This window comes from Pseudomonas sp. GW821-FHT07F05 (assembly GCF_059418765.1).
In genome coordinates, this window is record NZ_JBWKQL010000002.1 from 33613 (window position 1) to 148955 (window position 115343).

94 protein-coding genes and 4 pseudogenes (1 of these 98 running past the window's edge) are annotated in these 115343 nt (G+C 62.2%); 43 read left to right on the forward strand and 55 right to left on the reverse strand.

The window, feature by feature from the left end; translation table 11 throughout:
- Window positions 1-436: 436 nt before the first annotated feature.
- Window positions 437-1816 carry a response regulator c-di-GMP phosphodiesterase, NosR family gene (gene nosR, locus AC07RO_RS04385; RefSeq protein ID WP_495085367.1) on the reverse strand — a complete coding sequence of 460 codons (1380 nt, stop codon included), beginning with the start codon at window positions 1814-1816 and terminating at the stop codon, window positions 437-439.
- Window positions 1817-2153: 337 nt separating this feature from the next.
- On the opposite strand from nosR, the pseudogene AC07RO_RS04390 reads away from it, so the two are divergent.
- Window positions 2154-3062 (forward strand): annotated as a pseudogene (locus AC07RO_RS04390) (ATP-binding protein); the annotation flags it as partial.
- Between the two features lie 3 nt (window positions 3063-3065).
- On the opposite strand, the gene AC07RO_RS04395 reads toward AC07RO_RS04390, so the two are convergent.
- The 15 genes and pseudogenes from AC07RO_RS04395 to AC07RO_RS04465 all read right to left on the reverse strand — a co-directional run bounded on the left by AC07RO_RS04395 (window position 3066) and on the right by AC07RO_RS04465 (window position 16449).
- Window positions 3066-3878 carry a DUF1206 domain-containing protein gene (locus AC07RO_RS04395; RefSeq protein ID WP_423573765.1) on the reverse strand — a complete coding sequence of 271 codons (813 nt, stop codon included), beginning with the start codon at window positions 3876-3878 and terminating at the stop codon, window positions 3066-3068.
- Window positions 3879-4105: 227 nt separating this feature from the next.
- On the reverse strand, window positions 4106-5080 hold the full coding sequence (locus AC07RO_RS04400; RefSeq protein WP_346625871.1) for an alpha/beta hydrolase: 975 nt from the start codon (window positions 5078-5080) through the stop codon (window positions 4106-4108).
- Between the two features lie 73 nt (window positions 5081-5153).
- Window positions 5154-5789: a LysE family translocator gene (locus AC07RO_RS04405; protein ID WP_346625872.1), complete on the reverse strand. Its 636-nt coding sequence runs from the start codon at window positions 5787-5789 to the stop codon at window positions 5154-5156.
- Between the two features lie 236 nt (window positions 5790-6025).
- Window positions 6026-8362, reverse strand: a complete 2337-nt coding sequence (gene gspD, locus AC07RO_RS04410) for a type II secretion system secretin GspD (protein WP_495085368.1) — start codon at window positions 8360-8362, stop codon at window positions 6026-6028.
- Complete coding sequence (locus AC07RO_RS04415; RefSeq protein WP_346625874.1) at window positions 8359-8874, reverse strand: hypothetical protein; 516 nt, start codon at window positions 8872-8874, stop codon at window positions 8359-8361. Before AC07RO_RS04415 ends, gspD begins: the two co-directional genes overlap by 4 nt.
- Before the next feature lie 134 nt (window positions 8875-9008).
- A pseudogene (gene gspM, locus AC07RO_RS04420) lies at window positions 9009-9599 on the reverse strand (type II secretion system protein GspM); the annotation flags it as partial.
- Window positions 9589-10620, reverse strand: coding sequence for a PilN domain-containing protein (locus AC07RO_RS04425; protein WP_495085369.1), 1032 nt, complete (start codon window positions 10618-10620; stop codon window positions 9589-9591). The pseudogene gspM and the gene AC07RO_RS04425, both read right to left, overlap by 11 nt.
- Window positions 10617-11345, reverse strand: coding sequence for a type II secretion system minor pseudopilin GspK (locus tag AC07RO_RS04430; protein ID WP_495085370.1), 729 nt, complete (start codon window positions 11343-11345; stop codon window positions 10617-10619). Before AC07RO_RS04430 ends, AC07RO_RS04425 begins: the two co-directional genes overlap by 4 nt.
- Complete coding sequence (locus AC07RO_RS04435) at window positions 11342-11953, reverse strand: type II secretion system protein GspJ (protein WP_495085732.1); 612 nt, start codon at window positions 11951-11953, stop codon at window positions 11342-11344. Before AC07RO_RS04435 ends, AC07RO_RS04430 begins: the two co-directional genes overlap by 4 nt.
- 11 nt (window positions 11954-11964) lie before the next feature.
- Window positions 11965-12333: a type II secretion system protein gene (locus AC07RO_RS04440; protein WP_495085371.1), complete on the reverse strand. Its 369-nt coding sequence runs from the start codon at window positions 12331-12333 to the stop codon at window positions 11965-11967.
- Entirely contained in the window at window positions 12330-12767 is a 438-nt protein-coding gene (locus tag AC07RO_RS04445; RefSeq protein WP_495085372.1) for a GspH/FimT family pseudopilin, read from the reverse strand. Before AC07RO_RS04445 ends, AC07RO_RS04440 begins: the two co-directional genes overlap by 4 nt.
- A 1-nt stretch (window position 12768) precedes the next feature.
- Complete coding sequence (gene gspG, locus AC07RO_RS04450) at window positions 12769-13194, reverse strand: type II secretion system major pseudopilin GspG (protein WP_192173599.1); 426 nt, start codon at window positions 13192-13194, stop codon at window positions 12769-12771.
- Window positions 13195-13204: 10 nt separating this feature from the next.
- On the reverse strand, window positions 13205-14407 hold the full coding sequence (gene gspF, locus AC07RO_RS04455; RefSeq protein ID WP_495008021.1) for a type II secretion system inner membrane protein GspF: 1203 nt from the start codon (window positions 14405-14407) through the stop codon (window positions 13205-13207).
- 2 nt (window positions 14408-14409) lie between these two features.
- Window positions 14410-16128, reverse strand: a complete 1719-nt coding sequence (gspE, locus tag AC07RO_RS04460) for a type II secretion system ATPase GspE (protein WP_495085733.1) — start codon at window positions 16126-16128, stop codon at window positions 14410-14412.
- A 93-nt stretch (window positions 16129-16221) separates the two neighbouring features.
- Window positions 16222-16449 (reverse strand): hypothetical protein, encoded by a 228-nt coding sequence (locus AC07RO_RS04465; protein ID WP_282368011.1) that lies wholly within the window; start codon window positions 16447-16449, stop codon window positions 16222-16224.
- A gap of 468 nt (window positions 16450-16917) precedes the next feature.
- On the opposite strand from AC07RO_RS04465, the gene AC07RO_RS04470 reads away from it, so the two are divergent.
- Entirely contained in the window at window positions 16918-19659 is a 2742-nt protein-coding gene (locus AC07RO_RS04470; RefSeq protein ID WP_282368009.1) for a beta-glucosidase, read from the forward strand.
- Window positions 19660-19800: 141 nt separating this feature from the next.
- On the opposite strand, the gene AC07RO_RS04475 is transcribed toward AC07RO_RS04470, so the two are convergent.
- On the reverse strand, window positions 19801-20427 hold the full coding sequence (locus tag AC07RO_RS04475; protein WP_192173603.1) for a TetR/AcrR family transcriptional regulator: 627 nt from the start codon (window positions 20425-20427) through the stop codon (window positions 19801-19803).
- Between the two features lie 290 nt (window positions 20428-20717).
- Here AC07RO_RS04475 and AC07RO_RS04480 point away from each other — a divergent pair, with 290 nt between their 5' ends.
- A complete protein-coding gene (locus tag AC07RO_RS04480) occupies window positions 20718-20939 on the forward strand; it encodes a hypothetical protein (protein ID WP_192173604.1) in 222 nt (73 codons plus the stop codon).
- 48 nt (window positions 20940-20987) lie between these two features.
- Here the strand turns inward: AC07RO_RS04480 and AC07RO_RS04485 are convergent, their stop codons facing one another.
- The 6 genes from AC07RO_RS04485 to AC07RO_RS04510 all read right to left on the reverse strand — a co-directional run bounded on the left by AC07RO_RS04485 (window position 20988) and on the right by AC07RO_RS04510 (window position 27162).
- Window positions 20988-21128: a DUF2256 domain-containing protein gene (locus AC07RO_RS04485; RefSeq protein WP_192173605.1), complete on the reverse strand. Its 141-nt coding sequence runs from the start codon at window positions 21126-21128 to the stop codon at window positions 20988-20990.
- Window positions 21125-22663 (reverse strand): cryptochrome/photolyase family protein, encoded by a 1539-nt coding sequence (locus AC07RO_RS04490; protein WP_495085373.1) that lies wholly within the window; start codon window positions 22661-22663, stop codon window positions 21125-21127. The genes AC07RO_RS04485 and AC07RO_RS04490 overlap by 4 nt, the downstream gene beginning before the upstream one ends.
- Window positions 22664-22810: 147 nt before the next feature.
- Window positions 22811-23116 (reverse strand): protealysin inhibitor emfourin, encoded by a 306-nt coding sequence (locus AC07RO_RS04495; RefSeq protein ID WP_346629155.1) that lies wholly within the window; start codon window positions 23114-23116, stop codon window positions 22811-22813.
- A 38-nt stretch (window positions 23117-23154) separates the two neighbouring features.
- Window positions 23155-24219 carry a M4 family metallopeptidase gene (locus AC07RO_RS04500; protein ID WP_495085374.1) on the reverse strand — a complete coding sequence of 355 codons (1065 nt, stop codon included), beginning with the start codon at window positions 24217-24219 and terminating at the stop codon, window positions 23155-23157.
- A 925-nt stretch (window positions 24220-25144) separates the two neighbouring features.
- On the reverse strand, window positions 25145-25891 hold the full coding sequence (locus AC07RO_RS04505; RefSeq protein WP_495085375.1) for a response regulator: 747 nt from the start codon (window positions 25889-25891) through the stop codon (window positions 25145-25147).
- Window positions 25876-27162, reverse strand: coding sequence for a GAF domain-containing sensor histidine kinase (locus tag AC07RO_RS04510; protein WP_423573777.1), 1287 nt, complete (start codon window positions 27160-27162; stop codon window positions 25876-25878). Before AC07RO_RS04510 ends, AC07RO_RS04505 begins: the two co-directional genes overlap by 16 nt.
- A gap of 277 nt (window positions 27163-27439) precedes the next feature.
- On the opposite strand from AC07RO_RS04510, the gene AC07RO_RS04515 reads away from it, so the two are divergent.
- From AC07RO_RS04515 to AC07RO_RS04535, 5 genes are read left to right on the forward strand one after another with little or no spacing between them, the layout of a single operon-like run.
- Window positions 27440-28480 carry an ABC transporter substrate-binding protein gene (locus AC07RO_RS04515; protein WP_495085376.1) on the forward strand — a complete coding sequence of 347 codons (1041 nt, stop codon included), beginning with the start codon at window positions 27440-27442 and terminating at the stop codon, window positions 28478-28480.
- A 59-nt stretch (window positions 28481-28539) separates the two neighbouring features.
- Window positions 28540-29997: a sugar ABC transporter ATP-binding protein gene (locus tag AC07RO_RS04520; RefSeq protein ID WP_495085377.1), complete on the forward strand. Its 1458-nt coding sequence runs from the start codon at window positions 28540-28542 to the stop codon at window positions 29995-29997.
- Window positions 29994-30983 carry an ABC transporter permease gene (locus AC07RO_RS04525; RefSeq protein ID WP_495085378.1) on the forward strand — a complete coding sequence of 330 codons (990 nt, stop codon included), beginning with the start codon at window positions 29994-29996 and terminating at the stop codon, window positions 30981-30983. The genes AC07RO_RS04520 and AC07RO_RS04525 overlap by 4 nt, the downstream gene beginning before the upstream one ends.
- Window positions 30980-31936 carry an ABC transporter permease gene (locus AC07RO_RS04530; RefSeq protein WP_346625887.1) on the forward strand — a complete coding sequence of 319 codons (957 nt, stop codon included), beginning with the start codon at window positions 30980-30982 and terminating at the stop codon, window positions 31934-31936. Before AC07RO_RS04525 ends, AC07RO_RS04530 begins: the two co-directional genes overlap by 4 nt.
- Window positions 31937-31952: 16 nt before the next feature.
- Window positions 31953-32864, forward strand: coding sequence for an SMP-30/gluconolactonase/LRE family protein (locus tag AC07RO_RS04535; RefSeq protein WP_282373467.1), 912 nt, complete (start codon window positions 31953-31955; stop codon window positions 32862-32864).
- Between the two features lie 48 nt (window positions 32865-32912).
- Here the strand turns inward: AC07RO_RS04535 and AC07RO_RS04540 are convergent, their stop codons facing one another.
- Together AC07RO_RS04540 and AC07RO_RS04545 are read right to left on the reverse strand one after the other, a co-directional pair.
- Window positions 32913-33776, reverse strand: coding sequence for a methyl-accepting chemotaxis protein (locus tag AC07RO_RS04540; RefSeq protein WP_495085734.1), 864 nt, complete (start codon window positions 33774-33776; stop codon window positions 32913-32915).
- Window positions 33777-34937 (reverse strand): annotated as a pseudogene (locus AC07RO_RS04545) (HAMP domain-containing protein); the annotation flags it as partial. It abuts the gene before it with no gap.
- Between the two features lie 367 nt (window positions 34938-35304).
- Between AC07RO_RS04545 and AC07RO_RS04550 the strand changes: the two are divergent.
- Window positions 35305-37113, forward strand: coding sequence for a sensor domain-containing diguanylate cyclase (locus AC07RO_RS04550; protein WP_495085379.1), 1809 nt, complete (start codon window positions 35305-35307; stop codon window positions 37111-37113).
- A 270-nt stretch (window positions 37114-37383) separates the two neighbouring features.
- Here the strand turns inward: AC07RO_RS04550 and gloA are convergent, their stop codons facing one another.
- On the reverse strand, window positions 37384-37914 hold the full coding sequence (gene gloA, locus AC07RO_RS04555; RefSeq protein WP_192173618.1) for a lactoylglutathione lyase: 531 nt from the start codon (window positions 37912-37914) through the stop codon (window positions 37384-37386).
- Between the two features lie 200 nt (window positions 37915-38114).
- Here gloA and AC07RO_RS04560 point away from each other — a divergent pair, with 200 nt between their 5' ends.
- Window positions 38115-38618, forward strand: coding sequence for a DUF4946 domain-containing protein (locus AC07RO_RS04560; RefSeq protein WP_282373182.1), 504 nt, complete (start codon window positions 38115-38117; stop codon window positions 38616-38618).
- 481 nt (window positions 38619-39099) lie between these two features.
- Here the strand turns inward: AC07RO_RS04560 and AC07RO_RS04565 are convergent, their stop codons facing one another.
- The 5 genes from AC07RO_RS04565 to mexE form a co-directional block, all read right to left on the reverse strand.
- Complete coding sequence (locus AC07RO_RS04565; RefSeq protein ID WP_192173688.1) at window positions 39100-39465, reverse strand: histone-like nucleoid-structuring protein, MvaT/MvaU family; 366 nt, start codon at window positions 39463-39465, stop codon at window positions 39100-39102.
- Between the two features lie 357 nt (window positions 39466-39822).
- Complete coding sequence (locus AC07RO_RS04570; protein WP_495085380.1) at window positions 39823-40920, reverse strand: tetratricopeptide repeat protein; 1098 nt, start codon at window positions 40918-40920, stop codon at window positions 39823-39825.
- 214 nt (window positions 40921-41134) lie between these two features.
- Window positions 41135-42532, reverse strand: coding sequence for an efflux transporter outer membrane subunit (locus AC07RO_RS04575; protein ID WP_495085381.1), 1398 nt, complete (start codon window positions 42530-42532; stop codon window positions 41135-41137).
- Entirely contained in the window at window positions 42532-45723 is a 3192-nt protein-coding gene (locus AC07RO_RS04580) for an efflux RND transporter permease subunit (protein WP_495085382.1), read from the reverse strand. The genes AC07RO_RS04575 and AC07RO_RS04580 overlap by 1 nt, the downstream gene beginning before the upstream one ends.
- A gap of 12 nt (window positions 45724-45735) precedes the next feature.
- A complete protein-coding gene (gene mexE, locus AC07RO_RS04585; RefSeq protein ID WP_346625893.1) occupies window positions 45736-46977 on the reverse strand; it encodes a multidrug efflux RND transporter periplasmic adaptor subunit MexE in 1242 nt (413 codons plus the stop codon).
- Window positions 46978-47268: 291 nt separating this feature from the next.
- Between mexE and AC07RO_RS04590 the strand changes: the two genes are divergently transcribed.
- Both AC07RO_RS04590 and AC07RO_RS04595 read left to right on the forward strand, forming a co-directional pair.
- Entirely contained in the window at window positions 47269-47583 is a 315-nt protein-coding gene (locus AC07RO_RS04590; protein WP_133770057.1) for a helix-turn-helix domain-containing protein, read from the forward strand.
- Entirely contained in the window at window positions 47576-48838 is a 1263-nt protein-coding gene (locus AC07RO_RS04595) for a type II toxin-antitoxin system HipA family toxin (protein ID WP_495085383.1), read from the forward strand. The genes AC07RO_RS04590 and AC07RO_RS04595 overlap by 8 nt, the downstream gene beginning before the upstream one ends.
- 199 nt (window positions 48839-49037) lie before the next feature.
- Here the strand turns inward: AC07RO_RS04595 and AC07RO_RS04600 are convergent, their stop codons facing one another.
- A complete protein-coding gene (locus AC07RO_RS04600; protein WP_423573785.1) occupies window positions 49038-49769 on the reverse strand; it encodes a class I SAM-dependent methyltransferase in 732 nt (243 codons plus the stop codon).
- A gap of 325 nt (window positions 49770-50094) precedes the next feature.
- Between AC07RO_RS04600 and AC07RO_RS04605 the strand changes: the two genes are divergently transcribed.
- The 6 genes from AC07RO_RS04605 (at window position 50095) to AC07RO_RS04630 (ending at window position 58705) form a co-directional block, all read left to right on the forward strand.
- Window positions 50095-51495, forward strand: a complete 1401-nt coding sequence (locus tag AC07RO_RS04605; RefSeq protein ID WP_495085735.1) for an LLM class flavin-dependent oxidoreductase — start codon at window positions 50095-50097, stop codon at window positions 51493-51495.
- Window positions 51496-52160: 665 nt separating this feature from the next.
- Window positions 52161-53846 (forward strand): ABC transporter substrate-binding protein, encoded by a 1686-nt coding sequence (locus AC07RO_RS04610; protein ID WP_495085384.1) that lies wholly within the window; start codon window positions 52161-52163, stop codon window positions 53844-53846.
- Entirely contained in the window at window positions 53843-54880 is a 1038-nt protein-coding gene (locus AC07RO_RS04615) for an ABC transporter permease (RefSeq protein WP_244655980.1), read from the forward strand. Before AC07RO_RS04610 ends, AC07RO_RS04615 begins: the two co-directional genes overlap by 4 nt.
- A complete protein-coding gene (locus AC07RO_RS04620; RefSeq protein ID WP_192173628.1) occupies window positions 54880-55743 on the forward strand; it encodes an ABC transporter permease in 864 nt (287 codons plus the stop codon). The genes AC07RO_RS04615 and AC07RO_RS04620 overlap by 1 nt, the downstream gene beginning before the upstream one ends.
- Window positions 55740-57470: a dipeptide ABC transporter ATP-binding protein gene (locus AC07RO_RS04625; RefSeq protein ID WP_495085385.1), complete on the forward strand. Its 1731-nt coding sequence runs from the start codon at window positions 55740-55742 to the stop codon at window positions 57468-57470. The genes AC07RO_RS04620 and AC07RO_RS04625 overlap by 4 nt, the downstream gene beginning before the upstream one ends.
- A 26-nt stretch (window positions 57471-57496) precedes the next feature.
- Window positions 57497-58705, forward strand: coding sequence for an acyl-CoA dehydrogenase family protein (locus tag AC07RO_RS04630; RefSeq protein ID WP_495085386.1), 1209 nt, complete (start codon window positions 57497-57499; stop codon window positions 58703-58705).
- Between the two features lie 877 nt (window positions 58706-59582).
- On the opposite strand, the gene AC07RO_RS04635 is transcribed toward AC07RO_RS04630, so the two are convergent.
- From AC07RO_RS04635 to AC07RO_RS04645, 3 genes are all read right to left on the reverse strand, one after another.
- Window positions 59583-59984, reverse strand: coding sequence for an ExbD/TolR family protein (locus AC07RO_RS04635; protein ID WP_192173631.1), 402 nt, complete (start codon window positions 59982-59984; stop codon window positions 59583-59585).
- A 1-nt stretch (window position 59985) separates the two neighbouring features.
- Window positions 59986-60723, reverse strand: a complete 738-nt coding sequence (locus tag AC07RO_RS04640; protein WP_495085387.1) for a MotA/TolQ/ExbB proton channel family protein — start codon at window positions 60721-60723, stop codon at window positions 59986-59988.
- A 94-nt stretch (window positions 60724-60817) separates the two neighbouring features.
- On the reverse strand, window positions 60818-61639 hold the full coding sequence (locus AC07RO_RS04645; RefSeq protein ID WP_495085388.1) for an energy transducer TonB: 822 nt from the start codon (window positions 61637-61639) through the stop codon (window positions 60818-60820).
- Between the two features lie 549 nt (window positions 61640-62188).
- On the opposite strand from AC07RO_RS04645, the gene AC07RO_RS04650 reads away from it, so the two are divergent.
- The 3 genes from AC07RO_RS04650 (at window position 62189) to AC07RO_RS04660 (ending at window position 65672) form a co-directional block, all read left to right on the forward strand.
- Window positions 62189-64234 carry a TonB-dependent receptor family protein gene (locus tag AC07RO_RS04650; protein WP_495085389.1) on the forward strand — a complete coding sequence of 682 codons (2046 nt, stop codon included), beginning with the start codon at window positions 62189-62191 and terminating at the stop codon, window positions 64232-64234.
- A gap of 69 nt (window positions 64235-64303) precedes the next feature.
- Window positions 64304-64903, forward strand: a complete 600-nt coding sequence (locus AC07RO_RS04655) for a histidine phosphatase family protein (RefSeq protein ID WP_192173635.1) — start codon at window positions 64304-64306, stop codon at window positions 64901-64903.
- 322 nt (window positions 64904-65225) lie between these two features.
- Window positions 65226-65672 carry an NUDIX hydrolase gene (locus AC07RO_RS04660; protein WP_495085390.1) on the forward strand — a complete coding sequence of 149 codons (447 nt, stop codon included), beginning with the start codon at window positions 65226-65228 and terminating at the stop codon, window positions 65670-65672.
- Window positions 65673-65762: 90 nt separating this feature from the next.
- Here AC07RO_RS04660 and AC07RO_RS04665 read toward each other — a convergent pair whose 3' ends face one another.
- On the reverse strand, window positions 65763-66932 hold the full coding sequence (locus AC07RO_RS04665; RefSeq protein ID WP_495085391.1) for a mandelate racemase/muconate lactonizing enzyme family protein: 1170 nt from the start codon (window positions 66930-66932) through the stop codon (window positions 65763-65765).
- Between the two features lie 112 nt (window positions 66933-67044).
- On the opposite strand from AC07RO_RS04665, the gene AC07RO_RS04670 reads away from it, so the two are divergent.
- Window positions 67045-67953, forward strand: a complete 909-nt coding sequence (locus tag AC07RO_RS04670; protein ID WP_192173639.1) for a LysR family transcriptional regulator — start codon at window positions 67045-67047, stop codon at window positions 67951-67953.
- 217 nt (window positions 67954-68170) lie between these two features.
- On the forward strand, window positions 68171-68791 hold the full coding sequence (locus AC07RO_RS04675; protein WP_495085392.1) for a DUF7716 domain-containing protein: 621 nt from the start codon (window positions 68171-68173) through the stop codon (window positions 68789-68791).
- Window positions 68792-68798: 7 nt separating this feature from the next.
- Here AC07RO_RS04675 and AC07RO_RS04680 read toward each other — a convergent pair whose 3' ends face one another.
- From AC07RO_RS04680 to AC07RO_RS04690, 3 genes are all read right to left on the reverse strand, one after another.
- A complete protein-coding gene (locus AC07RO_RS04680; RefSeq protein ID WP_495085393.1) occupies window positions 68799-69404 on the reverse strand; it encodes an SMI1/KNR4 family protein in 606 nt (201 codons plus the stop codon).
- A 58-nt stretch (window positions 69405-69462) separates the two neighbouring features.
- Window positions 69463-69969, reverse strand: a complete 507-nt coding sequence (locus AC07RO_RS04685) for a DUF4303 domain-containing protein (RefSeq protein WP_495085394.1) — start codon at window positions 69967-69969, stop codon at window positions 69463-69465.
- 248 nt (window positions 69970-70217) lie between these two features.
- On the reverse strand, window positions 70218-70667 hold the full coding sequence (locus AC07RO_RS04690; protein WP_495085395.1) for a DUF7832 domain-containing protein: 450 nt from the start codon (window positions 70665-70667) through the stop codon (window positions 70218-70220).
- Window positions 70668-70897: 230 nt separating this feature from the next.
- On the opposite strand from AC07RO_RS04690, the gene AC07RO_RS04695 reads away from it, so the two are divergent.
- Entirely contained in the window at window positions 70898-71251 is a 354-nt protein-coding gene (locus tag AC07RO_RS04695; RefSeq protein ID WP_495085396.1) for a hypothetical protein, read from the forward strand.
- A gap of 14 nt (window positions 71252-71265) precedes the next feature.
- Here AC07RO_RS04695 and AC07RO_RS04700 read toward each other — a convergent pair whose 3' ends face one another.
- On the reverse strand, window positions 71266-72063 hold the full coding sequence (locus AC07RO_RS04700; RefSeq protein WP_495085397.1) for a hypothetical protein: 798 nt from the start codon (window positions 72061-72063) through the stop codon (window positions 71266-71268).
- 420 nt (window positions 72064-72483) lie between these two features.
- The gene (locus tag AC07RO_RS04705) at window positions 72484-73398 is read right to left on the reverse strand and encodes a LysR family transcriptional regulator (protein ID WP_192173641.1); all 915 of its coding nucleotides are present in this window, start codon (window positions 73396-73398) and stop codon (window positions 72484-72486) included.
- A gap of 459 nt (window positions 73399-73857) precedes the next feature.
- Here AC07RO_RS04705 and AC07RO_RS04710 point away from each other — a divergent pair, with 459 nt between their 5' ends.
- Window positions 73858-74880 (forward strand): zinc-dependent alcohol dehydrogenase family protein, encoded by a 1023-nt coding sequence (locus AC07RO_RS04710; RefSeq protein WP_192173642.1) that lies wholly within the window; start codon window positions 73858-73860, stop codon window positions 74878-74880.
- A 245-nt stretch (window positions 74881-75125) separates the two neighbouring features.
- Here AC07RO_RS04710 and AC07RO_RS04715 read toward each other — a convergent pair whose 3' ends face one another.
- Complete coding sequence (locus AC07RO_RS04715; protein WP_495085398.1) at window positions 75126-75314, reverse strand: hypothetical protein; 189 nt, start codon at window positions 75312-75314, stop codon at window positions 75126-75128.
- Window positions 75315-75401: 87 nt separating this feature from the next.
- Between AC07RO_RS04715 and AC07RO_RS04720 the strand changes: the two are divergent.
- The 4 genes and pseudogenes from AC07RO_RS04720 (at window position 75402) to pgm (ending at window position 83186) form a co-directional block, all read left to right on the forward strand.
- Window positions 75402-76903 (forward strand): annotated as a pseudogene (locus tag AC07RO_RS04720) (hypothetical protein).
- A 102-nt stretch (window positions 76904-77005) separates the two neighbouring features.
- Entirely contained in the window at window positions 77006-78403 is a 1398-nt protein-coding gene (locus AC07RO_RS04725; protein WP_495085399.1) for an aminotransferase-like domain-containing protein, read from the forward strand.
- A 695-nt stretch (window positions 78404-79098) separates the two neighbouring features.
- On the forward strand, window positions 79099-81369 hold the full coding sequence (locus AC07RO_RS04730) for an ATP-dependent DNA helicase (RefSeq protein WP_495085736.1): 2271 nt from the start codon (window positions 79099-79101) through the stop codon (window positions 81367-81369).
- Window positions 81370-81542: 173 nt separating this feature from the next.
- Entirely contained in the window at window positions 81543-83186 is a 1644-nt protein-coding gene (gene pgm, locus AC07RO_RS04735) for a phosphoglucomutase (alpha-D-glucose-1,6-bisphosphate-dependent) (protein WP_495085400.1), read from the forward strand.
- A gap of 127 nt (window positions 83187-83313) precedes the next feature.
- Here the strand turns inward: pgm and AC07RO_RS04740 are convergent, their stop codons facing one another.
- Together AC07RO_RS04740 and AC07RO_RS04745 are read right to left on the reverse strand one after the other, a co-directional pair.
- Window positions 83314-83613, reverse strand: coding sequence for a hypothetical protein (locus AC07RO_RS04740; RefSeq protein ID WP_495085401.1), 300 nt, complete (start codon window positions 83611-83613; stop codon window positions 83314-83316).
- A 308-nt stretch (window positions 83614-83921) separates the two neighbouring features.
- Complete coding sequence (locus AC07RO_RS04745; RefSeq protein ID WP_346625909.1) at window positions 83922-84617, reverse strand: pirin family protein; 696 nt, start codon at window positions 84615-84617, stop codon at window positions 83922-83924.
- A 382-nt stretch (window positions 84618-84999) separates the two neighbouring features.
- Between AC07RO_RS04745 and AC07RO_RS04750 the strand changes: the two genes are divergently transcribed.
- Window positions 85000-87453, forward strand: a complete 2454-nt coding sequence (locus tag AC07RO_RS04750; protein ID WP_495085737.1) for a UvrD-helicase domain-containing protein — start codon at window positions 85000-85002, stop codon at window positions 87451-87453.
- Here AC07RO_RS04750 and AC07RO_RS04755 read toward each other — a convergent pair.
- Entirely contained in the window at window positions 87440-87703 is a 264-nt protein-coding gene (locus tag AC07RO_RS04755) for a DUF1652 domain-containing protein (RefSeq protein ID WP_197983975.1), read from the reverse strand. The genes AC07RO_RS04750 and AC07RO_RS04755 overlap by 14 nt on opposite strands.
- A 409-nt stretch (window positions 87704-88112) precedes the next feature.
- Here AC07RO_RS04755 and AC07RO_RS04760 point away from each other — a divergent pair, with 409 nt between their 5' ends.
- Window positions 88113-89738 carry a methyl-accepting chemotaxis protein gene (locus AC07RO_RS04760; RefSeq protein WP_495085402.1) on the forward strand — a complete coding sequence of 542 codons (1626 nt, stop codon included), beginning with the start codon at window positions 88113-88115 and terminating at the stop codon, window positions 89736-89738.
- A gap of 226 nt (window positions 89739-89964) precedes the next feature.
- Here the strand turns inward: AC07RO_RS04760 and AC07RO_RS04765 are convergent, their stop codons facing one another.
- The 7 genes from AC07RO_RS04765 to AC07RO_RS04795 all read right to left on the reverse strand — a co-directional run bounded on the left by AC07RO_RS04765 (window position 89965) and on the right by AC07RO_RS04795 (window position 98069).
- Window positions 89965-90945 carry a 2-hydroxyacid dehydrogenase gene (locus AC07RO_RS04765; RefSeq protein ID WP_495085403.1) on the reverse strand — a complete coding sequence of 327 codons (981 nt, stop codon included), beginning with the start codon at window positions 90943-90945 and terminating at the stop codon, window positions 89965-89967.
- A 15-nt stretch (window positions 90946-90960) separates the two neighbouring features.
- Entirely contained in the window at window positions 90961-92277 is a 1317-nt protein-coding gene (locus AC07RO_RS04770) for an MFS transporter (protein ID WP_423571202.1), read from the reverse strand.
- Window positions 92278-92348: 71 nt separating this feature from the next.
- Window positions 92349-93314, reverse strand: coding sequence for a sugar kinase (locus AC07RO_RS04775; RefSeq protein ID WP_495085404.1), 966 nt, complete (start codon window positions 93312-93314; stop codon window positions 92349-92351).
- Window positions 93307-94128, reverse strand: coding sequence for a sugar phosphate isomerase/epimerase family protein (locus tag AC07RO_RS04780; RefSeq protein WP_423571206.1), 822 nt, complete (start codon window positions 94126-94128; stop codon window positions 93307-93309). The genes AC07RO_RS04775 and AC07RO_RS04780 overlap by 8 nt, the downstream gene beginning before the upstream one ends.
- 104 nt (window positions 94129-94232) lie before the next feature.
- Window positions 94233-95216 (reverse strand): LacI family DNA-binding transcriptional regulator, encoded by a 984-nt coding sequence (locus AC07RO_RS04785; RefSeq protein WP_495085738.1) that lies wholly within the window; start codon window positions 95214-95216, stop codon window positions 94233-94235.
- A 991-nt stretch (window positions 95217-96207) separates the two neighbouring features.
- Window positions 96208-96981, reverse strand: a complete 774-nt coding sequence (locus AC07RO_RS04790) for an ABC transporter permease (protein WP_495085739.1) — start codon at window positions 96979-96981, stop codon at window positions 96208-96210.
- 101 nt (window positions 96982-97082) lie between these two features.
- Window positions 97083-98069, reverse strand: a complete 987-nt coding sequence (locus tag AC07RO_RS04795; protein WP_495085405.1) for an aliphatic sulfonate ABC transporter substrate-binding protein — start codon at window positions 98067-98069, stop codon at window positions 97083-97085.
- A gap of 320 nt (window positions 98070-98389) precedes the next feature.
- Between AC07RO_RS04795 and AC07RO_RS04800 the strand changes: the two genes are divergently transcribed.
- The 9 genes from AC07RO_RS04800 to AC07RO_RS04840 all read left to right on the forward strand — a co-directional run bounded on the left by AC07RO_RS04800 (window position 98390) and on the right by AC07RO_RS04840 (window position 109147).
- Window positions 98390-99535, forward strand: a complete 1146-nt coding sequence (locus AC07RO_RS04800; protein WP_495085406.1) for an MFS transporter — start codon at window positions 98390-98392, stop codon at window positions 99533-99535.
- Between the two features lie 180 nt (window positions 99536-99715).
- A complete protein-coding gene (locus tag AC07RO_RS04805) occupies window positions 99716-100396 on the forward strand; it encodes a hypothetical protein (RefSeq protein ID WP_192173657.1) in 681 nt (226 codons plus the stop codon).
- Between the two features lie 388 nt (window positions 100397-100784).
- The gene (locus tag AC07RO_RS04810; protein ID WP_495085407.1) at window positions 100785-101705 is read left to right on the forward strand and encodes a DNA-3-methyladenine glycosylase family protein; all 921 of its coding nucleotides are present in this window, start codon (window positions 100785-100787) and stop codon (window positions 101703-101705) included.
- A 129-nt stretch (window positions 101706-101834) separates the two neighbouring features.
- Window positions 101835-102374 carry a methylated-DNA--[protein]-cysteine S-methyltransferase gene (locus tag AC07RO_RS04815; protein WP_495085408.1) on the forward strand — a complete coding sequence of 180 codons (540 nt, stop codon included), beginning with the start codon at window positions 101835-101837 and terminating at the stop codon, window positions 102372-102374.
- Window positions 102375-102465: 91 nt separating this feature from the next.
- Complete coding sequence (locus tag AC07RO_RS04820) at window positions 102466-103269, forward strand: isocitrate lyase/PEP mutase family protein (protein ID WP_495085409.1); 804 nt, start codon at window positions 102466-102468, stop codon at window positions 103267-103269.
- A gap of 110 nt (window positions 103270-103379) precedes the next feature.
- Complete coding sequence (gene lexA, locus AC07RO_RS04825; RefSeq protein WP_495085410.1) at window positions 103380-103997, forward strand: transcriptional repressor LexA; 618 nt, start codon at window positions 103380-103382, stop codon at window positions 103995-103997.
- A complete protein-coding gene (gene imuA, locus AC07RO_RS04830; protein WP_495085740.1) occupies window positions 103997-104614 on the forward strand; it encodes a translesion DNA synthesis-associated protein ImuA in 618 nt (205 codons plus the stop codon). The genes lexA and imuA overlap by 1 nt, the downstream gene beginning before the upstream one ends.
- 7 nt (window positions 104615-104621) lie before the next feature.
- Window positions 104622-106049, forward strand: a complete 1428-nt coding sequence (locus AC07RO_RS04835; RefSeq protein WP_495085411.1) for a Y-family DNA polymerase — start codon at window positions 104622-104624, stop codon at window positions 106047-106049.
- A complete protein-coding gene (locus AC07RO_RS04840; protein WP_495085412.1) occupies window positions 106046-109147 on the forward strand; it encodes an error-prone DNA polymerase in 3102 nt (1033 codons plus the stop codon). Before AC07RO_RS04835 ends, AC07RO_RS04840 begins: the two co-directional genes overlap by 4 nt.
- Before the next feature lie 252 nt (window positions 109148-109399).
- On the opposite strand, the gene iolG is transcribed toward AC07RO_RS04840, so the two are convergent.
- Window positions 109400-110398 (reverse strand): inositol 2-dehydrogenase, encoded by a 999-nt coding sequence (iolG, locus tag AC07RO_RS04845; protein WP_495085413.1) that lies wholly within the window; start codon window positions 110396-110398, stop codon window positions 109400-109402.
- Window positions 110399-110456: 58 nt separating this feature from the next.
- The gene (locus AC07RO_RS04850) at window positions 110457-111482 is read right to left on the reverse strand and encodes a LacI family DNA-binding transcriptional regulator (protein ID WP_495085414.1); all 1026 of its coding nucleotides are present in this window, start codon (window positions 111480-111482) and stop codon (window positions 110457-110459) included.
- A 208-nt stretch (window positions 111483-111690) separates the two neighbouring features.
- On the opposite strand from AC07RO_RS04850, the gene AC07RO_RS04855 reads away from it, so the two are divergent.
- Window positions 111691-112542 carry an urea carboxylase-associated family protein gene (locus AC07RO_RS04855; protein WP_495085415.1) on the forward strand — a complete coding sequence of 284 codons (852 nt, stop codon included), beginning with the start codon at window positions 111691-111693 and terminating at the stop codon, window positions 112540-112542.
- A gap of 54 nt (window positions 112543-112596) precedes the next feature.
- On the opposite strand, the gene AC07RO_RS04860 is transcribed toward AC07RO_RS04855, so the two are convergent.
- On the reverse strand, window positions 112597-112998 hold the full coding sequence (locus AC07RO_RS04860; protein WP_495085416.1) for a hypothetical protein: 402 nt from the start codon (window positions 112996-112998) through the stop codon (window positions 112597-112599).
- 301 nt (window positions 112999-113299) lie between these two features.
- On the opposite strand from AC07RO_RS04860, the gene AC07RO_RS04865 reads away from it, so the two are divergent.
- Both AC07RO_RS04865 and AC07RO_RS04870 read left to right on the forward strand, forming a co-directional pair.
- Entirely contained in the window at window positions 113300-114310 is a 1011-nt protein-coding gene (locus AC07RO_RS04865; protein WP_192173668.1) for a zinc-binding alcohol dehydrogenase family protein, read from the forward strand.
- A gap of 11 nt (window positions 114311-114321) precedes the next feature.
- Window positions 114322-115343, forward strand: the 5' portion of a protein-coding gene (locus tag AC07RO_RS04870) for a mannitol dehydrogenase family protein (protein ID WP_495085417.1). The gene runs 109 nt beyond the window's last position; 1022 of the gene's 1131 nt are visible here — the first part of the coding sequence; its start codon is at window positions 114322-114324; its stop codon lies beyond the right edge, outside the window.

Sequence of the window (115343 nt, forward strand, 5' to 3'; positions counted from 1 at the left end):
ATGCTTGGTAGGACCGGCTTCAGCCGGGAAGAGGCCCGTGCATTCACTCTCAATCTTGCCGCGCGCCACCTGACGCTTTCCCGGCTAAAGCCGGTCCCACAATTCGCGGCGCACGCGATACTTCTGGATGCACGCATGCTTGGTAGGACCGGCTTCAGCCGGGAAGAGGCCCGTGCATTCACTCTCAATCTTGCCGCGCGCCACCTGACGCTTCCCCGGCTAAAGCCGGTCCCACAATTTTGCGGCGCACGCGATACTTCTGGATGCACGCAATGCTTTTTAGTGGGACCGGCTTCAGCCGGGAAGAGGCCCGTGCATTCACCCACAATTTCGCAGCGCGCCATCCGACGCCTTCCCGGCTGAAGCCGGTCCTACAACCGGGAAGAGGGCTGAAGTGGTCGTCGATTTCTGTGCGCTCAATCGATTGTCCAGCGCATCAACCGACCTGAGTCCAGTGGGTTTTCGGCGGTTCTGACCCCGGAACGTGTTCGGGCAGGCGCACGAAAATGCTGTAGCGGGTCTTGTTTTCGATGGCCTCGAAGGCCGCCAGTTTGTCGATCAGCGCGGCGTTGACCACCTTGCCCGCATTCAGCAGCAGCATGCCGTTGTCGGCGTTCAGGTTGCGCACCAGAATCATGCCCGGCACCAGCTCGCGGGTGGTGACGGCCTTGACGGTCGGGTCGTTGAGCACCGCATCGTCCAGGTACGCTGCGCAGGCCTTGGCGAAATCCTCGATCAGGCCGGGGTCGTAGAGCTTGCCGGCGTAGCGGCGGATGAACAGCAAGGCCTCGCCGCTGCTCAGGTGTCTTTCCAGAATCAGCCCGCGCTGCAGTTCGATGAAGTCCACGGCCAGCTTGAGCAGCCGTGCGCCGTAGGGAATCGCGTCACCCTTGAGGTGCGCCGGAAAACCGCTGCCGTCCCAGCGCTCCTGGTGATGCAGAATCAGACTGGCAGCGTCCTGGATGGGTTCGAGGGTCATCAGCAACGATTCGCTCTGCCGCGGGTAACTGCGCCACGTGTCGCGGTCGGCGTGGCTGACCATGTCCGACGGCGTGTTGATCAGCGCGTCGCTCCAGCCGAGCTTGCCGATGTTGTACAGCGCAGCGGCCATGCACAAGTCGCGGCGGGTGGACTCGTCCAGATTGAGTTGGCTGCTGCACGCGTTGATCAGGTCGATGACGTCGCGATTGGTCTGCTTGTCCACGGGCAGGCGCTGATTGACCAGCATCGAAAACACCTCGGTGCCGGTGGCGTAACTGTGCTTGAGCTCGTCATAGGCCAGATCAAGCATGTCGGCGGTCTGCTGCAATTCGGCGGTGCGCGCCAGCACGCGTTTTTCCAAGGTGGCGTTGAGGCTTTTCAGCTCATCGTTCTGCCGTTGGGTGAGCTGTTCAAGGCGCTGTCTTTCGCGTTCGGAAAACTGGAATGCCAGGGACTGACGCAGGGTCAGCACCAGCTCTTCGTCGGTCCAGGGCTTGGCGATGTACCGATGCACATGGCCCTGGTTGATGGCTTTGACGATGGTTTCGAGGTCGGCGTAGCCGGTCAGCAGGATACGCGTGGTGTCCGGGTAAAGGCTGTAGACCCGCGCCAGCAGCGCCGCGCCGTCCATGTCCGGCATGCGCGCGTCGCTGACGATCAGATCAACCGGCTTTTCGGCCATGATCGCCAGGGCCTGTTCGCCGCTAGTGGCCAGCAGCAGGTCATAGGGCTGCTCGCGGAGCAGGCGGCGCAGGCTGTTCAGAATCGATTCTTCATCGTCCACCAGCAGGACGGTGGGGCGTTGCTGCAACGAAACACTGGTTGAGGCTTCCATGATTGACCCCCGTTCGTACCGACATCGTGCCCGTGCCTTGGCTGCCACCCCGACTGCCATCATCACCGACAAGGGCAGCTGGATGCCGCAAGATTAGTTGAGATATCGCGACTCTTCGCGGCTTTTGCGCAATATAAATCGCCCCCTCAACTTCACCTTCGGCAGGCCGACACAAGGGCATGAGTCCACGGATTGAGGCGCTTGGTCGATCATGTTGCTCCTGCAGATATTCTCGATCATTTCCGTCTGCCTGCTGGTGCTGCTGGGTCGCTGGCTGCTGCACAGTTATCAGGTGATCAACCGGGTCAACGAGGACCTGCGGGCGGCCAACGAAGGACTGGAGCAGCGCGTCGAGGAGCGCACCCGGGAATTCAGGCAGGCCAGTCATGCGTTGCAGGTCGAGATCGACGAGCGCAAGCAGCTGGAGAGCCAGTTGATCGGCGCTGAAAAGCTCGCCTCACTGGGGCAGATGGCCGCCGGCATCGCCCACGAGATCAACAACCCCATCGGTTTCATCTCGTCGAACCTCGGCACCCTGGCGGTCTATTTCGGCAAAATCCAGGAAGTGCTTGAGGCCTACAAAGCGGCCGAGGATCAGCTCGGAGTGGCTGAGGTGCTTGAATCACTCAATGCCCTGAAAACGCGCCTGGACCTGGCCTTTGTCGAGGCGGAAATCCCGTTATTGATTCAGGAGTCGCGGGAGGGGGTGGCCCGCGCCGCGCAGATCATCAAGGACCTCAAGGACTTTTCCCGGGCCGACACCCACCCGCAATGGCAGTGGGCGAGCCTGCAGCGGGGTATCGATTCGACGCTGAACATCGCCGCCTATGCGGTCAAGTGCAAGGCGGACATCGTCAAACACTATGTGCCGTTGCCGGACATCGAATGCCTGCCGGCGCAGCTCAATCAAGTGATCATGAATCTGGTGGTGAACGCGGCCCAGGCGATTGGCCCGGAGCGCGGCACCATTACCTTGCGCAACGGCGTGCAGGGGGAAAGCGTGTGGCTTGAGATCAGCGACACCGGGAGCGGCATTGCCCCGGACGTGCTGCCGAAGATTTTCGACCCGTTCTTCACCACCAAACCGGTGGGCCAGGGCACCGGGCTGGGACTGTCGCTGTCGTACGGGATTGTGCAAAAGCATCGCGGAACGATCAGCGTGCGCAGCGTGGAAGGGGTCGGCACGACGTTCCGTATCGAGCTGCCGATTCAGCAGCCGCGCCCTGAAGAGGGCGCATTGAACTGAAAGTCAGACGTGCGCCATGCCGGGCACGTCCATGTTGATCCGGCGCCAGGCGGCTTCGGCAAAGCTGTACACCGAAAACGCGATCAGCCCCAGCGCCATGACCATCAGCACCACGCCACCGGCGGGCAGGTTTTGCAGGGCGTTGAGCGCGTCTTTCAGCCCCGGCGGGTGCATCGCCTGATAGCTCGAACCGCTGATGGCCAGCAGCACGCCCATTTCGACAAACGCCACCCCGCGCGCGATCAGGCCGAAGCGGGACACCGGAGTCACGTATTTCATGACCTCTTCGTCGGCCTCGAAATACTTCTCGAACGAGGCTTTCCAGCCCTTGAAGAAATGCGCGATGCCGACGCCAAGGGGCACCAGCGCAACGAGGTAGACCACCAGGTTGGAGTGTTTCCACGACAGCAGGGTGGCGAGCAGGTCTTGGGTCTGACCGCCGCCACCGCCGGAACTGCGCAGGCCGTCGATCAGCAGGCCCAGGGCAAAGAACGCCAGCGCACCGTTGACCAGCCCACCCGCGAGCAGCCCGCCACGGATCACCAGGCCCTTGAATTCGCTGCCGTGATGGTCCACGTCCCGCGTCGCCTGCAATACCCGCCAGGCAGCAAACGCGAGCAGGCCCGCCACCACCAGCCCCACCAGAATGTGGCCGAACGGTTGGCTGAACAGGGCTTCGAGGCTGCTGTGGCTGTCTTTGGGGCGTGACGAATCGCGGGCAGCCAGCAAGGCGAAAATGCCGATGATCAGGTACAGAACGCCGCGGGCGGCGTAGCCCGAACGGGCAAGCAGGACAAGGGTGTGATGCGGGGACATCGAAGGTTCTCCGGTTAAGCAATAGATGAGCAGACCCGGGAGCGCGCAAGGGGTTCGATCAGGTTGCTTATTGCAGGACCGGCATCAGCGGGATCCCGATGGCTGCACTCGATGCTTTTAGCGGAACCGGCTTTAGCCGGGAAGAGGCCAGTGTGCACGCCATCAATTTTGCGGTGTGGCCGCAGACGCCTTCCCGGCTAAAGCCGGTCCCACTAAAACCAAAGCGATCAACTTGCCGCAGATTGAATGCGCTGACGAATCCAGGCGCGGCTGTGCTCCAGCACGCGGTCGGCCATCATGGTCGGGAAATGGATAAAACCGTGGGGCGCGTCGGGCAACAGGTGCACTTCGACGCCGGCGGTTTTCGCCCAGCGATCCGCCATTTGCAGGGTGTCATCGCGCAGCGGGTCCAGTTCGCCGACCCACATCAATGCGGCCGGGAAACCGGATAGATCCCCATACAACGGCGACAGCGGCGGCGCCTGACGCTGGGCATCGCTGATGTCTGGCGTGAGCAAGCGCAGGGCGGCAACCATGCCCGGTCCGTCCAGCACCAGCGTGTCCTTGCCTGCCGCTCGCACGCTCGGCGTGCCGGTCAGGTCATAAACCCCGTAATAGAGCAGGGCGCCGCACACCCGCTTGAACATCTCGGGCCAGGCCTTGAGCTGCAGCAGGGTCGCCGCCGCCAGATGCCCGCCCGCCGATTCGCCGACAACGATCACCGGCAACCCGGCGAACTCCGGGCAACCGTTACCCAGCAGCCACCGCGCCGCGACCAGGCAGTCTTCCATCAGCCCTTCGACCGGCGTTGACACCGCCAGCCGATAATCGACCGAAACAACGGCCACATCGCACGCCCGCACCATGGCCATGTTCAGGTCGTCGTTCATCTGCGCGTTGCCGATCACCCAGCCGCCGCCATGAATGTCCAGCACCACGCCTTTGGCCTTGCCCTTGGGCCGGATGATCCGGACCGGCACGCGATGACCGTCGATAAACGCCGTGGTGCGTTCGGCGTGCAGGCCATGGCGGGCCAGCTTCGCCGCGCCATTGAGCTGACCGACGCGCAACAGCGACTGAATCAAAAGCGGGGTGAAGCGGTTGCGGATACGAAAGCGCGGCAGCCAGGCCAGCTTCTGGTTGAAGCGCCGTGCCTGCGCCAGTTCGTCGTCGGGAAAATGCAGACCGTCGTTGCTGTCCAATTGCGTGCTCTCTCTCGGGCTCATACCCGCCAGTGTTGGGTACTGTCTTGGTGTGCGCGGGCGGCTTAGAGTTTCACGGGCGCGAGTAAAGCAATTTCAGGCCCGCCGTGGCGTAAACCAGGGCGAGAGTGCCTTCGATCCAGCGGCGTGCCCTGCGGTAGGCACGGATCATCGGCGCGGTCGAAAACACCAGCGCGTAGCCACAGAAGATGGTCACGCTGAGCACCGCGCAACCGGCAAGGATGACCGCGACGGTTTGCGGCGTCGCTTGCGCACCCAAACCCAGCGTCATCGTCGCCACCCAGCCCAGCAGCGCCTTGGGATTGGTGAGGTGCATGAGCAGGCCGCGCTGGTAAAGGCGCCAGCCAGAAAGCGCCGGTGCATCAGCGATCTCGCGCTCGACCTTTTCGGTGGACGTCAGCGCGGAGCGGGCCGCTTTGAAGGCGAGAAACAGCAGGTAGGCGCCGCCGAGGATTTTCAGCAGCGTGAGCGCTTCGGCGTATTGCGTGAGCACGGCGGATACACCGGTGGCCGCCATCGAACCCCAGAAAAACGAACCGCTGATCACGCCTGCCGCCAGCATCAGCGCCGGGCGTCGGCCCCGGTGCATCGCCACGCCCATGATGCGCATGTTGCTCGGCCCCGGACTCGCCGCGCCGACGATGTAGGCCGTGTAGACAAGCAGAAGGTGATGAAGATCGAAGGGCATGAGCCTTGGTCCTTTAAGGTCGCGATAAAAGGGGTCGTTTGAAAACCTGTTTTACCACGGCCCTGCGGATTGCCAAGCGCACAATCACTTCTGATGATCGTGCCCACGCTCTGCGTGGGCATGCCTCCCGTGACGCGCCGCGTCATCCCGCCCCCAGATCTTAAACAGCTTCCAACGAACGGACGCGGAGCGTCCGGGGCGGCATTCCCACGCGGAGCGTGGGAACGATCAACAAACTACCGGCTGCCCATCGGCGGTGTCGGCTTGATCAGCTGCAATTGCTGGCGATAGTCATCGGTCACTTGCCGCGCCTGGCTGTTGCTGGTGATGACCCGTGGGGTGATCAGCACGACCAGTTCGGTGCGCTTCTTGCTCTTGCTGGTGTTGCCGAACAGCCAGCGCAGGCCGGGGATGCGGCCCAAGTACGGCACGGCGGACACGGTGTCGGCGTTGTCCTGTTTGATCAGGCCGCCAAGCAACACGGTCTGACCGCTCTGCACCGCCACCTGTGTCGACACCGAGCGGGTCGAGATCCGCGGGTTGCCGTTGGCGTCAGTCGACGTGTCATTGGCGTCGCTGACCTGCTGCTGGATGTCCATGTACACCAGGCCGCCCGGATTGATGCGCGGCACGACGTCGAGGATGACCCCGGTCTGCACGTATTCGACGCTGCTCAGGGTAGCGGTGGTGGCCGAGGTGTTGACCGTGGTCTGGCTGATCGGGATGTTGTCACCGACCTGAATCTGCGCCTGTTGGTTGTTCATCACCACCAGCGACGGCGCCGACAGCACTTGCGTGCGGCCGCTCTGTTCCAGCGCGTGAAGGGCGATCTGCAGGTTATTGCTGACGAACGAATAAAACAGCGAATCGGTGGCGCCGAGCCCAGCACCGCCGCCGCCCAATGCGCCCTGACTGCCGGCCGTGTTCGCCACGGTGGTGCTGGTGGAATTGCCGGCCAGACGGCCGAGGTACCACTGCACGCCAAGGTCCAGCTCGCCGGTCAGGTTGACTTCAAGAATTCGCGTCTCGATCTGTACCTGCATCGGCGCGTTGTCCAGGCGCTTGATGGCGGATTCGATCTCCGCCCACTGGGCCGGACGCGTGCGGATCAGCAACTGGTTGCTGCTCTGCTGGGCGGTGATGCGGGTGCTGTCGTCCAGACGCTTGCTGGCGCCAGAGCCGCTGGCCGCGGCGTCCGAGGTGTCGCCCTGACCGCTGCTGTCGGCGCTGTCTTCGGACGTCTCGCCGTCCTGCTCTTCATCGCCTTGCTGAGTGCCGGTTTGCAAACCACCATTGGCGCCACTCATCCCTGAACCCATGCCGCCACCGATCCCGGAGGAGCTGCTGTTCAGGCCCTGACCGCTGCCGCTCAGGCCGCCGCTGCTGCCGGTGCCACTGCCGTTCAGCGAGGACAGCGAACGGGTGCGCAGACCCGGTGCAACCTTGGCCGCGCTGTCGTCCTTGATCTGGCCGTTGCCGTAGATCTGCCGCAGGTATTTGGCCAGGTCCGAGGCCTTCATGTTACGCACGTCGTAGACGTACATCTGCGGCTCGTTGCCGCCGCCTTCGTCGATGGTGTGAATCCAGTCACCGACTTCGCTCAGGTAGCGCGGCTGGGAAGAAATCGCCACCACCGAGTTGGTCCGCTCGATCGGCAGAAACTTGACCATGCCCGCCAACGGCATACCGCTGTCCGGGCCGAACATCTTCTGCAGCTCGGGCATCAGCTCGCCGACGCTCGCGCGTTGCAGGCCGTAGACGGCGATGGACATGCCCTTGAGCCAGTCGACGTCGAAGGTGTCGATGGTGTCCTGGTAATTGGCCAGTTCATCCGGCGTACCGGCGAGGCTCAACACGTTGCGCGCCGGATCGACCAGCAGGAACGCGTTGTCCCGGGCGAAGGGCTTGAGTAGCTTCTGCATCTCGGTGGCCGAGATGAAACGCAGCGGGAACAACCGCGCCGACAGCCCGGTGGACGGTCGCGCCACCGGCATCTCCGGCACCAGCTTGCCGGCAACGGCCTGATTGGCCGGCAGGATCACGTAACGGTCGCCTTGGCGGATCATTGCGTTGTCGGTCCACGACAGCAGCGTTTCCAGAATCGACAGCGCCTGCTGCTTGTTCACCGGCTGCGAGGTCGAGAAGCTGACGTCGCCTTTTACGCCCTGATTGATGCTGTAGTTCTCGTGCAGCAAATCGCCGAGCACGGTGTTGATCACCGCTTCGATGGGCTGATTGGCGAAGTTGAACGTGATGTCACCGGCCGCCGACGCGCCTTTTCCACCCGCGCCGGTCTGGGCCGGGCCCGCACCGCGCACGAAGGTCTGGTTGCCACGAATGATCTGCTGGCGCGCGGGCGCAGGCTTGGCGCCGGGGTTGTTCGGGCTCGGCGCCTCAACCGGATCGCTGACCGGGCCTCGCTGCGAGCCGGTGCCATTGAGTGCTTCCTGCATCAGGGCCGGATCGTTTTCGAAACGTTCCGGAGTGGACGCGCATCCGGCCAGGGCCACGGCGGTGGCCAGGCACAACAACGGGCTGCGCAGACGGGAAAACTCAGGGGTGCGATTGTTCATGGTGTGGGTACGTTTGGAAGAGTAATAGGGGGGACTTTCGACGGCGGCGGAAGGCGCAGAATGGGCAGACGCAGTTCCCGGGTCTGGCCCTGATGGCTGAAAGTGGCGTGTTGCGGCGTGACCGAATCCAGGGTCCAGCCGTTGTCCAGGGTGCTGCCGACGGCCAGCTTCAGGCGGCGCTTCTGCGGCAACTGCAGCAGCACCCACTGTGAGGCGCCGTCGATGATCACGCCGCTCAGGCTGATGCCATCCAGGGACGAGGCCTGGGATTTGCCGGTGACCAGATCAGGCTTGCGGTCCGGGCTGAACATCGATTGCTGCCACGTCAGCGCGAGGGCCTGGGCCGGCAGGGCAGGCAATGCCGCAGGCCCGGCGGTTGGCGTGGCTTGGCGCGCTTCGCCGGCCGGCAACCAGTCGATGTCCTGACCGGCGCCCATGCTCAGGCTGACGGCGACGGCCGCGAGGGCAACCGTCGCCGCGCCGAGCGCGAGGGTAAGGGAGTCGAACTTCATGCGTCAGGCTCCTCGGACGGTGTCGGTGGTTCAGGCTGTTCATCCAGATCGGCTTGCTCGGCGGGATCAGGCTGCTGCCGGGATTCGGTCGCTGGCTCGGCGGCGGGGGCTTTGGACGGCAGCGCCTTATGCGGCGCGGCCTGCTGCAGATAACCGCGCAACAACAGATGCACCTGCAAGCGTCCGGCGCCGCCAGTGGCGGGGGCGGTTGTGGCGCGGCGAATGCTCAGGTTGTCGATGAACAGGAACGGCTGGCCGTATTCCAGTTCGTGCAGCAAGCCCACCAGCGGCTCCATGGCGCAGTCCAGGGTCAGGCTGACTTTGACTTGACGATAGGGCTCGGCACTGTCGCGCTCGGGGGTGATCGGCATGCGCTGGGTGACCTGGCAACCGGGGCCCTGATCGGCGTGGGCCTTGACCAGATCGAGGCTGCGCTGCATCAAATCGGCCGCCACGGCGCTCGGGTCTTCGCCGGGCAACAGGCTGCTGCGGCTTGACGGGTCGCGGCGGGCCGCCTGCAATTGCTGCTCAAGGCTGTCGCGCTGGGCGAGGGCGCCGGCGTAGCGTTGTTCCTGTTGGCGCAGAGTGTCGGCCTGGTCCTGCAGGTCGCTCAACGGATCGAGAAACCAGCTTTGCACCAACAGCCACCACGCCGCCCAAAGGACCAGGACCAGCGCGATGAGCGCGGCGCCGCGACGTTCACGGGGGGTCAGTTCACGGCGCATCGGCGGACTCCTTGCGCAACTGGGCGCGCAGGGAAAAGCGCTCTTTGCCGGTCTGCGCGTCGGGCTGAATGATCCCCTGGAACTGCGCGTCGGTGAGGGTGCGGCAGTCTTTCATGCGGCTAATGAGGGCGCTGGCCTTGGCGCTCTGGCCGGTGATCGACACGCTGCCGCCGTCAGAGATTTCCAGCTGCTCGACCCACGTGTCAGCGCCCAGGCAACCGGTGAGGTCGGCGAGCACGCTGGAAGTGGTCGGCTGCGCGGCTTTTTGCTGGGCCAGATAGCGCGCGGCGCCCTGGGTGTTGATCAGCTCGCGGCGCAGGTTTTGCACGGCTTGCACCTGGCTGCGTTGCTCGTCGACGTGCTGTTGCATCGCTTCGACCTGGGCCGTGCGTGCATTCAGCCAGAGCACCATGCAGGTCAGCAGCAAGGCGCCGCAGACCACGGCGAGGAAACGCGGCAAGCGTGCGGATCCTGCCACCGCCGGCTTCAACTCGGCCGGCAGCAGATCGACATTCAGCCGTTCGCCTTTGCCGTTGCGCGCATCCACGGCATACAGCGGCAGGCCGCGTGCCTTGCAGGTGTCGATGACCGGCTGCAAACGCTCGCGCAGCACCGCCACCAGCAGCACCTGTGCGAGGGTTTTGCCCTTGGCGGTGACGCGCGCAACGTAATGCATCTGCTCGCGGGGGTAGGGCGTGTACTTGTCCAGCTCGAAACCGACCACGCTGTGCAGATCCCGCAGCGCCGCCAGCGGCAGTTGCAGCGGCTGCGCCAGGACCATGCCGGCGGGGAGCATCAGGATCAGTCGTTCGCCGCTCTCGTGGGTGATGTGTTCGGGCAGCGGCCAGTCAATCAGCCGCTCACGCACCTGGGGCATCAGCCGGGCGCGGACGCTTGCGGGCAGCAGCGCCTGCAACTCCTCGAGCCAGGCCTGCCACAGATGCTGCGCCGGGCTATCACGCCACTGACTGCGCACCCGGGCCTGCAAGGGCGCCAGCTGCTGTAAAAGTGATTGCTTCATTCTTGCCAACGCAGAACGCGATACGGTCGCGCTCCCTCCTTCGATGGGTTCAATAACAACGTGACGTTGAGCGTCGTGGTGTAACCGCCGGGCAATGTCGCCTGGCTCCGAATACTGATGACCGGGCCGGCGTCTTCGGTTGCGGGGCCCGCTTGCGGCAGACCCAACGCTTGCCGCAGCCAGGGCGACGCCATGCGCGGATCGGGCGCGGTCAGGCCGCTCCATAACGTGACGTGCGGGCTGGCGCACTGGTACAGCGGCTGGCCGATGCCCGGCAGCTCGCGCACTTCCTCGACCATCCGCAGCGGCGCCCGGCCGCCGCCGCGACGCTGCTCCAGGCCCTGGGCCACTTGCCGGGCCAGGTCCGGACTCGCCCCGCACGCCACCAGCAGGCGGGCGAAGGATTCCGCCGGTGCCGCGTTGAGGTCCAGCTTGCCGGTCTCGCTGCCGAGACTCACTGCCAGCGCGGCCTCATCGAAACGCAATCCATGGGGCTGGTTGTCGGCTTTCCAGTGCCGTTGCGGGTCGCGGTCCAGTTGCGCCAGCACCGCCATGCCGATACCGGCTTCTGCGGCGAGTACCGCCTGGGTGTGCTGGCGTTGCCACAGGGCCTGACGGTTCTGCAGGTGCACCCAGCCCAGCAAACCGGCGAGCAGGGTACTGAGCAGCGCCAGCACCCACAACACCAGGAGCAGCGCGACGCCCTTTTGCCGACGGCCTGTCATAACGTGTGCGCCTCGCCGGACAAATCCAGGCGCAGATTGATGCTTTGCAGCGGCCACGGCACGGGACCGGCCAGTTGCGCGTCGATGCGCACGCTGACGGGCAGGCGTCCCGGCCATGGCCAGTGATCCAGCCACGCCGTGGATTCGCCGGTGGGCGACACACCGCGGTAACTCAGTTGCAGCGCGCGCACTTCATGCAACAACACCTGGGGCGCTTCGGCCGGCAGCAAGGCCTGACCGCGCAAGCGCTCCAGGCTGATCTGCAGACGCTGACCGGCCGCCAGCGTCACGCTGTGCCGGTACAAACCCCCGCCTAATGTGGCGGGCAGCGGCGCATAAAAGCTCATGGCCTGGGCGTCGCCCTCGAACACCGGCGCCTGACCGGGCTCGGCCCCGCCGGCCGCGAGGGGTAGGGCCTGACCGATGGCGCTGCGCAGAAAATTCTGTGTCGAACGTATTTCGTCCAGCCGCGTGCTGTAACGCTCGGCCTTGGCCATGGCGCGGTTGGCCCCGGTGATCGCCGCGCCGACCATGGTCAGCAGCACCCCGAGCAGGCTCAGCACCACCAGCACTTCGAGCAGCGTAAAACCCTGGCTTCGACGACCCATTGAGCGGTGCGTCATTGCCGTGCACCCGAGTCAGCACTGCGCACTTGCAGGCTGCTGTAATGAGCACGGCGTGCTCCGTCGCTCACGTTCAGATCCAGTCGCCAGGCCGTCACCGGCGCATTCCCGCGGGGCAGCGCGCTGACCTCCATCTGCCAGTTCACGCCGCTCCACTTGCCCTCGGTCCGGCCCGGCTGCAAGCGACCGGCGCTGGCTTCATCGATCAGCGAACGCGCGGCCAGGCTTAACCGGTCACTGCGTTGCGCTTGCTGCAAGGCTCGCGCACTCTGCCCGAAGGCGACCACCAGCACGCTGCTGCACACCGCCAGCACGGCGAGGGCCGCGAGCATTTCCAGTAATGTGAAACCGCGCTGACGCCTCAATTGAGCGTGCGCAACTGAACGTTGCCGGTCAGCCAGTTGATGTCGACGCGCCAGTGTTTTTCGCCCCGGGCCAGTAACAGATGGCCGCCGCTGGAACCGCCGTCCGGGTAGAACTCGAACGCCGGGCCGAGGCCGTCGGCGGTCTGCAATTGCACGTTCATGTCGGTGGGCAATTGCACCGGCTTCAGGTGCGGGCCTTGAAGCCGCCCGCTGCGCAGATCAAAGCGCGTCTGCGCCGGTTGCCCGGTGACGATCGCCTGCACCCGCGCCGCCCGCAGCGATTGCACCACCTCGCTCAACGCCCGGCGCTCACTGGCCGCGTGCAAACCCCGACCCACGCCAAAGCTCACCAGCCCGACGCTGATGCCGATCAGAACGATCACCACCAGCAATTCGAACAGGGTGAAGCCGCGGGCGCGGGGCAGGGCGTGCATGTTATTCCCAGTTACCGATGTCGGCCTTGTAGCCGTCGCCGCCGGGTTGGCCGTCCTGACCGTAGAAGATCAGGTCAAAGCTGCCGTGCTCGCCGGGGTAGCGATAGCCGAACGCATGGCCGAACGGGTCTTTCAGGTCCGAAGGCTTGGCGTACGGGCCGGCCCAACCGGTGGCATTGGCCGGCTTGGTCACCAGTTGCTGCAGATTGGCCGGTGGCGTGCCGACGTCCAGGCCGTAGCTTTCGACCTTCATGCCGAGGCTGGCGAGTTGCGCCTTGCCCGCGCCGTATTTGCCCTTGTCGACGTTGCCGCCGACCTGACGCACGACGATGGTGGCGACGATGCCCAGCAGCACGATCACGGCGAGCATTTCCAGCAGGGTGAAACCGCCCTGGCGACGGCCTTGGGCAGCGTTGAATCGGGACATGTCTATTTCCTCAAATGTTACTGGTAAGGCTCATCAGCGGCAGCATGATGGCGAGCATGATCACCGCCACCATCACCGCCATGACAACAGTCAGGCTCGGCACCAGCGCCGCGAGCAGGCGGTCGATGCCGCGCTTGGCCTCGACGTCGAACACGTCGGCGACCTTGAGCAGCATGCCGTCCAGGTTGCCGGCCTGTTCGCCGACTTCGATCATCTGCAGGGCCAGCTCCGGCAGCAGCGGTTGCTCGCCGAACGCCTGGGCCAGCGTGCCGCCACCCTTGACCCACTCGGTGGCCTGCTCGACCTGGGCGCGCAGGGCGTAGTTACCGCAGACCTGACGGACGATGGTCATGGCCTGCAGCAGCGCAACGCCATTGCTCAGCAGGGTGCCGAGGGTCCGCGCCAGACGCGCGGCTTCGATCCGCTGCAACAGCGGGCCGATGACTTTGACGAACAGCAGGCGCCGGTCATGGCGCTGACGCCGTTGCGGATCGCGGCGCAGCACGGCGACCGTCCAGATCAGCCCGACGATGGCGCCGAGCAACAGCAAGCCGTAAGCGCTGAGGAATTCCCCCAGCCACAGGATTGCCTGGGTGATGAAGGGAATCGGTACGCCCAGATCGCGAAAGATCGGCACGAACTGCGGCACCACGTAGGCCAGCAGCAGGGCCAGCGAACCCAGCACGCCGACCACCAGAAAGATCGGGTAGATCAGCGCATTGATGACTTCGCCGCGCAGCATCTGGCTGCGTTCAAGGTAATCGCTGAGCTGGCGCAGGGTGTTTTCCAGGGACCCGCCGGCTTCGCCCGCGCGCACCATGCTGATGTACAGGCTGGAAAACTGGCCGTGCTCTTCTTCCAGCGCCTGGCTCAAGGGTTTACCGGCCTTGACCTGTTCGCGAATGCGTTCGAGCAGTGCCTGGCGCTTGGGTTCGTGGGTCTGCTTGAGGAGGATGGTCAGGGCGCGTTCCAGCGGCTGACCGGCACCGAGCAGGGTCGCCAGTTGCTGGGTGAAACTCACCAGCGCCGCGCCGTTCATCGCACCCCGGCGCATGGCCGCGCGCAGGCCGCTGTTGGCACTGGCTTCGAGGCTGAGCAGCAACAGGCCGCGCTTATGCAGAATCGCGGTCGCTGCGGTTTGATCGGCCGCTTCCAGGGTACCGTGTTGGGCGACGCCGTCGGCGTCCAGTGCGCGGTATTTGAAATGGGCCATGGTCAGTCGCCACGCGTAACGCGCAGCACCTCTTCAAGGGAGGTCACGCCGGCCACGGCCTGACGCAGGCCTTCCTCATATAGGGTACGCAGGCCCCCGCGACGGGCGGCTTGCTCCAGCGTCGAGGCATCGGCCTGCCGCATCAGCAGGCCGCGCAGTTCTTCATTCATCACCAGCAATTCGGTGATGGCGCTACGGCCGTGATAACCGCCGCCGGGCAAGTCGCTGGCGGGACGATAAAGAGTAATCGGGCGCTGATCGGTAAAGCGGTCCAGCCCGTGCTGGGCGACCAGTTCCTGCGGTGCTTCAAAGGCGATGCGCGTGAGCGGATCCAGCCTGCGCACCAGCCGCTGGGCCAGAATGCCTTTCACGGTGGAGGCAATCAGGTAGCTTTCGACGCCCATGTCCAGCAATCGCGTGATACTCGCGGCGGCACTGTTGGTGTGCAGGGTTGAGAGCACGAGGTGACCGGTCAGGGACGATTGAATGGCGATGCGGCAGGTTTCCAGGTCGCGCATCTCGCCGATCATGATCACGTCCGGGTCTTGCCGGACGATGGAGCGCAGGGCGCCGGCGAAATCGAGGCCGATGGCCGGCTTCACTTGAATCTGATTGATGCCCTCAAGCTGGTACTCGACCGGGTCTTCAACGGTGATGATCTTGCGCTCGGCGGTGTTGAGCCGCGACAGCGCGGTGTACAGCGTGGTGGTTTTGCCGGAACCGGTGGGGCCCGTCACCAACAGAATGCCGTGGGGGTTTTCCAGCACGTCGAGGAAGTTCTGCAGGCGCTCGCCGTCCATGCCCAGGCTGGGGAAGTCAAAGCTGACGGTCTGCCGATCCAGCAGACGCATCACCACCGACTCGCCGAAACTGGTGGGCACCGTGCTCACCCGCAGGTCCAGCTCTTTGCCCTGGATGCGCAGCATGATGCGGCCGTCCTGGGGCAGGCGACGCTCGGCGATGTCCAGCCGCGCCATGATCTTCAGTCGCGAAATGATCGCCGCTGATGAACTGGACGGTGGAGCCTCGGCTTCGTGGAGCACGCCGTCGATGCGATAGCGCACTTTCAGCTGGCTTTCGAACGGCTCTATATGAATGTCCGAGGCGCGTTGCTCGACGGCTCGCTGCAGGATCAGGTTGACCAGTCGAATGACCGGCGCCTCGGACGCGAGGTCCTTGAGGTGCTCGATGTCTTCTTCGGCGCCGCCGTGTTCGTCGAGGGTTTCGATCAGCGAGCCCATGGCCGAGCGGCCCTGGCCGTAATAACGCTCGATCAGCCCGTCGACCTCACTGCCAGCACCCACCGACACATACACCGGCGCCTGGCAGGCGTAGGCCACGGCGTCCAGCCCGTAGGCATTGCCCGGGTTGGCGGCCAACACATGCACGCCGTCGGCATAAGCGCCGATGGGCAGCAGGCGATAGTGGCGCAGAAAGCGCTCGCTCAATTCCGGCAGCGGTTCACCCGACAGCGTGACGTTTTCCGCCAGCAGCAAGGGCGCTTGCAGCGTCGAGGCCCACGCCCTGGCCAGGTCCAGTTCGGACACCAGCCCCAGGCGGGTCAGCAACTCAGTCAGCGAGCTGCCTTCGGATTCCTGAGCCAGCCGCTGTGCCCGTTCCAGATCACCTGTCTTCAGCCCGGCATTGGCCAACAGCCACGCACACAGCGCTTCGGCCGAGTGCGCGGTCAGTTGTTGGCTATTGATAGGGGACAGTTTTATGGACACAACGGGGATTCAAATAAGTGAGGCCTCTGACGAGACCTCGGGGTGATGTATAAACAGCCGTAATAAAACAGTAACTAACGGAGTGCGTTAGTTTGTCGCAGACGACGTATTAGCGGTCGGACGGCCACGCTTGTTTTCATCAGCCTGATTCTGTTTGGTGGCTTTCACGGTGGTGGCATCTTTTTGTGTTTGCGTCATGACAGTGGAATCTGCTGCGCCGGAAACAGTTTCCTGAGTATCGGAGTCAGCGGCCATTGTTGCAGTTGCAAACGACAGGGTCAGTGCAGCGATGGCGCCCAGTACTGGCAGTTTCATGTGATGTTTCTCCAATGTTTGTCATGTGTTTGAAATGATCGCAACGCTGGCTTCAGCGTGGGCCCACCGCTCGTTTCAGGGGTGAAACCCAGTGTTTACGGGGTTTCAGGCATTGAGCGGTGAAAATTGCTAAACCTACAGACCTGTAGGTTTAGCAAGAGTTCAGATGATGTATCAAAAAATGTCGAGTTTGTTGAAGATTGATTTTTTTGTTTGACATCAATTGAAAACAATTGCCTTAATTTAAACGTCTCGGGCAACGCTCGTGCAGTTCGGTGGCTCATCGCCATTAACGTTAGTTACAGAAGATCAAATTGCCCACACTCATCGTCACGTTGTAACGCCACTTTCCCGTTCACCGATGCTCTTTCGAGAACTTCGGTATAGGCCGAGTCATGCCTGAATTAAAGGCTTGTGGCGTGTCAACTGCGACAAATGAGCGCGGGTGATACTTGGAGAGCGTCCCCTATGCGAAACCGTAAAACTTTCGGTGCCCACTCGGCACTGGCTTTGTTGAGCCTGGCTATCTGCCACGCCAACGCAGCCGACACCACGACCCAAGAGCAACTGGCGGCCAAGGAACTGCGCGCTGACAAAGCGGCAGAAAAAACCCTGGCGAAGATGACTCAGGAAGAAAAGCTGGCCTACATCGGCGGCATCGGTGGTTGGGACGTCAAGCCGCTGACCCAGTACGGCGTGCCACAGATCCACGGCGCCGACGGTGGCGCGGGCATCCGTTACACCAGCGAAGGCAACGATCCGGGCGTGGTCTATCCGTCCGGCCCGAACCTGGCGGCCACCTTCAACCCGCGTCGTGCCATTGATTTCGGCCGCGCCCTGGGCTACGACACTGCCAGCGGCGGCTACCAGTTCGTCACCGGTCCAGGCATGAACCTGTACCGCATGCCGTGGAGCGGCCGTGCCTTCGAATACCTCTCCGGTGAAGACCCGTTCCTCGGCGCAAGCCTGGGCCCTGCGGTCATCAACGGTATCCAGCAGCGTCGCGTCTGGGCGGAAGCCAAGCACTACGCCGGTAACGACCAGGAAACCAACCGCTTCATCCTCAACCAGGTCATGCCTGAGCGCGTTCTGCGCGAGATGACCCTGCCGCCCTTCGAATCCGCCACCAAGAACAGCACCGTGGCGATGATGATGTGCTCGTTCCAGAAAGTGAACGGCGAGTACGCCTGCGAGAACAAGCACCTGATCGCCGACATCCTGAAGAAGGAATGGGGCTTCAAGGGCCTGGTGCAGAGTGACTACAACGCCGTCGTCCACGGTCTGCCAGCGGCCCAAGCCGGCACCGACCTGGACATGATGGGCGGCCAGATGAACAGTTCGGTGCTCAAGCCGTACCTGGACAGCGGCGAGCTGGACATGGCGACCATCGACGACAAGGTCCGCCGCATCCTGAAGAACATCTACCTGTATCAGTTCGACAAGTTTGCACCGCTGACCACGCACAACATGAACAGCGCCACCAGCAACAAGGTCGCTCTGAACATCGCTCGCGAAGGCATCGTGCTGCTGAAAAACCAGGGCGACGTGCTGCCACTGGACAAGAACAAGGTCAAGCGCATCGCCGTCGTTGGCGACCTGGCCAAGTACGCGCCGCCGACCGGTTTCGGCAGTGCTCACGTTGACGCCACCCGTTACATCAGCGAGCTGAGCGGCCTGCGTCAGATCGCCCCGGGCGCTCAGGTCGAGTTCCTCGACACGCTGTCCCTCGATCCAACGGCCATGCACTGGACCACCACCGACAGCAAAGGCAACAGCGTCGCTGGCATGAAGACCGAGTACTTCAACAACGCCACCTGGTCCGGCGACCCGTCGGCCACCCAGATCGACACCTACGTCAATCTGGACTGGTCCACCGACAGCGTGCCGAGCAACGGCGACACCGCCAATACCTCTATTCGCTGGAGCGGTCAGGTCACCCCGACCATCAGCGGCGACCAGGTCTTCAAAGTCCGTGCCGACGGCGCCGTGCGTCTGTGGGTCAACGGCGAGAAGATCATCGACAACGGCGACGGTGAGAACATCACCAACAAGAGCATTCCGCCAACCATCCCTGTTTCCGGCAAGATCAAGCTGGAAGCCGGCAAGGCTTACGACGTGAAGCTTGAGTACTCGCGCCGTGACGGTTACCTGTCGACCATGGGCGGCCTGGTGGGCGTGCAGATGTCGACCGCTTCGCTGACCGCACCTTCCGACCTGTCGCAATACGACGCGGTCGTGGTTGCCGTGGGTAACAGCGCCGAATACGAAGGTGAAGGTTTCGACCACAGCTTCGATCTGCCTGAGTACCAGAACGAGCTGATCCAGAACATCGCCAAGGCCAACCCGAACACCGTGGTGACCATGCACGGCGGTACCGCGCTGAAAATGAGCGACTGGATCGACCAGGTGCCGGCTGCGCTGCACGCGTTCTACCCGGGTCAGAACGGCGGTCAGGCCCTGGCCGAGATCCTGTTCGGCAAGGTCAACCCGTCGGGCAAGCTGCCGATCAGTATCGAGCGCAACATCGAAGACAATCCGCTGTACAAGGATTTCCCGGCCTTCGATAACACACGCACCAAGGTCAAGGAAATCACCTACGCCCACGACCTGACCATGCTCGGCTACCGTGGCTACGACAAGACCAACACCAAACCGCTGTTCGCGTTCGGTCACGGCCTGTCGTACACCCAGTTCACTTACAACAACATCTCGGTCACCCCGGGCGTTGCAGTGGGCAACACGCCGATCAAGGTCTCGTTCGACCTGACCAACAGCGGCAAGCGTGCCGGTTCCGAAGTCGCCGAGCTGTACGTCGGCCAGCAGAACCCGAAAGTCGAGCGCGCCGTCAAGGAGCTGAAAGGCTACAAGAAGGTCTTCCTGCAGCCGGGCGAAACCCGTCACGTCACCATCGAACTGAACGATCGTTCGCTGGCGTACTTCGACGAGGCAAGCAAGCAGTGGGTGATCGATGCCGACACCTTCAACATCAGCCTGGGCGCGGCTTCGGACGACATCCGTCTGAACGCCAAGCTGGTCAACCCGTTCCGTCAGGAACTGTCGACCACCACCAGCAACCCGCTGCCACGTTCGGCGCTGAACTCGGTCAAAGTGACCCTGCCAGCGGTGAAGACCGGCGGTGTGCTTGATCAGACCGAAGACACCGACGCAGCCAATGGCAACACGGACTACGACGGCAACACCGAGTACTGATTGCTCGCAACGGGAAAGGGCTGAGCAGTTGGCCGGCGTCGGGATCTGATCCCGGCGCTGGCTGAGGCCTGAACCGGGTGACAACCTGAGCTTGAGAAACAGAGAATGAGGCGACCCGGCCAGCCCGGATCGCCTCATTTTTTATGCGCGGATATCGCGTTCCACCTGTGCCATGTAACTGTCGAAACGCTGCACCAGATCCACCGTCTCCGGGAAGCGCAGCCATTGCAGCTGCAGCCCGTCCATCATCGCCAGTATCTGGTGAACGATCGCGTCCAGATCCACATCCCCACGCACCTCGCCGGTGGCCACCAGATGGTCGAGCCGTGCGCGCATGCGTCCGTGAATCGTCACGTAGCGGGACTGAAACCATTCCCACCCCGGATGGCTGTCCACCAGGCTTTCGGCGTTCAGCATGCTGAACGCGCGGATCACGCCGGGTGCCGTCGCGTTGGAACGGTTGATCTGCCGAAGGCCGCTGACGAAGCCCTGCAGCGTCGGCTCGCTGTGCAGGCTGCTGATCACTTTGTGGTTGACCTCGTCGCGACGGGCGAGCACGCCCATCAGCAGGGCGACCTTGTTCGGGAAGTGATGCAGCACGCCCGCCACCGAGATGCCGACGATGTCAGCGATGCGGGCAATGGAGGCGCCGGTGTAGCCCTCCAGCGAAAACAATTGCAGCGCGGCGTCGAGCAGCTCTTCGCGGCGTTTCTCACCCTTGGGGGCGCGACGGGTGCGGGGGAGTGTGTCTGACGTATTTCCTGTCATCGGGTTTACCTGGCGTCTCCATGATTTGCAGGTGTCTGGGCGTTTCGGCAGGCCTGTCCCGACGCCGGGTTGCGAGGGCGCAACGGGCAGAACGGGCGCGGCAAGTCGTCGCGGGTGCTGAAACGGCACGCTCTGTTTAAGGGGGCAACCAGGTTTTGGCAAGCGAAAACTGATATTCAGGACTGCCGGCAGGCGGGTGCCACCGTTCGGGTGAGCCCTGTCCAGAAAGTGGGAACTCCCGCCGCGCGTGCCTCTCCTTTGAAGTAACTGACATACAAGGAGGATCCACTGTGAACGAACAAGCCAATCCGGGAATTGCCTATCTGATCGAATGCGCCGAGGAGACGACGATTGATTCGCGGCTGTTTGCCATTTACGAAGCCCTGGCCGAGGCGGGCGGGCTGATCCCGCAGGAATACTTGATCAAGGTGGCCCGCGAGACAACCGCAGGCCCCAAACAGCAGTTGTTGATCAGGCTGATCGGCAGAGCCAGTCGCGCACAGGTCCACTGATCAGGCGCGGCCCCCCCGTATTGGCCCGCTGACGCCGATTGAACCCTTTCACGACCCGGAGCGCTTGCCCCGTCGGCAACGCTCCGAGCAGTAACGCACCTCATCCCAGCAGCGCGCCCATTTCTTCCGCCAGGTGAACGGCAGCCCGCACACCACGCAGGTCTTTACCGGCAGCTCGCTCTTCTTCAAATCGCCTCTCCGGCGTCGAGTTTGCCCAGCAGGGACTCGCCCCTTTGCCACAGCGCGTCCTGTTTTGCTTCGGTCATGCGGTCGAGGTTCTTGTAAACCATGCCCATCCGTTGATTGGCGCGCAGCAGGTTGCTGTGGCGCATCACGAAATGCCAGTACAGCGAGTTGAACGGGCAGGCGTCCTCCGTCGTGCTTTCCTTGACCTTGTACGCGCAGCTGCCGCAGTAATCGGACATCCGCTTGATGTACTGGCCGCTGGCGCAATAGGGCTTGGAACCCAGGTAACCGCCGTCGGCGTGCATGACCATGCCGAGGGTGTTGGGCAGCTCGACCCAGTCGAAGGCGTCCATGTAAATCGCCAGGTACCACTCGCAGATCTCTTTGGGCGCGATGCCGGCCAGCAGGGCGAAGTTGCCGGTGACCATCAGCCGCTGGATGTGATGGGCGTAAGCGTGTTCAAGGCTTTGACCGATGGCCTGGCTCATGCAATTCATTTTGGTCTGCCCGGTCCAGTAGAACTCCGGCAGCGACCGGGTATTGCCGAATGAGTTGCCGCCGGCGTAATCCGGCATCTTCAGCCAGTAAACGCCGCGCACGTATTCCCGCCAGCCGATCAGTTGGCGGATGAAGCCCTCCGCCGCGTTCAACGCGACGCCCCCCGACCAGTAGGCCGACTCGACGTCGCTGCATAGCTGGCGCAGATCCAGCAGGCCGATGTTCAGCGCCGCACTGATGCGCGCGTGGAAGAGGAAGGGCTCGTCCATGGCCATGGCGTCCTGGTAGTCACCGAAAGCCGCCAGCCCGTAATCGAGAAAGTACTGCCACAGCGCCTGGGCGTCGGCGTGGGTCACCGGGTAGTCGAAGTCGTCCAGAGAGCCGTAGTGACTGGCGAATCGCTCACGCACCAGCTCCAGCACATCGCGGGTGATGGCGTCCGGGGCGAAGCGCGCGGGGTAGGGCGCCGAGACCTTCTTCGGCAGCGCCTTGCGGTTTTCCGCGTCGAAGTTCCAGGCGCCGCCTACGGGCGTGCCGTCGCTGTTGAGCAGCAGGCGCTGCTTGCGGCGCATCTCGCGGTAGAAGAACTCCATGCGCAGCTGGACCTTGCCGCTGGCCCATTTGGCAAACTCTTCGCGGGAGCACAGAAAGCGCGTGTCGCTGTGCCAGACCAGCGGCAGGGCGCATTCTCTTATGGACTGCTCCAGACGCCAGTCGCCGCACTCGGTGGCGTGGACTTCTTCGGCCTGCAACGACGCGTGCCAGCGCTGCAACTCAGTCGGCACCGAGCCGGTGTTCAGCGGATCGTCCAGCGTGACGTACTGAACGATGATGCCGCGCTCCTGCAGCGCCTGGGCGAAATGGCGCATGGCGCTGAAGATCAGGGCGATCTTTTGCGGGTGGTGGGCGACGTGGGTGGCTTCTTCCATGACCTCGACCATCAGCACGGCGTCGCGCTCGGCGTCGAGTTCGGCGAGGCAGGCCAGGTCGAAGGACAGCTGATCGCCGAGGACCAGGCACAGGCGGCGGACAGGCATCATCGATGGGCACCGCGTGACGCGTCGGCACTGCGGGCTGTTGGCATGAATCGACGGAGGACAGATGAGAGAAGGTTGGGCACAGGATTCCTGAAGAGCAGGGAGTAATGGCGCCGAGCATAGCGGTTTGCCCGGCGCGCGGTCATGGGGCTAGCCGGATACGTGGCGCCGGACGCATTGCATCAGGCCCTGCAACGGGCCGGATTCCACCGGAGCGGGAACGCAGACTGTGCGCTCCCGGTCGCCTTCGCTGATGGTCAGCGTGTAATGCTGCATCCCGCGCAGCGCACGGGCGGGGTGTCGACCTTCCGGCAGCGCGAAGAATTCGGACGCGTCGACCAGTTGCCGCAGCTCCTTTTGTTCGCCCTCCGGCAGGGCGTCCACTTCAATGGTGTTGGGCTTGTTCAAGCCCGGAAAATAGGCGACCCCGCCGCTTTCGCTGAATGAGATACGCATGTGGGTGGCTCCTTCTTTTGCCAGATGGCCATGGCGGATCATTGCGCATTGATGCCCACGGCCGCCCAACCTTCTTTTACCGCGATTTGGGCATCTTCGCCTACACCGTACAGCCGGCCGGCCACATCGTGGGTGATCCGCGCAAAGCGCACGAAGCCAGCATTGGGGCGCAGGCGTGAATCGCGCAACGCGTCGTACCAGATGCGCCCGGCCTTTTCCCAGGCATGGCCGCCAATGCGCGTCGCCACTTGATAAAACGCATGGTTGGGGATGCCCGAATTGATGTGCACGCCGCCGTTGTCGTCGTAGGTGTGGACGAAGTCGTCCATGTGACCCGGTTGCGGGTCCTTGCCCAGCACTTTGTCGTCAAAGGCGGTGCCGGGGGCTTTCATCGAGCGCAGGGCGCTGCCGGTGATCTTGTCGGTGAACAGGCCTTCGCCGATCAGCCAGCTGGCCTGCTTGGCGGTTTGTTTCAGGGCGTACTGCTTGATCAGCGAGCCGAACACGTCGGACATCGATTCGTTCAGCGCGCCGGCCTGGTTGAAGTAGACGAGGCCGGCTTCGTCTTCGGTGACGCCGTGGGCCAGTTCGTGGCCGATGACGTCGAGGGCGATGGTGAAGCGGTTGAACAGTGACTGGTCGCCGTCGCCGAAGACCATCTGTGCGGAGTTCCAGAAGGCGTTGTTGTAGCCCTTGCCGAAGTGCACGGTGGCGTCGAGGGCCATGCCGGCGTCGTCGATGGAGTTGCGGTCGAAGACGTCGAAGAAGAAGTCGAAGGTGGCGCCGAGGCCGTCATAGGCTTCGTCGACGGCGATGTCGCCGCTGACGGGCTGGCCTTCGCCGCGGACGAGGGTGCCGGGCAGGGTTTCGCCGCCGTCGGCGGTGTAGATGGAGCGTCGCTTGCCGGTGGGGGCTACGGCGGCGAGGTGAACGAGGCGTCGATCAGGTTGTGCGCTGAGGCGCAGTGAGCGGAAGGTGTTGTCCTTGGCGCGCGTGCGCAGGGCTGCTTCGCGCTGGGCTTTGTTGCCGTTGCGGGCGATCTGGTCGAGCAGGTACGGGGGGATGAGGCAGAGGATGGGGTTACGGGTGTGGTTCCTGCACATGGGCAATGCTCCTTTTCGATCAAGCGACGCGTCGCGGTCTTGCTTTAATCGACAAGCCAGGGGGATCTCGCGTTCCCCAAGGTCAAAAGCGTCTGCCTGGGGGCAGACTGTTTCGCCTTCGGCGACTTACTTTTGAAAAGCACCAAAAGTAAGCAAAAGTGCCTGCTCCTAGTTGGGTTCCTCCTTCGTCGGAATACCCTCACTCCGACGACGCTCCGTGGGCCCGCGCCGAACGGACATCCATGTCCTGACGGCGCTCTCGCGGCATCCATGCCGCTCGACCCACTGCGCGTCGTCTGCGTTCGGCCTGCACCCAGGTCGCGATTGGCGGTGACTGACCCTTCTGTGTATGAAGATCAAAAGCAGATCAAGAGCAGATCGAGGACAGAGCAAACGCTAAGGACTTGTGGGAGTGAGCTTGCTCACGAAGGGGGCGGTACATCCGACAGATATCTGGTGTTTGTGATACAGCATTCGCGAGCAAGCTCGCTCCCACAAGGAGGGGGACTGTCAGCAAAAATGTCGGCGCCTGAGCGGGCTTCTTCCCGGCTAAAGCCGGTCCCACTAAAAGCACCGCATGCACCCTGTGGAATCGCCTCCGACTGTAGGACTGGCTTTAGCCGGGAAGCCCTTGATCTTGATCTTGATCTTCGTGCGCAAGAATTCCAGACGACACCCATCGCGACTTGGGTGCAGGCTGAACGCAGGTTTCGCGGAGTGGGCCGAGCCGCATGGATGCGGCGAGAGCGCCGTCAGGACAGGGATGTCCGTTCGGCGCGGGCCCACGGAGCGGGACCGGAGTGAAGGAACCCCGACGCAGGAGGGGCCCAACCAGGAGCACAAGCCCTTGGTTACTTGGGGCTTTATCAAGTAACTCGCCGAAGGCGAAACAGTCTGCCCCCAGGCAGACGCTCTTGATCTCCCCTCAGCCCCCTCCAAACCGATGCCGCGCGGGGTTTTTCAGCCACAGTTGCAGTTCGGCTTCGGCCTGTTCCAGCGCCGTGCGGTTGAGCAGGCGGCGGAGCAGGGCGACGTTGACGGCGCGGGCGCGGAGGTTGAAGGCGGTGCTGCGTTCGCCGGCCGCATCGGGCTGGTAAACGCCGAGCTTTTCGTACAGCTGCTGCAGCCGGTTCTGCACGCTGCGCAGCGACAGGTTGCGGCGGGTGGCGATGGTGCGGTCGGTGAGGCCCAGGGCGATGTCCTGCAGCACTTCGTATTCGCCATCACTCAGCCCGGACGACTGATCGTGGGCCTTGAGCTGCACGCCGCGAATCTCGCGGTCGATCACGCACTGCTGCTCGATGAACAGCCCCCGCAAGGCCAGTCGCAAGCGCTCTTCCGACGCGGTCTTGAGGATGTAACCGTAGGCCGCCCCCTGGGGCACGATCCGCGCGATGCCCCGCACGTAGGCCTCGTCCGAGTAATTCGACCAGAACAGAATCGACGTGTCCGGCTGCTGCCGCCAGATCGTCTTGGCCGCTTCGACGCCGGTGCGGCACGGCATCTGCAGGTCCATCACCACGGCATCTACCGGGCTCTCGCTGAACAACCGCTCGCCGATCTGGCCGTCTTCGGCCTCCAGTAAACGCGTGCATTCCGGCAGGGCCACTTCGATGACTTCGCGCAGGAACGCCCGGTGCACCGGGTCGTCTTCGATCAACAGGATTTGCATGGCACCTCCGTTTCAACGGACGGCGCAGGCTCAACGACAAGCAGCAGATCCGCCAGCGGCAGGCACACCCGGACCCGGGTGCCGCGCTCATAGGGCCCGCGTTCGATAAACAACTGCGCCGCCATCAGTTGCGCGCGCACCTGCATGTTCTGAATGCCGCCGCTGTTGAACCGGTGGCCGACGTCCAGCCCAATGCCGTCATCGTCGACGGTCAGCTGCAACAGGGCGCCTGTGTGGCTGATGTGGATGACAATGCTGTCCGGCATGGCGTGCTTGATCGCGTTGTTCACCGCTTCCTGAATGATGCGGAACACCGCGACCTTCACCGACTCCGGCAAGCGATCGCCCATGCCGTCGGTGCTGTCCTGTAGACGCGTTTCGATGCTCAGGCCGCTGTCTCGGACGCTGCGCCGCAACAGGTCTTCAACACCTTCTTCGAAGCCGAACAACTGCAGCACCGTCGGCTTCACTGCATCAATGAGTTGCCGCAACTCCTGCATGCTGTCCTTGAGCGAGCAGGCGATGCCGCGCAAGTCCTCGCCCGGCACGCTGGGCAGGGTTTGCAGGCGGGCGATGCGCCGGTGCAGGCGGGTCATGTCGGCGAGGGTCTGGTCGTGCAAGTCCATGCCGACCCGTTGCCGTTCACGCTCCAATTCCTCGGTCAGGCGCAGCGCGCCCTGGCGCAGGCCTTCTTCTCGGGCACGCACCTGGGCTTCGGCGATGGCCAGTTGTTTGGCCTGTTCGGTCTGGCGCAGGGCGTACACGTACGAGGCCAGCAGATCGGCGACGTGCTGGGTGTGGCGCACGTCATCCAGGGTGTAGAAATGCTCGGTGTGTTTCGAGCAGCTCAGCGCACCGATGATTTCACCCCGGGCGCGCAAGGGCACGTGCAGGCGACTGCGCAGGCGGGCGTCGAAAATAGGGTGGTTGGCGGCGCCGGGGAAGGCGAAACGTGCGTCGTTCATGGCGTCGTGGGTCAGCAGAAACGCCTGCTCGCCCAACAGCACCGCTCGAATGGGGCTGGTGTGCACCGGCATCGGTTGAGCGACATCGCCCCACAGCGTGTGCACGCCGCTTTCATAGGTGATGTGCTCGCGGCCGTCCAGGATAAACAGGCATACGTCGAGGTGGTCGTGGGGCAGGATCGGGCTGATTTCCCGGGAGACGGCGTCGATCATCGACTGGAAATCCAGCTGGCCGGCGAGGGCGCGGGAAATACCGAGAAAATGATGCAGCACGTCTTCGGCAAGGGTGTGCGGTCGCTGTGCCATGGGCTTCAACCTGTTTTTATTGTATGGATCGAACGCTGTTTTTAAATGAACACTGTTTGTCAGTGAGCAGGGAACAGCCCGGTCATTATGGCCCCTGTGCGCTAAAAAGAACGCTGGATCCTGCAGGTCGGTTGCGGGATCCCGCATCAGGTCTGCACGATTGACCACTGACGCTCCGCGCCGGCCAGTGCAGACTCGCCGCGTACTGTTCGTAATAAGGTGCGACCGACGCCGTCGGCCACCCTGCAGCCCCCATAAAAATAACAAGGGTTCAACTATGAAAAGTCGTCGTCATCCGCTACGCCGTTCATTGCTTTGCGCTGCACTGGCCGTTGCGCCCCTGATGGCCCTGCCCGTCGCATCCCATGCCGATACTTCTGACAAGAAGATCGCGCTCTCCAACAATTACGCCGGCAACTCCTGGCGCCAGCTGATGCTCGCCAGCTGGCAGCAGACCACCGACAAAGCCGTCAAGGATGGCCTGATCGCGTCGGCTGACAGTTTCACCACGGCGGAAAACCAGGCCACCGAGCAGGCCGCGCAAATCCAGAACCTGATCCTTCAGGGCTATGACGCCATCGTCATCAATGCCTCGTCGCCGACCGCGCTCAACGGCGCGGTAAAACAAGCCTGCGACGCCGGCATCATCGTCGTCTCCTTCGACGGCACCGTCTCCGAGCCTTGCGCCTACCGCATCTCCATGGACTTCAAACAGACCGGCATCGAGCAGATGGATTACCTGTCCGAGCGCTTCCCCCAGGGCGGCAACGTCCTGGAAGTGCGCGGCCTGGCCGGCGTGTCGGTGGACGAGCGCATTCACTCCGGCATCACCGCCGGCGCGCAGAAACACCCGGACCTGAAAGTGATCGGCGAAGTGAACGGCAACTGGTCACCGACCGTGGCACAGAAAGCCGTTTCCGGCGTGCTGCCGAGCCTGCCGAAAGTCGACGCCGTAGTGACCCAGGGCGGTGAAGGCGTCGGCATTGCCCAGGCCTTCGTCGCGGCAGGCCGTCCGTTGCCGGCGATCATCTTTGGCAACCGCGAAGAAGAACTGACCTGGTGGAAAAAGCAAAGCGACGCCCAGGGCTATCAGAGCTTCTCGATCAGCAGCGGGCCGAGCATCTCCAGCCTGGCGTTCTATGTCGCGCAGCAGTTGCTCGACGGCAAGCAGATGCCCCATGACCTGCTGTCGCCAGCGGTCATCGTCACCCAGCAGACCCTCGACGCCAGCCTGAAGGACCTGCCCAAGGGCGGAATCGTCAGCGAGACCTACAGCGTCGACGATGTCGCCAAGCTCAAGCCCGCCGCTTCCCTGTGAGCTTTTCCATTTGAGCACCGCGGGCCGCGCTGCCTGCGGCCCGCCAAGGAATTCTGACCATGAACGCAAATGGACCTGTGCGGGTGGCCTTCGTCGGCGCCGGTAAATCGTTCGGCGCCGTGCGCGCCCTGAGTGACGTCGACCTGATCGTGCGCGCCGGCGAATGCCTGGGCCTGATCGGCCACAACGGCGCGGGCAAATCGACCCTGATGCAAGTGCTCGCCGGCACCCTGGCCGCCGATTGCGGCCAGTTACTGATCGAAGGCCGCGACCTGCGCGAAGGCTATTCGGTACAAGTGGCGCGTCAGCACGGCATTCGCTGCGTGTTCCAGGAACTGTCGCTGTGCCCGAACCTCAACGTGGCAGAGAACACCCGGCTGATGTCGCCGGCTCTGCGCGGCTTCGGCTGGCGGCGTCGGGCCGGTGCGCTGATCGAAGCGATGCTCGAGCAGATTTTCCCCGGCCACGGCATCGACGCCGATGACATCGTCGCTGACCTGTCCATCGGCAAGCGGCAGATGGTGGAAATCGCCCGGGCGTTCATCAACGTCGATGAGCGCCTTGATCTGATCATCCTCGACGAACCCACCTCATCCCTCGACGCGCGGGTCGCCGAGCAGCTGTTGCGCCATGTGCGGCGTTTCGTCGAGGGCGGCGGCAGCATCGTGCTGATCAGCCACATCCTCGGCGAAATGCTCGGCACCTGTGACCGCATCGCGGTGATGCGTGACGGCAGAATCGTTGAAACCCGAGCAGCGCAAGACTTCACCCACGATTCGCTGGTGGAAGTCATGGGCGGCACGGCACGGGAACAAGCGCAGGCGACACAGGACTTCGCCTCCCGACGTGAGCAGGGCAGCCCGCGGGTGCGACAGCGTCCGGCGCGACAAACCGATGAGCGCTCGGTGCAGGCGTTTGCCGGTGAGATCGTCGGGCTGTCCGGGCTGGCCGGGCACGGCCAGAGCCAGTTACTGACCCAGGTGCTGCGCGACTGCATCAAGCGCGGCACCGGCGCCAGTTTCGTCGCCGGCGACCGCCAGACCGACGGCGTGTTTGCGCTGTGGTCCATCGGCGAAAACATCACCATCGGCTCCCTCAGCCAGCTCAAGCGCGGCCTGCTGTTGAACCCCGACGCCGAGCAGGCCATGGCCGATGACTGGATGAAGCGCATGAGCATTCGCACCCCGGACATGGGCAATCCGATCCTGTCGCTGTCCGGCGGCAACCAGCAAAAAGCCTTGTTTGCCCGGGCGCTGGCGTCTGACAGCCAGATCATCCTGATGGACGACCCCATGCGTGGCGTCGACGTTGGCACCAAGCGCGAGGTGTATTCGATTCTGATGGAGGAGGCGGGCCGCGGCCGCACGTTCATCTGGTACACCACCGAACTGGAAGAGCTGACCTATTGCGATCACGTGTATGTCTTCCGCGACGGCCAGACCGTGCTCGACATGCCGCGCAGCGAACTGAGCGAGGAGCGCATCCTGCGCAGCTCCTTCGCCGAGGAAACCCCATGAATGCCCCGCTGAATTCCGTTGCCCGCGCACCCGTCGCGACGCGCAACAACGCCGCGCGCCGTGCCCGCATGCTCCGCGCCGCTTTGCCGGCGGTGTCGCTGGTGGTCTTGCTGGCGACCATTTTCATCATGCAACCCCGGGCAATGAGCTACATGGGCCTGAACCTGATGCTCAACCTGGCGGTGCCGATTGCCCTGGCAACCATCGCGCAGATGCTGATCATCAGCGTCAACGACCTTGATCTGTCCATGGGCAGCTTCATCAGCTTCGTCGCCTGCGTGGCCGTGACGCTGCTCGATCAACACCCGTTCCTCGGCTGGCTGGCGCTGGCCGGGTGCGTCGGTGTGTATGCGCTGCTCGGTGCGTTGATTCACAGCCGCAACCTGCCGTCGATTGTCGTCACCCTGGGCATGTCGTTCATCTGGGTGGGTGGCGCGATTCTGCTGTTGCCGTCACCGGGCGGGACGGCGCCGCAGTGGCTGCAAGCGCTGGTGCGGATCAAGCCACCGCTGATTCCGCTGGCGATTATCGTGTGCATCGTGCTCGGGCTGGCCATGCACTTTTTCCTGATGCGCTCCACCGTCGGTGTGGTGTTGCGCGGCGCTGGCGGCAATCCGCTGGCGATCGCCAAGGCCGGCTGGTCACTGCTGCGCATCAAAGTGGCGATGTACGCCATGGCCGGGGGCTTCGGCGTGTTGTCCGGGCTGTTTCTGGTGGGGCTGACCACCTCGGCCGACGCCAACGTGGCGTTGCGTTACACCCTGTTGTCCATCGCCGGAGTGATTCTTGGCGGCGGCGAATTCATCGGCGGACGGGTGTCACCCATGGGCGCAGTGCTTGGGGCGCTGACCCTGGTGCTGGCCGGTTCGCTGCTGTCGTTCATCCGCATCTCGCCTGACTGGCAGATCGGTGCTCAGGGCGCGATTCTGATTTTCGTGCTGGCGCTGCGTGCGGCGGTCAATCGTCTGGAGGTACGCCCGCTATGAGCACTTCAACTATTGCAGCGCTGCGCGGCAAGCCATGGCTGTGGTCATTCCTCGCCGCGTTATTGATCTGGGTGGCGACCCTGGTGTTCACCGGCGGGCAGGGCGCAGGCGCTTTACTGTCTGGCGCGCTGGCGTTCTCGACCTTCTTCGCGATCGTCGGCATCGGTCAGATGTTCGTCATCAGCACGGGGCCCGGCAACATCGACCTGTCGATCCCGGCCAACATCGCCCTCAGCGGCGCGCTGGGCATGAAGCTCATGGACGGCCAGGACGCAAATATCTGGCTGGGCGTGATTGGCGTGCTGGGCATCGGTGTGCTGGTGGGCTGCGGCAATTTCGCGCTGATCCGCCTGCTGCGCATTCCGCCGATCATTGCGACCCTGTCGGCCAGCTTCATCCTGCAATCACTGGCCATCGCCTATGGCCGCAGCGTGCGGGTGCCGCCGCCGGACAGTTTCTACACCTTCGCCACCGGCCGCGTCTTCGGCGTGCCGTATCTGGCCCTCGTGGTGATCGCCGTGGCGGTGCTCATGGGCTACGTGCTGACCCGCACCCGCTACGGTCGCTCGGTGCTGGCCATCGGACAAAACGCCCGCGCCGCTGAACTGGCCGGCATCCGGGTTGGCCGCATGCGCTTCGCCACCTACGTGCTCTGTGCGGTGTTCGGCAGCCTCTGTGGCTTGACCCTGGCCGGTTTTTCCGGCGGCGCGTCGCTGGGCATGGGCGAGGAATACCTGCTGGCCTCCATCGCCGTCGTGGTGATCGGCGGTACCTCCGTGGCCGGCGGGTTTTCCAACGTGCCAGGCATCTGGGGCGCGTCGCTGTTCCTTTATCTGCTAGTGAGCATGCTCAACACCTTCGGCGCCAGTGCCGGGGTGCGGCTGATCCTCACCGGCCTGATCATCATCGCGGTGATTACCGCTGTCAGCGGCCGCAAAAATGCCCGCGCCTGAATTAAGGATCGAACCTGTGTCCGACGACCTCTACGAATGCCATGACAAGCGTTTCCACCGCCTGATCCTGCCCAACACCCAGCTCGAGCGCCTGTACGACCAGTGCCGCTGGGCCGAAGGGCCGGTGTGGTTCAACGACGGCGGGTATCTGTTGTGGAGCGACATCCCCAACCAGCGCATGTTGCGCTGGACCCCGGAGCAAGGCGTGTCGACGTTCCGCACCCCGTCGAATTTCGCCAACGGCAACACCCGCGATTTATTGGGACGGCTGATCACCTGCGAGCACGGTACCCGCAGCGTCACCCGCACCGAACCGGACGGCTCTATCACTGTGCTGGCCGAGCGCTTTGAAGGCAAACGGCTGAATTCGCCGAATGATGTGGTGGTGCACCGCGACGGCGCCGTATGGTTCACCGACCCCAGCTACGGCATCCTCACCGATTACGAGGGCTATCAGGCCGACGAAGAGCAGCCGGGCCGCCACGTCTACCGCATCGACCCGGACAGCGGCGAGATCGCCTGCATGGCCAACGACTTCGTGCAGCCCAATGGCCTGGCGTTCTCCCCGGACGGGCAGACCCTGTACATCGCCGATTCCGGCCGCTCCCACGACCCCGATGGCCCCCACCACATCCGCGCGTTCGAGGTCATCAATGGGCGTGAGCTGGGGCAGTCGCGGGTGTTCGCGGTGATCGAACCGGGCGTGCCGGACGGCATGCGCGTGGATGTGCAGGGCAATATCTGGACCAGCGCCGGCGATGGCGTTCAATGCTTCGCCGCCGACGGCACCTTGCTGGGCAAGATTCGCCTGCCGGAGAAGGTCGCCAACCTGACCTTCGGCGGGCCGCGCCGTAACCGCCTGTTCATCGCCGCGAACACGTCGTTGTACTCGGTGTACGTGGCGGTGGCGGGGGCTCAGGTGCCTTGAGCGATGAACGGGCAGGGCGCGCGGCGTTTGACACCGCGCGCCCAATCCTTAGAGTTTGAAACGACCGACCACGGTGCGCAGCTCGCCGGCCAGCAGCGACAGTTCGTCCGCCGTTACCGCGTTGTCCTCGATGCCTTCCATCAGCATGAACGTGCCGTTGCGGATCTCGGTGACGTTGCGGTTGATGTCCTCGGACACGGCGTGCTGTTGAACGGCAGCGCTGGCAATCTGGGTGTTCATGCCGACGATCGATTCCACGCCTTCGTTGATCGCGTTCAGGCTAGAGGACGTCTGATCGGCCGACGTCAGGCAATCCTGCGCCCGGTCCTTGCCCGCTTTCATCTGCTCTACGGCAGCGCTGGTCGCCAGTTGCAATTGCTGGATGATCCGCTGGATTTCGGCGGTGGAGTTTTGCGTGCGCGAAGCCAGGGTTCTGACTTCATCCGCGACCACGGCAAAGCCACGGCCTTGCTCGCCGGCACGGGCGGCTTCGATGGCGGCGTTGAGGGCCAGCAGGTTGGTCTGGTCGGCGATGTTGCGGATGACTTCGATGACCCCGCCGATTTCTTGGCTGTGCAGCGCGAGCGCCGCGACCTTTTGCGCGCTGAGGTCGACTTCGCCGGCCAGCGCCTCGATGGTCTGGCGGGTCTGTTGCATCACGCCCAGGCCTTTGCCGGACGCCTGACTGGCCTGTTCCGCCGCACGCGCCGCGCCTTCGGTGTTCTGGGCGACGTCGGCGACACTGGCGGTCATTTCGTTGATGGCGGTGGCGACCTGTTCGGTTTCCCCTTGCTGGGCGTTCATCGACACCTTGGCGCGGTCGATGGATACGCTCAGGCGAGTTGCTGCGTCGGACACCGAACTCGAACTGCGCTCGACCTGAGCGAGGGATTCACCGAAGGCCTGGACCATGTGGTTCAAACCGGTGCCGATGTCGGCCATTTCGTCTTTGCCGGCGACGTTGACCCGTGCGGTGAGATCGCCTTGGGCGATGCGGCGGGTGGCGCTCAACATGTCTTCCATGGCCCGACGCATGGCGCTGTAGATCCCGCTGAAGGCATAGATCAGCAGCAGGCCGGCAATGGCGAACATGGCCAGCATGGCGGTGCGTTCGGCCGACTTGTCCTTGACCCGTTGCTCCAGCACGGCGGACAGCGCGGCTTGCAAAGCGTCCTGCGCCTTGTACAGCTCGGCGACCACAGCGTTGCCTTTGGCCGGCAGGCCCTGCATGCCGGTGATGGTGTTTTGCGAGGAGCCGATCAAGGTTTCCAGGTCGGTGCGAAAGCTGTCCAGGCTCGAAAGCCCGCTGCTGACGGGGGACTGGATGCGGTCGGCGAGGGCCGGTTCCTGACGACGCAGCAGAGTGAGGCTCTGCAGCAACTCCTGGCGAATCTGGGCTTCTTGCTTGAGCAGCGATTTAATCGTGCCACGGGTGGCGTCTGTCAGCGGCTGGCCTTCATGCAGGCCGCTGGCCAAACCTCGCAACTGGCCGACCACGTTGATCTGGCGCGGCAGACGCAGGGTGCTTTGGTCGATCAGGAACAGCGAGGCGTAGTCTTCGTCGAGGACCATTCCGGAGGTGGCGGAGATGAAATAGATGAAATTCAGCGTTTGAGTCATCTGATCGCTCCAGGCGTCAAACAGGGTCGCCTGATCGGCCCCGGTTTTGGTCTGGCTGATCAACCCTTCGGCCCCGGAGCGCAAGCGTTGTACGCGATCTGCGGTTTCAAGCCCCGCACCGAGCTGGCGGTCGGTAGTTTCCAGTTTGGAGTACGCATCCAGCAGTTTGGCCTGGTTGGCGGCGAGGTCAGGTTGGGCTGTTTGATCCCCGCTGAGCAGGCGGTTGGTCAATGCTCGTTGCAGCATCGACAGGCGCAGTACAGGGGTGACGTCCATCAGATAGCGCTGGCCGACTTGTTCGGAATGGATGTTATCGATGCTGGTAGTGAGTTGATGCAGCAGGCGCGCGCCGAGCAGGGCCAGCGGCAAAAGCACAATGATGGCCAGCACCGCGAATTTGGCGGGAAAGCGCAGGCGGTTGGTCAGGTAAACGGCAGGGGCAAGAATGTTCATACTGTTCTCAAAGCCCCGGAGCGGGGCGCTTGGGTTGTTGTCGATGAGAACGGTCCTTTTTCTCGGGATTCAGTGGCGTTGACGACGTTCTTGCAGGAAGCGTTGTGGCTGGCTGCGCGTCGTTCTGCTCCATCTGTCGGCGCCGATCCTATTAACTTTATTAAAACTTGTACAAAAATATATTTCTGTATAGCTTTGGAACTGAAACGATTAACTGATGTCTTTGTGATATCACTTTTCTCAGCTCGCCCGAAGTCTGTTTTTACCCCCGTATCGCGGTCACCGACCTTCTGTCATGATCAGGTGCGAGGAATAGTGGCTATGAGATATCATTCAACCTGTATTTTCAGAACCGAGGGCGGATGCCATGAACTGTTCGCTGGAAATTGAGCAGAAGCGCCTGTCCGCGGTTCACGCGTTGCAATGGCTGGAAACCGCCCACAGTGAGGATTTCGACCGCCTGTGTCGCCTTGCTGCTGCGCACTTTCGCGTGCCGACGGTGCTGGTCTCGCTGGTGGAAAAAGACCGTCAGTGGTTTCCCGGTCGTGTGGGTTTCGAAGCGAGTCAGACGCCCATCGAGCAGTCGTTCTGTCGCTACACCATTCAGAATTCCGACGTCATGGTGGTCAATGATGCCCGCCTGGATCCGCGGTTTGCCGACAACGTGCTGGTCACCCGACCCGCTGGCATCCGCTTCTACGCCGGAGCGCCATTGTGCAATCAGCACGGCGATGTGCTCGGCAGTTTTTGCCTGATCGACAGCGTTCCTCGCACGCTGCAACCCGACGAAGTGGCTGTTCTCGAAGATTTCGCGCAACTGGTCATGGGGCAGGTCGAACAATGCCAGGCGATGCGCTACCGCCACCCGATCAGCCGTCTGCCCAATTTGCAGCAGTTCTTGCTGGACACTCAGGGCCTTGCAGTGACCGACAGCCAGGTGCGGCTGCTGGTGGTGATCCGCACCCAACCGTTGGCGAGCGCTGCGGATGTCAGCGTGAGCAGCAACCTGGATGCGCAACAGACACGCCGCGACATGGCGCACTGCCTGCGTCGCCGTCTGGATGGCATCGCCGAGCTGTATCACGTCAGCGACCAGGATTTTTGCCTGCAGATGAGCTGTGACCGGTCTCGACGCGACGACCTGGTTCGCATGCTGTTGGTGCTGATTACCGAGCCTTTCACTCACCAGCAGGTTGCCGTGGGACTGGCATGCTGTGACGACGGTCAGAACTCCGCCGCTGCGCTCATGGGCAAAGCGACCCACGCGGCGGGGAGAGCGGTTTATCGACAGGTGCCGTGGGCGGCCTATGACGAAGCCGAGGATTGCGCCCAGCGTCGCGCGTTGACGCTGCTTGGTGAACTCGGCGAGTCGTTGGTCAGTGGCGACATCTATCTGGAGTACCAGCCACGCTTCAGCCTGCAGGATGGCCGCCTGCTCAGCGTCGAGGCGTTGATTCGCTGGACTCATCCGATGCTGGGCAAGATCTGGCCTAGCGAATTCATTCCCTTGGTCGAGAGCGCCGGCAGGATCAGCACGGTGACGCGCTGGGTGATCGATCGCGCGCTGACCGACCTTAGCGGCTGGATCGACGAAGAGGTGCGCCTGTCCCTCAATCTGTCGCCGCTGGACTTCGCCGACATGGACATCGCTTTGACGCTGCAGAGCGCCTGCGACCAACACGGCGTGCATCCCTCACGGCTGGAAGTCGAGATCACCGAAGGCGAGTGGATCCGCGCCGACAAACGCGTCATCGCGCAGCTCACCCGAATCCGCGAGCTGGGCGTCGACGTGGCCATCGATGATTTCGGCGCAGGCTACAGCAACTTTGCCTACCTGCATGAGATTCCGGCCAACATCCTCAAGCTGGACAAATCCCTGGTCACCGACCTTGAGAGCAACCCGCGCAACCGCATCATCGCTCGCTCCGTGCTGCACCTGGCCGGCGAGTTGGGCTATCGCACCGTGGCGGAAGGTGTCGAGACGTTCCGTTGCATGAGCCTGGTGAGGGATTTCGGCTGCGAGGAGGCCCAAGGGTATTTCCTGAGCCGGCCGCTTAAGCTGCAGCAGCTTAAACAGCAGTGCGAGAACATCGCGCTGACGTTCACCCCTGAACCGTCAAACGCGCAGGTTTATGCGGATCTGACTGATGCGGATCAGGTGATAGAAGCGGCGTGACGCCTGACGCCTTCCCGGCTAAAGCCGGTCCTACGGTCGGGGTCATCGCTGGATGCACGCGCTGCTTTTAGTGGGACCGGCTTTAGCCGGGAAGAGGCAATTACATCCTCTGCATCTTCAGCGCGAGAAACGCTGTCTTCGCAAGCAAGCTGGCTCCCACCTGTTCATCATCGACCCGTGATCTTGGCCACGCTGAAGAACGTTTGGGAGTGAGCTTGCTCACGAATAGGCTTATTCCTGGCTAAAGCCAGTCCGACTCGTTAGGCGCGATTACTCGCCCGATACCGGCGTCGGCTGGATGATTTCGACCCAGTAACCATCCGGGTCCTTGATGAAGGCCAGGCTTTTCATGCGGCCATCGGTCAGGCGTTTCTGGAAGTCCACGCCCAGTTCTTCGAAGCGCGCGCAGGCAGCCTTCACGTCCGGCACCGAGATGCAGATGTGACCGAAGCCGCGCGGGTCGGTGTTGCCGTTGTGGTAGGAAAACGCAGGGTCTTTTTCGGTGCCGTGGTTGTGGGTCAGTTCGAGCACGCCGGGGATGCCTTTCATCCAGACGTTGCGCGCAGCATCGTCCTGCGGGATCTGCGCTTTATCCACCAGCGCCAGGAAGTACAGGCTGAATTCCGCTTCCGGGAAGTCGCGCTTCTCTACCAGACTGAAGCCCAGCACGCGGGTGTAGAAGTCCAGGGAAGCGGTGGCGTCCTTGACGCGCAACATGGTGTGGTTAAACACGAATTGTGCGGTCGAGGCGTCCGGGGTGGCCGTGACGCCGGGGAAGGTGTTCAGGTCGTGCAGACTCATGGTTGTCTCCGGGTTAACGCTAAAAAGTTGCGTAATGATACGGGCTCATGGCCGACGCGCCAAACCGAAGGCGCATAAAGCGCGGCTTTCGACTTGTGGGCGATGGATGACCGGCTCACACTTCGCGGCTCGACCTTCAGGTACCGCCCATGCATCTCTCATTGCGCCCATGCGCCCGCGTTGCTTTCTGTTTCGTGCTGATGATTCCGGGCGTCGCGTCTTCGGCTGACGCCATGATCATCTGGCCCGAAGGCTGGGAAGTGGAAGCGCTGCCCCAGCCGCCGGCGAGCGAAGGTCAGCCCGCCGTGCAAATACGACAGCGTGCGGTTAAAAACGATCAGAACGGTGATCCGGCCATGGTGGTCGAGCTGACCCAGACGCAGCTGCAGCCCGGTCACTCGGTCAACGTGCAGAGCGTTCTGCTGGAAATGCGCAAGGCGGTGCAGGTCAATTTTGCGCGCGGTGGCTTCCAAAGCGTTTGCACGCACATGAAGGACAGCACGCTGAGCGACATCCCCGCCATGGAGACCACGTGCACGATTACCCAGAACGGCAATCACGTCATGACCCAGACGCTGGTGGCGGCGGCCAGTCCGCAGTTGGCGTGGTCGTTGTCGTATGCCGGTTCGGCGGAAGGCTACGCAGCCCATAAAAACGAAGTGTTGCAGATCAGGAATGGCCTGCGCCTGGGATCGGCGCCTTAGGTCGAGGCGGGGGTTTACACAAATCACGGGCATAAAGAAGCCCGCCGAAGCGGGCATTGGGGCACTAATCCTTTAGTAGCCTCCATCCTGTACAAGCCGGTGTGAAAAAAATGTGAAGCTTGCGAGCCGTTGGGCCGCAGAAGAGAAATTTATCTGTTGATGCATGAAGGCTCATAGCCAGCTTCGCCGCGCACACTGGCCATACTTAGTGGAATTAACAAGCGGAAAATCATCGGCAATTGAGCATGCTATAAGCCTGCCGCCTATTGAAAGCGATATATCACACTAATACGAATCTGTTCAGCTAATTGTCAGGTTGAATATTCAACGCTGGTGCTACACCAGCACTCATTATCTAAACTGCCTAAGACTTCGCTCGCAATCATCCGCGTTTAAAGCACTTGTATCACTGCGACATCCCTACACTTTCAGAGAAGCCCTGCGAGCAGAGCTTCTTCTCGACACTGCAAGGGATACAGGACTAGCGGCCGCGCAACCAGGAATCAACGGTTTCGGCACCGTATTGTATTTTCCAGTTTTTCAAACCGCGATGGTTGCCGCCTTTGGTCTCGATGACTTCACCGGTGTGCGGGTTTTGATAGACTTTGACGACCCGCGGGCGGCGGCGTTTCGGGGCCGCTGGCGCGAGGGTGGAAGCACCGGTGTGAGGGTCGAGGATCGCGATGATGTCGCGCAAGGTCTTGTCATACGTGCTCATCAGGGCCTGCAGCTGCTGCTCGAACTCGATTTCCTTCTTCAGTCCGGCGTCGTTCTTCAGATACTCCAGCTGGGCCAGCTGCTCCTGAAGGGCTTTTTCTGCTGCGCGAAATTCGGCAAGTCTGGACAAAATGATACTCCGGCAATTAATGGCTGTTGTCAGCTCAATGCAAGCAACAATGCGAGTAACAAGGACGCGCATCTGGGTCTGCTGCTGTTGGTTTCACCACTTTCTACAGTGTCCTTGACATCAGGATCAGCCGTCGACACTAACTTCATGAGCATGAAGGTGGGTATCAATACGGGGTAGTTCAGTTGCGGCGCGAGTAAATAATGCACGTTTTTTACGCGTTGTAAAATAGGGGATGACTAATTGTTAAGTGAAAGATCCCGGCGACGATAAGCCGGTCTGACAAAAAAACAATAATAGTCGCAAACCGTTGTAAGTCATTTCTTATACTTTAGCGCTATCGGAAACTGTGCCGTCCTAGAGCCCTTGCTGCAGCGCCGGATCGTCGGCGTTGAGCTGCTCCAGTTCAGCCAGCAGCACCTGCACTTTTTGCAGCTGCCCGGCCTCGGTCCAGTAGCGAATCAGCAGAATCCTCGCGCGACGGTCGGCGGGTGCGCGTTGAAGAATGTCCTCCAGCTGACGCTGCGCGGCTTCGAGCTGATCCAGATCGTGAAGCGCGACGGCGAGGTCGTAACGGTAACCGGTGTTGTCCGGTTCCAGCTCAATGGCTCGGGTCAGCGGGAGCAGGGCGTATTCATTTTGTTTATGACGCAGCAGCCATTGGCCGAGTGCGTGTTGCGCCAGGGACGACTGGGGCTGTTTCTCCAGCCACTGGGCGAGCAACTGGCGCGAGCGATCGGCCTGGCCCTGGCGGTCGAGCACCTGCACCAGCGCCAGCCCGGTCTCGAGGTTGTCCGGTTCCAGTTTTGCGGCCAGTTCCAGCGCATCGATCGCCTTTTGCGGGGTGCCGTTGTTGAGGTAGAGCTGCGCGAGCGCGAGCTGACGTTGCCCGCTCGGCGGCTGGGCACTCAATGCCTGCTCATACTGTTGAGCCGCCTCCTGCAACGCCCCGTAATACAGGCCCAATTCATCCGGGCCCAAAGGCAGCAAGGCGCTCACCGCACTGAAGCGCACCTCATCGTCGGCATCGTCCAGCAGCGGGCCGATCAGCGTGCTGCGTTGTTCCTCCGGCAGCATGGCCGACACCGTCTGGATGGCCGCCTGCTGAACCAGCGGCGCGGGGCGCTTGAGATCGCCGCGCAGAATTTTCAGCGCCTGGGGCCCCGGGTAATTGACCAGCTCGGCGAGCAGACCGGCACGGCGAATATCGGACAGGTCGGTGCGACTGAATTGCTGATACAGCACACGCGCGGCGCCGGGCTTGCCGCCATGGGCCTGCTCCAGTGCTTCGGCGTAGCTGTGATTGACCTGCGGTGCGGCTGGAGGCGCGTGCCAGTTTCGCACCAGCATCGCCATGGCGATGATCAGCAGCAATAGCGCCAGCGCAATTGCCACCTGCCAGCGACGTCGAGCCTTGAGCTGGGCGGGTGTGCGCCGGGAAGACGATTCAGACATATCGGTTTCCGTGTTTGCGTGTGCAGCAGCTTCGGGGAGAGACCGCCGAGTGTCAAACGCTGCGGGGATGGATTCGGCCCCTGGGCGCTCGCAGGGGATTTCTTCAGTCCAGAAAAAAGCCCCGAACCTTGTGGGTCCGAGGCTGTTTCAGGGCGGCAGATCAGGGCTACAGAATGGCCGCCGGTTGGGCGATCCCGCTGTTCAACCTGCGACGTCAGGCATTCGGCTGCCAGCCACCGCCAAGGGCTTTGTAGATGGCAACGATGCCGCGGTACAGATCGATTTCAGCCAGGGCCCGGCTGTCTTCGGCGGCCAGACGTTCGCGTTCGGCGTCCAGCAGGACCAGGAAGTCCGCCGTGCCTTCGCGGTACTGGATGTTCGCCAGATTCGCTGCCGAACGGCTGGCTTCACTCTGCCGCACCAGTGACACCAGACGCTGCTGACGCTTGTCGTAGTCGCTGAACGCGTTTTCGGTTTCCTCCAGAGCCAGCAGCACCTGCTGCTCGTAATTGGCCAGCGCGCCTTCGGCATCGGCGTTGGCGCCACGAATCCGCGCCCTCACGCTGCCCAGGTCAAAGGCCGCCCAGGTGATGCTCGGGCCGAGACCCCACGCCTGGGCCGCGCCGGAACCGATCTGCGAACCACGGCTGGCCGTGAAACCCAAGAAACCGCTGAGGCTGACCCGTGGGAACAGGTCGGCGGTCTGCACGCCAATTCGCGCGGTCTGCGCCGCCAGTTGCCGCTCGGCGCTGCGCACGTCCGGACGGTTTTCCAGCAGCTTGGTCGGATCACCGATCGGCAGAGCCTTGGAAATTGCCGGCAGTTTGGCCGGGGCGAGGGTCACGGTCATGGCGTCCGGCCGTTCGCCGAGCAGGGTGGCGATGCGGTTGCGTTCGCGCACCTGCTCCGCCTGAAGCTGCGGAATGGTGGCTTCCACCGCGGCCAGGCGCGCGTCGGAACGGACCACGTCGAGTTCATTGCCCACGCCTTCATCACGCAACTGGGCGGTCACCCGGCGAGAGTCCTGCTGGTTTTTCAGGTTGTCCCGGGCAATGTTCTCGCGCAATTGGGCGCCACGCAGCTGACCGTAAGCGTCGACCAGTTCGGCGATCATCGTTACCTGCAGCTGATAGAGGTTGGCCTCGGCAGCTTGTTGATCAGCGTCACTGGCTTCCAGCTCGCGCTGGATGCGGCCGAACAGGTCCAGCTCCCAGGCCATGTCCAGGCCCAGGTCGTAACGTTCCTGATTGACCCGGTGCTCGGTTTCACCCGGCACCTGAGCGCGGCCGACCTGGCTGCTGGCGCGACTGGTCACGACAGGCATGGCGTCGTTGCTGATGTCGTCCCGGATCGCACGGGACGCTTTCAGACGGGCGAAGGCAACGCGCAACTCGCGGTTACCCTGCAGCGATTCGGCGACCAGTTTGTTCAGGGTCGGGTCGTCGAACTGCTGCCACCAGACGGTCTCTATGTGGCTGCGGTCGTAGGCCCGCTGGGTGGCGGCCTGAATGTTGGCCGCCGCGGTTTCCGGCTTCTTGTAGTCCGGGCCGACGGCGCAGGCCGCCAGCGCCAGCACCAGCAGGCTCGGCAGAAAGAGTTTTGCAGCCTTCATCAATGAGCCTCCGCAGCGTTGTTCTGGATGCGTTGCGCCTTGGCGGCCTTGCGAGCCTCTTTGCGTCCAACGTAGTTACGAATCAGTACATAGAACACCGGCGTCAACAGCAGACCGAAGAAGGTCACGCCGAGCATCCCGGAGAACACCGCCACGCCCATGGCATGACGCATTTCGGCACCGGCGCCGCTGGACAGCACCAGCGGAACCACGCCCATGATGAACGCGAAGGAGGTCATCAGGATCGGCCGCAGACGCAGACGGCAGGCTTCAAGCACAGCCTCCAGCGGGGTCTTGCCCTTGTCCTGCTCATCCTTGGCGAACTCGACGATCAGAATCGCGTTCTTGCACGCCAGGCCCACCAGTACGATCAGGCCGATCTGGGTGAAGATGTTGTTGTCGCTCCCGGCAATGATCACACCGGCAATGGCTGACAGCAGGGTCATCGGTACGATCAGGATCACCGCCAGCGGCAGGCTCCAGCTTTCATACAGCGCAGCCAGTACCAGGAACGCCAGCAGCACGCAGAGCGGGAAGACCAGCAGTGCCGTGTTGCCCGACAGGATCTGTTGGTAGGTCAGGTCGGTCCACTCGTAGGTCATGCCGTTGGGCAGTTCTTCCTTGAGCAGTTTTTCCATCGCCACCTGCGCCTGACCCGAGCTGAAACCCGGACCCGCCGCGCCGTTGATCTCGGCGGTGATGAAGCCGTTGTAGTGCATGACGCGGTCCGGTCCCGAGGTGTTGGTGACTTTCAGCAGCGTCGCCAGCGGGATCATCTCGCCGCGGTTGTTGCGCACTTTCAACTGACCGATCTGTTCAGCGTCCTGACGGAACTGCTGCTCAGCCTGCACGTTGACCTGATAGGTCCGGCCGAAACGATTGAAGTCGTTGGCGTACAGCGAACCGAGGTAAACCTGCAGGGTGTCGAAGATGTCGCTGATCGGCACACCGAGGGTCTTGGCTTTTTCGCGGTCGATGGCGGCATCGACCTGGGGCACGTTCACCGTGTAGCTGGTGAACAGCGCGGCCAGTTCCGGCACGCTGCGGCTCTTGCCGATGATGTTCATCGTCTCTTTGTACAGCTCGTCGTAACCCAGGTTGCCACGGTCTTCGATCTGCAGACGGAAACCGCCGATCGTGCCCAGCCCCTGTACCGGCGGCGGCGGGAAGATCGCCATGTAGGCTTCTTGAATACCCGCGTATTTGCCGTTTAACGCACCGGCGATGGCACCGGCCGACTGGTCGGCTGCCGTGCGATCTTCGAACGGCTTGAGCGTGACGAAGACGATGCCGGAGTTCGGGCTGTTGGTGAAACCGTTGATCGACAGGCCCGGGAAGGCCACAGCGCTTTCAACGCCCGGTTGCTTCAGCGCGATGTCGGACATGCGCTTGATCACGTCTTCGGTACGGTCCAGGCTCGCCGCGTCCGGCAATTGCGCGAAGGCCACCAGGTACTGTTTATCCTGGGCCGGGACGAAACCGGTCGGCGTGGTGGAGAAACCCAGCCAGGTCATGACGATCAGGCCGGCGTACACCACCAGTGCCACACCGCTGACGCGAATCACCCGACCCACCGTGCTCACATAACCGTTACTGGCCTTAACGAAGAACCGGTTGAACGGTCGGAACAGCCAGGCCCCGAACAGTTTGTCGAGGAAGCGCGAGAAGCCATCCTTCGGCGCGTCGTGGGCGCGCAGCAATACGGCAGCCAGGGCAGGCGACAGGGTGAGGGAGTTGAAGGCCGAGATCACCGTCGAGATGGCGATGGTCAACGCAAACTGTTTATAGAATTGCCCGGTCAGTCCGGAGATGAACGCCGCCGGGATGAACACCGCACACAACACCAGCGCCGTGGCGATGATCGGGCCGGTCACTTCTCGCATGGCGATCTGTGTGGCCTCCATCGGTTGGTGGCCGAGCTCGATGTTCCGCTCGACGTTCTCCACCACCACGATGGCGTCGTCCACGACGATACCGATCGCCAGTACCAGCCCGAACAGCGACAGCGCGTTGAGGGAGAAGCCGAACAGGTGCATGACGGCAAAGGTACCGATCAGCGACACCGGCACAGCAGCCAGCGGGATGATCGAAGCGCGCCAGGTCTGCAGGAACAGGATCACCACCAGTACAACGAGGATCAGCGCTTCGAACAGGGTGTGAACCACCGCCTCGATGGAGCCGCGCACGAAGATCGTCGGGTCATAGACGATGCTGTAGTCCATGCCTTCGGGGAAGTTCTTCTTCAGCAGTTCCATCTCGCCGCGCACTTCGTTGGAAATGTCGATGGCGTTGGAGCCAGGGCGCTGGAAGATCGGGATCGCCACCGCCGGCTGGTTGTTCAGCAACGAACGCAATGCGTACTGGCTGGAGCCCAGTTCCACGCGAGCGATGTCTTTGACCCGGGTGATTTCGCCATTGTCGCCGGCGCGAACGATGATGTTCTCGAACTCTTCTTCAGAAACCAGACGGCCTTGGGTGTTGATCGACATCTGGAAGCTGGTGGCGCTCGGGGAGGGCGGTGCGCCCAGTTGACCGGCGGCGACCTGGCGGTTCTGCTCGCGAATGGCGTTGACCACGTCGGTCGCCGTGATGTTGCGCGAAGCGGTTTTGTTCGGATCGAGCCAGACACGCAGCGAGTAGTCGCCCATGCCGAACAGCTGCACGTCGCCGACACCGTTCAGGCGCGCCAGCTCATCCTTGATGTTGAGGACTGCGTAGTTGGACAGGTACAGCATGTCGTAGCGCTGATCCGGCGAGGTCAAGTGGACCACCATCGTCAGATCAGGCGACGCCTTGTCCACGGTGATACCGATGCGCGTCACTTCTTCCGGCAGCTTCGGCTCGGTCCGGGTGACCCGGTTCTGCACCTGCACTTGCGCGGTGTCGAGGTTGGTCCCCAGCGCAAAGGTGATGGTCAGGGTCAGCTTGCCGTCGGCCGTGGCCTGGGAGGACATGTAGAGCATGTTCTCGACGCCGGTGATCGCCTGTTCCAGTGGCGCGGCGACGGTTTCGCCGATCACTTTCGGGTTGGCACCGGGGAAGTTGGCGCGCACGACAACGGTCGGCGGCACGACTTCGGGGTATTCGCTGATCGGCAGCTGGAACAGCGAGATCGCGCCGGCGATCAGGATCAGCAGCGAGAGCACCGCCGCGAAGATCGGTCGCGTGATAAAGAACTTGGAGAAATTCATCGTGTGTGTCCCTTAACCGCGTGGCGTGGCGGAAGCAGCCACCTTGGCGTCCAGCTTCGGCTGGGCCTTGGGCTGGTTGCTGGCTTCGAGCGCCTGGCGTTGTTGTTGCAGTGCGGTGAGTGTTTCGGCGCTGGCCATCGGCGTGTCTTGCGGGTCAACCGGCGACCCCGGACGCACGCGCTGCAGACCGGTGACGACGATGCGGTCGTCTTTGCCCAGGCCGCTGCGCACGATGCGCAAGCCCTCAAGCTTCGGCCCCAGCTCGACGCTGCGGTAGATCGCCTTGTTGTCCTTGTCGACCACCAGCACGAATTTCTTGCCCAGGTCGGTGCCGACCGCTTCGTCCTTGATCAGCATGGCCGAGTAGGTGCCGCTGCCGACGAGCTTCAGGCGTGCGTACAGGCCCGGGGTGTATTCGCCCTTGCTGTTGTCGAACACGGCGCGGCCACGGATGGTCCCGGTGCGCGGATTGACCTGGTTATCGACGAAGTTCATCTGACCCAGGTGCGGGTTTTCCGCCTCGTTGGACAGGCCCATGTACACCGGCGTGGTCGCGCCGCGTTTGCCGTCGCGGGCCAGCTGGTTGTACTTGAGGAACACGCGCTCGTCGGCGTCGAAGTAGGCGTAGACCTTGTCGGTCGACACCAGGCTGGTGAGGATGGTCTGGTCGGCGGTGACGATGTTGCCGGCGGTGATTTCGGCGCGGCTGACCCGGCCGGTGATCGGCGCAGTGACGCGGGTGAAGCTCAGGTTCAGGCGCGCCAGATCAAGCTGTGCCTGGATGGCGGCAACGGCAGCTTTGGATTCCTGGGCGGTGGTGGTGCGCGAATCGGCGAGTTCGGCGGAGATCGCATTGTTGGTGCGCAGGCGTTCGCCACGCTGGGCTTCATTGGTGCTGCGCTGGGCAGCGGCCTTGGACTGCTGCAGTTGCGCTTCCAGACGATGCACTTCCGCTTCGAACGGGCGCGGGTCGATCTGGAACAGCAGGTCGCCTTTTTTGACCAGCTCGCCGTCAGTGAAAGCCACCGAATCGATCTGGCCTGAAACACGCGGGCGCACCTGAACGGTTTCCGGCGATTCGAGGCGGGCGGTGACTTCGTCCCACTCGTTGACCGGTTGCTCGATCACCTTGGCCACGTTGACTTTCGCCGCCGCCGGCGCAACGGTCGCTTCAGGCGTCCGGCCGCACGCGCTGATGACCACAAGGGTCAACGCGGCGAGGGGATAGCGCAAAGGAGTTAAAGACTGAAGCATGGGAGAATCCGCCGATGTTATTGAGATGGGCGGATGATGTTCTCGGGGGTGTTATTGCACGAATCGAATGACGCGAAGGTAACTATCAGTCGTAATGATGTTCGGCGTGATAAAAGGTCTGCAATCGATTCGTCGCACCGTCCTGATGCGCTTTAATATAAATCCATTATCTTGGGTCTTATGTGCGTTAAACGAAGATAAGCCCCATTAAAATGGATTTATGTAGGTTGAGCTTGAGGGTGGTCTGACTCATACTTGCTCGCGTCACAGGCACACAGGCCACTCACGCTCATGTTGGATTTAAGCTTCAGCAAGCCCGGTGAAATCGTCGATCGCCTCTGCGCCCGGTTACGCGCCGAGCGCCTTGCGCTGCAGATGACCCAGGCCGACGTCGCCAGCCGCGCCGGCGTAGGCGTCAATACCGTTTCAAATCTCGAAGCCGGGCGCAATGTCAGCTTCGAAAATCTGGTGCGCGTGGCCATGGTCCTCGGCCGAACCAAGGAGCTGGAAGGGCTGTTCATGCCCAGGCTCGACAGCCTGGATGACATTCGCCGCTACGAGGCCGCTGCCGAGCGCCAACGTATAAGGAAGTCGGGCGATGCTTGAGCAGGTCGATGTGTATTACAACGGCTGGGACGAGCGCTGGCTGTGGGGCACATTAGTGTCGACCACGGCCATCGCCGGGCGTCCGCAGATTGTTTTCGAGTACAGCGACGAGGCCCGCTCCAGGGGCCTGGAACTGTCGGGTTACACGCTGCCGCTGGAGGGTCCGCGCCTGCGCCGTGGCTTCGCCGCCCACCAACTCGGTCTGCCGGGGCCGGTCTATGACGCGTTGCCGGATGGTTGGGGGATGCTGCTGATGGACCGCTTGTTCAGGCGTCGTCAGCTCAATGCGGCGCGCATCGGACCGCTGGAGCGGCTGGCCTACATCGGGAATACGGCCATGGGTGCAATGTCGTTCGAGCCTGTCGCGCCCGAGGGACTGGAGCCCCAGGCCCATGTGCCTATCGAGTTGCTGGCCGCCGAGATTCAGGAAGTGGTCCAGGGTGACGGCGGAGAATTCCTGCACACGCTGATGCGGGTCGGCGGCTCGCCCCAGGGGGCGCGCCCCAAGGCGCTGGTCTACCGCGATCCCGAAACAGGCGCCTTCACCACCGCCGCGACACCGGGTTTCGAAGCCTGGCTGATCAAGTTTCCGGCCAAAGGCGAACACGCCGAGGTCTGCGCTATCGAGATGGTCTATGCCCAGTGCCTGCGTCTGTGTGGCATCAAGACGCCTGACACTCAGCATTTCATCTTGCCCGATGGCCTGGCGGCGTTCGCCAGCCGACGCTTCGACCGGATCCAGGGCAAGCGAGTGCCGATGCAAAGCCTCGCCGCGTTCACTGGCGCGGACTACACCTCGCCCGGGTCGCTGGACTACGTCAACTTCCTGCGCGCGACGCAACTCTGCACCAACGACGTCCGCGAGAAAGCCATCGCCTTCGAACGTGCGGTGTTCAATGTCGCGCTCAACAACCGCGACGATCATCCGAAGAACTTTGCCTACCTCATGTCGGCGTCCGGCAGCTGGACATTGGCGCCGGCCTACGACGTGACCTTTTGCGAGGGGCCGGGGGGATATCACCAGATGGACGTGCTGGGTGAGGCGCTGTCGATTGATCGAAAGGTGATGCTCCGGCTCGCCGAAGAGGCCGAGGTGTCAGCGGAGAAAGCGGGCGGGATGATTGACGGGATTTGTGATGTGGCGACTCAGTTCGCCGCGATCGCCGAACAGACCAGCCCGGGGCTTATCACGCCGGACACCCTGGCGATGCTTCAGGCACGGATTGATGAAAACGTCGCGTTATTGCGCGGATAAATAGTCCACTCGACATCAGCTGTCCGGTGTGAAGTCTGACGCTTTCCCGGCTGAAGCCGTTCCTGCCGGGACACGCGGTGCTTTTAGTGGGACCGGCTTCAGCCGGGAAGAGGCCGGCATGAACACCCTCACGTTTGCAGCGTGACCAGTGAATTCCCGGCATAAGTCGGTCCTGCCAGGTAGCCCCTTTAAAAGCCGATCACGAGCGCGTGGCCGCCACAATCAGCATCATCGGCCGGTGAATTTCGTCAGCCAGGGCGGGGCGGTCGATGAGGTCCTGGGCCGAAGGTCCCCATTCGTTGACATGGTTGAGGGTAAATCCGCTGGCGATGAGCAGATTGAGCAGCGTGCCCATTGTGCGGTGTTGTTTGATGACCCCGGGACTCAGCCAGTCGGTGCTTCGCGGGCCTTCCGCCTGGTAATGATCCACCGGCCAGACTTTGCGGCCCTGGGAGTCGACGACCCACTGCGGCTGCAAGGACGCCATGAACACCGGGTGCTCGATGGAAAACACCAGACGGCCACCGGGGATCAATGCGTCATGGATGCTGCGCAGCAACGCACCCAGGTCAACGATGTAATGAAACGCCAGCGAGCTGAACGCCAGGCTGAAACGCGCCAATGGGAGCTGCACATGCTCCAGGTCTTCCCGCCGGTAACTGATGCGTTCATGGTGGCCTGCTTCAATGGCCCGCTGCAGCATCATTTCCGAGAGGTCCAGTCCGAGCACGCTGCGTGCACCGTGCTCGGCTGCCCAACGCGAAAACCAGCCGTAGCCGCAGCCCAGATCCAGCACGTCGTGGCCTTGCAGATCAGGGAGCAGCGCGCGTAATGCCGGCCATTCCGGCGCGCCGGCCAAGCCGTCGATGGAGCGAGACAGCTGGCTGTAGCCCTCAAAGAAATCCGGGTTGTCGTAGATGTTCTGCGCCATATTTTTCTCACCTGTCCATTGCCCACATTCAACACGCCGGCAGCCGTCGACGCCATCCCCCTGATACACCGTCACGTCCGGCCGATTTTTCCACTCTAGCCGGGAACGACTATTCAACAGCGGTTAAACAGTCTGTGGCTGGGCAGACAGACTCGCATGTCCGGCGCCGTTATGGCCCGGTATTAAATGACCTTTTTCCAAGGCCTCACCCGCAGATCAGCCGTGGCATGTTCGCTGCATTGCACACAGGGAACACGCGGTATCAAAGGTCCGCAAAACGAGGCAAGCGCCGGATGAGCAGCGTATGAATAAAGGAGTCAGCGCAGTGCCCAAGCAACTGCATGTCAATCTGTTCGAAATGAACTGCGTCAGCCACATCGTCCACGGTTTATGGGTGCACCCGGACAACAACCGGCACCGCTTCAATGATCTGGACTACTGGACGGAGCTCGCCCAGTTGCTGGAATACGGCACCTTCGACGGGGTGTTTCTGGCGGACGTGATCGGCACGTACGATGCGTTTCGTGACGGTCCGGAAACGGCGTTGCGCGAAGCCATGCAGATCCCCAGCAACGACCCGCTGCTGGTGATTCCGGCCATGGCCGCCGTGACCAAAAACCTCGGATTCGGTGCGACGTTTTCCACCACCTACGAGCCGCCATTCGCCTTCGCCCGGCGCATGAGCACCCTCGACCATCTGACCAAGGGGCGGGTGGGCTGGAACATCGTCACCTCCTACCTGCCCAATGCCGCGCGCAACTTCGGCCACGACACGGAAGTGGTTCACGACCACCGCTACGAGATCGCCGACGAGTACCTGGACGTGCTGTACAAACTCTGGGAGGGCTCCTGGGACGACGACTCGGTGATCCAGGACCGTGAGCGGCGGATCTACACCGACCCGAGCAAAGTGCGCTACATCGATCACGTCGGGGAGCATTTCAAAGTCGCCGGCCCGCATCTCTGTCAGCCGTCGCGACAGCGCACACCGGTGCTGTACCAGGCCACCGGTTCGCCAGCAGGCATGGAGTTCGCCGGGCGGCATGCTGAAGTGGTGTTCACCGGCGGCATGGACACGGCGGCGGTGCGCGGGAATATCGAGGCCATGCGCCAAAAAGCCCTTGCTCACGAGCGTGATCCCGCCGGCCTGAAATTCATCGTCATGGCCGGCGTAATCGTGGGCCGCACCGATGCGGAGGTCAGCCAGAAGCTCGACGACTACCGCAAATTAATGAGCGTCGAGGCGTCACTGGCCCATGCACAAATGGCAGTGGACCTCACCGCGTACCCGCGCGACACGCTGATCAGCGAGCTGATCGAACGCGAGGTCAAAGGCTGGCAAAGCCTATCCCGCTTCAAACCCCACCTGCGGGTGGGTGACGTACTCGGTCAGCTGGAAGGTTTCAACCGCGAACGCTTCTTTGTGGCTGGCACACCGACGGTGGTCGCTGACGAAATCGAAAAATGGCTCGACGTCGATGGCATCGACGGCATCAACTTGCGCCAGTACCTGTCCTTTGAAACGGCCCGCGACTTCATCGAACTGGTCATCCCGGAATTGCGCCGCCGGGGTCGTTTCCGTGAGTCCTACACCGAAGGCGAAACCCTGCGCGAACGCCTCTTCGGCGCGGGGCAGTCACGCCTGCCCAACGACCACTTCGGCGCCCACTACCGCGACCCGGCCGCATTGAGTCACCCGGCGAAGCCGTTGCGGTTTCCGGGGTGACCGTTCCATGCGCGACCCGAGTGAATCGGATACCGCATTCGCGAGCAAGCTCGCTCCCACAAAAGCAGCGCTGCGTCCCGAAAAATACCGGCGCCTGAACTGGCCTCTTCCTGGCTAAAGCCAGTCCTACAAAAGCACGCGTACAGTCAGTGGGACCGGCTTCAGCCGGGAAGCCGTTGATCTGCTCTTGATCTTGATCTTGATCTTCAAACACAAAAGGTCCAGACACCGCCAATCGCGACTTGGGTGCAGGCTGAACGCAGGTTTCGCGGAGTGGGCCGAGCGGCATGGATGCCGCGAGAGCCGCCCCCCGCCATGGATGGCGGATGGCGGCGGGCCAACGGAGCGGGACCGGAGTGAAGGAACCCTGAGGAACGAAGGGCCCAACCAGGAGCAAGCACCCTTGGTTACTTGGGGATGGTGCGACTTTCGACTTTTCCAAGTAACTCGCCGAAGGCGAAACGGTCTGCCCCCAGGCAGACGCTTTTGATCTTGATCTCGCGGCGCAGCCAAAAAAAGAGCCGAGCTGTTGCCCCACCAACACCCGCCACACAAATTGCCCCGCCAGCAACCCGAAACCCGCCTGACACACCGCATTTACCGCTGGAAAAACCCGGCATGCCTTGTGCAATGACCCTGATCCCGGACCAAAGGCATCAGGACCCATGCGAGAACGCGCCCCCACATTGCGACTGCCCGACCCTCGGCCCCGGTCGTGGACCCAACCCACCGCCATCCTCGGCGTGGCCACCCTCTGCAGCCTCATGCTCGGCTGCGGACAAAGCACCTCCACCGTCACCCGCAGCGAACAACCCGTCAAAGGCGGCACACTCGTCTATGCCACCGACCGCGAACCGACCTGCCTCGACCCCCACGTCGCCGGCGACATGCCCCAAGTGTTCATCGGCCAACAGTACCTCGACTCACTCGTCTCCATGGACGCCGAAGGCCGCATCGGCCCCTGGCTTGCGAAAAGCTGGGAAATCTCCGACGACGGCCTGACCTACACCTTCCACCTGCGCAACGACGTGCACTTTACCGACGGCACCCCGTTCAACGCAGCCGCGGTCAAAGCCAACCTCGACCACATGGCCAATCCCAAAACCCAGTCCAGTACAGCGGGCGGCTACATTCGCCAATACCGCAGCACCGACGTGATCGACGCCGACACCGCCGTCGTCCACCTCGCGACGCCCTATGCCGCCTTCCTCGAAGTGCTCGCACAGGGCTTCCTCGGCATCGAATCCCCGACGGCCCTTCAGCGCCCCCGTGACACCAACTGCGAAAGCCCGGTCGGCAGCGGCCCCTTCAAAATCGTTCGCTGGGACCGCCAGAGCCAGGTCGAACTGGTGCGCAACCCCGACTACAACTGGGCGCCGCCCACCGCCAAACATCAGGGCCCGGCCTGGCTGGACCGCGTGGTCTGGAAATTCATCCAGGAGCCCTCGGTGCGCTTCGCCTCGCTGCAGGCCGGTGAAGTTGACGTCATCGAGGCGCTGCCCCCGGAATCCCATGAAGCGGCCCGACGCAATCCCGACCTGCAACTGATCATCGCCCAGCGCCCCGGCAACCCCACCAACGGCACGCTGAACATCACCCGCGCGCCGTTCAACGACCTCAAGGTGCGCGAAGCGTTCGTGCGCAGCGCCGACATCGATGGCGCCCTGAAAAGTGTGTACTTCAATGAGTTTCCTCGCGCAGGCGGACCCTTGAGCCCGGCCACCCGCTTCTCCAGCCCGGACTTCCAGCACGCCCAGGATTACGACCCTGCCAAGGCTGCACAACTGCTCGATCAGGCCGGCTGGACCCAACGGGACAGCGATGGCTATCGGACGAAGGAGGGCAAGCGCCTGCAAGTTCATGTGGTCATGGGCAACCGCACGCCACCCTCCGAATACACCCTATGGGAACAGGTCCAGGCGACCACGCGGCAAGCCGGCTTCGAGCTTATCATCGACCAGATGAGCGACGTGCAGGCGACCAAGCGCCAGGCCGATTGGGACTACGACATTCGCCTCGGCTACTGGAACACCAACACCGCCGACGTACTGCGCATCATCTTCGGCAGCGAGTTCATTCGTCCCGCAGGGGTGGGTGGCTACCACCAGAACACCGCCGGCTTCAGCGACCCGGCGTTCGACTCGCTGGTGCAGCAGGCCCTCGCCACCCAGGACGCCGAGCAGCGGCGGGCGCTGTATTACAAGGCGCAACAGATTGCCTCCCGCCAATACCTGCAACTGACCACGTACCCGCAGAGCACTCGACTGGGCATCTACAAAACCACCCAGGGCGTGCGGCTGGAAACCTCGCTGGCGGTGACTTACCTCTATGACGCATGGGTGAACAAATGACCAATACAGCGTCGAGCAACGGGCTGACCAACGCGCTGGACAACAACCCTGAGGCCGCCCCTCAGACGCCGTCCGCGAACCCGCGTCGCGAGCGATTGCAGCGGCTGGGCAAGCGCGCGTTGTGGCGCCTGGCGGGCGGGATTCTGGTGCTGTGGGCGGTCGCGACATTGACCTTCTTCGCCTTGCGCCTGATGCCCGGCGATCCGGTGCTGGCGATCCTCGGTGGACCGAGTGGCAACCCGACCGCCGAAACCATCGCCGAGGCCACCCGCGAATACGGCCTGGATAAACCGCTGGCCGTGCAATACGCGCTGTACCTCGGGCGGCTGGTGCAAGGTGATCTGGGGATGTCCTATTCCCAGCATCTGCCGGTGACCCGCGTGCTCGCCGAGCAATCCTGGCCGACGCTGGAACTGACCTTCACCTCCCTGGCGCTGGCGTGGCTGCTGGTGCTGGCGTTAACGGTGCTCACCGCCGGGCGCCGCCGCTGGGTTAGCACCCTCGCGTCGCTGGCAGAAACGGTATCCGCCGCGCTGCCGCATTTCTGGCTGGGGATTCTGCTGCTGGCCGTGTTCGCGTTTGGCTTGCGGCTGTTTCCGCCGGCGGGCAGTGACGGCTGGCGGACACTGGTGCTGCCGTCTTTCGCATTGGCGATTCCGCTGGCCGGTTTCATCGCCCAGGTCACCCGCGAATCCCTGGACCTGACCCTTGAACAACCCTTCGTGTTGACCGCCAGAACCCGCGGGCTGAGCGACTTCAACGTGCGCTTCAAACACGCGCTGCGTCATGCCGTGCTGCCGGGCATCTCGCTGTCAGGCTGGGCCATCGGCGCGCTGATCAGCGGCGCCGTGGTGATCGAGGTGATCTTCTCCCGCAAGGGCCTCGGACGTCAGTTGTACCAGGCCGTGCAAGCCCAGGACCTGCCGCTGACCATCGGCATCAGCCTGGTGGTGGCCGCCGGTTATGTGCTGGCCAACATTCTGGTCGACCTGCTTTACCAATGGGTCGACCCTCGCCAACAGGAGAACCCGTGATGAGCGACCTGATTCTCGACACGCCGCTGCCCGCGATCCGGGTCCAGCGCACGCCGCGCACCTGGCGAATCGGCCCGTCGCTGGCCCTGGCCTTTTTGCTGCTGGTCATCCTCGCCGCCCTGGCGCCACAGTGGTTCGCCCACAGCGATCCGCTGGCGATCGTGCCGCGCGATGCGTTTCATCCACCGGGCTGGGCGCACTGGTTCGGCACCGACCAATCGGGGCGGGACATTTTTTCCCGAGTGATCTACGGCACGCGCCAGTCGCTGTTCATCGGCCTGGCAGCGACCGCCATTGCCATTAGCATCGCCATCGTTCTCGGCCTGCTCGGCGGATTGGGTGGCGCACGGGTCGACCGCGCCGTGGGCTGGGTGCTTGAAATGCTGTTTGCCTTTCCCAGTCTGATTCTGGCGCTGCTGTTCGTGGCGATTTTTGGCAGCGGCATCGGCCCGCTCATCGTTGCCACCGGTCTGGGCGGCGCCCCCGGTTATGCGCGCATGGTCCGCGGCCAGGTGCTGGCGGTGCGCAATGCCGGCTACATCGAATCGGCGAAGGCCCTCGGCCATCCACCACTGCGCATCATCACCCGGCAACTATTGCCCAACGCCATGCGGCCGCTGATCGTGACCCTGACCATGGGCGTCGGTCAGGCCATCGTCTGGGCGTCGGCGCTGAGCTTCCTCGGCCTCGGCGCGCGTCCACCGGCGCCGGAATGGGGAACCATGTTGTCGATGGGCCGCGACTTTATCGCCAACGCGTGGTGGCTGACGTTTTTCCCCGGCTTGTTCATCGTCCTCACCACGCTGTCGACCACGGTCGCCGGTCGTTACCTGCAACAACGTCTGGAGGGCCGACTGTCATGAGCGAGCCGAAACGTTTGATCGTCGAAGGCCTGTCCATGGAATTCGCCGGGCAGTCGGTGGTGCGTGATCTGTCGTTCACCCTGGAACCGGGCAAGACTCTCGCGCTGGTCGGCGAATCCGGCTCGGGCAAGAGCGTGACGGCGCGCAGCCTGTTCGGCCTGGCGGGCGAGGGCGCGCGGGTCACGGCGCGCCGGCTGAGTTATGCCGGACGTGATCTGCTGGCGCTGTCGGAGCGCGGATGGCGTGACTTGCGCGGCCGGGAAATCGGTTTCGTGCTGCAGGATGCGCTGGTGTCCCTGGACCCGTTGCGCCCGGTGGGCAAGGAGATTCTCGAAGTGCTGCAGACCCATGGCTGGGGCGATCGCGTCAGCCGGGGCGAGCGGGTTATCGAATTGCTGGAGACCGTCGGCGTGCCCGAGCCACGGCTGCGCGCACGGCAGCGGCCTGACCAGCTTTCCGGAGGATTACGTCAGCGCGCGCTGATTGCCAGTGCCTTGGCGATGAATCCCGGACTGGTGATTGCCGACGAGCCGACCACCGCGCTGGACGCCACGGTGCAGGCGCAGATCCTCGACGTCCTGCAACATATCCGCCAACGCGGCGACTCGCTGTTGATCATCAGCCATGACCTGGCCGTGGTTGCGCAACTGGCCGATGAGGTGCTGGTGCTGCGCCACGGCGAAGTGGTCGAGCAGGGGCCGATGGAGCAAGTGCTGCGCAACCCGCGTCATGCCTACACCCGCTCATTGCTGGATGCCGTGCCCGCCGAACATGCGCGCGGGACGCGGCTTTCATCGGCGCAGGGTGGGTCGGGGCAGGGTGCGTCAGCGCTGCAGGCTCGGGCGGGGGTGGATTCTCCGGTGTTGCTCAAGGCTACCGGGCTGGGCAAGCGCTACGTCGGCCCCGATCAACAGGTGCGGCAGGTCGTCGATGGCGTCAGCTTCGAGCTGCGTGCGGGCCGCACCCTAGGCATCGTCGGCGAGTCCGGTTCCGGCAAGACCACTGTGGCGCGCATTGTGCTGGGCCTGTTGGAGCCCGATGCCGGCGCGGTGCAGTTTCTCAATGTGCCGTGGACGGGGGCGGGCAGCGGGCGCGTCGAGGAGAAAACCCGGCGCCTGCATCGGCGCGACATCAGCGTGATTTATCAAGACCCCCTCAGCTCGTTCGACCCGCGCTGGAGCGTCGGCCAGATTCTCGCCGACGCCCTGGATGTGGCCGGCATGCCGTTCGAGCAACAGCGCGCGCGGATTGCCCAGCTGCTTCATGAAGTTCGTCTTCCGGTTGAGCTGTCGAGCCGTCGGCCGTTGCAGTTGTCCGGCGGACAGCGTCAGCGCGTGGCCATCGCCCGGGCCATCGCCAGCAACCCGAAAGTGATCATCTGCGACGAGCCTGTCTCGGCGCTGGACGTGTCCGTCCAGGCCCAGGTGCTCGATCTGCTGGCGGATCTTCAGGCGTCGCTGGGCCTGGCGTATCTATTCATTTCCCATGATCTGGGGGTGATTCGCCACGTCAGCGATGAAGTGCTGGTCATGCGTCAGGGCCAGGTGGTGGAGCGCGCGCCGGTCGAGACGCTCTTCGACAGCCCCCGACACGAATACACCCGACGCCTGCTGGGTGCGGTTCCGCGTCTGCCCGGTACCGGCGCCACACTGGTGGTGCCGCCGCTGGAACCGGAAAGCGCGGTGCTGCTGTTTGATGAATCCCGGCTGTGGAAAATCGCCATTTAGGTTCGAATTCAGAACAAGGATCTGCCATGAGTACGTTGTCTGCTGTACCCAAACCTGCGGTCGTCACCGTCGCAGAACTCAACGCGCGACTGGACCGCCTGCTGCCGGACATCGCCGCATGGGCGGCCCGGCGCGAACGTGATCGGCAATTGCCCTATGAGGCCGTCGCGCAGATTGCCAAGGCTGGTGTGTTCACTGCGCGCATTCCCGTGCGCTTCGGTGGCGCCGGGGCGACGGTCAGGGAAGTCATCGCGCTGCTGATCCGCATCGCGTCCGCTGATTCCAACGTGGCCCAGGCGTTGCGCCCCGGATTCGGCTTCGTCGAAGGCCTGCTGGCCTCCCGGGCTGAAGACGCCGAGGCTGAGCGCGAGCGCTGGTTTGCCCGCTACCTGCAGGGCGCGGTGGTGGGCAATGCCGGCTGGGAAGTGGGCGGCGTCAACGGCGCGATCAGCGCGCGTATCGTCCGCGATGGCGACGATTACCGGGCGAGCGGCAGCAAGTATTACAGCACCGGTTCGCTGTACGCCGACTGGGTCAGCGCGGTGGCGCTGGATGAGAACGATCAGCCGGTGTCATTCATCCTGCCTCGCGACCGTCAGGGCCTGGAGTTGGTCGATGACTTCGACGCCATGGGCCAACGCCTGACGGCCAGTGGCACCACGCATTTGCACGATGTGCAGGTCAAGGCGGAGGAGATTCGCACCCGCACGGTGGAGGAGGGCAAACGCACCATCGTTACGCCGTTTCTGCAGGTGTTCCTGGCGGCGGTCAACGCCGGCATCGCGCGCAATGCCTTGAACGACGCGGTGAGTTTCGCCCGGGACCACGCACGGCCGATCAAGCACAGCACGGCAACGCGCTCGGTGGATGATCCTTACGTCGAGCTGAGCGTCGGCGACATTGCGGCCCGCGCCTTTACGGCGGAAGCGGTGGTATTGCACGCCGCCGCCTCGATCGACCGGGCGTGGGCCGCCGAGCTGGACGCGGTGGCGGTGGATCAAGCCGCCGTTGATGTGGCTCAGGCGCAGTACATGGCTGCCGAGTCAGCCTTGAAAGCTGCAGAGCTGGTGTTCGATGTAGGCGGTGCTTCGACGACGGGGCGGGCGCACAATCTGGATCGTCACTGGCGCAACGCGCGCACGGTGTCCAATCACAATCCGCGGCAGTGGAAGGCGGCGGCGGTGGGGGCCTGGCAGCTCAAGGGGACACCGCCGCCGACGTCCGGGTTGTTTTAAAGGCGGTAAACGCGAGATCAAGATCAAGATCCAGATCTTTAAGATCAAGAGCGTCTGCCTGGGGGCAGACTGTTTCGCCTTCGGCGAGTTACTTTATAAAGCCCCAAGTAACCAAGGGCTTGTGCTCCTGGTTGGGCCCTTCCTTCGTCAGGGTTCCTTCACTCCGGTCTCGCTCCGTGGGCCCGCGCCGAACGGACATCCATGTCCTGACGGCGCTCTCGCCGCATCCATGCGGCTCGGCCCACGGAGCGAGACCTGCGTTCAGCCTGCACCCAAGTCGCGATTCGTGTCGTCTGGACTTTTTGTGGAGGAAGATCAAAAGCAACGGCAACGGCAACGGCTGAAGCCGGTCCTACGGTCGGAGCCAATCCCACTGGATGCATGCGCTGCTGCTAGTGGGACCGGCTTTAGCCGGGAAGAGGCCAGCTCAGGCGCCAACAATTTTGCTGATCTCACACCCATCCTGTGGGAGCGAGCTTGCTCGCGAATGCTTTATCTCAAACACCAGATATGTGTTGGATGTACCGACCCCTTCGTGAGCAAGCTCACTCCCACAAGTCCTTGGCGCTTGACCCGCCCTTGATCTGCCTTTGATCTTCATACGCACAAAGCCCAGACGACGCCAATCGCGACTTTGGTGCAGGCCGAACGCAGACGACGCGGAGTGGGCCGAGCGGCATGGATGCCGCGAGAGCGCCGTCAGGACATGGATGTCCGTTCGGCGCGGGCCCACGGAGCGTCGTCGGAGTGAGGGAACCCGACGAAGTCGGGCCAAACCGAGAGCAGGCACTTTCGGTTACTTTTAGTGCTTTTTAAAAGTAACTCGCCGAAGGCGAAACGTCTGCCCCCAGGCAGACGCTCTTGATCTTCTAAACAGTCATTTAGCCGTAATCACCGAAAGCTTGGTGATCCCGGCCTTCTCGATCGAGGCCATTGCCCGCGCCACTTCGCCGTAATTCACGCCGTTGTCGGCCTGCAACTGCACGCGCACGTCGGCGTTCTTGTCCTTGGCCGCCCTGAGGTTGCTTTCCAGCAGATCCGCCTGAATCTCGTCCTTGTTGATGAACAGCTTGCCCTTGTCGTCGATGCTCACCACCAGCGGGTCCTTTTGCTCCACCGGCGCCACCGCTTCGGTTTTCGGCAGGTTGATCGGGATGGAATTGGTCAACAGCGGCGCCGTCACGATGAATACCACCAACAGCACCAGCATCACGTCCACCAGCGGCGTGACGTTGATTTCGCTCAGCACTTCGTCATTGTCTTGTGTGGAAAAAGCCATCTCAGGACGCCTCCTTCACTTTCTGGCCGGCAGCCGTTGTGCCAGCCGCGGCGCCCGATTTGTTCAGCACCGGATGCAGCAACACGCGGAACGAATGCTTCTGCGCCAGGCTGTAGAAGTCGTGGGCAAAGTCGTCCAGGTCAGCGGCGGTCAGCTTCAGGCGACGCAGGTAATAGTTGTAAACCAGCACCGCCGGTACGGCGACGGCGATACCGACGCCGGTGGCCACCAGTGCGGCGCCAATCGGACCGGCCACGGTTTCAAGGCTGGCCGACCCTGCCGCACTGATGCCTTTGAGCGCTGACATGATCCCCCACACCGTCCCAAACAGGCCGATGAAAGGCGATGTGCTGCCGATACTGGCGAGGATGGCCAGGCCGGTTTCAAGCGACCGCCGCTCGCGCACGATTTGCTGACGCAGGGCGCGTTCGAGTCGATCCTGATGGTTGATCGCCTGGCTCAAATCAGCGGCGTAGCCACCTTCCGGCACTTGAATCGCCGCGTAACCGGCCAGGGCGACGCGGGCGGCGGCACCCGGCCGGGTCTGCGCGAGCTCAGCGGCCGAGTCCAGGCTCGAGGCTGCCCAGAATTGCTTGTGGAATTTCCGGTCCTGCGCCTTGAGGCGAGCAAACTGCAGGCCCTTGAGCAGGGCTAGGCTCCAGGTGGCGACGGAGAAGAGGATCAGCACCCAGATGACGGCGTGTTCAATGGAATCGAAAGGTGAGGCGATAAGGTTCATGTGCGGCTCCAACAAGGCAAATAAGCAAGGCAAAAAGGGGTTAAGCGATGCGCCTTTTGTCAGGTAGCCCGCGATGTTGCGACCAGATGGTCGATCACCTGATCTTGAAGTCGATGGGCACGCTGACCCAGCCGTCGATGGGGTCATTGCCCCGTTTGGCCGGGACGAAACTCCAGCGTTTCACGGCCGCCTGAGCGGCATCGTCAAGTTGCTCATGACCGCTGCTTTTTTGCACCTGGATCTCACTCGGTTTACCGCTGCCCAGCACGTGGACGCGCAGTAATACGGTGCCTTCCCAGTTGCGGCGCATGGCCAGGGCCGGGTATTCCGGCGCAGGGTTGTGCAGGTAACCGGCATTGGCCGAAGCCGGTGTGACCGGTGCAGGCGCGGGTGGCGCAGGCGGTGCGGGCGCGGCGACCGGTTGCGGTGGAGTCGGCGGTGCAGGTGGCTGCTCCGCCGGTTTGGCGACAGGTTTGGGAACGGGCTTGGCGACCGGCTTGGCCTTGGGTTTCGGGACGGGCTTGGGCGGCGGCGGTTTCACGGCCAGTTCGTCTTCTATCGGGGGCGGAGGCTCCTCCACGGGTTGCGCGACGGGCTGGGGCGGTGGCGGTGGCGTCTCGACAACCGGAGGGGCAGGCTGTGAAAACTCGATGGTCATCGGCGGGATTTCCGGCGGGACCACGGGCAGGGTGGCGGCGGGCGAACTATTGATCCAATAGATCACCGCACCGTGCAACACCAGGGCGAAGACGCCCAGCAGCACTGCTTCGCGACGGGTCAATATCTGCCGGGGCGTGGTCTGCAGACGCGACAGCGCCAAAGGGCCTCGGTAAACCCGGCCCAGGTCGAGCAACTCCCCGCCCGGCGCCTGGCGCCAAAGCACATTCAGTGCGTTGGCGGATTGGGCATTGGCCATTGATTAACTCCCAGCTGTTTAACGTAACAATGCGGAACCGAAGTTCCTTGATCCTGTTGATGCCGGTGCCACGTGCACCGGCTTAGTTCAGGGAGCAAGAGCCATACCAAGTGTCCATCCGCCGCAAAATGACCGGTCTAGAGCGTTGCACGACAATTGCTGTTGTGCCATCAGCATTGTTTTGTCGATCAGGTGTTGCGTCAGAAACAGTAGAGGTTATGAGGCGCTTTCATCCGGTTATAGGGGGTTTTCGGGGGGAAGTCATAAACAGGGGTGCAACACCTTTATATGCCTGGCAAGTGTTGGTCACCCGACAGAGTTGCAGCAAAGTGTCGCCTGCCCAACGTTTTAGATAGTAAACGCCGGATAAACAGGGCCAATAACACGTGGCATGAACTCTGCAAAGTCACTGCCGAGCGCGACTATACGAATAGATGCTCCCACTGACATTTAACTGCGGAGACTCTTGTTTTGACACAGCACTCTTTTAATACGCGCGCTCGGCGCTTCGATCCCTTGGCAACGGCGTCCAGTCTGGGCGTCCTGTTAATGCTGGTCCACGGACCATTGTTCGCCACTGAGGGTGACGCCGAGGGTTCCCAAGAACCGCGACTGGCGACCGTGACGGTGACCGGCGCGGCGGCAAGCGAAGCGCAGAAGGCGGAGCAGCAACTGGCGAAAGTACCCGGCAAGACGGCCGTCATCGATAACCACGAGATTGAAAAAGGCCGCGCTTCCAACGCCGAAGATGTACTGGCCTTGCAGCCCGGTGTATTCGCCCAGGCCACCAGCGGGTCAGCGGCCAACAAGATCTCTATCCGAGGGTCAGGACTGAACACCTTCTATCAAGGCTATGTGCTGGGCATCAAGTTTCTGTTCGACGGCCTGCCGCTGACCGGCCCCGGCGGTACTCAGGAAGACATGCTCGACATGGCCGGTGTTGACCACACGGAAGTGTTATACGGCGCCAACGCCTTTAACTATTCGGCGTTATCGCTGGGCGGGGCGATCAACTTCGTCAGCAAGACCGGCCGCACCGACCCCGGCAGTTACGCGCGCTTCGAAGCCGGAAGTTATGGCTATCGCAAGCAGGTATTAAGCACCGGCGGCGTAGAAGGTAACGCTGATTATTACGTCAGCCTGCAACATAACGAGCGTGATGGTTATCAGGACGACACGGCGAATAAAGGGCAGGGCATCGTTGCCAACTTCGGTTATGTGTTCAATCCCAAGCTGGAAACCCGGTTCTTCCTGCGTTATCGAGAGGAGACCCTCAGCCAGGGCAACACGCTGACGAAGTACCAGATCAAACACGACCCGAAAAGCAACGCCGTGCCATTCGGTCGCAAGAAGGACGGCACGACACTGCTTGGCAGCAAAACCACTTACACCTTCGACGACAATGCCAAGCTGGAAGTCGGCCTGGGCTACAACGATTACCCGCTCTATAACGGCTGGCGCTACTCGGCGACGCCCCAGGACTGGCGCTCGAAGGACATCAACCTGACCTTGCGATACCTGCGCACAGGCGACACTTTTCTGGGTTTGAACAGCGACAGCACCGCCACCTTCAGCACCACCCAGGCGTACCTCGCCGACGTCAAATCCCACAGCAAGGCGACCGGGACCAAACAGCAGGAAGCGAACTATACCGGCTCGCGTGACACGGTTTTCTCGCTGGGCAACGAGCTGCAGTTGACAGATGACCTCTGGCTGTCGACCGGGCTGTCGTTCATCGACATCAAGCGCAAGGCGGAAATCGAATACACCACCGGGGTCAATACCACCGCGTTTCCCAACGGCGTCGAATACCAAGAGCATGACCTCGCGCCGCGTATTGGCCTGCGCTACAAAATCTCCCCCGAATTCGAGCTGTTCGGCAACGTCAGCCGTTCCATTGACCCACCCGTGACCTGGCAACTGGGCAGCACCGGGACGCCCTACATCCAGGACGTCCGGCCGCAGAAGGCCAACACGGTTGAGCTGGGCATTCGAGGAGCGCACGGGATTTTCGACGGCAGCCTGACGCTGTATCGCTCGTGGGTGCAGAAGGAGTTGCTGTCGGTGGTGGTGCGTCAGGCCACCGCGACGCAGGACCCGTTGATCGCCACCTCAAACGGCAGCGGCACGATTCATCAAGGCATCGAGGCCGGTCTGAACGCGTTGTTGTGGGAAGGACAGGGTGACACCCTCACCTTGCGTCAGGCGTTCACGTACAACGATTTCCATTACCGCAATGACGCGACTTTCGGCGACAACGAGCTGCCGGGTCTGCCGCGTCAGGTCTACCAGGCCGCACTCGAATATCGGCAGGCCAGCGGTTTCTATGCCGAAGTCAACGCGCGTTCTGCTTCCAGCTACTACGTCGATTTCGCCAATTCGTTGCATGCGCCTTCCTATACGCTGTGGGGGGCGAAAGTAGGGTATGAAGCGCCAGGCCGGAAATGGGAGGTGTTCGTCGATGCCCGCAACCTGACCAACGAGCGCTATGCCACAGCGTCCAACACGGCGTACGACGCACGAGGGCAAGACTCGGCCAACTTCTACGTTGGTGATCCGATCAACGTGACCACGGGTGTTTCTTACCGCTTCTGATCCGGTCACGCCGGCCTGCCATCCGGCGGGCCATCATCGGAATCTGCCGCCATCGACGGGAGACATTGCATGCGCTTATACGTCGTACGTCACGGCCAGACCCAGGCCAACGCCGAACACCGTTACCTCGGCGCCCTCGATCCCGGCCTGACTGCGACCGGTCGCGAACAGGCGGCGGCGTTGCGTCTGGAATGGCCTGACTCGATCCGCCGCATCGTCACCTCCCCCTTGCAGCGCGCCCGGCAGACTGCCGACATTCTCAACTACCGATTGGACCTGCCCTTGCAGGTGATTCCGGCGTTTCGCGAGAGGGATGTCGGCGTGTTCGAGGGCCTGACCCAAGCCGAAGCGCAGGCGCGCTATCCGGAGATGTGGCAGCGCAACATCACGCGCCAGTGGGACAGCGGACCGCCGGGAGGAGAGTCAATCGCGGACGTGGTCAAGCGGGTTCACGACGGTCTGATTGCCCTGATCAGCTTGCCTGCGGCCGAGGATCTTCTGCTGGTGGGCCACGGGTTTGTGGCGAAGACCATTCGGGCGCTGGTGAACCGGGATTTCTCGGACTTTTTCGACTGGCAACTGGGAAATGGACACTGGCTGGTGCTGGAGCATGTCGAGCGGGTTGCCGATTACAGAGTGCCGGTGGCAAGTCCGTTGCCAGGTGCGTGACGGGGCTTACATTTGCGGCGTGACGCCTGACGCTTTCCCGGCTAAAGCCAGCCCTACCGGGATGCACGGTGCTTTTAGTGGGACCGGCTTCAGCCGGGAAGAGGCCGGCATTAGCACCCACACATTTGCAGCGTGACCACTGACGCTTTCCCGGCTAAAGCCTGTCCTACCGGGATGCACGGTGCTTTTAGTGGGACCGGCTTCAGCCGGGAAGAGGCCGGCATGAACACCAGCACATTTGCAGCGTGACCACTACAACTGACGCTTTCCCGGCTAATGCCGGTCTTATATTAGATTTCAGCATTCACGCACTGGAAACCCCATGTCGCCACCTCGCATTCGCTACATCGCCATCTGCGTCTTCCATCACCAAGGCAAGATCCTCGTCAACGCGTTTCCCGATCCGGTGAAGCAGCAAACGCTGTTTCGTCCTCTGGGCGGCGGCATCGAATTCGGAGAAAGGAGTGCCGATGCTATCGTCCGGGAAATCCGCGAAGAGCTGAATCTTCCCATCCCTAACGTTCGTCTGCTCGGCACCCTGGAAAGCCTGTTCACCTACCTCGGTAACCCCGGCCATGAAGTGGTTCAGGTGTATGACGCCGAATTCGCAGCGCCTGAACTCTACGAACAAACCAGCCTGGAAGGGCAGGAGAGTAACGGTGAAAGATTCACCGCCGTTTGGCTGGACAGCGTCGAGTTGAGTCATGACGGCGTGCTGGTGCCGGAAGGATTGCATGAGTTGCTGCGATCGCTGTCATTGCTGTCATAACACTTTTTAGAGCAAGCATGACCCGCTCTCACACCGCCCTGGTGCGCCGAGGTTTCGCGAGTGCATCCCGATTACCGACGCCACCGCCAATCAGCCTTCACCCAACTCGCGCATTACGGCGTACAAGGCGGACTTCGCTTCAAAGCCAACGCCAGGAATATCCGGCAGCCCGACGTAGCTGTTTTCCACCTTGATCCCGTCGGCGAAACCGCCGAAGGGCTGAAACACGTCCGGGTACGACTCATTCCCGCCCAGGTGCAAACCGGCGGCGATGTTCAAGGACATCTGGTGACCACCGTGTGGTACCACGCGGCGTGACGACCAGCCCATGTCTTCCATCACCTTCAGCGTGCGCATGTATTCCACCAGTCCGTAGGACAGCGCACAGTCGAACTGCAGGAAGTCGCGATCAGGGCGCATGCCGCCGTGGCGCAGCAGGTTGCGGGCGTCCTGGTGGGAGAACAGGTTTTCACCGGTGGCCATGGGCAGTTCGTAGTGATTGGCGAGCTCGGCCTGGAGCGCGTAATCCAGCGGGTCACCGACTTCTTCGTACCAAAAGAGGTTGTACGGCTTGATAGCTTCGGCATACGCAATGCCGGTTTCCAGATCGAAACGGCCGTTGGCATCGACCGCCAGTCGGCGGCCGTCACCCACCACCTCAAGCACCGCCTCGATGCGGCGGATGTCTTCGTCCAGTGGCACGGCGCCAATCTTCATTTTGACCACGTCATAACCGCGATCCAGGTAGCTCTGCATCTCTGCCTTGAGCTTGGTCTGGTCCTTGCCGGGGTAGTAATAGCCGCCCGCTGCATAGACCCAGACTTTGTCGTCGGCCACGCCGTTACAGTAGCGGTCAGCCAGCAGGCGATAGAGCGGTTTGCCTTCGATTTTGGCGACTGCGTCCCAGACCGCCATGTCGATAGTGCCCACGGCGACCGAGCGCTCACCGTGACCGCCCGGCTTTTCGTTGGTCATCAGGGCTTTCCAGATGGCGAACGGGTCCAGGTTATTGTTTTCGTGATCGACAAGGGTGTCGGGGTCCGCTTCGGTGATGCGTGCCAGAAAGCGATCACGCATCAGCGCGCCCTGGCCGTAGCGACCGTTGGAATTGAAGCCATAGCCGATAACCGGTTTGCCGTCGCGAATCACGTCGGTGATCACTGCAACGACCGAGCAGGTCATCTTGGAAAAATCGATGTAGGCGTTGGCGATGGGCGAGGCGATGGAGACGGTTTTCTCACGAATGTCGACGATGTGCATGGCGGGTTACTCTTGTTGTTCGTGCTGTTGTTCGTGGCCCCACGTTAGGCTTTGCGACGCCAACCGCCCAATGCTATTAATGCCGCACCCTATGCACAGGAGGCATGGCCCCTTGGAACTCGTGTGGCTCGAAGATCTGTCAGCGCTGGCGGAGTACGGCAGCTTTGTCCGTGCCGCCGAAGCAAGGCATGTTACCCAGCCGGCCTTTAGCCGCAGGGTTCGCTCGCTGGAGAACTGGATGGGGGTGGAGTTGTTCGTGCGCACACCCCAGGGCGCGACGCTGACGGAAGCCGGCCGGCAGATTTTGCCCAGCGCTCAGGAGGCCGCCCGGCACCTGTACCGGATGCGCAATGAGGCTCAGGAAGTGGCCGGCATGGCAGCGCGGTCACTCAAGTTCGCGGCGACGCATTCGCTGTCGTTCACCTTCTTCCCCAAGTGGCTGCGAAGCTCGGAAAACGGCGCGCTCATCGAGGCCGTGCAACTGCACTCCGACAGCATGGCCGTGTGCGAGCAAATGCTGATCCATGGCCAGGTGCAGTTCATGCTCTGCCATCGCCACCCCGACGTCCCTCCGTTGCTGGCGCCTGATCAGTTCATCAGCAAAAAAGTGGGTGAGGACGTGCTGGTGCCCCTGGCGAGCACGTCGACCCGTTTCGGCACCGCGCCGGCGGCGTTGCCGTATCTGGCGTACACCCATGAATCCGGGCTGGGACGTATCGTCGCGCACCGACTGCGGGGCAAGGAAGATTACCTTCACCTCAAACCGCTCTTCAGCAGCCACCTTGCCGCGGTGCTCATGTCCATGGCCCTGGAAAGCAAAGGCGTGGCGTGGCTGCCGAAAAGCCTCACCGAGCAGGAAGTGCTGGAAGGGCGGTTGGTCAGAGCGCTGGATGAAAGCTGGGATATTCCGCTGGAAATTCACCTGACCCGGCCAAAGGCGCAGTTGAGTCAGGCGGCGGAAGCGTTTTGGGGTGAGGCGGGGAGCGGTGGCGGGCTGGCGTTGGGTGGACGGGCGGGTTGATGCGATCTTCTTTCGAAACCCCTAACCAAGGCTCGAAAATGGTAGCCAGACCAGGAGTAGTACTCGAAAACGTTAATTCGATGGCGTGAAAGTATTCCTCCATCAAGAGGCGCCATACCAACCATAAAATGGGCAAACTCCGGCCTCTGAAGTTTCAGACCACGAGTCGGGTTGATCTGTTTGTGCACGACAGTGACATGCAAGGAGAGTTGGCAGGATGTTCAAGCTTAATTCGTTCCGCGAGACGGTAGAGGCTATCGCTGCATGCTCTGATGATCGAGCCCTATGGCAGCGATACGCCTGGGTCTACGTTCAAGGGGACTCAGCGTTGCTGGAGAGCCGGTTTTACCTGGTGTCGAATATTGATGAGGACGATGAGCGTCGCGTATTGGACTTTGGCGACAGATTCGAGCTTTCGTCATGTCTGGAAGCGGCCAGTTTTGCGGACGTGTTGTGTGTACAGAAGCGACAGCAGCCGCACTCTAGCCTGGAGGACTACGCTGTCGCCCTTGAGCATTACTCTGAGAAAGATGCCTTCCTGGAGGTGCCCGGCGGTGATGACCCAAAGGCAGCAGAACCCGGTTTGGCGCGCGAGTTATATGCCGAGTACGACCTGTTTCTTGCTGAATGCTCGCCTGACCAGTTAGATGTCGCGGCGCGGGAGGTCAGCGCTGTCCTTGAGATCAACATTGCCAGTGCGTTGCAGGCTTGTCGGGCGTTGCCCTTGTGCCTGGGAGAGCGCATGAACGGCAATCGGTGCATGCAGATCGAAGCGCGCTTCTCCGCACTTTCGGTTCCGTTGCGGCGAGTGACTCACCGCTCATTTCCGTGGCAGTAAGCAGGCTTTAGGGCTCTGGGCGAATGAACGCGTAGTCGTCATCGATCAGCCGTTGCAGGTAGTGATCGAAGCTCGGCGCAATCACTTCGTAGTTATCCGGGTCATGCAGAAAGCGCATGACCTGACCCACCGTGCCGCCAGGCGCCGGATTGAAGTCTATGTACAACCTCGAAGTGCCCCCGTTGTTGATGCAGTGTGAAAAACACAGCCGCTCATTCATGCCCACCGTAGGGTCAATGCCTTTTCCGATCAGATCCATCTCCTGATCCAGCCAGCCTTTTTCAAACCAGCCTTCATAAAGTTCTACGATGCTTTCAGTATCAAGGCCGTCAGCCTCTGTAAGTATGTCTTCTACCGAACTCAGGTAGTAGGGATAGCCAGGCAGGTCGGAGCCCAGCATCAGCACCATGACCTCGCCGTTCGGGTAATCCCGATAATGTGTGCCGTCAATCTGGCCGAGCAGTTGCAACAGGCTTGCGGGGCACAATGGGTAACGCTCGATGAGTCGCTGCAGGTCTGCCGCCGAAGCCCCGTGTGCATGTTTGAGTTGAGCGAGATCTTCGGCCACCATGGACTGACGCAGGCCGGCGAGGTAGGTATCTACGAGGCTCATGATTGGCGTCCTTGCAAACGTAGTGAATATCCAGTGATCCGAGTTTCCAGCCTGACGCCTATGCTATCCATGTCCTGAATTCGTTGGCCTGTTCCGGAGTGTTGAGAGCGGTTACCCAGGCAATCTCGTCTTCCACGCATTCAAAGTCAGAAACCGAAAATACATAAATGGCAGTGTCAAACGTCGCTGTTAGCTTTTTCAGAGCGATTACACATTGCTCAAATATATGCCTGCGATGCGCCACGAAATTGCTTTCGGTGGTCGCGTCGGCCATGTTCCAGAGCGTTTTCGACAGATCGTTAAAGAATTCCCCGCCGTAGGCTTCGTGGCTCCATTCGGCGGGAGACCACTTGAAGTATTGCTCCTCACCCGGGTATTCGGCTTGGACACGGGCCAGATGGTCTTGAGTGTTGAAAGAGGGTGCCAGTGTTCGTGCGTCGGCGTCGGAATACAGCGCGAATCCACAGACCTGCGTGTTCGTAAAGTCCGCTCGAAACTGTTCGATCGCGCTCATGGATGCGTTGAGGACATCCCGCTGAAACTGCTCGATATTCAAAGTGGACATGGGTTTCTCGTCGCAGGTTTGGCTGACCATTATTGGGCATCAGCGCGGGTCTGGGGGTCATTTCAGAAATGTAGCGTCTTTCCACAGCGCCTCGCGTCCGGCTCTTCAGTCAAGCGCCAAACCACCCCCATCAGGCAGACAACAATCACAGCCTATGGGGTGAGTACAGTGATGCGATCAGCCCACGGCTGGCGGGTACTGCCGGAGGGGTTGCTGCCACCTGCTCCAGCAGGTTATCGATAGCACACTCAAATGATATATTCAGGCCGCCCGGCTGCATTCCAGGCCGCGAAGCGGGCGTCCATTACGCCAGACAGCTGGTCGTAATTAGCCCAGCAGTCCTCAACGCCGTAGAGGGTTTCAATGCCGACGCCAAAGGTCAGCAGGTAGTCGTCAACGTAACGACTGTCGTTGTTCAAACCCTGGTAGTAAGCAACGGCAAATGCATTGCCGGCTTCAGAGAACTCCTGGTCGGTCAGTTTTTCGTCCAGTACGGTCATTACGAACTGTGCCCCGGTGAGGGTGCGATCTTTGAGTTGGGCGAGTTCGCTCTCGGCGTCGTCCTCCAGTTCTTCGCTGGCCAGGTTGTTGATCAGCATCCAGGCGAGAAACATCCCGATATGGGTGGCGCCAGCTGCATTTGGCAGATGTTTGGGGAAGGTGCCCCCGTAGTGCCAGGAGGCATCGTCGTATTTCATGTGTGCTCCAGTGATAGGGGGGTAGATGTTCTTCAGTGACTGGATGATGATGCCCGCAGCGAGTCCCTTCAGAGCACTTGGACCGACGGCGCGTTGATTGTTAATCAGGTTGAGGACATGCAAGAAGGTATTTTTCCTTCAACGGCTCGAACTCATCGTCGCATTAAAGATCGGCTTTTGAAATGTTCGCAATACCCCGGCGCCAACGCCCGTTGCAGGAGCAAACATACGTGAGCGACATCGAAATACTGTCCCTGTCTCCAGACAGTCGCTACCAAGTCCAGGCGATCCCGTGGGAAGCCGGCAACAGCCATTGGGTGTTCCCGCCGCAAATCATTGATACCCAAAACGGGAACGTGGTGTTTGGCTTCGAGGATGATCTGTGGTCGGCGGACCGCAGCACCTGGCTAAGCCCGACCCGGGTTGAACTCAAGCTGCGTAAATACCCGGGCCACCGGGGACGTCTGGGACTCACGGTGATCATTGAATGTGCGCGGCGGACCGCCGAATATGGCGATGGCACACACATCGACTTGGCCCTTCTGGAAAGCACCCTTGAGGGCATGCTCGACCTGCTCGGCTGAGCTCACTTGGCTGTTCAATCGTGACCAAACGCGTGCTGGATGTCTTGCAGAAGGGTGAACGGATCACTGACGGCGAACAGCCCAATCGACGGTTGCAAATGATCAACACGGGGCGCGGGCAAGCCGGTGGCGAGGATCTGAAACTGCCTGGCCCTGTCTGGCACATCCCGCAGCCCATAAGGCGCGCGACGGTCGATATGCATCACGCCATCATTGTAGCGCTGCCCCTTGGCCTTGCAGTGCCTGAGGTCTTCAGGCTCTGGGCGCTGGCGTGAGGTGAAATCGTATATCTCGACTATCGGGGCTTCGTGGTTCCCCAGAATCTCATGGACGTAGATCGCATAGAACCATTCGCCAATCTGTACGGACGCCGCGTCGCCCTCTCGCCAGAACGTAAGGTTTTTGGGTATAGGTGGGCGTCGTACCAAGGGGGTCGGTGGCGAAGTCAGCAGCGCCTTGATGGCGTCGCTGTTACGTTCGAAGGTATCGCTCAGCACGACATGCTCATTAAGCGTGTCGACCGCGTCCAGCGCAGTCCTGGTCAATGCCTCATCGCAAAATCCGTGACGATGGAGCACCGCCGCCATCGTCAGGTAAACAAGGTCTTTGTAGTGTGAGTTGGCCTCATCACTAGGCCCTTTCAGCACGCAATCCCAACGCAGGAACACCCGCTTGAGCACCTGTGCAGTCACAACTTCATGTGGTTTTTTTTCAGGGTCAAGCATCGCCCATGCAGTCGCCTGCGCAACGTCATGGGTAATCGGCTCAACCAGATCGCGCGGAAGATAGCCCAGTAATTTTTTATGATTCAACGTTCAATCCCTTGGCAGCGAGTAGTGCTGGATGCGGCAGGGATGGCTGTTACCGTCGCCTTTACAGGTGCCGTCCAGGTACCGGTAATCAAAGCGCACCACTTGCCCTCTCTTAGGCCAGCTTCGGCGTGGAAGTACCGCCTGATAGTCCGACGTTTCCGGCGTAAACATGAGAGTCGTCCCTTGCTCGGGACAGATAACCGTGGCCGTCTTTACGCTTACTTTCAGGATCTCGGCCTGCAACTTGGGAAATGGGTTTGTCACGACATCAGTAATGCGCAACTGCATCCTGCAGATTTGCCACGATGATGCCAGCGCGGGTTGGCACAACAGTGAAAGCATCACAGTAAACAGCACGCAGTAGGGTGCCCGATTTTTCATGGTTGGGATTGCTCTTCAATCAATGTGTCGGGCCATTCATTACAAACTATCCGGATCCCCAAAAAACATCTGAATCCTCGACCTTAACCATCTTTCCCCAGGGTCGTTATCCTGCGAGCCGCGCCAGGCCATGTGCAGCTCAAACGTACGCGATTCAATCGGCAACTCTTCCGAGCGCACACCACCCGCAGCCGTCAGCACGGCGGCGGCGTAGTCCGGCACGGTGGCCACAATGTCGGTCCCGGCAATCAGTGTCGCCAGCCCGTTGAACTGCGGAACCGCCAGCACGACGTGGCGCTTGCGGCCGATTTTTTCCAGGTGTTCGTCGATGAAGCCGCCCAGGTCGCCGGCGAAGGACACCAGGGCGTGGGGGCGGGCGCAGAAGTCGTCCAGGGTGATCGGCCCCGGCATGGTGTCGGCGCGCAGCAGTTTGGGTTTGCTGCGGCGCAGCACTTTGCGCTTGGCATTGGCGGGGAGGTCGTCGGTGTAGCTGACGCCGATGGAGATTTCGCCGGAGGAGAGCAGCGCCGGCATGAGGATGTAGTTGGTGCGGCGCACCACCAGCACGATGCCGGGCGACTCCGAGCGCAGGCGCTTGAGCAGCGAGGGCAGCAGGGCGAACTCGACTTCATCGGACAGGCCGATGCGGAACACTGCCGTGCTGGTGGCCGGGTCGAAGTCGGCGGCGCGGCTGACGGCGGTGGAAATGGAGTCCAGGGCAGGGGACAACAGGCCAAAGATCTCGATGGCCCGCGCCGTGGGCTCCATGCTGCGCCCGGTGCGCACGAACAGCGGATCGTCGAACAGCCCGCGCAATCGCGACAGCGCCGCACTGATCGCCGGCTGACCGAGGAACAGCTTCTCGGCAGCGCGGGTGACGCTGCGTTCGTGCATCAGTGTTTCGAAAACGATGAGCAGATTGAGGTCGACGCGACGCAGGTCGTTGCGATTCATGACGGGGGTCTCGGGGGCATTGGTCGATACATTGGCGGCCCAGACGCGCGCCACGTGTTCAGCTCAGGCAGGGATATTACGGGTAAATACCGGTTGTCTGCATCGTTGAATTTTCCTGCATCCCTGTAAATGAGCTTCGTACCATGCCGCCGACAGTCGTCGATGAAACCTTGACGAGTAAAAACACACCAATGCCTACATACTGGCCCTTTGTAATCCGGGGCGACGCAGCCAGCGTGGAACAAGGGATTCATCGATATTTGGCCTCCGGGTTGCAATGTCGCGGTGCGCACCCAACAATGTGCGCCCTGCAGGCCCGGGACGGCCGCTTGAGATTCAGCGCTGCCTGCACCATCAGAATCGATGGCAGGCATGTCGACTATTAATAGCCACTGATAGTGTTACCGGCGGCGCCCGGATAGAGTTCATGGCATCAAGGTTCATAAGGCGAGGTTCGAAATGTCCCGCACGATCCGTTTTCATCAGTTCGGTCCGGCCGAGGTGCTCAAAGTAGAAGAGCTGCCGGTCGCGTTGCCTGCACCCGGTGAGGTGCAAGTGCGCGTCCAGGCGATCGGCGTCACCTGGTACGACGTGCTGTGGCGACAAAATCTGGCTTCATCCCAGGCTCGCCTGCCGGCCGGTCTGGGTTCCGAAATGGCGGGCGTCATTACCGCCATTGGCGATGGCGTGACCGACCTGAAAGTCGGCGACAAGGTTGCCAGCTTCCCTTCGGCTGACGTCAATGTGTACCCGGTCTACGGCGAGCTGATCCTGTTGCCTCGCACCTCCGTGACGCATTACCCGGATGTGCTGACGCCCAATCAGGCGGCCGTTCACTACACGCCGATGCTGGTGGCGTACTTTGCTTTCGTTGAACTGGCACGGTCCAAACCCGGGCAAACGGCGCTGGTCACCGATGCCAGCCACTGCGCGGGCCCTGCGTTTCTGCAACTGGGCAAGGCGCTCGGTATCAAGGTGATTGCCGCGACCAAGACCGACGCCTGCCGCGAATACCTGCTGAAAATGGGTGCGGACAAGGTGATCGTCACCGAAGAAGAGGATTTGCTTCTGACGATCAACCGCTACACCGACAACCGCGGCGTGGACATTGTCCTCGACGGTCTGGGCGGCCCGCAGATGTCGATTCTGGGTGATGTGCTCGCGCCACGGGGCAGCCTGATTCTCTATGGCCTGCAAGGCGGCAACCAGACGCCATTCCCGGCGTGTGCAGCGTTCCAGAAGAACATACAGTTCTTTGTCCACTGCGTTGGCAACTTCACCGGCAAGCCTGAACTGGGCATCAAGCAGGACGAAGAAGCGATCAAGCGTGCATTGCGCGACATCAACCAGATGACGGCAGATGGCATGCTGGTGCCGCAGATCACCAAGGTGTTCCCCTTCGATCAACTGGTCGAGGCGCACCGTTTGATGGACGGTTGCCCGGTGGGCGGTCGCGTGGTGGTTGAGGTTGATCCATCCTGAGTGCAGACCATCGCGCTCATTGAATGCTCGACGCTTTTGACCTGGTGTCGGGATTGAGGTGTCGGAGACCGGGTTCCAGGTATCCGCCCTGTCAGTCACGGGTCACGTTGTATCACTCAAGCCTTCCCGAATGTTCTGGAAGGCTTTTTTGTTTATTGGGTGTTTAATTTATTGATCAATCATCCCAGTGTGTGGTTGATAAGTCTTTTTAAATCAATGGGCTGTTCGTTTTAATAAACCCTTATTTAAACGTCCTCGTTTAATTGCTGTTCGGATTTGTCGAAAAGAGAACCTTCACGTGTCGGCAGTAGCTGGCTTGTAATTGTTTCGGATGCGTCGATAATAGTTTCAATAATTACATGCTCAAGGAACGAGTCGATGCCTGTTGACCTGCCGCCCTCTGCTTTGCCTGATAACCGGCCAGCTGCACTCATGACTATCGGAACTCCCTCATGTATGGATATCAAGCCAACAATAGGGAACAGTGTTGCCGCGCTGATCAGTCGTCGGGTATTGAAGCCATGAGTTCAATGCACGAACAAGCCATGAACTACGTCTATCAGCAAGTGCTACAACGCCTCTCGGGTTATTTAAATCGCAACGAACGAACCGCCCTTCAGTTATTGATCCAGCGTTTGATCGTCGCTGCGGGCGGCATAGACAGGATCGGCGGCTATAAAGTGCTGGTGGCATTCAGCGGCGGCAAGGACAGCGCCTATACCGTGGCCATGTTGCGTGCCGCTCAACTGAGCATCGCCGCACGGGGGCCGGCAACGTTCAGGCTGCGGGTCGCCAATATGCGCCATGCGGGCATTACTTCGGCGGTGATGGGCAACATCGACCGCTGTTATTCGGCGCTGTTTCTCCACGACGACCCGAGGGTCGAGCTGTTGGTGATCGATCACCAGTACGTGCAGATTTTCGAGCCCGATTTACCTTTTTCGACCGCGGGTCGTGAGCAGAATCGCTCCGACGTGCTGCTGGGCGGGCATCTGACGGCTGGCGATGCGCGGACTACCTTCTGCAACAGCTGCTACCTGGGCATGGCGGACTTCATGGTTCGCGCTGCTTGTTGGGGGGCGGGGTGAATGCAGTGATCAGCGGCGACTCGCTCAAGGAGCAGAAGCAGTACGCGACCTGGATCATGCGTCTGGCGCGCCATGGTGGGCAGAAAATCGAGCCCTGGCACACCTTGGGTTTCAGCGGGGCATTAAGCGTCATCGACAGTGTCGGGCGCGCCTATTACGAGGAGCTGTACGGCGAGTCGGCGGAAGCGTCGGGCTGCTGCCGGCCCCCGGTCTACCCGAACAGAACCATTGCCCCGACCTTGCTGACCGCCGCGGACCTCATCGGCTTTCGCACGGAGGAACACTGGGGGCTGCTCACTGATTTTCTGGGGTTTCGCTTTGATGACCTGGCGTTCAGCTTCAGTGAATCGGACTGCGCCAATCCACTGCTGATGGCCCATCTGCGCGGGCTCAAGGCCGAATTTATTGAAGGGCGTGCCTACAGCGATGGCATCGCTGAGTACCTGGAGCTGGCGGCGGCCATGATGCGCCGCAAACGCATGCCTGCCCGATTGATCGCCCAGGCGCTGGCCGCCTACGACAGCCCGGAAAAAATCGACGATCGCCGGCAGCTTGCCGAAGGCTACGGCCAGGAGGCTTTCGGCCTGGGCGAGACCCAATGGGTGTGCCTGCTGTTCTCGCCATTTGTGGACGCCGGCGCACGGCTCGAGGACTTCCTGCGCCGCTATCACCCCGGCATGCTGGTGGGGCTCAGTGATCTGCACAAGACCCTCGCCGGGCAACTCGTCCCGGACCTGGTGCCGCACTGGCTGGTGGAAGTCAGCGGCCTGAGCCTGAAGGGGCTGCAATCGCTCTACGCCAAGCGCCACGTGGACCTCAACGACGACCGTTCGATCATCGCCCGGGTCCGCGCCAGCGATCCCGACAAGCGCCGGGTGGCGACGGTCGATCCGCACACTGGCGCCCTGACCACGGAACTGATTTCGGGGCGTTGAACGCTGCGAGGTGAACTGACGCGACGTGATGCGTTGAGCCTCGGGTGGTCGACGGGGCGCTTTCTCAATGACCCTGCGCCTGGCGCACGGAAGGGGTGCTCGATGAATAACAACAAGACCGACTTTGCCTATCAGATGGTGTACCGCTACCTGCTCAGGCTGACCAACGAACTGTCCGCCGGACCGGCCGTGCGCTTGCCCTCGTTGCGGCTCCTGGCGCGGCGGCTGCGGGTGTCGATTTCCACGGTGCAAAACGCTTATAGCCTGCTCGAAAAAGAAGGGCGCATCTGCTCCGTGCCCAAGTCCGGTTATTTCGCGCTGCCCAACCCCTGCAACGACATGCCGCTGGAAGGCGATGACGTGTTCACGCGTTTTCATGCCAGCGCCCGGCGCCCGGACATGTTCGTCTTCGGCGCCGACGAGCCGACGCTGTTGCTGTCGCTTCACGGCGCGTTGTTGAGCGTTGAGCGCGACCTCATGCGTCACTATCCCTGCCAGCCCGACCCGCGTTTTCAGCCCTTCGGTGATGTCGAGTTGCGCACGGCGCTGGCCGGCCACTACACCTCGTCCACCGAGCATTGCTGGCACCCGGACAACGTGTTCATCGGGCCGGACAAGACCGGCGTGCTGAAGACGGTGATTGAAGCGCTGCAACTGCGCGACGGCGCCGTGCTGGTGGAGTCGCCGTGCGGCTGGAGCATCCTGCGCACGCTGCAGACGTACGGGATTCGGGTGATTGAAGTCTGCACCGACGCCCAGGGGGCAATCGACGTCGATGAGCTGAGCGCGGTGATCCAGCGGGAAGCGGTGAAGATGGCGATTGTGTCATCGCAGATGGACCCGATTCGCGGGCAATTGATGCCTTCCGCCCAGCGGGCGCGGTTGGCGGAGGTGTTGAATCTGCATGGGTTGTGGGTGCTGGAGAACGATACCCATGGGGCCCTGTGTTTCGAGGAGGACCGTTCGCCGTTCCGGGATTTGATTGATCCGGAGCGGCTGCTGGTGGTGGGTGCGTTTGACAAGATGATCGGGCTGGAGGCGCCGTTCGGGTATTTGTTGAGCCGGCATTCGCGAGCGCTGTTGCATCAGCAGTGGGTGTTGCGTTCGTTCCGTTTGCCGCCGGTTCGGCAGAAGGCGATAGCGCGGTTGTATGCGTCGGGGCAGCTTGATCGGCACATGCGGGAGTTGCGTGGCTGTCTTGAGCAGCGGGTCGGTGAGTTGGCAAGCGGGGTGGAGGCGTATCTGGGGGATGAGGTGGCGTTTGTGCGTCCTCGGGGTGGTGCTTCGCTCTGGCTGGAGAGTGTGCATCGGGTGGATACGGGGCGGGTGTTCAATCGGTTGCTGGAGCAGCGGATTGTTGTGGCCCCGGGGGAGTTGTTCAGTGTGCGGGGGTTGCATCAGCAGTGTGTGCGGATCAGCGGGACGGTGGATTGGGATCAGAATATTGAGTCGATGCTGGTGGTTGTTCGTAATGCGTTGGTCCAAGAGCGGCTGGCGTAGGGTTTCAGATCAAGATCAAGGGCGTCGGCCTAACGGCCTCGGTTTCGCCTTCGGCGAGTTACTTGGAAAAGTCGAAAGTCGCACCATCCCCAAGTAACCAAGGGTGCTTGCTCCTGGTTGGGTTCCTCCTTCGTCGGAATACCCTCACTCCGACGACGCTCCGTGGGCCCGCGCCGAACGGACATCCATGTCCTGACGGCGCTCTCGCCGCATCCATGCGGCTCGGCCCACTCCGCGTCGTCTGCGTTCGGCCTGCACCCAAGTCGCGATTGGCGGTGTCTGGGCTTTTTGTGTATGAGGATCAAAAGCGCTGCGCAGATCAAAAGCTTCCCTGGTAGGACCGGCTTCAGCCGGGAAGAGGCCGGTGTGACCGCCACCAATTTCACTGACTACACGCGCTGCTTTATAGTGGGACCGGCTTTAGCCGGGAAGAGGCCGGTAGGTGCGCCATCAATTGGGATGGTTGAAACCAGCTCCTGACTGCACGCGTTGATCGTCCCCACGCTCTGCGTGGGTATGCATCCCCTGGCGCTCTGCGCCGAAATCTGTCCGCCAATCCATTTCCGTTTGCCTCGCCGGCATTGAGCTGTTATCTGTACGTCCGTCCAGTGTTCCGATCAACGGCCAGCCTTTCAGTGACTTCCATTTCCGCTCTTCCCCCCGATACCCGCGCAGCTCCTGTCGAGCCTGTGGCGGTGGCGGCTGTCGATCCGGAAACGGGTTACCGGGTGGCGGTGCGGGAGTTGTGTGAGTTCACGGCGAAGGCGGGGGATCTGGATTTGCGGTTTACGCCGTCGCCCACGGCGCAGGAAGGGATTGCCGGGCATCGGACGGTGGCGGCGCGGCGGGGGCCGCAGTATCAGGCTGAGGTGGCGTTGAGCGGGGTGTTTCATGAGCTGAGGATTCGGGGCAGGGCGGACGGCTACGATGCTGCGCTGAACCAGCTCGAGGAGATCAAGACCTATCGCGGTGATCTGAGCAGTCTGCCCGCCAACCACCGGCAGCTGCACTGGGCCCAGGCGAAGGTCTATGGCTGGCTGCTGTGCCAGCAGTTGCAGCTGGCCGAGGTCAATCTGGCGTTGGTGTATTTCAACATCATCAGTGAGCAGGAAACCCTCATTCAGCAGCGTTTCACGGCAGCCGAGTTACAGGGGTTTTTCGAAACTCAGGCTGGCATCTTCCTGCAGTGGGCGCGGCAGGAATTGGCCCATCGCGATGCTCGCGACCATGGGCTCAGCGCCCTGAAATTTCCCCATGCCGATTTCCGAACCGGGCAGCGGGCGTTGGCCGAGTCGGTGTACAAGGCGGTCAGCACCGGGCGCTGTTTGATGGCCCAGGCGCCCACCGGCATTGGCAAGACCATCGGAACGGTGTTTCCGATGCTCAAGGCCGCGCCAACGCGCAAGCTGGACAAGGTGTTTTTCCTCACCGCCAAGACCCCGGGGCGCAAGCTGGCGCTGGATGCCCTGAGCGTGATTGGTCGAAGCGCGCCGGAGCTGAGCCTGCGCGTGCTGGAAATGGTCGCCCGGGACAAGGCCTGCGAATACCCGGACAAAGCATGCAACGGGGACTCATGCCCGCTCGCCAAAGGTTTTTACGACCGGCTGCCGGCGGCGCGCAGCGAGGCGATGATCAAGCCGTGGCTCGATCAGGCCGGCGTGCGTGAGGTCGCGCTGGGCCATCAGGTCTGCCCGTATTACCTGAGCCAAGAGCTGGCGCGCTGGTCGGACGTGGTAATCGCCGACTACAACTATTATTTCGACCTCAGCGGCATGCTGTTCGGGCTCAGCCAGTTCAATCAGTGGAGGGTCGCGGTGCTGGTGGACGAGGCGCACAACATGGTCGAGCGAGCGCGGTCGATGTACAGCGCGACCCTCGATCAGCACAGCATGAATCAGGTGCGGCAGAGCGCGCCGGAGCCGGTGAAAAAAGCCTTGCAGCGGCTCAACCGCGACTGGAATGCCCTGCACAAGGAACAAGTCGCCCCTTACCAGGCCTACGCCGCCACGCCGGCCAAGTTTCTCAACAGTCTCAACCTGTGCATCACCGCGTTTGGCGACTACTTCAACGAGCACCCCCATGCGGCCAACGGCGAGCTGCAGAGTTTCTACTTTGAGGCGATCCAGTTCGGTCGCATTGCCGAGCTGTTCGACGAGCATTTCCTGTTCGACATCAGCAAGCGTGAACTGGGCAGCAAGTCGCTGTCCCGGCTGTGCCTGCGCAATGTCGTCCCGGCGGGGTTTGTGCGTCCGCGCCTGACTGCTGCGATCAGTGCGGTGCTGTTTTCCGCGACCCTCAATCCACGGCATTTCTACCGCGACTTGCTGGGCCTGCCCGACACCACGGCATGGGTCGACGTCGAGTCGCCGTTCCAACGGTCGCAGCTAGACGTCGAAATCGTCAGCCGCATTTCCACCCGCTACACCCATCGGCAGGCCTCACTGGCGCCCATCGTCGAGCTGATGGCGCAGCAGTTCGAAGCTTGGCCGGGCAACTATCTGGCGTTCTTCAGCAGCTTCGATTACCTCCAGCAAGTCGCCGAGTTGATGGAGCGCAGCCACCCGGCTGTTCCTGTCTGGAAACAATCCCGGGGCATGGCCGAAGCCGAACGGCAGGCCTTTCTCGATCGCTTTACCCCGGCCAGTCAGGGCATCGGTTTTGCGGTGCTGGGCGGGGCGTTCGGCGAGGGCATCGACCTGCCGGGGGCTCGGTTGATCGGTGCCTTCATCGCTACCTTGGGCCTGGCGCAGATCAACCCGGTCAATGAGCAACTTAAACAGCGCATGAGCCTGTTGTTCGGCGCCGGTTACGACTACACCTATTTGTACCCCGGCATGCAGAAAGTGGTGCAGGCCGCCGGCCGGGTGATTCGGGGTCTGGACGATCGCGGTGTGGTGGTGCTGATCGACGATCGCTTCGCCGAGCGCAAGATCCAGCAACTGTTACCGGTGTGGTGGCAGCTATGATGTGGGGCAGCTAATTGTCTCAAGGCGTTACGGATCGATAGCCGAGCGCCACGGTCCAACTGCCAGTAAACTGCCGCGTCACTGGCATTTCAGGCGGCGTTCAGGGCGTTTCCCGCCTGGTCGGGACTTTTTCTTTTTGTCATTTCCCTATTTTTCATCCACGGAGGTTTCGCATGAGTATCAGTCCATTCGCGGGCAAAATGGCGCCCGCAGAATTGCTGGTCGATCTTCCTCGTCTGGTGACGGCCTATTACACCGGCCAACCCGACGCGTCGGTGGCGACCCAGCGTGTTGCCTTCGGTACTTCCGGGCACCGCGGCAGTTCTTTCGAATTAAGCTTCAACGAGTGGCACGTGCTGGCCATCAGTCAGGCGATCTGCCTGTACCGCCAGGCCAACGGCATCGACGGCCCGCTGTTCCTCGGCGCCGACACCCACGCACTGTCGACCCCGGCGGCCGCTTCGGCGCTGGAAGTGCTGGCGGCCAACGGCGTCAACGTGATGATCTCCGAGGGTGACGAATACACCCCGACGCCGGCGATCTCCCACGCCATCATCTGCTACAACCGCGGGCGCACGACCGGTCTGGCCGACGGCATCGTCATCACGCCTTCGCACAACCCGCCGGAAAGCGGTGGCTTCAAGTACAACCCCACCAACGGCGGCCCGGCTGACTCGCACATCACCAAGTGGATCGAGAACAAAGCCAACGAATTGCTCGCCGAGCGCATCGTCAACGTCCAGCGCATCACCCACGAAAAAGCCCTGCGCGCCGACACCACCCATCGCCATGACTACATCAACACGTACGTGGCTGACCTGAAAAACGTCATCGACATGGACGCCATTCGTGGCGCCAACCTGCACCTGGGCGTTGACCCGCTGGGCGGGGCGGGCTTGCGTTACTGGTCGGCGATTGGTGAGCACTACGGCCTGAATCTGGAAGTGGTAAACAAGTTCGTCGATCCGACCTTCCGCTTCATGAGCGTGGACTGGGACGGCAAGATCCGCATGGACCCGTCGTCCAATTTCGCGATGCAGAGCCTGATCGGTCTGAAAGACCGCTTCCAGGTGGCCTTCGCCTGCGACCCGGACCACGACCGTCACGGCATCGTGACGCCGACCGGCGGCCTGCTGGCGCCGAACAATTACCTGGCGGTGTCGATCGATTACCTGTTTCAGAACCGTCCTGACTGGCGCGCCGATGCGGCCGTCGGCAAGACCGTGGTCAGCAGCGGGATGATCGATCGCGTGACCCAACGTCTGGGCCGCCGCCTCTACGAAGTGCCAGTGGGCTTCAAGTTCTTCGCCGAAGGGTTGTACGAGGGTTCGCTGGGCTTTGGCGGTGAGGAGAGTGCCGGTGCGTCGTTCCTGCGTCGCGACGGGACGGTCTGGACGACGGACAAGGATGGTTTGATTCCGGCATTGCTGGCCGCAGAAATCCGCGCGCGCAAAGGCCGTGACCCTAGCGAGATGTACAAGGCGTTGACAGATGAGTTGGGCGAACCGGTGTCGACCCGCGTCGAGGCGAAGGCCAATTTCGAGCAGAAGGCGCTGTTGAGCAAGCTGTCGCCGGAGCAGGTCACGTCCACTGAGCTGGCTGGGGAGAAGATCGAGAGCATCCTGAGCAAGGCGCCGGGCAATGATCAGGCGATTGGCGGTTTGAAGGTCATTACCGAGAACGGCTGGTTCGCTGCCCGGCCGTCGGGGACTGAGGATATCTACAAGATCTATGCGGAGAGCTTCAAAGGTGAGGAGCATCTGAAGCGTCTAGTAGCTGAGGCGCAGGTGCTTGTTGACGGCGCGATAGCGCCTTGAAGGTACGAAGATCAAGAGCGTCTGCCTAAGGGCAGACATTTCGCCTTCGGCGACTTACTTTTGAAAAGCACCAAAAGTAAGCAAAAGTGCCTGCTCTCGGTTGGGCCCTTCCTTCGTCAGGGTTCCCTCACTCCGACGACGCTCCGTGGGCCCGCGCCGAACGGACATCCATGTCCTGACGGCGCTCTCGCGGCATCCATGCGGCTCGGCCCACTCCGCGTCGTCTACGTTCGGCCTGCACCCAAGTCGCGATTTGTGGTGTCTCGACTACCGCGTAGAAGATCAACAGCAACAGCAACAGCAACAGCAACAGCAACAGCAAAAGCTTCCCGGCTAAAGCCGGTCCCACTAAAAGCACGCGGTGTTCTGTAGGACCGGCTTCAGCCGGGAAGCTGTTGATCTGCTTTTGATCCTGATCTTCAAACACATAACGCCCGGACGACACCAATCGCGACTTGGGTGCAGGCTGAACGGAGGTTTCGCGGAGTGGGTCGAGCCGCATGGATGCGGCGAGAGCGCCGTCAGGACATGGATGTCCGTTCGGCGCGGGCCCACGGAGCGGGACCGGAGTGAAGGAACCCCGAGGTACGAGGGGCCTAACCAAGAGCAAGCACCCTTGGTTACTTGGGGTGCTTTTCCAAGTAACTCGCCGAAGGCGAAACGTCTGCCCCCAGGCAGACGCTCTTGATCTTGATCTTGATCTTGATCTTGATCTTGATCTCGATTTACGGCTTTTTAAGCCACATCCACAAGAACGATCTCGCTGTCTTCGACGGCCGTCACCCGCAACACACGCTCATCCTCAACTGCCACACCATCCCGCGCTTCAGCACGGAGGCCGTTGACCTCGATGACGCCCGTCGCAGGCACCAGATACGCCCGACGGCCTGCATCCAGCACGTACTCCGCCGTCTCACCGGCCTTCAGATTGGCAGCCACCAACCGGGCATTGGCCCGAATCCGCAGCTCGATATCATCGTCCGCCTTGCCACTCGCCAGGGTCACAAAACCCTCGCGGTCGCCTTTCGGGAATGGCTTGGCGCCCCAAGACGGCGGAGCACCGACCTCGTCCGGCATGATCCAGATCTGGAAAATCCGCGTTTCCTTCGACTCCAGATTGTATTCACTGTGGGCCACGCCCGTGCCGGCACTCATCACCTGCACATCGCCCGCTTCGGTACGGCCACGGTTGCCCAGGCTGTCCTCGTGAGTAATGGCGCCCTCACGCACATAGGTAATGATCTCCATGTCCCGGTGCGGGTGACGCGGGAAACCGGTGCCGGCTTCGATCACGTCATCGTTCCACACCCGCAACTGGCCCCAGTTCATCCGGCTCTCGTCGTAGTAACTGGCGAACGAGAAGTGGTGATGGGCATTCAGCCAGCCGTGGTCTGCGCCGCCAAGGGATTTGAAAGGTCGAAGTTGCAGCATGATCAGTTCCTCCGTAGCAGGGCCGGGCCTGTGGCAGGGCGCCGCTGGTGATGACTTGTCAGTCGATGGAGCAATGATCTATCAACTAAATATCGATAAAAAGCGTAAGTTCTGCATGAATGCGATCGGTTAATTCGATACGTAGGCCATCATGGGGCCTAGAAACACGCTGCCCTTTATCGGCTAACTCCCTGACCGCAAAGCATTTCACTGGAGCTGAAACACGAATGGGGCGACCATAGGCGCCCTGTCGAAAACGCTGATATCCGGAGCCCGCGTGCCGCACGATTTTTCCGCCGAGCTACCCAACGAGCCAAACCAACTGCCTCCCGACCTGAATACCCCTGAACGCTTGCCGTTCTTCAAGCGGCTCGTTGCCCGCATGATGGGCAGCGGTTTGTCGCGCATGCAGGCGCAGCACGTGCCGTCGTGGCACCAGGGCCACGCCGATGGCTACCTCAACGGTCATGCCGAGGGCATGAACGAGGGTTACGCGGAAGGTCACCTGGATGGCATCGAAGAAGGCCGTCAGGTGCTGGTGATTCGCGACACCCGGCCCCTTGAGCACCGTGGTCCGAGGGTTGACGACCACCTGTTCGACGACTGGCGCCTGCCGCTGACCAACGAGCTGAAAAAGCGCATCAAGGCCGACGTCGCCGAGAAGCTGCCCGCTCACGCGCAACCCACCACTGCCCAGTGGAAGATGATTTTCAGCGACACGCCATCGACCTACGTGATTGCCGGTGCCGGGGCGGGCAAGTCGACGTCGCTGGTGTTGCGTGTGCTGTTGCTGAACCACTACCTGGGCTTTGAACTGGACTCGATGACCGTGGTGACCTTCACCCGCGAGTCGCGCAAGGATTTCATCAACAAACTCATCGAGATCATGGCGCTGTGGGGCCATGAACTGACCCTGCGTCAGGCCCGCGAGGTGGTGCGGACTTTCCATTCGCGGATCCTGCCGCTGGTGCGCAGCCTGCCGGGTTTCGAGCAATTGCAGGCGTTCGAGAACCTCAGCAGTCAGTCCGGCCAGCTGTTCGACGACAGCGCCGACAGCAACCCCTTCGACTTGCGCATCAATGACGCCCAGCGCCAACAGCTGAACCTGTGCTACCGGGATTTGTACGCCGCCAATCCGCGTTTTCGCGAGGTCATGGCGCCCTTGTACCGGCAGTCGCTGCAACTCAAGGAACTGGACCGCGATCACCCGGACGTGCAGAAGCGCATCACCGTGATGGGCCTGTCCTCCAAGCGCGACGAAGAGCTGTGCGACGTCATCGAAGACCTGTGGATTCGCGCCGGTGCGTGGCCTATTCAGGGCGTCGAGCCGATGCGCCAGACCGTCGAAGTCAGCGGCCTGACCTTCCACGTCCACGGCTATGCGGCCGAGCTGGATGCGTGGATCGTCCTCGGTTTCGATCCCGGCGAAGACCAACACCTGCGCCGTCCGGACGCCAAGTTGCCGGTGTGGGCCGAGTGGGTGATCAAGCGCACCTTGTTTCAGGCGTTTTGCCGCAAGCCGGTCATCTGGCTGGAAAACTACCAAGCCTCGCGCGGGATGATGCAGTCGTTGTCCGGCGCGGCCGTGGCGGGGCCGGGGTTCGATTACAAAGTCAAAGGCGAGCTGAGCGCAGCGCCGCTGCTGGACTGTTTTGTCGCGGCCGCCAGCTTCATCGAAAACCTCGGGCTGGATGTGCCGGACGCCGTGGCGCAGATGAGCTTTTCCGATCAGGACCCCGACCGGTTTTTCTTCGAAGCGCTAAGCCTGTTCTGGAAGGCCTTCGAGAACCACCTGCTGGATCAATCACCGCCGGTGATGACCTACAACCGGATGTTCTCGCTGTTCGGTGAAAACTCGCCGGAGAACCTCAAGCTGGTCAGCGATGCAGGGCTGCGTCCGCTGTCGCATCTGATGATCGATGAGTTTCAGGACGTCTCGCCGCAAATCGTCTCGTGGATCCGCGCCAGTCTGCGGGAGATCCGCAGTCGCGGCCCGGCGCTGCATGTGGGCCGCGGTGCCCAGCGTTCATCGCTGCTGTGCGTCGGCGATGACTGGCAGTCGATCTACGGCTGGCGCGGCAGTTCGCCGAAATTCTTCATGGAGTTCCCCAAGGAGTTTTCCTCGCCCGCGACCACCAAGGTCATGCTCAGCGACAACTTCCGCAGCCACCAGCACATCATCGACGCCGCCGAGCACATCGTGCGTGCCGCGCCGGCGATCAGCGGCAAGAAGGCCCGCGCCAGTGGCCCGGAGCAGGAGCTGCTGCCGGTGATCGTGCTGGACCGCGACGATGACCGTTTGCTGGCCAGCCTGACCGAGCATTACCACGCCGGCGACTCGGTGCTGCTGCTGTACCGCAAAGGCAGCGAACGCAGCCGCTTGCCGGAAGCCTTGCAGGACCTTGCCGATGCCGATTACAGGCTGCCGCCCCAGGAACGTCGTCTGAAGCAACTGACCTATCACAGCGCCAAGGGCCTACAGGCCGACGCCGTGTTTCTGCTCGGGGATTGTCAGCATCTGACGCAGTCGCCGTACAAGAATCAGGTCTATCAGCTGGCCGGTCTGGGGCGGGAAGGGGATCTGGAAGCGTTCGACAACGCGCAGAAAGATGAGGTGTTACGCCTGGCCTATGTGGCGATCACCCGCGCCGTTCGCCACTGCTACTGGTTCATCGACGCTGCGGGCAATGACGACGGGAACATGCCGCGCGCCTCGGCACGGGTTGCAGGCGACAAGGCATTTTTCGACGATCGCCGAGGGGCTGCGGCACTCGCCACTCCACTCGGCGCATCCGTCGAACAGGGGCAGTACGCCCAGGTGGTCAGGCCCGATTGAGGTACAGAGAGCGCCTTGGAATGAAGGTCTCGACCTCCAGTTCAATGGCCTCGATGATGCGCTCCACGTCCGTCGCGTTCATCACGGTGGCGCAGGGAATGGCGGCGATGGCAATCACGGTCTCGCCGCTGGCCCGGTCAAAAAGACGGGCCACCATACTGCCGGGCGCGTCCATATTGGCTTCGAAGCCCACCGGATGAAAATGCCAGCGCATCAGCTGGCAGGCGTTCGGGAATGTCACTTTGTTCATGGACCCACCTCGTTCAATCGAGCACTTCACAAGCTCCGCAGGGTAGGAAAACGGCAGGTCTGTTCAGGCTTCGGCAGCGATCGACACGTCGCGTGAGGAAGCCTGGCCCGCAGACCACGAGTCAGGTAAAGGTAGCACCGAGTTCTGACAGTGTCGGGAAATAAATCCTACACAATTGAGAATTTCATGTTTCGTTGATCTTTATCATGAATCGCTTATATGCGGATGCATGCTTGAACCAGCGCTGAATCGTTATAGCGATCTGAAAGCATCGTTAACGAGTTAGGTGGAAGAAATATATATCTCCAAACGCTCAAGGCGCCCGCATGAAAGTTGATGGGCGGCCGATAGCAAGGCGAGCGTCAATTAAAAGAATCGACGCAGCATCAGCCTTCCAGAGAGATCATCCATGTCGATAAGAAACATGAATATTGCGCCTCGCGCATTCCTGGGATTCGCGTTCATTGCCGCACTGGTCATTGGCTTGAGCGTTTTCTCGGTTCACAGGATGGCGCAGATACGCCAGACCGCCATCGACATGGAGTCCAATCAACTGCCGAGTATTGGCCATTTAAGTGGGATGCTGGAGAACAGCCTGCGCTTGCGCATCACCTCGTTTCGCACGCTGGTAAACCGAGAACCGACATCGCTACGCGAAACCGATGCGCGGATCGCCGAACTGATTGGTAAGTTGCAGACAGCCAAAAAAGCCTACGCCTCGCTCCCGGCCGAGGCTGATGAGCTGACCGTGTACAACCAGTTTGAAGCGACGCTGGCAACGTTCCTCGACATTCAGGCCAAAGTGCTGGACTTGTCGCATCAAGATAAGGTTGAGGACATGCGCGCATTGATCAATACCCGCATGAAAGAAGCCACTGACCTCATGGGTGTGCAGATCAACCAGTTGATCGCCCTGAACACGAAGAGCGCCACTGAAGCGGGAGAGATTTCCAGAGCGGAATATGACAGCGCCAACCTGAGCATGATTGCTGTTTCAGTGGTTGCCGTCCTGCTCACCATCATGTTGGCGTGGTTGCTCACCCGAAGTATCGTCAACCCGATGACCCGAGCAGTTCGCGCCGCAGAAGAGATCTCATCGGGCGATCTGACCCGCCCCATTGAGGTCGACGGCAAGGACGAAGCGACTCAGTTGTTGCGCGCTCTGGCAACGATGCAGCGCAATCTGCGCCAGACCATCGAGCTGATTTCCGGCTCGTCCACCCAGCTGGCGTCGGCGGCCGAGGAACTGAGCGCGGTGACAGAAGAGTCCTCGCGCGGTTTGCAGCAGCAGAACAACGAGATCGAGCAGGCGGCAACGGCAGTTAACGAGATGACTGCCGCCGTTGAGGAGGTCGCGCGCAACGCGGTGTCGACCTCCGAAGCGTCACAGCAGTCCAATCAGGCCGCACGTCAGGGGCGTGATCGGGTGGTCGAGACGGTGAAGTCGATTCAGGACATGACCCAGCAGATCCAGGCCACTTCCGGATTGGTCGAAGGCCTGGCGGCCCAGGGCCGTGATATTGGCAAGGTGCTCGACGTGATTCGCTCGATCGCCGAGCAGACCAACCTGTTGGCGCTCAACGCCGCCATCGAGGCTGCGCGTGCGGGGGAGGCGGGTCGCGGGTTTGCCGTGGTCGCCGACGAGGTTCGTGCGCTGGCCCACCGCACGGCGCAGTCGACCACGGAAATCGAAGAGATGGTCGCCGGCATCCAGACGCGTACCGGCGAGGCGGTGCACTCCATGTCGCGCAACACCGACAGCACCCGCACCACGCTGAGCCTGGCCAGCTCGGCGGGTGATGCACTGGAGTTGATCACTGAAGCCATTGCGCAGATCAACGAGCGCAACCTGGTCATTGCCAGTGCATCGGAGGAGCAGGCGCAGGTGTCGAGGGAGGTGGACCGCAATCTGGTCAACATCCGCGACCTCGCCGCGCAGACGGCGGCGGGCGCGAACCAGACCAGCGCGGCCAGCCATGAGCTGTCACGACTGGCGGTTGATCTGAAAGCGATGGTGGCAAAGTTTGTGATTTGACGAGTTAAGTCCGGGGTGCGCAAGTTTGAGGGGCTAACCCGATCCTGTGGGAGCCGAGCTTGCTCGCGAAGAGGCCAGTGAATCTGCTGAATTTCTGCGCGTAGAAATACCGCCTTCGTGAGCAAGCTCACTCCCACAAGTCCTGCGGCGTGCCCGAAATCTCGAGTTCACCTCAATTCTGTGAGAGCGAGCTTACTCGCGAATGGAGCGCCACGGCCGCTAGATATCAGCCATTCCACGCAGCGGGATTGACCAGATCCTTCGGTCGCTCGCCCGCCAGGGCCGCCAGCAGATTGTCCACGGCACAGCGGGCCATGGCCTCGCGGGTCTCGTGGGTCGCCGAGCCCATGTGCGGGGTCGCCACCACGTTGTCCATCTGCAACAGCGGCGAGTCCGGATTCACGGGCTCCTGCTCGAAGACGTCCAGACCGGCCGCGCGAATCTGGCCGTTCTGCAGCGCGGCAATCAGCGCCTGCTCGTCCACCACCTTGCCGCGGGCGATGTTGATGAAGATCGTCTCCGGCCGCATCTGCGCAAACTGATCGGCACCGATCAGTCCCTCGGTTTCGGCGGTCAGCGGCACGGTCAGGCACACAAAATCCGCTTCGCGCAGCAGGTCTTCCAGGCTGCGATAGCGAGCGTCAAAGCGCGCTTCCACCGCCGGCTTGGGTGAGTGACTGTGGTAAATCACCGGCATCCCGAACCCGAAATGCCCCCGTTGCGCCACCGCTTCGCCAATCCGGCCCATGCCGATGATGCCCAGCGTCTTGCCATGCACGTCGGAACCAAAGTGCTGCGGCCCGATGTTCTGCTTCCACTGGCCGTCGCGGACCATGTTCGCCAGCTCCACCACCCGGCGTGCCGTGGCCATGATCAGCGCGAAACCGGTGTCGGCGGTGGTTTCGGTGAGCACGTCCGGGGTGTTGGTCAGCAGAATGCCGCGCCGCGTCAGGTACTCGATGTCGTAGTTATCGACCCCCACCGAGACGCTGGACACCGCTTTCAGCTTTGGCGCCAGGTCCAGCAGTTCGGCGTCCAGCTTCACGCTCGCGCCCAATAAAGCATCGGCGTGGGGCAGGGCGTCGCGCAGGCGGGCGAGGCCGTCGCTGGATTTCGGACTATCGATCAGCGTGACCTCGGCCTGGGCTTGCAGGCGCTCCATCAATGGCGCCGAGAGTTTTTTGTACAGCACAACATGGTGAGTCATTGAAAGGCTTCCCGATCAGGAGTGGGCAGGCGCAGGACCAACGCCAGGCTTATCGCTCAGCGGCCGGGCCTTGCTGTCTGGCTTGAGCAGCAGCGTCAGCACCACCGACACCAGCAGCGCGCCGCTCATGAACAGGTACGACGCGCTCAAGGTGCCGGTGACGCCGTTGAGGTAGCCGACGAGGTAGGAACCGGCGAACGAACCGAGCGCACCGAGGCTGTTGATCAGTGCCATGGCGCCGCCCGCGACGTTGGCCGGAAGGATTTCCGGGACGATGGCGAAGAATGGGCCATAGGGCGCGTACATGCAGGCCCCGGCAATGACCAGCAGCGAGTAGGACCACCAGAAATGTTCGGTACCCAGCGCGTAGGAGCCGTAGAACGCGACGGCGGCCAGCAGCAGTGGCGGCCAGACAAAGGCTTTGCGCTTCTGGGTCTTATCGGAGGCCCACGACACCAGCACCATGCCGATCACCGCAGCCAGATACGGCAGGGCCGAGAGCCAGCCGGCTTCGACCATGTCCATCTGCATGCCTTTCTTGATGATGGTCGGCAGCCACAGCACGAAGCCGTACACGCCGATGCTCCAGCAGAAGTACTGCGCGGCCAGCAACAGCACGCGCGGGGAACGGAAGGCTTCGGCGTAGTTTTTCACAGGCTTGATGCCGACCTGTTCGGCGTCGAGGCGCGCTTGCAGTTCGGTCTTTTCTTCAGCGGTCAGCCACTTGGCCTGGGCCGGACGCTCGTCCACCAGACGCCACCAGATAAACGCCCAGATCACCGCCGGCAGGCCTTCGACGATGAACATCCAGCGCCAGCTGAAGTGTGCGACCAGATAACCGGACACCACCGACATCCACAGCATCGTCACCGGGTTGCCGAGGATCAGCACGGTGTTGGCGCGGGAACGTTCAGCCTTGGTGAACCAGTAGCAGAGGTACACCAGCATGGCCGGCATCACCGCCGCTTCGACCACCCCGAGCATGAAGCGGATGCCGATCAGCATGTAGGCGTTGGAAACGATGCCGGTCAGGGTGGCCAGGCCGCCCCACAGGATCAGGCTGACGAAGATGAGTTTCTTGACGCTCTTCTTCTGCGCGTAAATGGCGCCGGGCACTTGAAAGAAAAAGTAACCGAGGAAGAACAACGCCCCCAGCAAGGACGACATGCCCGGGGTGATGTGCAGGTCTTCGGCCATCCCCGACGCGGCGGCGAAGCCATAATTGGCGCGGTCCAGGTACGCCAGGCTGTAGGTGATGAAGACGATGGGCATGATCAACAGCCAGCGACGTTTGAGGCCGGCGTGTTTCACGGATTCGAGCAGCTTGTCCATTTCAGGCTCCCTGAGCATGTTGTTTTTGTCGCAGCAGGTGATGGAGGTTCGGTGTGTGTGAAAGTGAGGGTTCAGGCGCGCTGTCGTCGGGCGCCTGCCGAGACGTTGGCGGCATCGAGTGCGGCGCGGGTGGGCAGGCCTTCCATGTCGCCACGGCTTTGCACGGCCTGGCTGCCGACCCAGTTGCCCCGGGCAGTGGCTTGCTCGAACCCGAGGTTTTCCAACAGCGCGCTGATCACCCCGACGGCGAAGCCATCGCCTGCGCCCACGGTGTCGACCACGTTGGCCACCGGCACGCCGGGCAAGAACGCCTCATTCAGCTGGGTGCGGTAATACGCACCCTTGGCGCCGAGTTTGATGATCACCGCCTCAACGCCCATGTCCAGGTAGAAGCGGGCGATGTCCGCCGGGGTGTCGAAACCGGTGAGCAATTCACCCTCGGCCAGGCCCGGCATGACCCAGTGGGCGTGACTGGCGAGGTGGTTCACTTCGCGGATCATCGTCGCCTGGCTCGACCACAGCGAAGGCCGCAGGTTGGGGTCGAACGACACGCTGCGCCCGGCCTCGCGCATTTGCGTCATCAGCACGTGGGAAAGCTCCCGGCAGGTGTCGGACAGCGCCGCCGGAATGCCGGTGGCGTGCAGGTGCCGCGCCTTCAGCAGGTCGGGAACGATGTCGTTGACCGACAGGTGACTGGCCGCCGAGCCGCGACGGAAGTACTCGACCACCGGGTCGGCGCCTTCCAGCTCCAGAGACTTGAACTGAAAACCGGTGGGGTGCGCGGCGTCCACGGTGACGTGAGCGCAGTCGACGCCTTCCTGTTGCAGGCTGTCGGTGACGAAGCGGCCCATGGAATCGTTGCCGACCCGGCTCAGCCACGCCACTTTGAAGCCCAGCCGCGAGAGGCCGATCGCCACATTGCTGTCGGCACCGGCGATGCGTTTCTCGAAATGGCGAACCTGCGCCAGGTCACCGGTTTGCTCGGCCACCAGCATGGTCATGGTTTCGCCGAACGAGAGAATATCGATCTCAGACATGGCTCAGCGCCTCCGTTTCCTTGGGGTGGGACTGCGCTGATTGCGACTGGCCGAGGCGGGCGAGCAGGGCAACCTGATCTCGGGTCACTTGGAGCAAGTCGCCGCCTTGCAGCGGGTACTCGATGGCGCGGGGCAGGTTCACCGGCATGTGCTGGATGAGCAATTCCCACTGTTGCAGGTCGATTGAAGCAGGCGGCACGGCGATGAGCTTGCCTGACGCGCTCCGGGAGATTGCCTTGCAGTGCAGATATTCGACGTATCGGCCCAACTGCCGGGCAGCGTCGCGGGCGGACTGCTCCTGCCAGCGCCAGTTGCCGATGTCGAAGGTCATGCCGATGGGCATTTGCAGCGTGGTGATCTGCGCGAAGAACTGCACGAACGGCTCGATGAGGCCGCCCTGTTCGGTCTGGTCGTTCTCCACCAGCAAGTGAACGTCGTAGGGCGCCAGGCGATCGGCCAGCGCGGCGACGTCGCAGTGCTCGCCAAAATGCCCCAGCGACACTTTGAGCCAGAACGCACCGCACGCGGTGGCGCGCTCCAGGGTCGGTTTCAATTCGGGGTTCGGTTGCGTGTCGCCTTCGAGCCACAACTCAAGGGGCGCCGAGTACAGGCACTCCAGACCTTGAGCCTGAATGGCGCGGGCAAGGGCAGGGAAGTCCTGGTCATGCACGCCGGGGCTGAACAGCTCTTCGCGCAGCTCGATACGCTTGACGCCGGCATCAACCAAAAGCGGGATGAAACTGGCCTGGCCTTGGGCACGTACACGATCGGCACCGAAGGCGCCGAGGCTGATGGCAACGGATGGTAGGGTCATTATTATTGTCCTCTGAAACCGGTTACATTTTTGTTCGAACGAGCGAACCGGGTAAAAGTTCGCGTCGGCGTGCAGGGTCTGACCTGCGGTATCTGTGTGGGATGTCAGGTCTGTCGTCGGGTCGAGCCCCGCGCGATCAACTGCGCGGGGAAGTCGTACAGCCGCACCGGCTCCTGATCGCCACGCAGGCGATTGAGCAGGCATTCGAAGGCGGTAATGCCCATCTCATGGGTAGGTTGGGCCAGCGACGTGATGCCGCTGCCGACCAGCGGGTACCAGTCCAGCTCGTCGAGGGCGATCAGGCCGATGTCGTTGAACAAGTGACAACCCAGCTCATGCAATTGGCGGGTGGTAATCAAGGTAGCGACGCCGTTGGCGGTGAACAGCGCTTTGGGGCCGGGGCCTTGTTGCGCGAGGAAGTGGCGCAACCGATCGCGTAATGATTCGCCGGTTTCGCAGACCTGCCCATGCATGTCGGTTCGCTCGGCGATCTGTTTCTTGAAGGCGTCCATCCGCTCGATCCGCGAACTGGTGCCGTCCTGGGGTTCGGTGACCATGAGTACATCGCGATAGCCGGCGTCATGCAGATGATCCAGCGCCTGCCGGACTGCCGTGACGTTGTCGAGACCGACGAGGTCGCTGTGCAGTTCATCGACCTTGCGGTCCACCAGCACCATCGGCAGTTCGCGGTGCAGTTCGCGCAGTTCGTCGAGGTGATGGCCGAGGGTGTTCACGATCAGGCCTTCGATGTTGTAAGAGCGCAGGGCGGCGAGGTGCAGGCGTTCCTGTTCATCGTCGCGGTCGGTGTTGCAGACGACGAGGCTGTAGCCGTGTTTGCGGCAGGCCGTTTCGACGCCGTGCATGACGGCGATGGAGTAGGGGTTGCGGATGTCGGCGACGAGCATGCCGATCAGGCGGGTGCGGCCGCGTTTGAGGCCGCGGGCCATTTGGTTGGGGCGATAGCCGAGGGTGTCGATGGCCTGTTCGATGCGTTTGGCGATGGCATCAGACAGCAGTTGGCGGTCATCGCCGATGAAGCGCGAGACGCTGGCCTTGGAGACGCCGGCGAGGTCGGCGACGTCGTTCATGGTGACGCGGGTGCGCGTCGGGGGTGAGATGCTGTTCACGGCCTGGACCTTATTGGATTTATCAGCAGGCTTATGGGGGAGAGCGGTTGGGCTCTGAAACCGGTTTCAGGAGACACTAGATCTTTGTGGGCGTCAATACGTGGTCAAGGGCATCTGCCTAACGGCAGATTGTTTCGCCTTCGGCGAGTTACTTGGAAAAGCACCCCAAGTAACCAAGGGTGCTTGCTCCTGGTTGGGCCCCTCCTGCGTCGGGGTTCCTTCACTCCGGTCTCGCTCCGTGGGCCCGCGCCGAACGGACATCCCTGTCCTGACGGCGCTCTCGCCGCATCCATGCGGCTCGGCCCACTCCGCGAAACCTGCGTTCAGCCTGCACCCAAGTCGCGATTGGCGGTGTTTGGGCTTTTTGTGCATGAAGATCAAAAGCAGATCAAAAGCAGAGCAACGGCTTCCCGGCTGAAGCCGGTCCTACAAAAGCACCGCGTACGCCCTGTAGGACCGGCTTTAGCCGGGAAGAGGCCAGCTCAGGCGCCGACATTTTTGCTGATAGTCCCCCTCCTTGTGGGAGCAAGCTTGCTCGCGAATGCTTTATCTCAAACAACAGATATCCGTTGAATGTACCGACCCCTTCGTGAGCAAGCTCACTCCCACAAGTCCATGGCAACTGATCTACCCTTGATCTGCTTTTGATCTGCTTTTGATCTTCGTACACAAAAAGTCCGGTCACCGCGAAACGCGACTTTGGTGCAGGCTGAACGGAGGTCTCGTGGAGTGGGCCGAGCCGCATGGATGCGGCGAGAGCTGCCCCCCGCCATGGATGGCGGATGGCAGCGGGCCCACGGAGCGGGACCGGAGTGAAGGAACCCTGAGGAACGAAGGGCCCAACCGAGAGCAAGCACCTTTGGTTACTTGGGGTGCTTTTCCAAGTAACTCGCCGAAGGCGAAACAGTCTGCCCCCAGGCAGACGCCCTAGATCTTGATCTTGATCTTGATCTTAGCCCTTGAAAGTATCCCGCCAGGCCAAAAACCGCCGTTCCAGCATCGCCAACACCCCATCGGTCAACTTGCCCAACACCGCCAGCACAATGATCGCCGCCAGCACAATATCGGGCCTCGACGTCTCGCGCCCGTCACTGAGCAAATAACCCAGCCCCTTCGTCGCGGCGATCAACTCCGCTGCCACCAGAAACATCCACGCCAGACTCAACCCCGAGCGCAACCCGGTGAACAGACCGGGCAGGGCGGCGGGCAAAAACACATGCACAATCATCTGCCGCTGACTGAAGCGAAATATCTGCCCGACCTCCACCAGCTTGCGATCGATGTTGCGAATCGCCGCCACGCCGTTCAGGTAAACCGGGAAAAACGCGCCGATGGCGATCAGCACAATCTTGGAGGTCTCACCGATCCCCAGCCACAACAGCAACAGCGGCACCCAGGCCAGGCTCGGGATTGAGCGCAGGCCGGCGAACGTCGGCTCCAGATACGCTTCCGCCTCGCGACTGAGCCCGACCCACGCCGCGAACACCAGCGCCAGACCCGCACCGATCACGAACCCCGACAGCACCCGCGTCAAACTGGCGCCGATGTGTTTCCACAGCGCGCCGTCGGCCAGATCCGTCAGCGTCGTGGCGATCTCGCTGGGCGCCGGCATCTGGTAGGACTGCACCCAGCCCACGCGGACGGCAATTTCCAGCGACAGCAAAAGGGCCACCGGCACGGCAAGCCCCTTCAGGCGGGTTCGCCCATTCCCACGTGCACGCCGCACAACCGGTTGCGCGTCTAACGCCTCGTCCTTCAACACCTGAGCCCTGGGGCTGACGCTGCTTCCGATACTGCCGCCACTGACTTCGCTGCCCCGCGCGTTGCTCATGGCTTGGCGACGACCGCGTTGCCGAAGCTCGGGTCGATCAACTGGTCGATGACCTGGTCAACGTTCGTCCCTTTGCGCACCAGCGCTTCGGAAACCAGAATCGGCGCGGCGGCCTTCGACGCGGTCACGTCTTTGTCGGTCAGCAGCGGGCTGCCGAGGTCAGTGCGGGTCAATTGCAATTTGGCGACATCCAGCGGCAGGCCTGACTCGGTGGCGAGCAATTGGGTCAGCTCGTCCGGATTTTTCAGCGACCATTCCCGGGCTTTTTCGTACGCGCCAAGGACGGTTTTGATCGCTTCAGGGTGTTCCTTCGCATAACGCTCGGTCACGCTGACCACGCCGAAGCTGTTGAAGTCCTTGTTGCGATACAACAAGCGCGAGCCGGCCTGTATTTCGCTCGCGGCCATGTGCGGATCGAGCCCGGCCCAGGCGTCGACGTCGCCTTTCTCCAGCGCAATACGGCCGTCCGGGTGTTGCAGATGCAAGAGTTCGACGTCGTCCTTGGTCAGCTTCGCCTGCTGCAAGGCGCGCAGGGTAAACAGGTAAGGGTCGGTGCCTTTGGTGGCGGCGATTTTCTTGCCCTTCAGATCGGCAACGCTCTGCAGGGTCGAGTCCTTGCGCACCACCAGCGCGGTCCACTCGGCGCGGCTGTAGACATAAACCGATTTGATCGGGCTGCCGTTGGCCCGCGCCAGCACCGCCGAGAGGCTGGCGGAGGAGGCGAAGTCGACGCCGCCGCTGTTGAGGTATTCCAGCGAGCGGTTGCTGCCCTGGCTGAACACCCAGCTGACTTTGCTGTTTGGCAGGGCTTTTTCCAGCCAGCCAAAGTGCTTGAGCACCAGACTGACGGGCGAGTAGTAAGCGTAATCCAGGTGCACCTCGGCCGGTGGCGCCTCGGCAGCCTGGGCCAGCGGCTGTAACGTCAGTGCAAGCGCGCCGGCGAGTAGTTTGAAGGAAGTCGGCAGACGGGAAAGTGCGGTCATGGGTGAGTGTCCAGTCAAGGGGCGGAAGCTGCGCACGGCTGCTTATGACGAAATCAGCAGTCGGAGCGAATCGATCTGCTTGATTGGAATATTGCAGGCTTTGTGCCATTGGCGAGGCGCCGCCCAGGTCCCCTGTTTGCGGGGCCGGGCAAGTGGGAAAGTGCTACCGATGCAACAGTCTGCTGATCGACTGTTGCTGGGCAAACAGCGGCAATCTCCGCCGTCCGAAGACTCAGCACTCTGCGCTGCGGTGCGGGTTGTCAGCCGACGCGCAGAACCGCATGCTGGCGCTCCACCGTTGCAACAGGGCCTCTCCGAGCATGTCCGCCGTCACTGCCCGTTCCGCCGATTCCGCATCGCGCCGTTCTGCGATCATTCTCAGTTTGTGCCTGCCCAGCGACGTGCTTCTGTATCTGTTGCTGCCGATGAACGCCGGGGCCTTCGGCATCAGCCTCGCCCAGGCGGGGATCCTGCTGGCGGCCAACCGGCTGGTCCGGATTTTCGGCTACAGCTATGTCGTACGTTTCTACGCCGCGCGGGGCGACCGCGCAGCCTTGACGCTGGCGGCCCTGGTGTCGGCGGTCTGCGCGTTTGGCAACAGCTTCATCAGCGGTTTCTGGTGGTTGCTGATCCTGCGACTGGGCTGGGGCCTGAGTTACGCAGCGCTGAACCTGTCGACCCAGGCATTGGCGACCTCGGAGCCGGGCGGAGCGGCACGTCGGGCCGGACGATCCCGCGCGATCATCGCCATAGGCCCCATGCTGGCACTGCCCATCGGCGCGCTGATCAGCCTGCATTACGGTCCGCGGCTTATCTTTTTCATCCTCGCGCTGTGTTCCCTTGGAGCGGTGTGGTTTGCGCGTGGGCTGCCCGCTGCGCCGCATCCCTTGCCCACTTCCGCCGGGCGCCGTTTCAAGCGGCCGGACAGTGTGGCGCTGTGGTCGTTCGTCGAGGGCGTGGCGCTGGACGGGCTGTTCATCTTCGGGTTGTCGCTTCAGGCGCAGAAGGTGCTCGGCGGCAATGCGGTCTTTATCGCCGGTGTGTTGCTGGCCCTGCGCTACGCCTCGGAGATGCTTCTCAGCCCGTTGGGCGGGCGCGCGGCTGACAGCTTCGGCGCTGTGCGCATGCTGGTGGTGCTTTCCGCCGCGACCGCACTGGCGTTGACGGCGTTCGGCTTTCACTGGCTGATCGTCGGCGCCGGCGCGATTCTGATCCTGCGGGCGTTGCAATTGCCATTGGTGACTACCCTGGTCGCCGAACGCAATCCGGGGCCGGGCAGGGTTCAGGCGCTGGCGGGCAATGCGGTGTGGCGCGATGTCGGTGCAGGCGTCGGGCCGCTGCTCGCCGGGGTGCTGCTGCCATGGGCGTCCCCCGCATGGATTTACACCACAGCGGGCGTCGCCGTGCTGCTCAGCGCGGTGGTCTGCAGCCGGTACAAACCGGTACCCCAAAACAACACCCTCTGACCGTTCGGCGATTAATTCGGCAAATCAGGTGCTTGCGTGCAACCTCTTGAGCGTTTTCTGATCTGATGGGCATTCGTTATACGGAAATATTTGCTCGCCATACTGCACCGAGCTGCACGCTGACAAGGACGTTGCATCGGGCGTCACGCCCATCACGAGCCATCAGAACTCCATGCCGATATGAGCCTTTCAACACCTCCTCTGTGGTCCCGCGCGATGCAGCGCATGACCTATTTTCTGTTTCCGACCCTCCTCATCGCTTCCGCCATTTTCTGGTTCGCCGCCGGTAAGGGTGTTCATGCCGAGGCCAAGAACGGCACCCAGACCCTGGTGTTTCTACGCCACGCCGAGAAGCCCGAAACCGGACTGGGTCAGCTGAACTGTCAGGGCCTCAATCGGGCCATCGACCTGTCCACGGTGCTGCCGAATACCTTCGGCAAAGCCGACTTCATCTTCGCGGCCAACCCGAGCCGTCATGTGGAAGAGGGCGAGCACGATCATTCCTACAGCTACCTTCGCCCACTGATGACCGTTGGCCCAAGTGCCATCAAGCTGGGCCTGCCGGTCAATATCGATTTCGCCGCCAACGACACCGGTGATCTGGCCGATGAGCTGATGCGCGACAAATACCACGACGCCACCATCTACACTGCCTGGTCCCACGGCTACCTGCCGGAGCTGATCAACAAGGTCGCCGAGGAAGCGTCTGGCGAGAAGGTCAAACTGGTCAACGACTGGGTCGCCGAGGACTTCGATTCCGTGCTGGTGCTGACCCTCAAATGGAACGACGGCAAAGCCACGCTGCAGTATGAAAACTACAAGCAGAACCTTGACGGCGGTGCTGTGGGCTGCCCGAGCTGACAGAGATGCACGGGATCCGTCGTAGAACACGATTCCCTGTAGGACCGGCTTCAGCCGGGAAGAGGCCAGTGCGATCACCCTCATTCTTGCGTTGTGATCCCTGACGCTTTCCCGGCTAAAGCCAGTCCTACAGTTAGAACGCGATTCCATGTAGGACCGGCTTCAGCCGGGAAGAGGCCAGTGTGCTCACCCTCACTATGCGTTGTGATCCCTGACGCTTTCCCGGCTAAAGCCGGTCCTACATTTAGAACGCGATTCCATGTGGGACCGGCTTAAGCCGGGAAGAGGCCAGTGTGATCACCCTCACTATGCGTTTCCGCCCGAAAAGTTTGTGCGCCTCCATCGATTACGCTAGCGTCAGCCGACCCTGACTGCCGGCAGTTCCCCCATGCTTCAACCTCTCCAGCCCCACGCCTCGCGCCTGATACCCTTTCACCCACCGTTCGACTGGCAGCGCATGCTCGATTTCTTCGCGGCGCGAATGACCGCGGGTGTGGAGGCGGTGGTCGATGGGGTGTACCTGCGCAACATCGACTTCAAGGGCAGCCAAGGTGCTTTGTCGGTCGCACTGGCGCCGGACGGGCAACATCTGCTGGCGACCGCCCACGGCGAGGTGAGCCAGCACATTGATGAGCTGATCGTGCCGGTGTCTCACATGTTCGATCTGTACGCCGAACCTCACATCATTGACCACGCCCTGTCGCAAGACCCGTGGCTGGCATCACTGGTGCAGCGTCGCCCGGGGCTGCGCGTGCCGGGACCGTTTTCCGGGTTCGAGCTGGCGGTGCGCACGGTCGTCGGGCAGCAGGTCAGCGTCAAGGGTGCAACCACGATTGTCGGTCGTCTGGTGCAGCGCGCCGGGGTTCAGGTCAGCGAGGGTCTGCATGAACAGCTGGGGTGGCGATTCCCGACGCCGGATGCCCTGGCGCAGGCCAACCTGGACAAGATCGGCATGCCCGGCAAGCGCGTCGACACCCTGCAGCGTCTCGCCGCAGCGGTGGCCAGTGGCGAGCTGTCCCTTGACGTGCGCCATGGCGACCTCGGCGATGTGCGGCGACAGTTGCTGTCCATGCCCGGCATCGGCCCCTGGACCGTGGAATACATCGCCATGCGCGCCTGGCGTGACCCGGACGCCTGGCCCGCCGCCGATCTGGTGCTGATGAATCTCATGACCCTGCAGGAGCCGAGCCTGCTGCGCCTGCCACAGCACAAGGCGCGGGCCGACGCCTGGAAACCCTGGCGCGCCTACGCCGCGATGCACATCTGGAATTCCGCGGCGGATGCGGCGGGCAAGCAGAAGGGCGGCTGACCGGCGAGTTCGAGCGCAAGAACCGGGTGGTTCGGGAAGGGCGCGCGAGTAGTATGTCGACGTACGGAGGATTCCAGTTAATCCCGGCGCGCCCGTATCGAGAGTAAAAACCAGAGCAGGAGCCAGACGATGACCTTCACCTACCGTTTCATCGATTCCCCGGTTGGGCAGCTGAAACTGATCGCCAAGGGCCCGCGTCTGGCCGCCGTGCTGTGGGAAAACGACCGCCCGAACCGCGTGCTGCTCGGAGCCATGAGCGAAGATGACGGCAGCGATATTCTTGACCGGACCGAACGCCAGCTCGCCGAATACTTTGCAGGTCGCCGTCAGCGCTTTGAGCTTGAACTCGAATTCCATGGCACCGAATTTCAGCAGAAAGTCTGGCAGGCCTTGCTGAATATTCCCTTCGGCGAAACCCGCAGTTATCTCGACATTGCCCTGCAGATCGGCAACCCCGCCGCCGTGCGCGCGGTCGGTGCGGCCAACGGCAAAAACCCCATTTCGATCATCGCCCCCTGCCACCGTGTAATCGGCAGCTCCGGTGCGCTGACCGGTTTTGCGGGTGGCCTCGACGCCAAGCATCTGCTGCTGACCCTGGAGGGATATCAGCCGGTACATCGGGGAAGGCGCGTCATGGCGGCGGCTTCGACCCAGGCGTCACTGTTCTGAATCAATCGCTTCACGGTTTACGCAAAGCTTCACGCAACACGCCGCTTGAAAACGTACGCAACGGCCGACCCTTAAATCAATGGAGATGATCATGCCCGGTTCCGCTCAGACGTTTCGCTCACTGCACCACCAATCCACCGTTTTGCGTCTGCCCAATGCCTGGGACGCGGGCAGCGCGCGGCTGTTCGAAAGCCTCGGCGCCACGGCCATTGCGACCACCAGCGCCGGGGTCGCCTGGGCCCAGGGCTATGCCGATGGCCGGGTGTTTCCGGTCGACATTGCGGTCAGCGTCGCGGCCAGCATCGCGCGATTGATCAAGGTGCCGCTGTCGGTGGACATGGAAAACGGCTATTCGGACGACCCGCAAACCGTTGCGGAGAACGTCAAGCGGGTGCTGGACGTCGGGGCGGTCGGCATCAATATCGAGGACGGTTCCGACGCGCCGGATCTGCTGGCCCGCAAGATCGAGGCGATCAAAAGCATGGCGGCCCGCAACGGGCTGGACGTCTTTATCAATGCCCGCACGGACGTTTACCTGGCGAGTCTGGTCCCTGATGAGTTGCGCCTGGAGGAAACCCTGAAGCGCGGCCGGCTTTACAGGGAGGCGGGGGCGGACGGCCTGTTCGTCGCGGCCCTGGTGGATGTCGAGCAGATCAAAGCCGTCGTTGCAGGCATCGGTCTGCCCATCAATCTGCTGGCGCGACAGGGACTGCCCGCCGCCGATGCGTTGGCCGCATTGGGCGTTCGCCGTTTGAGCGCCGGATCCAGCATCGCCCAGACCCTGTGGGGACAGGCCGAGCAACTGGCACGGGGTTTTCTGGAGGAAGGGCGTTCGGAAACGGTCATCGAGACCAGCCTCGCGTATCCGCAGATTCAAGCGCTGTTTGAGCGCTAAAGAAAGGGCTTTTGAGCAGGGTGGCGATTCCCCGGATTCGCCGCTCTGTTACAAAAATTGCAGCCGGATCGACAAGAGGCGCTAGTCAGGTTTAGTCGAGAAGAGTACAAATGTGCTCCATGACGACCCTATCCCCAAAACGCGCTGCCATCCTCACGTTCATTCGAGATCGCATCGCCCAGAATGGCCAGCCTCCCAGCCTGGCTGAAATTTCCGAAGCCTTCGGATTTGCTTCCCGCAGTGTCGCGCGCAAGCACATCGTGGCGCTTACCGACGCCGGCCTGATCGAAGTCGTCGCCAATCAGGCCCGCGGCATCCGGCTGGTGGACACCCGTCCGCGGCCGCAGATGCTCGACATTCCCGTCCTCGGGCGGGTAGCCGCCGGTGCGCCCATCGGCCCCGACCTCGATAACCACGACACCTTCACGCTGGACAGCCGCACCTTCATGCGCGTCCCGGATTACCTGTTGCGGGTGAGCGGAGATTCGATGATCGACGACGGCATCTTTGACGGCGATCTGGTGGGCATCCTGCAAAGCGCCGACGCCCGCGACGGGCAGATCATCGTGGCCCGGCTGGACGGCGAAGTGACCATCAAGCGCCTGGAGCGCGGCGATGATCAGCTGCGCTTGCTGCCGCGCAACCCTGCGTATCAACCCATCATTGTTCGGCCCGACCAGGACTTCGCCATCGAAGGCGTGTTCTGTGGCCTGGTGCGCCGGGAATGATGGGCGCGGTGGTCAGCCTCGACGCGCTGCTGGACGAGCGGCGCGTCTGGAAGGGGCGTCAGCAGGTTGCCTCGATGGCCGCGCAGCCCACCGGCCATGCGGCCCTCGACGCGGCGTTGCCCATGGGAGGCTGGCCCCCTGCGGCGATGACCGAAGTGCTGGTCGCAGCCAACGGCAGTGGTGAATTGCGGCTGATGTGGCCAACCCTGGCGCGGCTTGCTGACAGCGGCGAACGCATCGTGCTGGTTGCGCCTCCCTATCTCCCCTATGCCCAGGCCTGGCAGATGGCGGGCATCGACCTGAGGCAGTTGTCGATCATCCACGCCAACGAGCGCGATGCCTTATGGGCGGTGGAGCAATGCCTGCGCTCGGGCAGTTGCGGCGCGGTGTTGTGCTGGCCCACCAAGGTCGACGACCGCGCCCTGCGTCGGTTGCAGGTGGCCGCCGAAACCGGTGAAACCCTGGCCTTTGCCTGCCGCGGGCATGAGGCGGCCGCCAATCCGTCACCGGCCGCGCTGCGCATTGCCATCGACGCTCGCCCCAGCCAGTTGCGGGTGCTCAAGTGTCGCGGCGGGCTGGCGCCTGCTTCCCCCGTTCCGTTCACTGCTGACGCTTGAGGTTGCCATGCTCTGGGCTTGTGTCCTCCTGCCGCAGCTGGCGCTGGACGGCGTCATGCGTCGTCGCGAAAACCCTGAAGAACCGCTGGCGCTGGTCAGCGGCACGGCGCAGCGCCGGGTGCTGCAGACGGTCAACCCGGCGGCCCGGGCAATGGGCCTGCGTGCCGGCCAGTCGTTAACCGCAGCCCATGCCATGACCCGTGAGTTCGCCACGGTTGAATACGACCCCGACGAAACCGAGCGCTGGCATCGTCTGCTGGCGGCCTGGGCCTACCGTTTCAGTTCACACGTTAGCCTCAAGTACCCGCGCGTGCTGTTGATGGAGGTCGAATCCAGCTTCGGCCTGTTCGGGCCGTGGCCGGTGTTCGAAGCGCGTCTGCGTCAGGAACTCACCGAGCTGGGCTTCACCCATCGCATCGTCGCGGCGCCCAATCCTCTGGCGGCCCGCATGCTCGCCAACGCCCATGACGGTCTGGCCGTGACCGATGGCGAGGCACTGCATGAGGTGCTGGCACAGATGCCGGTCAACCGCATCGGCCTGCCAACCGAAGTCGCCACGGCCCTGGCGCGCATGGGCCTGCATCGCGTGCGACAGGTTCAGGCGTTGCCCCGTGACACCCTGGCCCGGCGTTTCCCGGCGGCGGTGCTGCAACACCTCGACACGCTGTTCGGGCGCCGGCCCATGGGGCTGGAGTGTTATGTGCCGCCGGACCGTTTCGATACCCGTATCGAGCTGAATTTCGACGTCGAATCCCATCAGGCGCTGCTGTTCCCGCTCAAGCGCATGATTGCCGATCTGGCGGTGTTTCTGGCCGGGCGCGACAGCGGCGTTCAGCGTTTCGTGATTCATCTGGAGCACGTGCCAAGCGTCGGCAGCGTGGCCCCGGACACACAGATTCCCGTCGGCCTGCTCAGTGCCGAGCGCGAAGCCAACATGTTGTTCGAGCTGGCGCGGGGCCGTCTGGAGCAAGTCGAAGTGCCGTCGCCGGTGCGCGCGTTGCGATTGCAGGCCAAGGATCTGCCGGCGTTCGTGCCCACCCACCGCGAGCTGTTCGACGACCGTCCGCAGCAGACCATGCCCTGGGAGCAACTGCGCGAGCGTTTGCGCGCACGGCTTGGGGATGAAGCGGTCGCCGGCCTGGGCTTCAATGCCGACCATCGTCCGGAACACGCCTCGCTGCCCGCTTGCCCGAACAAGCCACTGGCGCTGACCCATAAAGTGCCGCGCCCCGGCTGGCTGTTGCCCGAGCCCGAGTTACTGACCGAGCCGGGCGTGCGCGTGCTGGCCGGGCCGGAGCGCATCGAGTCGGGCTGGTGGGACGGCGGCGACGTGCGCCGCGACTATTACCTCGTCGAAACCCGCAACGGCCAGCGCGGCTGGGCGTACCGCAGCGTCGGCGACAGCAGCCTGTTGCTGCACGGCTGGTTCGCATGAGCAGGGGATACGCCGAGCTGCATTGCCTGTCGAACTTCAGCTTTCAGCGCGGGGCGTCGAGTGCGAATGAGCTGTTCGAGCGGGCCAAACTGCATGGCTATCAGGCGCTGGCGATCACCGATGAATGCACCCTGGCGGGCATTGTGCGGGCGTGGCAGGCGGCGAAGGAATGTGAGCTGCCGCTGATCATCGGCAGCGAAATCACCGTCGAGAACGGGCCGAAAATCGTCTTGCTGGTGGAGACCCTCGCCGGTTACCAGGCTTTGTGTCGCTTGATCACCCAGGGTCGGCGCCGTAGCAAGAAAGGCGAATACCGCTTGCTGCTCGAGGACTTCCAGCCGCCGCTCTCGGGGCTTTTGGCGCTGTGGCTGCCGGATCTTGAACAGGACGTCCCGACCCGGCGGAAACAAGGTGAATGGCTGCGTGGGATTTTTCAGCAGAATCTGTGGCTGAGTGTCGAGTTGCATTGCGGTCCGGATGATCGAAAGCGTCTGAACACCTTGCTCGGCATGGCACGGGCCATGGCGATTCCTGCCGTTGCCAGTGGCGACGTGCACATGCACGCCCGCGGTCGTCGGGCCTTGCAGGACACCATGAGCGCCGTTCGCCATCACACCAGCGTGGCGGAGGCAGGGCATCGGCTGTTTGCCAACGGCGAGCGGCATTTGCGACCGCTGTCGGTGCTGGGCGAGCTGTATCCGTCGAGCCTGCTGATTGAAACCGTGAACATTGCCCGGCGCTGCACCTTCGACCTCAGTGAGTTGCGCTACGAATACCCCCATGAGCTGGTGCCGCCTGACCAGTCCCCCAGCAGTTGGCTGCGGCACCTGACCGAGCAGGGCGCCAGCCGTCGCTGGCCTCAGGGCGTGCCGGAGGTCGCCCGCAGCAACATCGAAAAAGAGCTGAAAGTCATCGCGGCCAAGCGTTACGAGAGTTACTTCCTCACGGTGCATGACATCGTCAGCTTCGCCCGCGAGCAGCATATCCTCTGCCAGGGTCGGGGCTCGGCGGCCAACTCCACGGTGTGTTTCGCCCTGGGCATCACCGAGCTGGACCCGTCAAAAAGCAATCTGCTGTTCGAGCGTTTCATCTCCGAAGAGCGCGACGAGCCCCCGGACATCGACGTCGATTTCGAGCACGAACGGCGTGAGGAAGTGCTGCAATACGTGTTCCGTCGATACGGCCGGGGCAGGGCGGCGCTCACTGCGGTTGCCAGTACCTACCACGGTGCGGGGGCTGTCCGGGATGTGGCGAGGGTCCTCGGATTGCCGCCCGACCAGATCAACGCCCTGGCCGACTGCTTCAGCCGCTGGAGCGACAGCATGCCGCCCGCCGAACGCCTGCGCGAATGCGGTTTCGAACCCGACAGCCCGATCCTGCGGCGGGTACTGACACTGACCGGCGAACTCATCGGCTTCCCCCGGCATCTGTCCCAGCACCCCGGCGGTTTTGTGATTTCCGAGCATCCGCTGGAAACCCTGGTGCCGGTGGAAAACGCCGCCATGGCGGACCGCACCATCATTCAGTGGGACAAGGACGACCTCGATCTGGTCGGCCTGCTCAAAGTCGATATCCTCGCCCTGGGCATGCTCAGCGCCCTGCGCCGGACCTTCGATCTGGTCAGGGGTTATCGCGGTTACGACCTGACCCTCGCGACCATCCCCGCCGAGGACAAACCGACCTACGACATGATCACCCGCGCCGACACCATCGGCGTGTTCCAGATCGAGTCGCGGGCGCAGATGTCCATGCTGCCGCGCTTGAAGCCCAACACCTTCTATGACTTGGTGATCGAGGTCGCCATCGTCCGCCCCGGGCCGATTCAGGGCGGCATGGTCCACCCGTATCTGCGCCGCAAGAACGGCGAAGAGGAGGTGACCTACCCGTCCGATGAACTGAAAGTGGTGTTCGAGCGCACATTGGGCGTGCCGCTGTTTCAGGAACAGGTCATGCAACTGGCGATCGTCGCTGCTGATTATTCCCCCGGCGAGGCGGATCAACTGAGACGTTCCATGGCCGCCTGGAAGCGCCACGGCGGTCTTGAGCCCCATCGGATCCGCTTGAGCGAGCGCATGAAGGAAAAGGGTTACCCGGACGAATTCATCCAGCGCATTTTCGAGCAGATCAAGGGCTTCGGCAGCTACGGCTTTCCGGAATCCCACGCCGCCAGTTTCGCCCTGCTGACCTACGCCAGTTGCTGGCTCAAGTGCCACGAACCGGCAGCCTTTACCTGCGCGCTGATCAACAGCTGGCCCATGGGTTTTTACAGCCCGGATCAATTGCTGCAGGACGCCCGCCGCCATCAGATCGACGTGCACCCGGTGGACGTGCGTTACAGCGACTGGGACTGTTCGCTCGAGCCGGTTGCCGGCCGCGAATACAACCAGAACCTGGCCATTCGCATGGGCCTGCGCATGATCAAGGGGTTCCGCCAGGAGGACGCCACGCGCATCGAACAGGCCCGTGGTGTCCGAGATTTCAAGGACGTGGCCGACCTGTGCATTCGCGCCGAACTGGACAACCGGGCCCGTGCTGCCCTGGCGGATTCCGGCGCCCTGCGCGGGCTGGTGGGGCATCGGCACCGGGCGCGCTGGGAGATCGCCGGCGTCGAGATGCAACGGCCGTTGTTCGGCGACGACTGTTTTGGCGAAGAGGCCCAGGTCGCGCTGCCGCTACCGAGTGTCGCCCAGGACCTTGCAGCCGATTACGACACCCTCGGCACCACACTCGGCCCGCACCCGTTGGCTTTGCTGCGCCATAAAATGGCGGCGAAGCGTTTTCGCAGTTCCAAGGATTTGCTCGATGAAGAGCATGGCCGCAGTTTCAGCGTCGCCGGGCTTGTCGTCGGTCGGCAACGGCCCGGCACCGCCAGTGGCGTGACCTTTGTGACGCTTGAAGACGAACACGGAATGATCAACGTCGTGGTCTGGCGTGATCTGGCCGAGCGTCAACGTAAGGTGCTGGTGGGGTCGCAGCTGATGCAGGTGTTCGGCAAGTTCGAATTCCAGAAGGGCGTGCGTCACGTCATCGCCCAGCGATTGTTCGACCTCACGCCAATGCTCACCGGGCTTGATGTGCGCAGTCGGGATTTCAAGTGATGCGCAGGGAAACGTCGAACATGACGTGATTGCCGAGATGCCGGCGATAAACATTGTGGGAGTGAGCTTGCTCGCGAAAAGGGCCGTCCATCCGCAGAATCTTTGGCGACTGGAATGCTGTCTTCGTGAGCAAGCTCACTCCCACATGGGCCGCATCTGCTGCGCGATACCGTGGCGTCTTGACGACGGGCAATCCCCCACAAAATGTTCACCTGCCCGATCCTGAGTTCGGGCGACGCGTTTCTCCGCGACTCAGATCTCCACCTTCACCGCCCGCCCGGTCTTGATCGATTCGATGGCGCAGTTGGCCAGATGCAGGGCTCTCAAGCCGTCGCGGGCGTTGGTGGGCAGGGTTTCGTTGCCCCGCACCGCGTCGATGAACTGGTTCAGCTCGATGCGATACGAAGCGGCATAACGCTCGAGAAAGAAATTCTCCAGGGGCTCACGCACTTCGGTTTGCGTGGCACTGTAGCTGCGCACGGTGCTCGGGCGATGGTTGTCGTTGAGGATCATCCCCTTGGAGCCGAACACTTCCAGGCGCTGGTCATAGCCGTACACGGCTTCGCGGCAGCAATTGATGTGGCACTGTTTTCCGGAGGCGGTGCGCAGCAGCACCATCACGCTGTCGTAGTCGTCGATTTGCGCCAGTGCGGGCTCCACCAGTCGGCTGGCGATGGCGATGACTTCGATGGGTTCTTCGCCGAGCAGCGTGCGCGCGGCGTCGAAATCATGGATGGTCATGTCGCGGAAGATGCCGCCGGAGTGGGTCAGGTATTCCACCGGCGCCAGACCCGGATCACGGCTGGTGATGACCACCTGGCGCACCTCGCCGATGTCCCCGCGAGCGATGGCCTTGCGCATCTGCAGGGTGTCGGGGTCGAAGCGGCGGTTGAAACCGAGCATCACTTTGCCGTTCAGGCGCTCGATCTCTTCCACCGCGCGGGCGGCTTTGGCGAAATCCAGATCAATGGGTTTCTCGCACAGTACGGGTTTGCCTAGCTTGACCGCCCGCAGCATCAGGTCGATGTGGGTGTCGGTGGGCGTGCCGATGACAATCGCATCCACGTCGTCACGGGCAATGGCTTCGGCGCAGTCATAGGCCGCGACGCAGCCCAGCTTTCCGGCGAGGGTGTCAACCCCTTCGCGCCAGGGGTCAGCGATCACCGTGAGTTGCACGTTGGGATTGGCGGCCACGTTGGCTGCGTGAATGTTGGCGATACGGCCTGCGCCGAGGACAGCAATGCGTAGCATGGGGGGATCTCCGGGATTGTTGTTATGGGGTGATCGGCGTAACGGGTGCGGCTGCACATCAGTGCGTCAGGTTGAACGGCGTGACCACCTGCACGTGGGAAACGGGAATCGGCACCGCCTTCCACAGGCGATGAAACTGCAGGATGTGCAGAAACGCGTTGCGGGCGTCGACCTGCAGGTTGTGATCGATGATCGCGGCAATCTTTTCTTCCGCCAGCAGTTGGCGGTTTTCCTGATCGAGGTCGTGGCCGATGAACACCTCAAGGGGGCGATTCAGTGCGGCGAAGGCTTCGACGATCGCGCGGTTGCCGCCGCCGACGCTGTAAATGGCCTTGATCGACGGATTGTCCTGCAGCGCTCGAGTCACTTTCTCGAAGGTCGGCTCATGCACCCCGAACCCTCCGGTGACGTCGACGACGCGCAAATGCGCCGCACGGCTGCGCAGCCAGGTGCGGAAACCCATTTCTCGCTCTTCCTCGCCACGAAACAGCTCACTGCTGATCACCACGGCCACGTCCTGGGCGGCATCGTCCAGCCAGCGCGACATCAGGTACGCCGCGGTCTGCCCGGCAGTGCGATTGTCCATGCCGATGTAACCGATGCGCTCACTCTGGGGCAGATCGGAAACAAAGGTCACCACCGGCACACCCGCCGCCGTGGCCTGATTCACCGCTTCGTTGATCGGCAATTCATCCGCCGCCTTGATGATCAGGCCCTGACTGCCTTTCTCGACGCAACGCAGAATCAGGTCGTGCATCTGCTGCGTGCCGATGGCCTGATACAGGTGAAAGCGCGGAAAGATCCGAAACGGCGCCAGACTGCCGAGCTGGGCGAGAATCGCCTCCTGCACCGCGTCGCTGAAGCGCTTGGGCGTGTGCAGGATGACGTCGATATGAAAGGTGCGGCCCACCGCAGGCCCGGATTTTTCCTGGGCTTCGAGTTCTTCGAGGGCTTGATGAATGCGGCGGTGGGTCTGGTAATGCACGCTGCCGCGCTGATGCAGGACGCGATCGACCGTCGCCTTGCTCACGCCGGCCTGGGTTGCGATCTGCTTGATGGAAAAACGTCTGGCGCGGTCGAGCATGTGAATCCCCTGAAGCCTCTCGATGAGGTCTTGTTGAGGTCGATTCGGGGCCTCGGTGAGGCTGTCGCAATGCTAGCCGCAGTTCTATTGCTTGTACAGATGGAAATTAAATTCCAAATCAGGGAGGTTCGTTAATCTCTGAAAGCCATTGGCACGGGCTGTGCTGTGCTCAAATCCCTTAGAAGTCAATCACTCGCCAGGAGCACCCATGTACAAAGACTATCCCGCTGCTTATCAGGTCAGCAAAGGCTCGGCGCTGCAGGTCGACACGGCGTTTTATCAACGCATCCGTGAGGCGCAGGACAGCCGCACCCTGGTCGAGCAGTTCGAAGTGCCGATCCGCACCGGGCGGGCGTGGAAGGTCAAGGCCGGCCAAGTGTTCCGCGTGACCACCCCGGTGGGCCCGCAAGTGGGCGACTTCAATGTCTGGAGCGCCGACGACCCGCGCGAACGCATGTGGGCCGCGCGCACCCGGCAATTGCAGGGCGCCCATGTCACGACCCACGACCGTCTGTGGTCGAACCTGCCGTTCCTGCGGCCGATGGTCACCATCACCGACGACAGCCTCGCCAGCTATGGCATCGACGAGCACGGCGGTCGGCTGCATGACCTGCTCGGCACCCGCTGCGATCCCTACGTCAACAAGATGCTCACCGGCGAAGACTTTCACCATCACTGCCATTCGAACCTGACCCGCGCCGTGTTGCCCCACGGCCTGACCGAATTCGACGTGCACGACGTGCTGAACATCTTCCAGTGCACCGGCTTGAATCACGACGATCTTTATTTCATGAAAGCCTGCCCGGCCAAACAGGGCGATTACCTTGAGTTCTTCGCCGAAATCGACCTGCTTTGCGCGTTGTCGACGTGCCCCGGCGGCGACCTTTCATTGCCAATGTGGGGCCCGGATGCCCAGGATCCGCTGACCGTGTGCCGGCCGTTGGGCGTAGAAATCTACGACATTGATGCGGCGTTGCTCCAGGGCTGGGAGCAGCCCAAACGCGCGGCCTACAACGGCTTGCACGGGTTGAAGATCGACAAGGCTGACTGGGACAAGTAAGGCGGTTGGGATGCTGGTTTTCCGGTGACTGACCCTGCGGGCCTGTCACCGCGTTCAGGCATCCCGCAACAAGTCGTGGGCGTTGAGCAGGCGCCAGGCGATTTCGGGGTTCTTTTCGAGGCCCCGGCGTATGGCCGCAGGGATCGCGGCGCGGGTCTTGCGGCACATGCCGGGCAGTTCGGCGATGTCGATGACCATGCCGCGCATGCTGCGCACTTCATTGAAGCCGGGAGCGATATCGAGGCGGATGCCGAGTTGGTCGAACATCCGCTGTTGCAGGCGCTGCAGATCGTCCAGGCTGGCGATATTTTCCAGTCGATCAAGAAGACGTTTTTCTTCCTGCCGGGTCAGGCGAAGGATGCGCACGTCCGCACCCTCCAGCTCCAACAGGCGGTCGCGGTCGCATTGACAGGCGCCGGGCGGGCAGGGCGAGCGGATCGGCAATGGGGAATTCATGGGCTCCGATCATAACCATGGGCTGTGGGGATTTATAGCCGTGGCACTGTCAATCGCGCCGAAAAATTGAACGGCTAATTTGGTAAGGCCAATAGCTTGATTGTCTAATTGGTCTTGCCAATGATGGGGCGGCTGTGTAGTTTTTTCCTGCAGCGCCGCACTTGTCATCGCCCAAGCCACTGCAACTGCGGCCCGCGCTTCCAGAATCCATTCACCACCTCACAACAACAAGATCACTGCCCGGCAACCTGCGGCTCTGGCCGTTTCAGCGACGCCGGCGTGCCTGGTCTGGAGAGAGAAAATGCTCACCGTCGTCTGCGAAAAACCCGGTTCCCTGCTGGCCCTCGACCGTCCGAAACCCGAACGCGCACCCGGCGAGACGCTGGTTCGCATCAAGCGGGTCGGGGTTTGCGGTACTGATTTGCACATCTTCAACGGCAATCAGCCGTTCCTTGAATACCCCCGGGTCATGGGCCACGAATTCTCCGGCATCGTCGAGCAAAGCGAGGCGGGCAGTGGCCTTGAGCCCGGCGACGTGGTCTATGTGATGCCATACCTGTCCTGTGGCGACTGCATCGCCTGCCGTCAGGGCAAGACCAATTGCTGCGTGCGCATTCAAGTGCTGGGCGTCCACCGCGACGGCGCGTTCACTGAATACCTGAGCCTGCCCCACGGCTTCGTGCTCAAGGCCGACGGCGTGACGCTGGATCAGGCGGCCATGATCGAATTTCTGTCCATTGGCGCCCACGCGGTGCGTCGTTCGGACGTGCAATCCGGCCAACGAGCGCTGGTGGTCGGCACCGGCCCGATCGGCATGGCGGTGGCGATTTTCTCCCGCCTGCGTGGGGCGAAAGTCACTGTGCTCGACACCCGCGAGGACCGCCTGACGTTCTGCAAGCAGCATCTGCAGATCGACTCGGCCGTGCTGATCGGCGCAGACGACAAGGAGCAACTGGAGCAATTGACCCAGGGCGAGTTTTTCGATGTGGTGTACGACGCCACCGGCAACGCCAAGGCCATGGAGCGCGGTTTCGAGTTCATTGCCCACGGCGGAAAATACGTGCTGGTGTCCATCGTTCGCGACACCATCAGCTTCTCCGACCCCGAATTTCACAAGCGCGAAGCGACCCTGATGGGCAGTCGCAACGCCACCGTCGAAGACTTCCGCTACGTCGAGCAATGCCTGCGCGACGGCTTGATCCCCGACGCAGCGCTCAACACCCACCGCATGGCCCTGAGCGAAGTGACCGAACGCTTCACCACGCTGCTCGACCCTGCGCAGCGGGTCGTCAAAGCCATCGTCGAATGCTAGGAGGCGCGGGCATGCACGCGACCCCGTTCACCCCCATTCTGCAGTTCGGCACCAGCCGTTTTCTTCAGGCCCATGCTGACCTGTTCATTTCCCAGGCCCTGGAGAACGGCGAAGCGCTGGGCAGAATCACCGTCGTGCAAACCACCGGCAGCGCCGACAGCGCCCAGCGAGTTGCGGCGTTGGCCGGTGGCACGGGTTATCCGGTGCGCATTCAGGGCGCGGAAAACGGTCGCACGGTGGATGAAGAGTATTGGTCGACATCGATTGCCGGCGCGCTGCAAGCCGGTCCCGACTGGACGTTGATTCGTCAGGCGATACGGCACGACGTGCAGGTGGTCATCTCCAACACCGGCGACAAAGGCTACGTGCTGGATGCGGCGGACACGGCGTCTTGCCTGGCCGCCGAGGCGCCGACGCCCGAGAGTTTTCCGGCGAAACTGCTGGTGTTGCTCCATGACCGCTGGCAGGCGAACCCTGATGCGCCGCTCTCGCTGTTCCCCTGTGAACTGGTGTCGCGCAACGGCGACGTGCTGCGCGACCTGATCATTGCGCTGGCGGCGGAGTGGGGCATCGATAGCGGGTTTGCCCACTACCTGCGCGAGACCTGTCGCTGGGCGAATTCCTTGGTTGATCGCATCGTCTCGCAGCCCATTCAGCCAGTGGGTGCCATTGCCGAGCCGTACGCGATCTGGGCCATTGAGCGTCAGCCGGGGCTGGTGCTGCCGTGTACGCACCCTTGCGTAGTAGTGACGGATCAACTGGAGCAGTACGAGCAGTTCAAATTGTTCATGCTCAACCTCGGGCACACTTGGCTGGCCGAGCGTTGGTTGACGGATGGCAGGCCGTCCGACGAAATCGTGTTTCAGGCGATGAACGACCCGCTGCTGCGCGAGAGCCTGGAGGATCTGTGGGAGCGGGAGGTGCTGCCTGTGTTTGCGGCGAAGGGCCAAGGGGATCAGGCGCGGGATTATCTGGCCAGCGTTCGCGATCGTTTTTTGAACCCGTTTTTGCAGCACAGGATTGCCGACATCGC

Bases quoted from the DNA above. Each gene is read 5' to 3' on its own strand.
- nosR (WP_495085367.1), bottom strand. From the start codon at position 1,816: ATGGAAGCCTCAACCAGTGTTTCGTTGCAGCAACGCCCCACCGTCCTG.
- AC07RO_RS04395 (WP_423573765.1), bottom strand. From the start codon at position 3,878: ATGTCCCCGCATCACACCCTTGTCCTGCTTGCCCGTTCGGGCTACGCC.
- AC07RO_RS04405 (WP_346625872.1), bottom strand. From the start codon at position 5,789: ATGCCCTTCGATCTTCATCACCTTCTGCTTGTCTACACGGCCTACATC.
- gspD (WP_495085368.1), bottom strand. From the start codon at position 8,362: ATGAACAATCGCACCCCTGAGTTTTCCCGTCTGCGCAGCCCGTTGTTG.
- AC07RO_RS04415 (WP_346625874.1), bottom strand. From the start codon at position 8,874: ATGAAGTTCGACTCCCTTACCCTCGCGCTCGGCGCGGCGACGGTTGCC.
- AC07RO_RS04425 (WP_495085369.1), bottom strand. From the start codon at position 10,620: ATGAAGCAATCACTTTTACAGCAGCTGGCGCCCTTGCAGGCCCGGGTG.
- AC07RO_RS04430 (WP_495085370.1), bottom strand. From the start codon at position 11,345: ATGACAGGCCGTCGGCAAAAGGGCGTCGCGCTGCTCCTGGTGTTGTGG.
- AC07RO_RS04435 (WP_495085732.1), bottom strand. From the start codon at position 11,953: ATGGGTCGTCGAAGCCAGGGTTTTACGCTGCTCGAAGTGCTGGTGGTG.
- AC07RO_RS04445 (WP_495085372.1), bottom strand. From the start codon at position 12,767: ATGCACGCCCTGCCCCGCGCCCGCGGCTTCACCCTGTTCGAATTGCTG.
- gspG (WP_192173599.1), bottom strand. From the start codon at position 13,194: ATGTCCCGATTCAACGCTGCCCAAGGCCGTCGCCAGGGCGGTTTCACC.
- gspF (WP_495008021.1), bottom strand. From the start codon at position 14,407: ATGGCCCATTTCAAATACCGCGCACTGGACGCCGACGGCGTCGCCCAA.
- AC07RO_RS04465 (WP_282368011.1), bottom strand. From the start codon at position 16,449: ATGAAACTGCCAGTACTGGGCGCCATCGCTGCACTGACCCTGTCGTTT.
- AC07RO_RS04470 (WP_282368009.1), top strand. From the start codon at position 16,918: ATGCGAAACCGTAAAACTTTCGGTGCCCACTCGGCACTGGCTTTGTTG.
- AC07RO_RS04475 (WP_192173603.1), bottom strand. From the start codon at position 20,427: ATGACAGGAAATACGTCAGACACACTCCCCCGCACCCGTCGCGCCCCC.
- AC07RO_RS04490 (WP_495085373.1), bottom strand. From the start codon at position 22,663: ATGATGCCTGTCCGCCGCCTGTGCCTGGTCCTCGGCGATCAGCTGTCC.
- AC07RO_RS04495 (WP_346629155.1), bottom strand. From the start codon at position 23,116: ATGCGTATCTCATTCAGCGAAAGCGGCGGGGTCGCCTATTTTCCGGGC.
- AC07RO_RS04500 (WP_495085374.1), bottom strand. From the start codon at position 24,219: ATGTGCAGGAACCACACCCGTAACCCCATCCTCTGCCTCATCCCCCCG.
- AC07RO_RS04505 (WP_495085375.1), bottom strand. From the start codon at position 25,891: ATGCAAATCCTGTTGATCGAAGACGACCCGGTGCACCGGGCGTTCCTG.
- AC07RO_RS04510 (WP_423573777.1), bottom strand. From the start codon at position 27,162: ATGGCACAGCGACCGCACACCCTTGCCGAAGACGTGCTGCATCATTTT.
- AC07RO_RS04515 (WP_495085376.1), top strand. From the start codon at position 27,440: ATGAAAAGTCGTCGTCATCCGCTACGCCGTTCATTGCTTTGCGCTGCA.
- AC07RO_RS04520 (WP_495085377.1), top strand. From the start codon at position 28,540: ATGAACGCAAATGGACCTGTGCGGGTGGCCTTCGTCGGCGCCGGTAAA.
- AC07RO_RS04525 (WP_495085378.1), top strand. From the start codon at position 29,994: ATGAATGCCCCGCTGAATTCCGTTGCCCGCGCACCCGTCGCGACGCGC.
- AC07RO_RS04530 (WP_346625887.1), top strand. From the start codon at position 30,980: ATGAGCACTTCAACTATTGCAGCGCTGCGCGGCAAGCCATGGCTGTGG.
- AC07RO_RS04540 (WP_495085734.1), bottom strand. From the start codon at position 33,776: ATGGTCCAGGCCTTCGGTGAATCCCTCGCTCAGGTCGAGCGCAGTTCG.
- AC07RO_RS04550 (WP_495085379.1), top strand. From the start codon at position 35,305: ATGAACTGTTCGCTGGAAATTGAGCAGAAGCGCCTGTCCGCGGTTCAC.
- gloA (WP_192173618.1), bottom strand. From the start codon at position 37,914: ATGAGTCTGCACGACCTGAACACCTTCCCCGGCGTCACGGCCACCCCG.
- AC07RO_RS04560 (WP_282373182.1), top strand. From the start codon at position 38,115: ATGATTCCGGGCGTCGCGTCTTCGGCTGACGCCATGATCATCTGGCCC.
- AC07RO_RS04570 (WP_495085380.1), bottom strand. From the start codon at position 40,920: ATGTCTGAATCGTCTTCCCGGCGCACACCCGCCCAGCTCAAGGCTCGA.
- AC07RO_RS04575 (WP_495085381.1), bottom strand. From the start codon at position 42,532: ATGAAGGCTGCAAAACTCTTTCTGCCGAGCCTGCTGGTGCTGGCGCTG.
- AC07RO_RS04580 (WP_495085382.1), bottom strand. From the start codon at position 45,723: ATGAATTTCTCCAAGTTCTTTATCACGCGACCGATCTTCGCGGCGGTG.
- mexE (WP_346625893.1), bottom strand. From the start codon at position 46,977: ATGCTTCAGTCTTTAACTCCTTTGCGCTATCCCCTCGCCGCGTTGACC.
- AC07RO_RS04590 (WP_133770057.1), top strand. From the start codon at position 47,269: ATGTTGGATTTAAGCTTCAGCAAGCCCGGTGAAATCGTCGATCGCCTC.
- AC07RO_RS04595 (WP_495085383.1), top strand. From the start codon at position 47,576: ATGCTTGAGCAGGTCGATGTGTATTACAACGGCTGGGACGAGCGCTGG.
- AC07RO_RS04600 (WP_423573785.1), bottom strand. From the start codon at position 49,769: ATGGCGCAGAACATCTACGACAACCCGGATTTCTTTGAGGGCTACAGC.
- AC07RO_RS04610 (WP_495085384.1), top strand. From the start codon at position 52,161: ATGCGAGAACGCGCCCCCACATTGCGACTGCCCGACCCTCGGCCCCGG.
- AC07RO_RS04615 (WP_244655980.1), top strand. From the start codon at position 53,843: ATGACCAATACAGCGTCGAGCAACGGGCTGACCAACGCGCTGGACAAC.
- AC07RO_RS04620 (WP_192173628.1), top strand. From the start codon at position 54,880: ATGAGCGACCTGATTCTCGACACGCCGCTGCCCGCGATCCGGGTCCAG.
- AC07RO_RS04625 (WP_495085385.1), top strand. From the start codon at position 55,740: ATGAGCGAGCCGAAACGTTTGATCGTCGAAGGCCTGTCCATGGAATTC.
- AC07RO_RS04630 (WP_495085386.1), top strand. From the start codon at position 57,497: ATGAGTACGTTGTCTGCTGTACCCAAACCTGCGGTCGTCACCGTCGCA.
- AC07RO_RS04635 (WP_192173631.1), bottom strand. From the start codon at position 59,984: ATGGCTTTTTCCACACAAGACAATGACGAAGTGCTGAGCGAAATCAAC.
- AC07RO_RS04640 (WP_495085387.1), bottom strand. From the start codon at position 60,723: ATGAACCTTATCGCCTCACCTTTCGATTCCATTGAACACGCCGTCATC.
- AC07RO_RS04645 (WP_495085388.1), bottom strand. From the start codon at position 61,639: ATGGCCAATGCCCAATCCGCCAACGCACTGAATGTGCTTTGGCGCCAG.
- AC07RO_RS04650 (WP_495085389.1), top strand. From the start codon at position 62,189: ATGCTGGTCCACGGACCATTGTTCGCCACTGAGGGTGACGCCGAGGGT.
- AC07RO_RS04655 (WP_192173635.1), top strand. From the start codon at position 64,304: ATGCGCTTATACGTCGTACGTCACGGCCAGACCCAGGCCAACGCCGAA.
- AC07RO_RS04660 (WP_495085390.1), top strand. From the start codon at position 65,226: ATGTCGCCACCTCGCATTCGCTACATCGCCATCTGCGTCTTCCATCAC.
- AC07RO_RS04665 (WP_495085391.1), bottom strand. From the start codon at position 66,932: ATGCACATCGTCGACATTCGTGAGAAAACCGTCTCCATCGCCTCGCCC.
- AC07RO_RS04675 (WP_495085392.1), top strand. From the start codon at position 68,171: ATGTTCAAGCTTAATTCGTTCCGCGAGACGGTAGAGGCTATCGCTGCA.
- AC07RO_RS04680 (WP_495085393.1), bottom strand. From the start codon at position 69,404: ATGAGCCTCGTAGATACCTACCTCGCCGGCCTGCGTCAGTCCATGGTG.
- AC07RO_RS04685 (WP_495085394.1), bottom strand. From the start codon at position 69,969: ATGTCCACTTTGAATATCGAGCAGTTTCAGCGGGATGTCCTCAACGCA.
- AC07RO_RS04690 (WP_495085395.1), bottom strand. From the start codon at position 70,667: ATGAAATACGACGATGCCTCCTGGCACTACGGGGGCACCTTCCCCAAA.
- AC07RO_RS04705 (WP_192173641.1), bottom strand. From the start codon at position 73,398: ATGAATCGCAACGACCTGCGTCGCGTCGACCTCAATCTGCTCATCGTT.
- AC07RO_RS04710 (WP_192173642.1), top strand. From the start codon at position 73,858: ATGTCCCGCACGATCCGTTTTCATCAGTTCGGTCCGGCCGAGGTGCTC.
- AC07RO_RS04715 (WP_495085398.1), bottom strand. From the start codon at position 75,314: ATGAGTGCAGCTGGCCGGTTATCAGGCAAAGCAGAGGGCGGCAGGTCA.
- AC07RO_RS04725 (WP_495085399.1), top strand. From the start codon at position 77,006: ATGAATAACAACAAGACCGACTTTGCCTATCAGATGGTGTACCGCTAC.
- pgm (WP_495085400.1), top strand. From the start codon at position 81,543: ATGAGTATCAGTCCATTCGCGGGCAAAATGGCGCCCGCAGAATTGCTG.
- AC07RO_RS04745 (WP_346625909.1), bottom strand. From the start codon at position 84,617: ATGCTGCAACTTCGACCTTTCAAATCCCTTGGCGGCGCAGACCACGGC.
- AC07RO_RS04750 (WP_495085737.1), top strand. From the start codon at position 85,000: ATGATGGGCAGCGGTTTGTCGCGCATGCAGGCGCAGCACGTGCCGTCG.
- AC07RO_RS04755 (WP_197983975.1), bottom strand. From the start codon at position 87,703: ATGAACAAAGTGACATTCCCGAACGCCTGCCAGCTGATGCGCTGGCAT.
- AC07RO_RS04760 (WP_495085402.1), top strand. From the start codon at position 88,113: ATGTCGATAAGAAACATGAATATTGCGCCTCGCGCATTCCTGGGATTC.
- AC07RO_RS04765 (WP_495085403.1), bottom strand. From the start codon at position 90,945: ATGACTCACCATGTTGTGCTGTACAAAAAACTCTCGGCGCCATTGATG.
- AC07RO_RS04770 (WP_423571202.1), bottom strand. From the start codon at position 92,277: ATGGACAAGCTGCTCGAATCCGTGAAACACGCCGGCCTCAAACGTCGC.
- AC07RO_RS04775 (WP_495085404.1), bottom strand. From the start codon at position 93,314: ATGTCTGAGATCGATATTCTCTCGTTCGGCGAAACCATGACCATGCTG.
- AC07RO_RS04780 (WP_423571206.1), bottom strand. From the start codon at position 94,128: ATGACCCTACCATCCGTTGCCATCAGCCTCGGCGCCTTCGGTGCCGAT.
- AC07RO_RS04785 (WP_495085738.1), bottom strand. From the start codon at position 95,216: ATGAACGACGTCGCCGACCTCGCCGGCGTCTCCAAGGCCAGCGTCTCG.
- AC07RO_RS04795 (WP_495085405.1), bottom strand. From the start codon at position 98,069: ATGACCGCACTTTCCCGTCTGCCGACTTCCTTCAAACTACTCGCCGGC.
- AC07RO_RS04800 (WP_495085406.1), top strand. From the start codon at position 98,390: ATGTCCGCCGTCACTGCCCGTTCCGCCGATTCCGCATCGCGCCGTTCT.
- AC07RO_RS04805 (WP_192173657.1), top strand. From the start codon at position 99,716: ATGAGCCTTTCAACACCTCCTCTGTGGTCCCGCGCGATGCAGCGCATG.
- AC07RO_RS04810 (WP_495085407.1), top strand. From the start codon at position 100,785: ATGCTTCAACCTCTCCAGCCCCACGCCTCGCGCCTGATACCCTTTCAC.
- AC07RO_RS04815 (WP_495085408.1), top strand. From the start codon at position 101,835: ATGACCTTCACCTACCGTTTCATCGATTCCCCGGTTGGGCAGCTGAAA.
- AC07RO_RS04820 (WP_495085409.1), top strand. From the start codon at position 102,466: ATGCCCGGTTCCGCTCAGACGTTTCGCTCACTGCACCACCAATCCACC.
- lexA (WP_495085410.1), top strand. From the start codon at position 103,380: ATGTGCTCCATGACGACCCTATCCCCAAAACGCGCTGCCATCCTCACG.
- imuA (WP_495085740.1), top strand. From the start codon at position 103,997: ATGGGCGCGGTGGTCAGCCTCGACGCGCTGCTGGACGAGCGGCGCGTC.
- AC07RO_RS04835 (WP_495085411.1), top strand. From the start codon at position 104,622: ATGCTCTGGGCTTGTGTCCTCCTGCCGCAGCTGGCGCTGGACGGCGTC.
- AC07RO_RS04840 (WP_495085412.1), top strand. From the start codon at position 106,046: ATGAGCAGGGGATACGCCGAGCTGCATTGCCTGTCGAACTTCAGCTTT.
- iolG (WP_495085413.1), bottom strand. From the start codon at position 110,398: ATGCTACGCATTGCTGTCCTCGGCGCAGGCCGTATCGCCAACATTCAC.
- AC07RO_RS04850 (WP_495085414.1), bottom strand. From the start codon at position 111,482: ATGCTCGACCGCGCCAGACGTTTTTCCATCAAGCAGATCGCAACCCAG.
- AC07RO_RS04855 (WP_495085415.1), top strand. From the start codon at position 111,691: ATGTACAAAGACTATCCCGCTGCTTATCAGGTCAGCAAAGGCTCGGCG.
- AC07RO_RS04860 (WP_495085416.1), bottom strand. From the start codon at position 112,998: ATGAATTCCCCATTGCCGATCCGCTCGCCCTGCCCGCCCGGCGCCTGT.
- AC07RO_RS04865 (WP_192173668.1), top strand. From the start codon at position 113,300: ATGCTCACCGTCGTCTGCGAAAAACCCGGTTCCCTGCTGGCCCTCGAC.